At 35.5% G+C, this 115343-nt stretch carries 109 protein-coding genes, 2 tRNA genes and 1 riboswitch (2 of these 112 running past the window's edge); of the genes, 78 read left to right on the forward strand and 33 right to left on the reverse strand.

The window, feature by feature from the left end:
* The 3 genes from GJE18_RS02640 to GJE18_RS02650 all read left to right on the forward strand — a co-directional run.
* Positions 1 to 280 carry the 3' end of a bifunctional metallophosphatase/5'-nucleotidase gene (locus tag GJE18_RS02640; protein ID WP_107368413.1) on the forward strand. It extends 1040 nt beyond the left edge of the window, so 280 of the gene's 1320 nt are visible here — the last part of the coding sequence; its start codon lies off the left edge, out of view; it ends in the stop codon at positions 278 to 280.
* An 83-nt stretch (positions 281 to 363) separates the two neighbouring features.
* Complete coding sequence (gene lipA, locus GJE18_RS02645; RefSeq protein WP_037566754.1) at positions 364 to 1281, forward strand: lipoyl synthase; 918 nt, start codon at positions 364 to 366, stop codon at positions 1279 to 1281.
* Between the two features lie 18 nt (positions 1282 to 1299).
* Positions 1300 to 1665 (forward strand): YutD family protein, encoded by a 366-nt coding sequence (locus GJE18_RS02650; protein WP_037566755.1) that lies wholly within the window; start codon positions 1300 to 1302, stop codon positions 1663 to 1665.
* Between the two features lie 287 nt (positions 1666 to 1952).
* Here the strand turns inward: GJE18_RS02650 and GJE18_RS02655 are convergent, their stop codons facing one another.
* Entirely contained in the window at positions 1953 to 2219 is a 267-nt protein-coding gene (locus GJE18_RS02655; RefSeq protein WP_107368412.1) for a DUF3055 domain-containing protein, read from the reverse strand.
* 98 nt (positions 2220 to 2317) lie between these two features.
* Here GJE18_RS02655 and GJE18_RS02660 point away from each other — a divergent pair, with 98 nt between their 5' ends.
* From GJE18_RS02660 to dltD, 8 genes are all read left to right on the forward strand, one after another.
* Complete coding sequence (locus GJE18_RS02660) at positions 2318 to 2755, forward strand: DUF86 domain-containing protein (protein ID WP_037566758.1); 438 nt, start codon at positions 2318 to 2320, stop codon at positions 2753 to 2755.
* Entirely contained in the window at positions 2752 to 3549 is a 798-nt protein-coding gene (locus tag GJE18_RS02665; protein WP_060550648.1) for a TIGR01457 family HAD-type hydrolase, read from the forward strand. The genes GJE18_RS02660 and GJE18_RS02665 overlap by 4 nt, the downstream gene beginning before the upstream one ends.
* Entirely contained in the window at positions 3542 to 4507 is a 966-nt protein-coding gene (locus GJE18_RS02670) for a 2-hydroxyacid dehydrogenase (protein ID WP_060550649.1), read from the forward strand. The genes GJE18_RS02665 and GJE18_RS02670 overlap by 8 nt, the downstream gene beginning before the upstream one ends.
* A 356-nt stretch (positions 4508 to 4863) precedes the next feature.
* On the forward strand, positions 4864 to 4995 hold the full coding sequence (locus GJE18_RS02675) for a teichoic acid D-Ala incorporation-associated protein DltX (protein ID WP_081858211.1): 132 nt from the start codon (positions 4864 to 4866) through the stop codon (positions 4993 to 4995).
* 20 nt (positions 4996 to 5015) lie between these two features.
* Positions 5016 to 6470, forward strand: coding sequence for a D-alanine--poly(phosphoribitol) ligase subunit DltA (gene dltA, locus GJE18_RS02680; RefSeq protein WP_060550650.1), 1455 nt, complete (start codon positions 5016 to 5018; stop codon positions 6468 to 6470).
* Positions 6467 to 7687: a D-alanyl-lipoteichoic acid biosynthesis protein DltB gene (dltB, locus tag GJE18_RS02685; RefSeq protein WP_060550651.1), complete on the forward strand. Its 1221-nt coding sequence runs from the start codon at positions 6467 to 6469 to the stop codon at positions 7685 to 7687. The genes dltA and dltB overlap by 4 nt, the downstream gene beginning before the upstream one ends.
* A gap of 16 nt (positions 7688 to 7703) precedes the next feature.
* Positions 7704 to 7940, forward strand: coding sequence for a D-alanine--poly(phosphoribitol) ligase subunit 2 (gene dltC / locus GJE18_RS02690; protein WP_037566769.1), 237 nt, complete (start codon positions 7704 to 7706; stop codon positions 7938 to 7940).
* Positions 7937 to 9085: a D-alanyl-lipoteichoic acid biosynthesis protein DltD gene (gene dltD, locus GJE18_RS02695; protein WP_060550652.1), complete on the forward strand. Its 1149-nt coding sequence runs from the start codon at positions 7937 to 7939 to the stop codon at positions 9083 to 9085. Before dltC ends, dltD begins: the two co-directional genes overlap by 4 nt.
* A gap of 218 nt (positions 9086 to 9303) precedes the next feature.
* On the opposite strand, the gene GJE18_RS02700 is transcribed toward dltD, so the two are convergent.
* Positions 9304 to 9546 carry a NifU family protein gene (locus tag GJE18_RS02700; protein ID WP_037572314.1) on the reverse strand — a complete coding sequence of 81 codons (243 nt, stop codon included), beginning with the start codon at positions 9544 to 9546 and terminating at the stop codon, positions 9304 to 9306.
* Between the two features lie 104 nt (positions 9547 to 9650).
* Here GJE18_RS02700 and GJE18_RS02705 point away from each other — a divergent pair, with 104 nt between their 5' ends.
* Positions 9651 to 9977 (forward strand): YuzD family protein, encoded by a 327-nt coding sequence (locus tag GJE18_RS02705; protein WP_060550653.1) that lies wholly within the window; start codon positions 9651 to 9653, stop codon positions 9975 to 9977.
* Between the two features lie 94 nt (positions 9978 to 10071).
* On the opposite strand, the gene GJE18_RS02710 is transcribed toward GJE18_RS02705, so the two are convergent.
* On the reverse strand, positions 10072 to 11136 hold the full coding sequence (locus tag GJE18_RS02710) for an NAD(P)/FAD-dependent oxidoreductase (protein ID WP_060550654.1): 1065 nt from the start codon (positions 11134 to 11136) through the stop codon (positions 10072 to 10074).
* A 297-nt stretch (positions 11137 to 11433) separates the two neighbouring features.
* Here GJE18_RS02710 and GJE18_RS02715 point away from each other — a divergent pair, with 297 nt between their 5' ends.
* From GJE18_RS02715 to GJE18_RS02740, 6 genes are all read left to right on the forward strand, one after another.
* The gene (locus tag GJE18_RS02715; RefSeq protein WP_037566777.1) at positions 11434 to 11670 is read left to right on the forward strand and encodes a YuzB family protein; all 237 of its coding nucleotides are present in this window, start codon (positions 11434 to 11436) and stop codon (positions 11668 to 11670) included.
* Positions 11671 to 11682: 12 nt separating this feature from the next.
* Entirely contained in the window at positions 11683 to 12042 is a 360-nt protein-coding gene (locus tag GJE18_RS02720) for a HesB/IscA family protein (protein ID WP_037566778.1), read from the forward strand.
* Positions 12043 to 12374: 332 nt separating this feature from the next.
* Positions 12375 to 13577 (forward strand): NAD(P)/FAD-dependent oxidoreductase, encoded by a 1203-nt coding sequence (locus GJE18_RS02725; RefSeq protein ID WP_037566779.1) that lies wholly within the window; start codon positions 12375 to 12377, stop codon positions 13575 to 13577.
* Between the two features lie 89 nt (positions 13578 to 13666).
* Positions 13667 to 15154 (forward strand): M17 family metallopeptidase, encoded by a 1488-nt coding sequence (locus GJE18_RS02730; RefSeq protein ID WP_420853494.1) that lies wholly within the window; start codon positions 13667 to 13669, stop codon positions 15152 to 15154.
* A 240-nt stretch (positions 15155 to 15394) separates the two neighbouring features.
* Positions 15395 to 16708 (forward strand): Na+/H+ antiporter family protein, encoded by a 1314-nt coding sequence (locus tag GJE18_RS02735; RefSeq protein ID WP_165886077.1) that lies wholly within the window; start codon positions 15395 to 15397, stop codon positions 16706 to 16708.
* Positions 16709 to 16732: 24 nt separating this feature from the next.
* Entirely contained in the window at positions 16733 to 17110 is a 378-nt protein-coding gene (locus GJE18_RS02740; RefSeq protein ID WP_060550657.1) for a PaaI family thioesterase, read from the forward strand.
* 65 nt (positions 17111 to 17175) lie between these two features.
* Here the strand turns inward: GJE18_RS02740 and GJE18_RS02745 are convergent, their stop codons facing one another.
* The 9 genes from GJE18_RS02745 to kapB all read right to left on the reverse strand — a co-directional run bounded on the left by GJE18_RS02745 (position 17176) and on the right by kapB (position 24823).
* Entirely contained in the window at positions 17176 to 18300 is a 1125-nt protein-coding gene (locus tag GJE18_RS02745; protein WP_107368410.1) for a polysaccharide deacetylase family protein, read from the reverse strand.
* 233 nt (positions 18301 to 18533) lie between these two features.
* Positions 18534 to 18890 carry a Na+/H+ antiporter subunit G1 gene (locus GJE18_RS02750; RefSeq protein ID WP_060550658.1) on the reverse strand — a complete coding sequence of 119 codons (357 nt, stop codon included), beginning with the start codon at positions 18888 to 18890 and terminating at the stop codon, positions 18534 to 18536.
* Complete coding sequence (locus tag GJE18_RS02755; RefSeq protein WP_037566791.1) at positions 18868 to 19161, reverse strand: Na(+)/H(+) antiporter subunit F1; 294 nt, start codon at positions 19159 to 19161, stop codon at positions 18868 to 18870. The genes GJE18_RS02750 and GJE18_RS02755 overlap by 23 nt, the downstream gene beginning before the upstream one ends.
* Positions 19161 to 19640, reverse strand: a complete 480-nt coding sequence (locus tag GJE18_RS02760) for a Na+/H+ antiporter subunit E (protein ID WP_037566793.1) — start codon at positions 19638 to 19640, stop codon at positions 19161 to 19163. Before GJE18_RS02760 ends, GJE18_RS02755 begins: the two co-directional genes overlap by 1 nt.
* Positions 19641 to 21140 carry a Na+/H+ antiporter subunit D gene (locus GJE18_RS02765; protein ID WP_060552458.1) on the reverse strand — a complete coding sequence of 500 codons (1500 nt, stop codon included), beginning with the start codon at positions 21138 to 21140 and terminating at the stop codon, positions 19641 to 19643.
* Positions 21130 to 21477, reverse strand: a complete 348-nt coding sequence (mnhC1, locus tag GJE18_RS02770; RefSeq protein ID WP_037566794.1) for a Na+/H+ antiporter Mnh1 subunit C — start codon at positions 21475 to 21477, stop codon at positions 21130 to 21132. Before mnhC1 ends, GJE18_RS02765 begins: the two co-directional genes overlap by 11 nt.
* Complete coding sequence (locus GJE18_RS02775; protein WP_081858214.1) at positions 21477 to 21923, reverse strand: Na(+)/H(+) antiporter subunit B; 447 nt, start codon at positions 21921 to 21923, stop codon at positions 21477 to 21479. Before GJE18_RS02775 ends, mnhC1 begins: the two co-directional genes overlap by 1 nt.
* Complete coding sequence (locus tag GJE18_RS02780; RefSeq protein ID WP_107368409.1) at positions 21886 to 24303, reverse strand: Na+/H+ antiporter subunit A; 2418 nt, start codon at positions 24301 to 24303, stop codon at positions 21886 to 21888. Before GJE18_RS02780 ends, GJE18_RS02775 begins: the two co-directional genes overlap by 38 nt.
* A 139-nt stretch (positions 24304 to 24442) precedes the next feature.
* Positions 24443 to 24823, reverse strand: a complete 381-nt coding sequence (kapB, locus tag GJE18_RS02785; protein WP_165886078.1) for a sporulation phosphorelay system protein KapB — start codon at positions 24821 to 24823, stop codon at positions 24443 to 24445.
* A gap of 73 nt (positions 24824 to 24896) precedes the next feature.
* On the opposite strand from kapB, the gene GJE18_RS02790 reads away from it, so the two are divergent.
* The 8 genes from GJE18_RS02790 (at position 24897) to GJE18_RS02825 (ending at position 33017) form a co-directional block, all read left to right on the forward strand.
* Positions 24897 to 25499 (forward strand): peptidylprolyl isomerase, encoded by a 603-nt coding sequence (locus tag GJE18_RS02790; protein WP_107368408.1) that lies wholly within the window; start codon positions 24897 to 24899, stop codon positions 25497 to 25499.
* A 27-nt stretch (positions 25500 to 25526) separates the two neighbouring features.
* Positions 25527 to 25784 carry a DUF1871 family protein gene (locus GJE18_RS02795; RefSeq protein WP_060550662.1) on the forward strand — a complete coding sequence of 86 codons (258 nt, stop codon included), beginning with the start codon at positions 25527 to 25529 and terminating at the stop codon, positions 25782 to 25784.
* Between the two features lie 286 nt (positions 25785 to 26070).
* Positions 26071 to 27261, forward strand: coding sequence for a formamidase (fmdA, locus tag GJE18_RS02800; RefSeq protein WP_107368362.1), 1191 nt, complete (start codon positions 26071 to 26073; stop codon positions 27259 to 27261).
* On the forward strand, positions 27261 to 27527 hold the full coding sequence (locus GJE18_RS02805; protein WP_037566807.1) for an FmdB family zinc ribbon protein: 267 nt from the start codon (positions 27261 to 27263) through the stop codon (positions 27525 to 27527). Before fmdA ends, GJE18_RS02805 begins: the two co-directional genes overlap by 1 nt.
* 173 nt (positions 27528 to 27700) lie before the next feature.
* A complete protein-coding gene (ygs, locus tag GJE18_RS02810) occupies positions 27701 to 28090 on the forward strand; it encodes a S1 domain-containing post-transcriptional regulator Ygs (RefSeq protein WP_037566809.1) in 390 nt (129 codons plus the stop codon).
* A gap of 550 nt (positions 28091 to 28640) precedes the next feature.
* Positions 28641 to 30185: an L-glutamate gamma-semialdehyde dehydrogenase gene (gene pruA, locus GJE18_RS02815; RefSeq protein WP_107368363.1), complete on the forward strand. Its 1545-nt coding sequence runs from the start codon at positions 28641 to 28643 to the stop codon at positions 30183 to 30185.
* Between the two features lie 225 nt (positions 30186 to 30410).
* The gene (locus GJE18_RS02820; protein ID WP_103345747.1) at positions 30411 to 31613 is read left to right on the forward strand and encodes an ornithine--oxo-acid transaminase; all 1203 of its coding nucleotides are present in this window, start codon (positions 30411 to 30413) and stop codon (positions 31611 to 31613) included.
* A gap of 159 nt (positions 31614 to 31772) precedes the next feature.
* Positions 31773 to 33017, forward strand: coding sequence for a Glu/Leu/Phe/Val family dehydrogenase (locus GJE18_RS02825; protein ID WP_165886079.1), 1245 nt, complete (start codon positions 31773 to 31775; stop codon positions 33015 to 33017).
* 125 nt (positions 33018 to 33142) lie between these two features.
* Here GJE18_RS02825 and GJE18_RS02830 read toward each other — a convergent pair whose 3' ends face one another.
* The 3 genes from GJE18_RS02830 to GJE18_RS02840 all read right to left on the reverse strand — a co-directional run bounded on the left by GJE18_RS02830 (position 33143) and on the right by GJE18_RS02840 (position 36804).
* Complete coding sequence (locus GJE18_RS02830; RefSeq protein ID WP_060550665.1) at positions 33143 to 34084, reverse strand: glycerophosphodiester phosphodiesterase; 942 nt, start codon at positions 34082 to 34084, stop codon at positions 33143 to 33145.
* A gap of 148 nt (positions 34085 to 34232) precedes the next feature.
* Positions 34233 to 35606 carry an argininosuccinate lyase gene (gene argH / locus GJE18_RS02835; RefSeq protein WP_060550666.1) on the reverse strand — a complete coding sequence of 458 codons (1374 nt, stop codon included), beginning with the start codon at positions 35604 to 35606 and terminating at the stop codon, positions 34233 to 34235.
* Entirely contained in the window at positions 35599 to 36804 is a 1206-nt protein-coding gene (locus tag GJE18_RS02840; RefSeq protein WP_103345744.1) for an argininosuccinate synthase, read from the reverse strand. The genes argH and GJE18_RS02840 overlap by 8 nt, the downstream gene beginning before the upstream one ends.
* Before the next feature lie 193 nt (positions 36805 to 36997).
* Between GJE18_RS02840 and GJE18_RS02845 the strand changes: the two genes are divergently transcribed.
* The 7 genes from GJE18_RS02845 (at position 36998) to GJE18_RS02875 (ending at position 48465) form a co-directional block, all read left to right on the forward strand.
* Positions 36998 to 38329 carry a glucose-6-phosphate isomerase gene (locus GJE18_RS02845; protein ID WP_107368365.1) on the forward strand — a complete coding sequence of 444 codons (1332 nt, stop codon included), beginning with the start codon at positions 36998 to 37000 and terminating at the stop codon, positions 38327 to 38329.
* A gap of 190 nt (positions 38330 to 38519) precedes the next feature.
* Positions 38520 to 39020, forward strand: a complete 501-nt coding sequence (gene lepB, locus GJE18_RS02850; protein ID WP_082624710.1) for a signal peptidase I — start codon at positions 38520 to 38522, stop codon at positions 39018 to 39020.
* Positions 39021 to 39031: 11 nt separating this feature from the next.
* A complete protein-coding gene (gene lepB / locus GJE18_RS02855; protein ID WP_107368376.1) occupies positions 39032 to 39604 on the forward strand; it encodes a signal peptidase I in 573 nt (190 codons plus the stop codon).
* A gap of 149 nt (positions 39605 to 39753) precedes the next feature.
* Positions 39754 to 43206, forward strand: a complete 3453-nt coding sequence (addB, locus tag GJE18_RS02860) for a helicase-exonuclease AddAB subunit AddB (RefSeq protein WP_107368366.1) — start codon at positions 39754 to 39756, stop codon at positions 43204 to 43206.
* Positions 43203 to 46844: a helicase-exonuclease AddAB subunit AddA gene (gene addA, locus GJE18_RS02865; RefSeq protein WP_107368367.1), complete on the forward strand. Its 3642-nt coding sequence runs from the start codon at positions 43203 to 43205 to the stop codon at positions 46842 to 46844. Before addB ends, addA begins: the two co-directional genes overlap by 4 nt.
* 78 nt (positions 46845 to 46922) lie before the next feature.
* On the forward strand, positions 46923 to 47825 hold the full coding sequence (locus tag GJE18_RS02870; protein ID WP_037566832.1) for a fumarylacetoacetate hydrolase family protein: 903 nt from the start codon (positions 46923 to 46925) through the stop codon (positions 47823 to 47825).
* Positions 47826 to 48075: 250 nt separating this feature from the next.
* The gene (locus GJE18_RS02875; protein ID WP_060550671.1) at positions 48076 to 48465 is read left to right on the forward strand and encodes a YisL family protein; all 390 of its coding nucleotides are present in this window, start codon (positions 48076 to 48078) and stop codon (positions 48463 to 48465) included.
* Between the two features lie 220 nt (positions 48466 to 48685).
* On the opposite strand, the gene GJE18_RS02880 is transcribed toward GJE18_RS02875, so the two are convergent.
* Together GJE18_RS02880 and GJE18_RS02885 are read right to left on the reverse strand one after the other, a co-directional pair.
* Entirely contained in the window at positions 48686 to 50005 is a 1320-nt protein-coding gene (locus GJE18_RS02880; RefSeq protein ID WP_060550672.1) for a CoA-disulfide reductase, read from the reverse strand.
* Between the two features lie 12 nt (positions 50006 to 50017).
* A complete protein-coding gene (locus GJE18_RS02885) occupies positions 50018 to 50842 on the reverse strand; it encodes a Cof-type HAD-IIB family hydrolase (RefSeq protein WP_060550673.1) in 825 nt (274 codons plus the stop codon).
* 112 nt (positions 50843 to 50954) lie between these two features.
* On the opposite strand from GJE18_RS02885, the gene GJE18_RS02890 reads away from it, so the two are divergent.
* A complete protein-coding gene (locus tag GJE18_RS02890; protein ID WP_037566840.1) occupies positions 50955 to 51263 on the forward strand; it encodes a metal-sulfur cluster assembly factor in 309 nt (102 codons plus the stop codon).
* A 233-nt stretch (positions 51264 to 51496) separates the two neighbouring features.
* Positions 51497 to 54106 carry an ATP-dependent chaperone ClpB gene (clpB, locus tag GJE18_RS02895; RefSeq protein ID WP_107368368.1) on the forward strand — a complete coding sequence of 870 codons (2610 nt, stop codon included), beginning with the start codon at positions 51497 to 51499 and terminating at the stop codon, positions 54104 to 54106.
* 349 nt (positions 54107 to 54455) lie between these two features.
* On the opposite strand, the gene GJE18_RS02900 is transcribed toward clpB, so the two are convergent.
* A complete protein-coding gene (locus GJE18_RS02900) occupies positions 54456 to 54656 on the reverse strand; it encodes a YjzD family protein (RefSeq protein ID WP_060550675.1) in 201 nt (66 codons plus the stop codon).
* A 150-nt stretch (positions 54657 to 54806) separates the two neighbouring features.
* Between GJE18_RS02900 and GJE18_RS02905 the strand changes: the two genes are divergently transcribed.
* Both GJE18_RS02905 and fabF read left to right on the forward strand, forming a co-directional pair.
* Entirely contained in the window at positions 54807 to 55748 is a 942-nt protein-coding gene (locus GJE18_RS02905; RefSeq protein WP_037566847.1) for a beta-ketoacyl-ACP synthase III, read from the forward strand.
* Positions 55749 to 55764: 16 nt separating this feature from the next.
* The gene (fabF, locus tag GJE18_RS02910) at positions 55765 to 57009 is read left to right on the forward strand and encodes a beta-ketoacyl-ACP synthase II (RefSeq protein ID WP_037566850.1); all 1245 of its coding nucleotides are present in this window, start codon (positions 55765 to 55767) and stop codon (positions 57007 to 57009) included.
* Positions 57010 to 57335: 326 nt separating this feature from the next.
* On the opposite strand, the gene GJE18_RS02915 is transcribed toward fabF, so the two are convergent.
* Positions 57336 to 57716, reverse strand: a complete 381-nt coding sequence (locus GJE18_RS02915; protein WP_037566853.1) for a DUF3899 domain-containing protein — start codon at positions 57714 to 57716, stop codon at positions 57336 to 57338.
* Between the two features lie 247 nt (positions 57717 to 57963).
* On the opposite strand from GJE18_RS02915, the gene opp3b reads away from it, so the two are divergent.
* The 5 genes from opp3b (at position 57964) to GJE18_RS02940 (ending at position 63662) form a co-directional block, all read left to right on the forward strand.
* Positions 57964 to 58890, forward strand: coding sequence for an oligopeptide ABC transporter permease (opp3b, locus tag GJE18_RS02920; protein ID WP_037566854.1), 927 nt, complete (start codon positions 57964 to 57966; stop codon positions 58888 to 58890).
* Complete coding sequence (gene opp3C / locus GJE18_RS02925) at positions 58890 to 59951, forward strand: oligopeptide ABC transporter permease (protein WP_060550676.1); 1062 nt, start codon at positions 58890 to 58892, stop codon at positions 59949 to 59951. Before opp3b ends, opp3C begins: the two co-directional genes overlap by 1 nt.
* A gap of 14 nt (positions 59952 to 59965) precedes the next feature.
* Positions 59966 to 61039: an ABC transporter ATP-binding protein gene (locus GJE18_RS02930; RefSeq protein ID WP_037566858.1), complete on the forward strand. Its 1074-nt coding sequence runs from the start codon at positions 59966 to 59968 to the stop codon at positions 61037 to 61039.
* The gene (locus GJE18_RS02935) at positions 61039 to 61977 is read left to right on the forward strand and encodes an ABC transporter ATP-binding protein (RefSeq protein WP_060550678.1); all 939 of its coding nucleotides are present in this window, start codon (positions 61039 to 61041) and stop codon (positions 61975 to 61977) included. The genes GJE18_RS02930 and GJE18_RS02935 overlap by 1 nt, the downstream gene beginning before the upstream one ends.
* 68 nt (positions 61978 to 62045) lie before the next feature.
* On the forward strand, positions 62046 to 63662 hold the full coding sequence (locus GJE18_RS02940; RefSeq protein ID WP_165886172.1) for a peptide ABC transporter substrate-binding protein: 1617 nt from the start codon (positions 62046 to 62048) through the stop codon (positions 63660 to 63662).
* A gap of 39 nt (positions 63663 to 63701) precedes the next feature.
* On the opposite strand, the gene trpS is transcribed toward GJE18_RS02940, so the two are convergent.
* Complete coding sequence (gene trpS / locus GJE18_RS02945; protein WP_060550679.1) at positions 63702 to 64694, reverse strand: tryptophan--tRNA ligase; 993 nt, start codon at positions 64692 to 64694, stop codon at positions 63702 to 63704.
* A 305-nt stretch (positions 64695 to 64999) separates the two neighbouring features.
* Here trpS and spxA point away from each other — a divergent pair, with 305 nt between their 5' ends.
* The 4 genes from spxA (at position 65000) to pepF (ending at position 69373) form a co-directional block, all read left to right on the forward strand.
* On the forward strand, positions 65000 to 65395 hold the full coding sequence (spxA, locus tag GJE18_RS02950) for a transcriptional regulator SpxA (protein ID WP_037565881.1): 396 nt from the start codon (positions 65000 to 65002) through the stop codon (positions 65393 to 65395).
* Between the two features lie 274 nt (positions 65396 to 65669).
* Positions 65670 to 66365 carry an adaptor protein MecA gene (locus GJE18_RS02955; RefSeq protein ID WP_370672129.1) on the forward strand — a complete coding sequence of 232 codons (696 nt, stop codon included), beginning with the start codon at positions 65670 to 65672 and terminating at the stop codon, positions 66363 to 66365.
* A 160-nt stretch (positions 66366 to 66525) separates the two neighbouring features.
* Positions 66526 to 67494 (forward strand): competence protein CoiA, encoded by a 969-nt coding sequence (locus GJE18_RS02960; RefSeq protein ID WP_060550681.1) that lies wholly within the window; start codon positions 66526 to 66528, stop codon positions 67492 to 67494.
* Between the two features lie 70 nt (positions 67495 to 67564).
* On the forward strand, positions 67565 to 69373 hold the full coding sequence (gene pepF, locus GJE18_RS02965) for an oligoendopeptidase F (RefSeq protein WP_060550682.1): 1809 nt from the start codon (positions 67565 to 67567) through the stop codon (positions 69371 to 69373).
* A 265-nt stretch (positions 69374 to 69638) separates the two neighbouring features.
* Here pepF and yjbH read toward each other — a convergent pair whose 3' ends face one another.
* The 3 genes from yjbH to GJE18_RS02980 form a co-directional block, all read right to left on the reverse strand.
* Positions 69639 to 70433, reverse strand: a complete 795-nt coding sequence (yjbH, locus tag GJE18_RS02970; RefSeq protein ID WP_060550683.1) for a protease adaptor protein YjbH — start codon at positions 70431 to 70433, stop codon at positions 69639 to 69641.
* Positions 70434 to 70447: 14 nt separating this feature from the next.
* Positions 70448 to 70819, reverse strand: a complete 372-nt coding sequence (locus GJE18_RS02975; protein ID WP_060550684.1) for a truncated hemoglobin YjbI — start codon at positions 70817 to 70819, stop codon at positions 70448 to 70450.
* A gap of 84 nt (positions 70820 to 70903) precedes the next feature.
* Positions 70904 to 71500 (reverse strand): CYTH domain-containing protein, encoded by a 597-nt coding sequence (locus GJE18_RS02980; RefSeq protein ID WP_107368370.1) that lies wholly within the window; start codon positions 71498 to 71500, stop codon positions 70904 to 70906.
* Positions 71501 to 71790: 290 nt separating this feature from the next.
* Here GJE18_RS02980 and GJE18_RS02985 point away from each other — a divergent pair, with 290 nt between their 5' ends.
* From GJE18_RS02985 to fabI, 7 genes are all read left to right on the forward strand, one after another.
* Complete coding sequence (locus tag GJE18_RS02985) at positions 71791 to 72138, forward strand: UPF0738 family protein (protein ID WP_107368371.1); 348 nt, start codon at positions 71791 to 71793, stop codon at positions 72136 to 72138.
* Between the two features lie 16 nt (positions 72139 to 72154).
* A complete protein-coding gene (yjbM, locus tag GJE18_RS02990; RefSeq protein WP_037565898.1) occupies positions 72155 to 72799 on the forward strand; it encodes a GTP diphosphokinase in 645 nt (214 codons plus the stop codon).
* Positions 72799 to 73608, forward strand: coding sequence for an NAD kinase (locus GJE18_RS02995; RefSeq protein ID WP_037565901.1), 810 nt, complete (start codon positions 72799 to 72801; stop codon positions 73606 to 73608). Before yjbM ends, GJE18_RS02995 begins: the two co-directional genes overlap by 1 nt.
* On the forward strand, positions 73605 to 74459 hold the full coding sequence (locus GJE18_RS03000) for an RluA family pseudouridine synthase (protein ID WP_060550686.1): 855 nt from the start codon (positions 73605 to 73607) through the stop codon (positions 74457 to 74459). The genes GJE18_RS02995 and GJE18_RS03000 overlap by 4 nt, the downstream gene beginning before the upstream one ends.
* Before the next feature lie 18 nt (positions 74460 to 74477).
* Complete coding sequence (mgtE, locus tag GJE18_RS03005) at positions 74478 to 75872, forward strand: magnesium transporter (protein WP_165805040.1); 1395 nt, start codon at positions 74478 to 74480, stop codon at positions 75870 to 75872.
* 10 nt (positions 75873 to 75882) lie between these two features.
* Positions 75883 to 77718 carry a monovalent cation:proton antiporter family protein gene (locus tag GJE18_RS03010; RefSeq protein ID WP_060550688.1) on the forward strand — a complete coding sequence of 612 codons (1836 nt, stop codon included), beginning with the start codon at positions 75883 to 75885 and terminating at the stop codon, positions 77716 to 77718.
* Positions 77719 to 77859: 141 nt separating this feature from the next.
* Complete coding sequence (gene fabI / locus GJE18_RS03015) at positions 77860 to 78630, forward strand: enoyl-ACP reductase FabI (protein WP_060550689.1); 771 nt, start codon at positions 77860 to 77862, stop codon at positions 78628 to 78630.
* 67 nt (positions 78631 to 78697) lie between these two features.
* Here fabI and cozEa read toward each other — a convergent pair whose 3' ends face one another.
* The gene (cozEa, locus tag GJE18_RS03020) at positions 78698 to 79804 is read right to left on the reverse strand and encodes a lipoteichoic acid biosynthesis protein CozEa (RefSeq protein WP_103346452.1); all 1107 of its coding nucleotides are present in this window, start codon (positions 79802 to 79804) and stop codon (positions 78698 to 78700) included.
* A gap of 191 nt (positions 79805 to 79995) precedes the next feature.
* Here cozEa and GJE18_RS03025 point away from each other — a divergent pair, with 191 nt between their 5' ends.
* The 4 genes from GJE18_RS03025 to GJE18_RS03040 all read left to right on the forward strand — a co-directional run bounded on the left by GJE18_RS03025 (position 79996) and on the right by GJE18_RS03040 (position 83479).
* Complete coding sequence (locus GJE18_RS03025; RefSeq protein WP_107368373.1) at positions 79996 to 81579, forward strand: alanine/glycine:cation symporter family protein; 1584 nt, start codon at positions 79996 to 79998, stop codon at positions 81577 to 81579.
* Between the two features lie 130 nt (positions 81580 to 81709).
* A complete protein-coding gene (locus tag GJE18_RS03030) occupies positions 81710 to 82447 on the forward strand; it encodes an esterase family protein (protein WP_060552461.1) in 738 nt (245 codons plus the stop codon).
* A 50-nt stretch (positions 82448 to 82497) separates the two neighbouring features.
* The gene (locus GJE18_RS03035) at positions 82498 to 83007 is read left to right on the forward strand and encodes a 2'-5' RNA ligase family protein (protein ID WP_060550692.1); all 510 of its coding nucleotides are present in this window, start codon (positions 82498 to 82500) and stop codon (positions 83005 to 83007) included.
* Positions 83008 to 83170: 163 nt separating this feature from the next.
* Entirely contained in the window at positions 83171 to 83479 is a 309-nt protein-coding gene (locus tag GJE18_RS03040; RefSeq protein WP_037565920.1) for a hypothetical protein, read from the forward strand.
* A gap of 22 nt (positions 83480 to 83501) precedes the next feature.
* On the opposite strand, the gene ltaA is transcribed toward GJE18_RS03040, so the two are convergent.
* Positions 83502 to 84689: a lipoteichoic acid biosynthesis MFS flippase LtaA gene (ltaA, locus tag GJE18_RS03045; RefSeq protein ID WP_037565921.1), complete on the reverse strand. Its 1188-nt coding sequence runs from the start codon at positions 84687 to 84689 to the stop codon at positions 83502 to 83504.
* A complete protein-coding gene (locus GJE18_RS03050; protein WP_107368374.1) occupies positions 84667 to 85842 on the reverse strand; it encodes a diglucosyl diacylglycerol synthase in 1176 nt (391 codons plus the stop codon). Before GJE18_RS03050 ends, ltaA begins: the two co-directional genes overlap by 23 nt.
* A gap of 511 nt (positions 85843 to 86353) precedes the next feature.
* Here GJE18_RS03050 and GJE18_RS03055 point away from each other — a divergent pair.
* The 8 genes from GJE18_RS03055 (at position 86354) to GJE18_RS03090 (ending at position 98503) form a co-directional block, all read left to right on the forward strand.
* Complete coding sequence (locus GJE18_RS03055; RefSeq protein WP_060550694.1) at positions 86354 to 87838, forward strand: UDP-N-acetylmuramoyl-L-alanyl-D-glutamate--L-lysine ligase; 1485 nt, start codon at positions 86354 to 86356, stop codon at positions 87836 to 87838.
* On the forward strand, positions 87828 to 88067 hold the full coding sequence (locus tag GJE18_RS03060; RefSeq protein ID WP_039646457.1) for a YueH family protein: 240 nt from the start codon (positions 87828 to 87830) through the stop codon (positions 88065 to 88067). Before GJE18_RS03055 ends, GJE18_RS03060 begins: the two co-directional genes overlap by 11 nt.
* 12 nt (positions 88068 to 88079) lie before the next feature.
* Positions 88080 to 89642 (forward strand): peptide chain release factor 3, encoded by a 1563-nt coding sequence (locus tag GJE18_RS03065; RefSeq protein WP_060550695.1) that lies wholly within the window; start codon positions 88080 to 88082, stop codon positions 89640 to 89642.
* Positions 89643 to 89724: 82 nt separating this feature from the next.
* A riboswitch (yybP-ykoY riboswitch) is annotated at positions 89725 to 89828 on the forward strand.
* Positions 89829 to 89946: 118 nt separating this feature from the next.
* Complete coding sequence (locus GJE18_RS03070) at positions 89947 to 90747, forward strand: TerC family protein (protein ID WP_060550696.1); 801 nt, start codon at positions 89947 to 89949, stop codon at positions 90745 to 90747.
* A 183-nt stretch (positions 90748 to 90930) separates the two neighbouring features.
* A complete protein-coding gene (locus GJE18_RS03075; protein ID WP_107368375.1) occupies positions 90931 to 92541 on the forward strand; it encodes a S1C family serine protease in 1611 nt (536 codons plus the stop codon).
* 16 nt (positions 92542 to 92557) lie between these two features.
* Positions 92558 to 93916 (forward strand): TrkH family potassium uptake protein, encoded by a 1359-nt coding sequence (locus GJE18_RS03080; protein ID WP_060550698.1) that lies wholly within the window; start codon positions 92558 to 92560, stop codon positions 93914 to 93916.
* 161 nt (positions 93917 to 94077) lie between these two features.
* On the forward strand, positions 94078 to 95571 hold the full coding sequence (locus GJE18_RS03085) for a bifunctional metallophosphatase/5'-nucleotidase (RefSeq protein WP_060550699.1): 1494 nt from the start codon (positions 94078 to 94080) through the stop codon (positions 95569 to 95571).
* A gap of 427 nt (positions 95572 to 95998) precedes the next feature.
* Complete coding sequence (locus tag GJE18_RS03090; RefSeq protein WP_060550700.1) at positions 95999 to 98503, forward strand: fibrinogen-binding adhesin SdrG C-terminal domain-containing protein; 2505 nt, start codon at positions 95999 to 96001, stop codon at positions 98501 to 98503.
* Positions 98504 to 98640: 137 nt separating this feature from the next.
* Here GJE18_RS03090 and GJE18_RS03095 read toward each other — a convergent pair whose 3' ends face one another.
* Entirely contained in the window at positions 98641 to 99243 is a 603-nt protein-coding gene (locus GJE18_RS03095) for a CPBP family glutamic-type intramembrane protease (RefSeq protein WP_037566249.1), read from the reverse strand.
* 6 nt (positions 99244 to 99249) lie between these two features.
* Positions 99250 to 99435, reverse strand: coding sequence for a YkvS family protein (locus GJE18_RS03100; protein ID WP_037565940.1), 186 nt, complete (start codon positions 99433 to 99435; stop codon positions 99250 to 99252).
* Between the two features lie 175 nt (positions 99436 to 99610).
* Here GJE18_RS03100 and GJE18_RS03105 point away from each other — a divergent pair, with 175 nt between their 5' ends.
* Positions 99611 to 100603: a lipoate--protein ligase gene (locus tag GJE18_RS03105; protein WP_060550702.1), complete on the forward strand. Its 993-nt coding sequence runs from the start codon at positions 99611 to 99613 to the stop codon at positions 100601 to 100603.
* Positions 100604 to 100658: 55 nt separating this feature from the next.
* On the opposite strand, the gene GJE18_RS03110 is transcribed toward GJE18_RS03105, so the two are convergent.
* Positions 100659 to 100886 carry an IDEAL domain-containing protein gene (locus GJE18_RS03110; RefSeq protein ID WP_037565942.1) on the reverse strand — a complete coding sequence of 76 codons (228 nt, stop codon included), beginning with the start codon at positions 100884 to 100886 and terminating at the stop codon, positions 100659 to 100661.
* 226 nt (positions 100887 to 101112) lie between these two features.
* Here GJE18_RS03110 and GJE18_RS03115 point away from each other — a divergent pair, with 226 nt between their 5' ends.
* The 8 genes from GJE18_RS03115 (at position 101113) to GJE18_RS03150 (ending at position 105979) form a co-directional block, all read left to right on the forward strand.
* On the forward strand, positions 101113 to 101751 hold the full coding sequence (locus GJE18_RS03115) for a competence protein ComK (RefSeq protein WP_060550703.1): 639 nt from the start codon (positions 101113 to 101115) through the stop codon (positions 101749 to 101751).
* A 373-nt stretch (positions 101752 to 102124) separates the two neighbouring features.
* Entirely contained in the window at positions 102125 to 102574 is a 450-nt protein-coding gene (locus GJE18_RS03120) for a GNAT family N-acetyltransferase (protein ID WP_060552462.1), read from the forward strand.
* Between the two features lie 432 nt (positions 102575 to 103006).
* Positions 103007 to 103417, forward strand: coding sequence for a YolD-like family protein (locus tag GJE18_RS03125; RefSeq protein ID WP_103345470.1), 411 nt, complete (start codon positions 103007 to 103009; stop codon positions 103415 to 103417).
* 153 nt (positions 103418 to 103570) lie between these two features.
* Positions 103571 to 103645, forward strand: a tRNA-Asn gene (locus GJE18_RS03130).
* A gap of 3 nt (positions 103646 to 103648) precedes the next feature.
* Positions 103649 to 103737, forward strand: a tRNA-Ser gene (locus GJE18_RS03135).
* Positions 103738 to 103989: 252 nt separating this feature from the next.
* Positions 103990 to 104547 (forward strand): GNAT family N-acetyltransferase, encoded by a 558-nt coding sequence (locus GJE18_RS03140; RefSeq protein WP_165886080.1) that lies wholly within the window; start codon positions 103990 to 103992, stop codon positions 104545 to 104547.
* Between the two features lie 11 nt (positions 104548 to 104558).
* Positions 104559 to 105206: an ABC transporter ATP-binding protein gene (locus tag GJE18_RS03145; RefSeq protein WP_037565949.1), complete on the forward strand. Its 648-nt coding sequence runs from the start codon at positions 104559 to 104561 to the stop codon at positions 105204 to 105206.
* Entirely contained in the window at positions 105203 to 105979 is a 777-nt protein-coding gene (locus tag GJE18_RS03150) for an ABC transporter permease (protein ID WP_060550764.1), read from the forward strand. The genes GJE18_RS03145 and GJE18_RS03150 overlap by 4 nt, the downstream gene beginning before the upstream one ends.
* Before the next feature lie 27 nt (positions 105980 to 106006).
* Here GJE18_RS03150 and GJE18_RS03155 read toward each other — a convergent pair whose 3' ends face one another.
* Positions 106007 to 106945, reverse strand: coding sequence for a 1,4-dihydroxy-2-naphthoate polyprenyltransferase (locus GJE18_RS03155; protein WP_060550765.1), 939 nt, complete (start codon positions 106943 to 106945; stop codon positions 106007 to 106009).
* A 174-nt stretch (positions 106946 to 107119) separates the two neighbouring features.
* Here GJE18_RS03155 and GJE18_RS03160 point away from each other — a divergent pair, with 174 nt between their 5' ends.
* The 4 genes from GJE18_RS03160 to menB are packed head-to-tail and all read left to right on the forward strand — an operon-like array spanning position 107120 to position 111760.
* The gene (locus GJE18_RS03160; protein ID WP_107368599.1) at positions 107120 to 108472 is read left to right on the forward strand and encodes an isochorismate synthase; all 1353 of its coding nucleotides are present in this window, start codon (positions 107120 to 107122) and stop codon (positions 108470 to 108472) included.
* 1 nt (position 108473) lies between these two features.
* On the forward strand, positions 108474 to 110147 hold the full coding sequence (gene menD, locus GJE18_RS03165; protein WP_103345472.1) for a 2-succinyl-5-enolpyruvyl-6-hydroxy-3-cyclohexene-1-carboxylic-acid synthase: 1674 nt from the start codon (positions 108474 to 108476) through the stop codon (positions 110145 to 110147).
* On the forward strand, positions 110134 to 110976 hold the full coding sequence (menH, locus tag GJE18_RS03170) for a 2-succinyl-6-hydroxy-2,4-cyclohexadiene-1-carboxylate synthase (protein ID WP_107368600.1): 843 nt from the start codon (positions 110134 to 110136) through the stop codon (positions 110974 to 110976). Before menD ends, menH begins: the two co-directional genes overlap by 14 nt.
* Positions 110942 to 111760 (forward strand): 1,4-dihydroxy-2-naphthoyl-CoA synthase, encoded by an 819-nt coding sequence (gene menB / locus GJE18_RS03175; RefSeq protein ID WP_037565961.1) that lies wholly within the window; start codon positions 110942 to 110944, stop codon positions 111758 to 111760. The genes menH and menB overlap by 35 nt, the downstream gene beginning before the upstream one ends.
* A gap of 89 nt (positions 111761 to 111849) precedes the next feature.
* Here menB and GJE18_RS03180 read toward each other — a convergent pair whose 3' ends face one another.
* From GJE18_RS03180 to GJE18_RS03190, 3 genes are all read right to left on the reverse strand, one after another.
* Positions 111850 to 113016 (reverse strand): aminotransferase class I/II-fold pyridoxal phosphate-dependent enzyme, encoded by a 1167-nt coding sequence (locus GJE18_RS03180; RefSeq protein ID WP_060550769.1) that lies wholly within the window; start codon positions 113014 to 113016, stop codon positions 111850 to 111852.
* Positions 113017 to 113087: 71 nt separating this feature from the next.
* The gene (locus GJE18_RS03185; protein WP_060550770.1) at positions 113088 to 114095 is read right to left on the reverse strand and encodes an acyltransferase family protein; all 1008 of its coding nucleotides are present in this window, start codon (positions 114093 to 114095) and stop codon (positions 113088 to 113090) included.
* 365 nt (positions 114096 to 114460) lie between these two features.
* Positions 114461 to 115343, reverse strand: partial view of an N-acetylmuramoyl-L-alanine amidase gene (locus GJE18_RS03190; protein WP_107368601.1) — the 3' portion only. Its footprint extends 2855 nt past the window's final position; 883 of the gene's 3738 nt are visible here — the last part of the coding sequence; its start codon lies off the right edge, out of view — the gene reads right to left on this strand; the stop codon is at positions 114461 to 114463.

Below are 115343 nucleotides of genomic sequence, written 5' to 3' on the forward strand. Positions count from 1 at the left end.
AGCTAATGAAAATAAATATATGTATCAACATGCGCAAGGTTTAGGCTTTCGTGGGGATATTTTTGGAGGATATATTATCTATGAGGCAGGGTTGATACAATCATCTCAGCGCTATTTCGTTCAAGGAAAAGAGATTGTTGATGATGAGGTATACACTTTAGGAACAATAGATATGTACACGTTCGGACGTTATTTCCCACTGTTAAAAGAAGAAAAAGTGAATTATTTAATGCCGGAATTTTTGAGAGACATTTTCAAAGAAAAATTATTGCAATTATGATTTTTAAGTCGGTAGATTTTAATTTACCGTAAAGTTCGTTATAATGTAATGAGATGTAAAACTACAGGAGGGTATCTGCTGTTATGGCTACTAAAAATGAAGAAATTCTACGTAAACCGGATTGGTTAAAAATAAAATTAAATACAAACGAGAACTACACAGGTCTCAAAAAAATGATGCGCGAAAAAAACTTACATACAGTATGTGAGGAAGCGAAATGTCCGAATATACATGAATGTTGGGGGGCACGCCGTACAGCAACATTTATGATTTTAGGGGCAGTTTGTACACGTGCATGTCGTTTTTGTGCAGTTAAAACGGGTTTACCGAACGAGCTTGATTTAGAAGAACCAGAACGCGTAGCAGAGTCTGTTGAATTAATGAATCTTAAACACGTCGTGATTACTGCAGTTGCACGTGATGACTTAAAAGATGCGGGTTCTAATGTTTATGCAGAAACGGTACGTAAAGTACGTGAACGTAATCCATTTACGACAATCGAAATTTTACCGTCAGATATGGGCGGAGATTTTGAAGCATTAAAAACGTTAATGGATTCTAAACCAGACATCTTGAATCACAATATTGAAACAGTACGTCGTTTAACGCCAAGAGTGCGTGCGCGTGCAACCTATGATCGAACGCTTGAATTTTTGAAACGTTCTAAAGAAATTCAACCAGATATCCCAACGAAATCAAGTTTAATGGTTGGTTTAGGTGAAACAATCGAAGAAATTTATGAAACTATGGATGATTTACGTGCGATCGATGTAGATATTTTAACGATTGGACAATATTTACAACCGTCTCGTAAACATTTAAAAGTACAAAAATACTATACACCATTAGAATTTGGTAAATTACGCAAAGTGGCAATGGAAAAAGGCTTTAAACATTGTCAAGCAGGTCCTTTAGTGCGTAGTTCTTACCATGCTGATGAACAAGTAAATGAAGCAGCCAAAGAAAAACAACGTCTTGGTGATGCACAATTAAATCAATAAAATCAAGGTGTGATACGCATGATTAAAGTAGGTCAGCATTATTTTGAACTTCTAGAATCCTATGAAAATGGTTTTATTGAAGAGGACTTTGTGGCTCGATACTCTGAGATATTAGATAAATATGATTTTATTGTTGGGGATTATGGTTATGAGCAATTGCGCTTAAAAGGTTTTTATTATGACTCCAATCGTAAAGCGGATTTTAACAAACGTTTTTCAACAATCCAGGATTATATATATGAATACTGTAATTTTGGATGTGCGTATTTCATTGTTCGACGTCTTAGTAAACATGAAGCGGAAAAACATCTTGCGGAAGATGCACATATTATCAATGAAGATAAGCTCAAAGATGTTAAAATTCAACCCACGATACAAGAGTAATGGGCTTTTATGCTCAGCGTAACACATTAAGTCCTTTCATTAATAAAGATTACAGCATGCATATAATTTGTAATGCAATATGATGTGGTGAATGGTAATGAAACATCCAACATCACTAAAAAACCTTCGGAATTCAAACGAATTTCGAAGGCTTTTTTGTACTATTTGAGTAAGCTTGGTAGATATAAGAATGGGTAAAGTGAAGCCGATACGACAGATTTTAAATGATAAATGTGTGCTATATTAAAAATCCATTCACTGAGCTGTGAAAAGGGGGACAGCATCAACTATTGAATTACTTCATGTAAGAAAGCAGTAATTTCCTCAGCTTCATCATCGTTAACCCCTAAAATATATGCGATATAGCCTTCTTCTTCTAAGTCGTCAGTACCAATAATTCCGAATTTATTTGTTTGTGTATTCAACACAATCGTTTTACCGTAATGACGATCTGTTTGAAGTAACACCAAGTCATATCGACTATGGTCTCCTATAAATCCTACGAATCGAACTTGAGAAGGTTCGAGATCATCATATAAAAACATATCAATCATGTTCGTGTACTCCTTCAATAAAATGTTAAGGCAAGTATAACGATAAATGAATCGAACTGCAAAATTGTGATATGATTAAGATAATAGAGGTGACTAAAATGTATTTTGTAAATAAGGAACAATTATCTCGAAAACTTACATATTTGAAACAATTAACTGATGATTATGCACATGTCAAAGATAATCACTATGCATTTGAACGTGTGGCTCAAATGCTTATAGAGTCTTCTGTAGATATAGGCAATATGATTATTGATGCCTTTATATTAAGAGATCCTGGTAATTATAAAGATGTGATTGATATTTTAGAACTTGAGGGTGCGATTTCAAAAGATACTCAATTGCAACTTCACCGAACAATCGATGTGCGAAAACAATTCGTTCATTTATATGATGAGCTTCACGTAAATGAAGTACAAACGTTATTTGATGAAGTCCTCCCATATTACCGTCAATTTATAGATGAAGTAGTACATTTTTTAGAAAATGAAAATGTTCCAGTTACCGCTTTTGGAAAGGGCGGGAATGAATCATGAAAAACTATAAAGCATATTTAATCGACTTAGATGGGACGTTATATAAAGGTAACGAAATCATTCCAGGAGCCAAGGAATTTATTGATTATCTAAATGAACATGAGATTCCACATCTTTATGTTACAAATAACTCAACGAAATCGCCGACGGATGTAGTAGCAAAATTAAAACAAATGAATATCCACGCGCGACCTCAAGAAGTTGTTACATCAGCGATGGCTACAGCAGATTATATTGCTTCTGAACAACCGGGAGCAACGGTATTTATGGTTGGTGCGTCAGGGTTAGAAACCGCATTAAAAGATGCTGGTTTAACACTTAAATCAGATACAAATGTAGATTATGTAGTGATGGGATTAGACGAAGCGATTACATATGAAAAACTAACAACAGCAACACTCGCTGTTCAAAAAGGTGCGGTGTTTATATCTACCAACAAAGATCCGTCGATTCCTAAAGAACAAGGATTTTTACCGGGGAACGGCTCTTTAACAAGCGTGGTTACAGTGTCTTCAAAAACTGAACCTAAATTTATTGGAAAACCTGAAACCCCGATTATGAAAAAAGCCCTTGATTTACTACAATTGGATCGTTCTGAGGTTGCAATGATTGGCGACTTATATGATACGGATATTTTATCGGGTATTAATATTGGCATGGACACCATTCATGTTCAAACAGGTGTCACTTCAAAAGTTGACGCAATGAACAAACCTATACCACCTACTTATAGCATCAAAGATTTATTTGTTTTAATACAGAAACTTGAAAAGGGTAGTGATATACATGAATAAAATTCTCGTAACGCGTCAAATTCCGGAAAAGTTTAAAGCGCGTCTGGAACAATATGCAGAGGTTGAGATGTGGGATCACCACTTGACACCGATGCCGAGAACACAATTTTTAGAAGCGGCTAAAGATAAAACGGCATTGCTCGTTACTTTAAGTGAACAAATAGATGAAACATTATTTCAAGCTGCCCCTCACTTGAAAATCGTTGCAAATATGGCAGTTGGGTATGACAATATAGATTTAGCGGCAACAGAACGTCATGAGGTTGTCGTAACGAACACACCACATGTGTTAACCGAAACGACAGCTGAATTAGGATTTGCGCTCATGTTGGCCACATCTCGTCGTATCGTAGAAGCTGAAAAATACGTTCAAGATGGCAAATGGGAAAGTTGGGGACCTTATTTACTTGCGGGTAAAGATATATATCGTTCTAAAGTTGGCATATATGGTATGGGTGAAATTGGTAGAGCGTTTGCAAGACGATTAAAAGGTTTTAATGCTGATATTTTATACCATAACCGCTCGCGCAATGCAAAAGCAGAACATGAGCTCGGCGCGTTTTATACGTCATTTGAAACGCTAGTCAAAGAAAGTGATTTTATTATTTCTACAGCGCCGTCAACGCCTGAAACGCAAAATAAATTTAATTATGATGTATTTAAAATGATGAGAAATGATGCCATTTTTATCAATATTGGTAGAGGAGATTTGGTTGTAGAAGAGGATTTAATTCGCGCATTAGAGGAACAGGAAATTGCAGGTGCAGGGTTAGATGTTGTGCGCAATGAACCGATTCAAATGGATCACCCGTTGTTGAAGTTTCCTAATGTGATTATTACTCCTCATATTGGAAGTGCATCGATATTAACACGCGACCAAATGATTCAAGCATGTATATTAAATATAGAAGATGTATTTAACGGATGCGAAGCTCGTAATAAAATAAGTGTTAAATAGTCCACAACCAATTCTACATCATTATATTTATATTTATGATTTAACCTAAAGTAAATAATATAGTATGATAAAAAAACAAACATACGTCACGTGCGCTGTATGTTTGTTTTTCTACGACTTAAGACCTATTTAGTTTAAATTTCACTTAAATTATTCAAAAAATGAGATATAATGAGTGAATAGTATTATAATATTACGTGTGTAAATGAATGGAACAGATGCATGAGAAATGTGACGTATGTTTTAAATTGGGAAAAGCTATAAGGAAGTCAGTGTTAAACTAGGGACGCATTGGGTCACTTCTGGTAATACCAATTCTATGCACGACAATTTTTTAGAAAAGAGAAGTGAGTACTATGAAATTGGCAGATCATGTGTATCTAAAGTCATTTTTATTAATGGTGTTTTATTTCGCTATTATGATGGCTTTATACTTGTTGTACGGGGACAGCGGTGCACAAAGTACATTTGTCTATAACGAATTTTAAACTAAGAGGGAGTGTTAACGATGAGAGATATTTTAGAAGCCATTCGTTATTTTAGTGAAGCCACTCCAAATAAAAATGCTGTACAACATCAAACTGATGCTTTAACTTATTCCGAATTAGAAGCATATTCAAATCAACTTGCAATTCAATTAAAGGATGAGACACAACCGATTGTTGTTTATGGACATATGTCCCCATATATGATTGTCGGAATGATTGCAGCATTAAAAGCAGGATGTGGCTACGTACCTATTGATTATTCGATTCCTGCGAATCGTATCGAATCAATTGTTAACAGGATTCAACCAAGTCTGTTTTTAAATACAATGACAGATACAATGACGTTAGACAATATCAAAGTTGTTGACGTTAAAACATTGAACCTTACAGGGGAAACAGCGCATGTTTCAAATATTCAACCAGATTCAATCGCATATACTATTTTCACTTCAGGTTCAACGGGTGAACCTAAAGGTGTACAAATTTATTATGATAGTTTAGTCGATTTTGCTAATTGGGTAGACGATTTAAATCAAAATAAAGAAGGTCAAGTATGGTTGAACCAAGCACCACTTTCGTTTGATTTATCAGTGATGTCAGTGTATCCAGCATTAGTTTCTGGAGGTACTATTCAATTTGTATCAAAAGATATGATTATTAACCCTAAAGCGTTACATGAGCTATTTGTTGCTCAACCGATAGATGTGTGGGTGTCTACACCTTCATTTATGGAAATGTGTTTACTATTACCTTCATTTAATACAGAACACATGCCGAATTTATCGACATTCTTATTCTGTGGTGAAGTATTTGGCCATAAATCTGCACAACGCTTATTAAAACAATTTCCGCAAGCTGCGATTTACAATACATATGGCCCTACGGAAGCGACAGTTGCCATTACAAGTATTTTGGTGACACAAGATGTATTAGATCAATTTGAGAGTGTACCTATCGGTCAACCGAGACCAGGCGTAAACTTACGTGTCACAGATGAAAATGAACTTGTTATTGAAGGATCATGTGTAAGTGCAGGTTACGTTAAAGATGAAGAACGCAGTGCACGTGTGTTCTTCGAGACAAATGGAACGCGAGGTTATCTCACTGGAGATAGTGCTAAATTTGTAGACGATCAATGGTTTATCCAAGGACGTATTGATAATCAAATTAAATACAACGGTTATCGTATGGAATTGGAAGAAATAGAGGCGAAATTAAACCGTTTAGATGAAATTATTAATGCGATGGTTGTGCCTGTACGCAAAAATAATAAAGTAAAATTACTTAAAGGTGTGCTTCAATTATCATCTCGAGATTTAGATGAAAAAGAAGCGATTAAAGTCATTAAATCCCGTATTAAAGAAGAATTACCGGATTACATGATTCCACAACAGTGGGTGTGTGTTGAGCAAATGCCGTTAAATAACAACGGTAAAATCGACCGAAAAATGATTAACGAGGTATACCAATCATGACACCATATGCTTCATTTCACTTTTTCTTAATCGCGTTTATCATTTTATTACCTGTCATCATTTTAGGGTTATTCGGTAAACGTTCTAAAATTTATAATGCACTCAGCACAATCGTCATGTTGGTCATTATTTTTGCAGACCACAAACATAACTTTTTAGGAATTAAATATTTAAGTTATCATACGATGACGTTTTTCCTATATATCATTTGGCAAGTTTTAGTGATTAAAGGGTATGAAAAACTCAATAAAAATAAAGAAAAGAATTCGACAGCGCTATATGTCACAGTACTTTTCTTATCACTTTTACCTTTAATTGCCGTTAAAGTACTTCAAAGCTCATGGTTAGGAACTGGACAAGTACATATATACAGTTCTAAATTACTTGGCTTATTTGGCTTTTTAGGTATTTCATACATTGCATTTAAGAGTATCCAATTGATTATGGAGATTCGAGATCATTCTATTAAAGAAATACCTCTCAGAAAATTGTTGGCATTTATGACGTTCTTCCCAACAATATCATCAGGACCAATTGATCGTTTCAGACGTTTTGTTAAAGATGATAAAAAAGTTCCGGATGCAGCACAATACAAATTACTCCTAGAAAAAGCAGTACACTTTGTGATGTTAGGGTTCTTATACAAATATATTGTGGCATTTTTAATTCAAAAATATGTAACAACCCCAATGGGCAACCATCTGACAACGTTTACTGATTATTGGATTTACATGTATGGATATACGTTCTACCTATTCTTTGATTTTGCAGGATATAGTTTATTTGCGGTAGCATTTAGTTACATTTATGGTATTCAAACGCCAATGAACTTTAATAAACCATTTATCGCTAAAAACATTAAAGACTTCTGGAATCGTTGGCACATGTCACTGTCATTCTGGTTCAGAGACTGTGTATATATGCGTATCGTCTTCTTTATGACGAAGAAGAAATATATGAAATCAACGTTTCATATTTCAAATCTTGCATTTTTAGTCAATTTCGGAATTATGGGGATTTGGCATGGTCTTGAATGGTTTTATATCATTTATGGTTTATATCATGCAGCATTATTTATAGGTTATGCGTATTATGAAAAATGGCGTAAAAAACGTTTTGGCCAGCTCAAACATCCATTTTTCAATGTAATGGGAATACTCATTACATTCCACTTTATAGCTTTTGGACTATTAATATTCTCAGGAAAACTGATTTAATTTAGGAGTGATTGATATGGAATTTAGAGAACAAGTATTAAATATTTTAGAAGACGTTACAGAAGATAGCATTGTTAAGGAACAACCAGATGTTCGTTTATTTGATGAAGGTATTTTAGATTCTATGCAAACAGTACAACTCATTTTAGCAATTCAAAATGAGTTGGATATTGAAGTATCAATTATGGACTTCGATCGTGAAGCATGGGCAACACCAAATAAAATTGTTGAAGTATTATCTGAATTACAATGAAGTTAAAACATCCAGCAATTTTAGCTTTTCTCGTTAGTGGACTTTTATTTGGTGCTTTTGTTTTAATACCTGCATCATGGCTTCAGCCTAACTGGTCTCACCAGAAATTGTTAAAACAACAAGTTGCAAATTCTGATAACGTCATTAAAGGATCTGCCATTCAGCATGCCATGTTAAAAGATAAAAACTTTTATCCTGTGTATGGGTCAAGTGAACTGCGTAAAGACGACCCGTACCAACCTGTTATCTTGTTAAAAGGTAAAAAGCCAGACTTATTTTATGTAGGTACGGGTGGACAAACAGATTTATTACAGGCTATTGCTTTGGGTGCGCAATATGATCAGTTAAAAAATAAAAAAATGACGATCATTATTTCACCGCAATGGTTCACACGAAAAGGTATGTTAGAAAATAACTACTTAGGTCGTGTGTCTAAAGTTCAGATTAACCGATATTTCGATAATCCAAATATACCGAATCATCTTAAACAACGTCTCGCTCAACGTTTATTACATTTTAAAACAAATAAGCATGATGACTTTTTAAAACAGGTCGCTAAAACAGGTGAAGTTAAAGGTCATTACTTAAACCCATTTTATGCGAACCATTTAGAAAAAATGGAAATTTTGAAAAGTTATATTCCGATGTCTGTAGAAACAGATAAGTTAACCAAACTGCTTGATAAATCTAAACCAAATACAAAATCATATGCACAATTAGATAAGGAAGCTGAAAAGTATGGTAAAAGCCGTAGTTCAACGAATCCTTATCGCATTAAAGATGAATATTGGAAACTGATTAAACAAAATAAACGTCCAATTAGTCGTCAACATGAGTTCCACATGAACTCTCCAGAATTCAAAGATCTTGCACTTTTAGTAGACCTTATGAAAGCTGGTAATGCAGATGTACAATATGTCGTCCTACCTGTAAATGGTAAATGGTATGATTCTATTCATGTTGATAGAGAACGCCGTCAAAAAGTGGATGAAAAGATTGTGAAAACTATTTCATCTCATGGTGGCAATGTACACGACATGACAGATCAAGACTATAAACCATATGTGATGAGTGATGCAGTACACATTGGTTGGCGCGGTTTAGTAGAACTAACTGAAAAAATTGAGAAACATATTCACTCATAAAAATGAAAAACAGTAACATGATTCGTGGTCATGTTACTGTTTTTGTATATTTTAAATGAATGGCAAGGTTAGATGATTTCAGTACATAAAGCTTGGTAGACATGACGTTTATCAATATAAAACACCCCTTAAAAGTATTAATTACAAGCTTTTAAGGGGTGTATGTGTTGTCGGCAAGCCCGAACAAGAATAAGTGATTTATTTTAAAATATGCGATATTAAAAAACTTGTTCAACTTCAATAACGCCAGGCACTTCTTCAACGAGTGCACGTTCAATTCCGGCTTTTAAAGTAATGGTACTACTTGGACATGTGCCACAAGCGCCTAATAATTGAAGCTTTACAATTCCATCTTCAACATCGACGAGTTCACAGTCACCGCCATCGCGTAATAAGAAAGGACGTAATTTTTCGATGACCTCAGCAACTTGGTCATACATTGTTGCATTTTCAGTTGGCATGTAAAATGCCTCCTTTCAAGTTAAATGGTTCTAATTCCTCTTATTTTTTTATTATAATAGAATCAGTAGTAAAAATCTATAATAGAAACAAGGGGAGAGTATTGATGACTAAAGTGAGTGTTGTCGTTTATGGTGCTGACGTCATTTGTGCCAGTTGTGTGAATGCACCCAGTTCTCAAAACACATATGAGTGGTTACAGTCGATTTTAGCGCGTAAATATCCAAATATTCAGTTCGAGTATACGTATATAGATATTGAAAAAGATACTGAAAATCTATCTGACCATGATCAGCAATTTATCGAACAAATCCAAGAAGATGAATTATTTTATCCTCTTGTTACAATGAATGATGAATATGTTACAGATGGTTACGTCCAACTCAAACCGATTACACGGTTTATAGATGAACATATTGTAAATGAAAAATAAGGTACCTCAATTTTCATATAAATATGTAAATATGACATTTATCTACTATAATTCAAAACGGAATGGAACATGCGTCCCATCCCGTTTTTTAATGTTAACCGTTATGATGTTTATAAAGCCATAACACACCAGATTTTAAGATTGATGCAAGACGACCTGTTACAGTCTTATCCATGACATATGCAAAGCCTTTTTTCTCACCAAGTGAGCCTAAAAATCCTTGGATTTTAATGTCTGGCATTTGTTCAGGTAATGGTTTACCTTCCCATTTTGTTTTTAAAACAGATGCGATTTGATCTGCTTGTTCTTCTGCAAGTTGCGCACTTGGTGCATGTGGTAAGTCTGCGCAATCTCCTACGACATATACATTAGGGTATGTCGGAACTTGGTGATACTGATTTAAAATAACACGATTGCTGCGACTTAAATCAACAGGTAAATTACGGACTAACTCAACAGGTTGAATCCCCGCTGTCCAGACGATTAAATCGTGTTCATTTTTCGTTTCTTTATTATATAAAATACCAGGTTCTACTTTAACAATGTCTGAATTTGGTACAACAGTAACATCATGTTGTTCAAACCATTTTTTCACATAATTACTTAGTTTTTCTGGAAATTGATTTAGGATGCGATCGCCTCTATCATATAAAAAGATTTTAATATCACTACGGCTTTCACGTAAAGCACTTGCAAGTTCAATGCCGCTTAATCCAGCCCCTACAATGCCAACTTGAGAATTTGAAGGCAATTCACTAATATCATGGTATGTTTTGCGCGCACTTTGTAATGTTTGAATACTATATGTATACGCTTTAGCCCCAGGCACATTATGATATTTGTCTTCACAACCTAATCCAATAATCAATTCATCATAATCTACACGTGTTTGGCCCACTGAAATGATTTGTTGCTCTAGATCAATATCAGTGATTTCGCCATATACCACATTCATTCGTTCTGATTTAGGAAAACCTACTCGAACCTCTTTATCCGATTTAGAACCTGCCGCAAGCGCATAAAATTCTGTTTTTAACCCGTGATAAGGCATACGGTCAATAAGTGTTACCTGATAATCATCTGGTAGTGCCTCTGGTAAGATACGAGACAAAATACGCATGTTGCCGTAGCCGCCGCCTAACAATACTAAATTCTTCATTATAAATTCCCCTTTAATGTTGATTTTATATGCTCGATGCGAACAATATGTTTATGACCCCTCGACATATTACGTTTGCATCAAAATGAATGAGATTCAGACATCATTACTTACTATAATTATATACGTTTTTTAAAATGCACACAAACAAACGTCAAAATTCTGTCAAAATTGATTCACAAATAATTATTAATATTAATGTTATTAAACAACTTTATATAAGTTGATGTCATAGATGGATGTGAGATAGTTTGTTATAATGTATGTACTATAAATTGAAATGCTAGAGGGTGAACCATGAATCCTATTGTTGAGTTTTGCATCTCCAATATGGCAAGGGGTTCTGAAAAAGTTTTTCAGACCTTAGAAAACGATCCCAATATAGATGTTCTAGACTATGGCTGTTTACAACACTGTGGTATATGTTCATCAGGACTTTATGCGCTTGTCAATGGTGATTTAGTTGAAGGGGAAACACCTGATGAATTGCTACAAAATATTTATGCACACATTGAAGCGACGTGGATTTTTTAAGGAGGATTTATCATGTCTACTGTTATTTTAACGGAAGCAGCGGCTTACGAAGTGAAAGATATGTTGAAACAAAATGATATGCCAAATGGTTACTTAAAAGTGAAAGTGAATGGCGGCGGCTGTACAGGTCTTACGTATGGCATGACTGCTGAGCCAGAACCAGGTGAAAATGATGAAGTTTTAGAATTTTATGGGTTAAAAGTATTAGTGGATAAGGAAGATGCACCAATACTTAATGGTACGACGATTGATTACAAGACGTCACTGATGGGTGGCGGGTTCCAAATCGACAACCCAAATGCAATTGCTTCATGTGGCTGTGGCAGTTCATTTAGAACAGCTAAAGTGGCAGGCACACCTGAAGATTGTTAACCTTCAAAATAAAGTATAATCATTAAGGTCATATGATCAATATTGAATAGATTTAAGTAAGGAGTCGTGCAAGTGTAAGCGTTGATACACTGTACGACTCCATTATTTCATCGTTATGTAAGCGGTTTCTCTCAAGTGATACTTCATTTTCTCTGCTTATATTAACTGTTGATATCGAAGTGTTTACATTCATATGATTAACTTGAATTCACCGTTAAAAAAATATAAACTATTATTGAACTGTATTTTACAATTTTGTGTACATAAAAAATTATGAGGGTATACAGTAGGAAGAGTATTTATAATATTTATGAAGGAATAGGTGAATAGAAATGGCAGAACGTAAAAAAGTACTTGTTTTGGGTGCAGGTTACGCTGGTTTACAAACTGTATCAAAACTTCAAAAACAATTATCTGAAGAAGATGCACACATCACTTTAATTAATAAAAACGATTATCACTATGAGTCTACATGGTTACATGAAGCATCAGCTGGTACGCTAAGCTATGAGGATGTTTTGTATCCGATCGATAGTGTCATTAAAGATCATGTTGAATTCGTGCGTGCAGAGGTAACTAAAATAGACCGCAACGCTAAAAAAGTTGAAACGACACGTGGTATTTTCGACTTTGATATTTTAGTGGTTGGTTTAGGATTCGAATCTGAAACATTTGGCATTAATGGTATGAAAGAACATGCGTTCCAAATTGAAAATGTGCATACTGCACGAAAAATTGCGCGTCATATTGAAGACAAATTTGCAAATTATGCTGCATCAAAAACGAAAGATGATAATGATTTAGCAATTTTAGTTGGGGGCGCAGGTTTTACAGGTGTAGAATTTTTAGGCGAATTAACAGATCGTATTCCAGAACTTGCGAACAAATACGGCGTTGACCAAAGTAAAGTTAAAATTACTTGTGTTGAAGCAGCACCTAAAATGTTACCAATGTTCTCTGACAACTTGGTAAATCATGCGGTGAGTTATTTAGAAAGCCGTGGTGTTGAATTTAAAGTGGGTACACCTATCGTAGCAGCGAATGAAAAAGGATTCGTTGTGAAAGTGAACGATGAAGAACAAACATTAGAAGCGAATACGGTTGTTTGGGCTGCAGGTGTACGTGGAAGCCAATTAATGGAAAAATCATTTGAAGGTGTTAAACGCGGTCGCATCGTTACGAAACAAGATTTAACAATTGAAGGTTATGATGACATTTTCGTAATCGGTGACTGTTCTGCATTTATTCCAGAAGGTGAAGAGCGTCCATTACCAACAACTGCACAAATTGCAATGCAACAAGGTGAACATGTTGCGAAAAATATTCAACATATTTTAAAAGGTGAGCCAACTGAAAACTTCACGTATGTTGATCGTGGAACAGTTGCATCTTTAGGTAAACATGATGGTGTAGGACTTGTTTATGGCCGTGAAATCACAGGTAAAAAAGCAGCCTTCATGAAACGCGTGATTGATACACGTGCAATTTTCAAAATTGGTGGTTTAGGTTTAGCTTATAAAAAAGGTAAATTCTAAATCAATGTCATACATGGCTGGGAGTGTCTTCTCTAAGGGCACTATCCAGCCTTTCTTTGTATAGAGCATTAAATGAGAAAAGGAGTGGGATGATGACAGCATACAAATCATCAGTACGTGTGATTGGCGTACCGGAACATCTTAATCAATTTGTGGAGGAAGTGAAGGAAGATCATGCATTGATTGATGCTTTGGCGCCTTTAAAAGCGCAACAATTAGTATCATCTAAGTTAGGCGATGTACGAGAGGCAGCCCTATTCATCAATGATCAATGGTGTAAGGTGGTAACTGTTGGAATAGGTAATGTAAAAAAACGCACAGAAGGCGATTATTTAAAAATATGGGGTAATGTGTTTCAATACTTGAAACAACATGCTATAGATTCGATAAGCCTATATATGCCAACGTTTTTCTCAAAAACTGTAGAAATTGAAAAGGTATTTAATATAATGGGGTTGCAACAAGAACAAGCAATTTATACGTTTGATTCTTATAAATCTGATAAAAAAGCGCCTTATCGTATACATATTCAACTTGAACCTAAAACATGGGCGAATTATGAATCGGTGATGCTAGATGGTCGTCATTTAGGTCACGCTATTAATTTTGCACGTGATTTAGGCAATATGCCCCCAAATATTTTAACACCAGAATACTTTGCGACATTGGTAGACGAACGTTTTAAAACAACAAATGTAACAGTGGATATCAAAGATGGCACTATGATTCAGCAGGAAGGTTTCGGCTTACTGCATGCAGTAGGTAAAGGTTCAAGCCATGCCCCCAGATTGATTACATTAGAATATAAAGGGAATCCAAATCATCAAGATCAAACGATTGCCCTTGTGGGTAAAGGGATTACGTACGACTCTGGAGGCTATTCTATCAAGTCTAAAAATGGTATGCCTACCATGAAATTCGACATGTGTGGTGCAGCAAACGTTGTCGGGATGATTGATGCGATTCAAGCACTTCAACTTAAAGTAAACGTAGTCGGAGTGATTGCTGCTGCTGAAAATATGATTGCACCACATGCAATGAAACCAGATGATGTCTTTACTGCTTTAAGCGGAGAAACAGTTGAAGTGCCAAACACAGATGCAGAAGGACGACTTGTTTTAGCAGATGCTTCATATTATGCGAATCAATATCAACCTGCATTAATTATGGATTTCGCGACATTAACTGGTGCCGCAATTGTTGCTTTAGGTGTAGACAAAACAGCTGTATTTAATAAAGGGGTCTCTACACACATATTGGATGACATTTTAACGCAAACGCGCATATGGGGGGAGCCTACATTTGAATTACCAATTACAGCAACAGAACGAAAGCAAATTAAAAAATCTGATGTCGCTGACTTAACTAATCATGTAAATGCAGATGGTAAAGCACTGTTTGCTGCTGCATTTATTACACATTTTAGTGGTGAAACACCACATCTACACTTTGATATTGCAGGTCCTGCAACGACGAGTAAAGCATCTTATAAAGGCCCTAAAGGTGCAACAGGTGTCATGATTTCAACCATAGTACATTATCTTAAACATACCTATGGAAAAGTGACAGAATTATAATAGAGTTTTAAAAATGAGCAAGGAGTGTGCCCTTTAAGGCTACTCCTTGTTTTACATTTAGAACTCTAAAGATTGGAAATTATAGATAGTGCTAACACTAAATGAAATATTATTTTAGGTCGATGCGATGAATATAAAAATTTCAAAAAAGAAGTGAGATCATACATTGACATGAAAAAATGAAACTGTTATGATTTTCATAACGCTTTAACACGATAATGAACTAAAGGAGATAACGGAATGAATGCAGTTTTAATCGCAGTATTACTTATGATTGTTTTATGTTTATGTCGATTAAATGTTGTCATTAGTTTGTTTATAAGTGCCTTAGTCGGTGGATTGTTAGTCGGCTTGCCTTTAGACAAAACGATTGAAACATTTACGCAAAATATTGTGGATGGGGCTGAAGTTGCACTTAGCTATGCGTTATTAGGCGGATTTGCAGCTTTAATATCCTATAGCGGTATTACAGATTATTTAGTAAACCGTATCATTGAAGCCATCCGAACAGAAAATACGAAAGTTTCACGTATTAAAGTAAAAGTATTTATTATTATCAGTTTGCTTATGCTTAGTGTCATGAGTCAAAATGTTATACCAGTGCATATTGCATTTATTCCAATTGTTGTACCACCACTACTTAGTTTATTTAATGAACTTAAAATTGATCGCCGTTTGATTGGCGTAATTATCGGTTTTGGATTATGTTTTCCATATGTGTTGCTCCCATTTGGATTTGGTCATATATTCCAAGAAATTATCCAAAAAGGATTTGAAAAAGCACATCATCCCATTGAATTTGGAATGATTTGGAAAGCAATGTTAATACCTGCAAGTGGCTATATTATTGGTCTCATTTTAGCGTTAATATATTATCGTAAACCTAGGGACTATAAAACGATTGAGGTGTCTAATAAGGACAATGAAGTTACACTAAGACCGTATGTGATTATTGTAGTCATTGTGGCAATTTTGGCGACATTTACGGTTCAAACTTTAACAGATTCAATGATATTTGGTGCATTGGCAGGGGTGCTCATTTTCTTTGTTTCAGGCATTTACAAATGGAAAGAACTAGATCATCAATTTGTAGATGGAATTAAAATAATGGCTTATATAGGGGTCGTTATTTTAACCGCCAATGGTTTTGCGGGTGTCATGAACAAAACAGGTGATATAGAAAAGCTCGTTAATGGCCTGACAACAATTTCTGGCGGTAATTTATTTCTGAGTATTGTATTAATGTATCTCATTGGTCTCATAGTGACTTTGGGTATTGGATCTTCATTTGCAACAATCCCGATTATTGCAGCTTTATTTATACCATTTGGTGAAGCTTTAGGAATGAGTACAATGGCCCTTATTGCACTCATTGGTACTGCAAGTGCGCTAGGGGATTCAGGTTCACCCGCAAGTGATTCCACACTTGGTCCTACTGCAGGACTGAATGTCGACGGTCAACATGATCATATTCGTGATACTTGTATACCAAATTTCTTGTTTTATAATATTCCACTTGTCGTTATGGGTACGATTGCAGCACTTGTATTATAATGATGTTATTAAGGAGGCATAGGCATGTCGAATTTAGTGGAATTATTAAATATGAAAGTGGTAGATCAACATCAGGGGTATCTTAAAATGGAAATGCCGGTGACAGATAATGTGAAACAACCGTTCGGTTATCTTCATGGAGGGGCAACAATGGCCTTAGGCGAAACGGCATGTTCTATAGGATCCTCACATTTATTAGATGTTACAAAAGAGATACCTGTTGGTTTAGAGATGAATGCCAATCATATTAAATCAGTACAAAGTGGAAAAGTGATTGCTACAGCAACCCTTTTACATCGTGGTCGCATGACACACGTTTGGGATGTCAAAATTACTAATGAGGAAGGCATACTCATTACAGTAATGAGAGGAACTATAGCGGTCAAACAAAAAAATATATAAAAAAAGCCATCTTTGAGAGAAGTATAGGAGGAATCCTTTACTCCACATTCAAAGATGGCTTTTAATTAATATGCATAGGATTTATTCCCTTTAAAATAAGCACGATCTTCTTTGTTATATACATTTTCAGGTATAAGAAATGGTTTGAGTTTATATTTAAATTCATATAGGTTCAGACCATCTATAGCAACTCTATCTTGATATACATTATCAGGTGAAACATCTGTAAAATTATTAGGACCCACACCAGCGAGATATTTAAAATGACCTTCTTTAATTAAATAGTTATACGCTGGTGTATGACGATCTTGTGCACCATGAGGGAAAATAAATAAATCCGTTTTACCAACAATAGGTACGACTTCTTTTTCCCATTTTTGGGTATCGTTGACAATTGCTTTATAAGATGATTTTTCAAAATTAATATGTCCATATGAATGACTGGCAAATGTCCAACCATCGCGTTTCATTGCGTCTACAACTTTTTTAGCATCTTTTTTACGTTGCTCATAATCTTTACTATCTGTTTCATTTGTTCGATAACCTATTACACCACTATAGCCCGTTAATGCTACAACACCCTTTTGCCCATTTAAAGAAAAGTCAGGGTGCGCTTTTACAAAATCATTTAAGATTGGTACGATATCGTCACTTTTTGAATGGGTAATCTTTCCTTGTTTATCTTTCGTTTCTGAAACGACATGTTGTGATTCATCTAAAACGAGGCGATCATCGTATCCTTTTCCGAGCATATAATCATAATAGTTCATATCATCGATAGATAATATTAATGGTTTCTTATTTTTAGGTAATTTCAATGTTTTCTTTTTTATAGGTGATGATTGAAGGTCATAAGCATCGTGAGGGTCTATCAAAATATAGTTGTTTTTATGTAATTCCTCAATGGCTGATTTGAATTCTTTCGTTGTAACCATCCAGTCATTATTACCTTTCGCACTTGGATTTTTACTATCAAATGCTACTTTTGGATCAGTTATAACCGGATGAAAAAATACATGGTAAATTTCTCCTTTATAAGGTTTCCAATCATCATTTACTTTTGATTTATGTTTTGCATACATGGAGGCATCATCACTGTTGCGTTTACTACTTTGATGTTGTTGTGTACAACCTGCTACAAACAGCAATAATAACAATAATGTGCAGAATATTGAAGTAGCACCTTTCATCTCTCTAGTCCTTTCTAGATGTATTTTTACACTTTAAATATAGCAACACTTTTAAAATTATTCAAGAATAATAAATAACGCACTTAAACATTAAAATTTTTATCGAACAAGGTGTGTGGTAAAGAATTTGCCAAAGAGTTATGACCGGTAACAGAAGGGAATGATGTAAAAAAGCGAGGATGTCATCTATGAAAGAATGAATCCTCGCTAATATCAATGGATTAAGTTGAATATTAAAGTTTTTTGCCGTCTAAATCTTTTTTAACTTCATCAAGTTTTAAGCGCTTTGATGCGGGTGCCTTTAAATTATATGCCGCTTTTAAAATCATATGGCTTGCTAAAGGACCGGTAATAAAAACAAAGAATATACCGATTAAAAGTTGAAAATTAACATATCCCTCTTTACCGATAAAATAGATGAACACGCCAGTAAGTAAGAGCATGGCACCTAATGTTGCCGCTTTACCAGCAGCATGTGCACGTGAATACACATCATCTAATTTCAAAATACCAAAAGCTGCCAACGCGCTAAACAATGCACCGATAATGACAAGTAGAACGCCTAAACTAGTCACGATGGTTTCTGTCATGTTCGATCACCTCACCTTTATCCATAAATTTAGCAAACACGGCTGTGCCTAAGAAAGCAAGTATACCAATTAATAGTATTGCTACTATCATATAGGGTGTATTTAAAATGATAGAAAACAAACCTACAATGGCCATTAATTGGATACCAATGGCATCTAATGCAACAACACGATCCGCAAGTGTAGGGCCTAAAATGACACGTACAAGCATCGCCAATATAGAGAGCACTACAATAATTAATGCAACAATGATTAATATGTCATAGTTCATTAGGATTCACCTACTTCTTTCACCGCTTTTTCAAGTGAGTTTTTAATTGAAGCGACTTCTTCTTCTTTTGTTGAAAAGTCGAGACAATGAATATATAAACGTTTCATATCGTCATTAACACCTATCACTACAGTACCAGGTGTCAATGTGATTAAGTTGGACAACAACGCTACTTGCCATTTGTGCTCTAAATCTGTTTCATATACAAAGAATGCAGATTCGTTTTTAAGACGAGGCTGGATAATGACTTTAAAAACGTCAAAGTTAGCTTTAATCAATTCGATGATGAAAATGAATGCAAGCTTGATGACTTTATAAATCGTTACAACATAAAATCGACCCGGCAGGATTTGACGCATTAAATAAACGAGTAATAGGGCGAATAAAAAACCAAGAACAAATGAATTCATCGTATAGCTGCCTGATAAAAATAACCAAAACACAGCTAAAATAATATTAATTAATATTTGAACTGCCATTTAATCGCCTCCTAAAACGCTTTGAATATAGGTTTCTGGTTGATAGAACGATTTTGCACCTTCTGCAATAAACGGATATAACTGACCTGCTGTTAAACCAAAAATAACAGTAATGATTACCGAAAGTACAGCGACGGCTAGCAATCCTCTATGGTGTAAACGCGGGTTATAAACATAGCCATAACTTTTACCAAAGAATCCGCGTAAGAATATATTAATAACCGAATATAGCACGACCAAGCTTGAAAGAAGGACGATGATACCACTTACGTAAAATCCTTTTTGGAATGTTGCTTGGACGATATATAACTTTCCATAGAATCCACTTAGTGGTGGAATCCCAGCTAAACTTAATGCAGCAATGAAAAATGTCCATCCTAGAAGTGGATAATGATGAATTAAACCACCAAATTTTCGTAGATCTGTTGTTTTTGTGATTTTGTACATGATACCAATTAAGAAAAATAACGCAGCTTTGACTAGCATGTCATGTAAAGTGTAATAAATGGCACCAATGATTCCTGCTTGATTCATCATTGCAACACCAACTAAAATCACACCGACAGCAATCATAATATTGTATAGAATAATACGTTTTGTATCTCGATAGGCTATGGCACCGACAGAACCAAAGATAATGGTGAGTAGTGCTAATGTAAGTATCGTGTAATGTGAAATTGTTAATGTATCTTGGAAAAACAAACTCATTGTACGTGCAATGGCATAGACGCCGACTTTAGTAAGTAACGCACCGAAAAATGCAATGATAGCAAAAGGAGGAGCGTAGTAAGCACCTGGAAGCCATACGTACATTGGGAACGTACCTGCCTTAGTGGCAAATACAAATATAAATAAAATAAATACGATACTAATTAAGCCTGGATGCTCGTGTGAAACTTTACCTAATTTAACACTAATATCAGCCATATTTAACGTACCAACAACGGAATATAGAATACCTACGCCGATAACAAAAAATGCTGAAGATACGACATTCACTAGTAAATATTTGACACTTTCTTGTAATTGTATTTTTGTTCCACCAATAACCATAAGGCCGTAAGAAGCCATTAAGAAGACTTCAAAGAATACGAATAAGTTAAAAATGTCGCCAGTAATAAAAGCGCCATTGATACCAGCGAGCATAAACATAACAGTAAAATAGTAATAATACGTTTCGCGATGTAAACCTATAGATTGATATGAAAATAATATAATCAATACAGTAATGAGCGTACTTGTCATAACGAGTAACGCACTAAATAAATCTAATACAAACACAATGCTGTAGGGCGCTTTCCACGAGCCCAATTCAAGGACAATCGGATGACCGGCGACCCATACATTGACAAAGTTCCAAATTGCAAAGCCTAATGTGATGAGCGTACCTATTAAAGCAATATATCTTTTAATATACGGTCGCAAACCACTAAAAATAAGTAAAATCGTAGTTATGACTGGAATCGCCACAAGCATTACAATTAAATTCTCATTCATCATCATCTTGTGGCACTCCTTTCATACGTTCTACGTTGTCTGTGCCTAATTCTTTATAACTACGAAAAGCAAGTACTAAGAAAAAAGCAGTGACTGCGAATGAAATTACAATTGCTGTTAAAATTAAAGCTTGAGGAATAGGGTCTACATAATTGGTAACATTCTTTTCGAAAATAGGAACATTTCCAGTTTTTAGACCACCCATTGTTAATAAAAATAAATTTGCAGCATGTGATAACAGTGCGGTACCTATAATAATTCTTATTAAACTTTTAGAAAGAATGAGGTACACGCCAATGGATGTAAGCAAACCACAAACGACTATTAATACAATTTCCATTACTCATTCTCTCCAATCGTTAAAATAATTGTTAATACTGTACCTACAACAACGAAAAGTACGCCAGTATCAAAAAGTACAGCTGTATGAACATGCATCGGTGCTAATAAAGGTAAAGGGATATCCACAGAAGTATGTGTGAAAAAGTTCTTACCATATGTCCAACTCAACATGGGTGAAAAAACACAAAATGCTAAGCCGAGTGCGATAAGTTTTTTAAAATCCCATGGGAACACTTTACGCATTGTTTTAACATCAAAGGCCACTGCAATAATTACCAGTGCACTCGATACAAGGAGTCCACCAATAAAGCCGCCTCCAGGAGTATAATGTCCGGCTAAAAAGAGAGAGAAACCGAACATCATTATTAAGAAAAAGATAATCAGTGCAGAGTATTGTGAAATTAAATCATTTTTCTGTCTGTTCAATTTTCTCAATCCTTTCATAACCATTTTTGTGTTTTGCACGTAATTTAATGAGTGTATAAATGGCCATACCCGCGATACCTAGCACAGCAGACTCAAATAATGTATCCGTTCCACGGAAGTCTACTAAAATGACGTTGACCATGTTTTTACCTTCTGCAAGGTCATAAACATGCTTTTTATAAAATTCACTAATTGATATAAAATGACGGTTGCCATAAGCGATTAAGCCTAAAATAGTAACGATAAGACCAACGCTAATTGAAATTACGACATTGACGATCTTAAATCTAGGTGTTTCATTATAACGGCTCATATTTGGCAAGTGATAAAAACATAGTAAAAATAGGGCAGTGGAAATGGTTTCTACTACAAATTGAGTTAATGCAAGATCTGGCGCATTAAAGAAAATGAAGAAAATGGCCATCGAATACCCTACTGCACTCAGCATAATAATGCTGAAGAGTCGTGAACGTGCAAACATAATCATTACAGCCGCTATGATAATCGTAATAACAGATATAAATTCATATGGACGTATCGGTGACACATGCTTAAAGTCGAACGTAAATGGCACTAAAATAAGCGTCACAACTGTGATAATAATTAATGTAGTAAATATAATCACAATATTATTTCGACTCAAACCGGTCATATACGTACGTGTTAATTGTGTCGCATAGAAAGGTGAATAGCGTCCTGTTTGATCGTACCAATAGTTTAAAGTTAGAAATTGAGGTAACCCTTTTATAACCGGAACCCATTTCTTATGTGTTAATAACAAAATAGCACCGACAACGTATATGATGAGTGTTGCCATAAATGCAGGTGTAAAGCCATGCCATAAATGAAATTCAGCCGTGATGTTATCAATGTTAGCTATAGATTTAACAGCCGGTTCGACTAACGGTGTCGATACTAAACTAGGGAATAAGCCTATAGCGATGACTAATGTTGATAAAATAATTGGAGGGATATTCATCAATATGGATGCCTCATGTGCTTTATGTGGTAATGCATCAGGTTGATAGTTCCCTAAAAAGATTTCAGTTATAAATTTAAATGAATACACAAATGTAAATATACTACCAATTACGGCAACAATTGGTAAGAGCAAACCTAAAGTATTTAAACTGAATACGTTAGCGCTTGTGACTTCTATCATGGCTTCTAAAAATTGCTCTTTAGATAGAAAACCGTTAAAAGGTGGGACGCCTGCCATACTTAATGAAGTAATGATGGTAAGCGTAAATGAAATTGGCATAATTGTCATTAAGCCACCGAGTTTTTTTATGTCACGCGTACCTGTCGCATGGTCAACGGCACCTGTAATCATGAAAAGTGCACCTTTAAATGTCGCATGGTTGATTAAATGGAAAATTGCAGCACTATAAGCTGCGACATAAAATTGATTTTCTGCGCCATTAAAATGATAGCTGACTGCACCTATTCCAAGCATGGACATAATCATCCCTAGTTGAGAGACAGTAGAAAAGGCTAAAATACCTTTTAAATCCTGTTGCTTGGTTGCATTTAAAGATCCCCAAAAAAGAGTGACTAATCCAAATAATGTAACTGTCCAAATCCACCCTTGAGATACTGCGAAAAGGGGTGTCAAACGAGCAATTAAATAAATTCCAGCTTTAACCATCGTTGCTGAGTGAAGATATGCACTTACAGGTGTCGGTGCTTCCATCGCATCAGGCAACCATATGTAAAATGGGAATTGTGCGGACTTTGTCATTGCACCAATAATAATAAAAATCATTGCTAAAAGGAAAAATGGAGATGTATGAATATCATCAACGTGACGTACTAATTCACGAATGCTCCATGTTCCAGATGCGATATAAAGTAGAATGAATCCACCTAATAATGATAATCCACCAAATACAGTAATCATCATTGATTTCATTGCACCATATAATGATTTTTCTTTATGGCGCCAGAATGAAATGAGTAAGAAACTTGAAAATGATGTCAGCTCCCAAAATAAGTAAAGCACGAGTAAGTTATCTGAGAGTACAACACCTAACATGGCACTCATAAACATCAATAAATAGCAATAAAAATTACCTAGTTGTTCAGAACGGCTTAAGTAACTAATAGAATAAAGTACAACAAGACTCCCAATACCGGTAATTAATAAACTAAATAATAAGCCGAGACCGTCTACATATATGTCAAAATTCATTCCGATTTGTGGCATCCATTTCATAGATGCTTTTTCGTAATGACCGGACATAGTAGGTTGAAGATACGTTGAAAAGTATGCGAACAACACAACTGGAATCGGTAACACAAACCATCCTAAATGCACACGCTTATAAAAACGGTACAAAACAGGTATGATAAGTGCGAATATCAACGGCAAAATCACCGCAATATGTAACCAACTCATAAATTGTCCTCCTTCATAAAACTGCATTACTTTTATTATACATGATTATGAATGCGAAGAAAATCAACCCTTACCGTGGCCAGAGTTGATTTTTTAGGTTCTTTTAAATAAGTAGAAACTCGTCTTAAATGTCATAAAATTAATCGAATTTCATTTTGTATTGATGTTCATAATCTTTTTTTAATGCTTTTAAACACATCAGTGATTTTTGGTTATATAAAGTGTCATTAGATTTAAGTTTTGACTCTAATTGTGCTACAGCATGTTGAAGTGATTCTACGTAAGGCATGACGTCTACATCAAATGGTTTAAGTTTACTTTGTGTCGTGTAACGTTTTTCATATAAACTCAAAGCTTTACGCTCATGAAAAAAGACACCTTCAGCTTCATTAGGTGTATGCAAATCACCTTGTTTAGGATGCTTAATGACTTGCAATACTTTAACCAATATTTGATCTTCTGTTCTTTCAACAATTTCAACACCGTATACACCGCTTTTATGTGCAAATCGGTAGCGCATAAATATTCCTTCCTTTCTTAAATATGTTAAGATATGTTTATATTTTAGTTTAACACGAATGGAGAAATGACAAATGACGAAATATCCTCAACTTACTAAAGAATTACAAGATAATGAAATTAAAGCAGTAATGCATACCAATATGGGTGATATGACTTTAAAATTATTCCCTGAGATCGCCCCTAAAACAGTGCAAAACTTCGTAGAATTATCAAAGAAAGGATATTATAACGGTATCACTTTCCATCGCGTCATTAATGATTTTATGATTCAAGGTGGTGACCCAACTGGTACAGGTATGGGTGGCGAAAGTATTTATGGTAGTCCATTTGAAGATGAATTCTCTATGGAAGCCTTTAACCTGTATGGCGCATTATCAATGGCTAATGCAGGTCCAGGCACAAATGGCTCACAATTCTTTATCGTACAAATGAAAGAATTACCAGTTCAAATGTTGAATCAATTACAAGATGGCGGATGGCCAAAAGAAATTGCTGAAGCTTATCGTGAAAAAGGCGGCACACCTTGGTTAGATCAAAAACACACAGTTTTCGGTCAATTAATTGAAGGTGAAAAAACGCTTGAAGATATCGCAAGTGTAAAAGTAGGTCCTGGAGATAAGCCAGCTTATGATGTTGTAATTGAATCCATCGATATTGAAGATGACAACGCGTAATAAATTTAAAATAGAAGGTGAATATGTGTGGCTAATAACGATTTGAATATTCAACTCTATCAATTGTTATCTGAATGGAATCCTATGCAATTTGATGATAAAACATTAGGGGACGCGGAAGTGTATGAAATGATGGATGCTGTACATCAATTAGGAGAACCTACTGAAATTGCATACGCGTTTCAAAATATTTTTCGTTTTTCTTTTGAGGAAACATTATCGTATGACGTTTGCTTAGCAAAAGCACATGAAGCCGTCAATCTACAACAACAATGTAATATCTAAAAATAAACATTAATTTGAGTAAAATAATTTCATTGATACTTATTAAGTATAGCCTTCAAAATTCACTGTTTGGTGAGTTTTGAAGGCATTTTTAGTATGGAATGAGGCATAATAGGGTATCAACTTTTCAATAACATACGAGTAAATTGTGTTTCATAAATATAATTTTACAGAGATGATAAAGTGGCAATGTAGTGCATAAATAATTTGAAACTTCAGATTATATAAAATTTTTAGGGTAATTTAACACTGTAGTAAAAATATCACATTATAAGGGGGCGTATGTATGCCGAAAACGTTATTTAGTGTTGATTTAAATAAAAAAATGGATGAGCAAGTACATCCGGGGCATAACAGATGGCATCCAGATATTCCAGCAGCATTTTCAGTAAATCCTGGTGAAGCGTTTCGAATGGAGTGTTTAGATTGGACAGATGGTCAAATTTCTAATGACGATAATCCTAATGATATTAAAACGGTCAATTTAAATCGTGTGCATGTGTTGAGTGGACCAGTTTATGTGAATCAGGTTCAACCAGGCGATTTACTCGTTGTTGATATTTTAGACATTGGCACCTTTCCAGAACATGAATGGGGCTTTAACGGCATTTTCGACAAAACGAATGGCGGAAGTTTTTTAGTAGATCACTATCCTAATGCACAAAAATCTATATGGGACTTCAATGGCATTTATGCAACAAGTCGTCATGTACCTGGTGTTGAATTTGTAGGGATTATCCACCCGGGACTGATTGGTGTGGCACCATCACAAGACATGTTAAATGAATGGAATAAACGTGAGCGCGCACTTGTTGATACTGATCCAAATCGCGAACCTGTATTGGCTAACCTTCCTACAGCCGATGCCGCGGTTTTGGGAACTCTGAAAGGAAAAGATTTTGAACGTGTTGCAAAAGAAGGCGCACGTACTGTTCCACCACGTGAAAATGGTGGGAATTGTGATATAAAAAATTTATCTAAAGGATCACGTATTTATTTTCCAGTATTTGTTGAAGGGGCTAAATTGTCGGTTGGTGATTTGCACTTTTCACAAGGAGACGGTGAAATCACATTTTGTGGCGGTATAGAGATGCCTGGATGGATTGATTTACGTGTGAATGTCATCAAAAATGGAATGGAAAAATATAATATAAAGAAAAATCCAGCATTTAATCCAGGACCTGTTATGCCAAATTACACGGATTATATTGTATTTGAGGGTATTTCTGTCAATGAATTTAACGGGAAACAAACATACTTAGATGCGAATACAGCTTATCGAAATGCATGTTTAAATGCGATTGAATTTTTGAAAACGCGTGGTTTTACAGGTGAACAAGCGTATATGTTATTAGGTACTGCGCCTGTTCAAGGTACTGTAGCCGGGATTGTAGATGTACCGAACGCATGTTGTACCATTGCTATCCCTAGAGAGATATTTAAAACAGGGGTCCTCCCAGAAATGGATGAAGATTAATGCCAAATTATACGTATTGTTGTCCAACGTGCGGTCCATTTACTGTTCGTCAATCGATACATGACAATCATGATGTTTATTGTTGTCCGTCATGTAATACGTATGCCCAAAGACAATTTCAAGCCTTTCAAACATATCGGTTAGATGCAAATTTAAAAAAACGTATAGAACAAGGTCAACAACCAAAAATCGTTAAAAAAGAGGCTATTGCGAAGAAGGCAACACAGCAAGCAACTCAGGGAAGACCTTGGATGGCTGGACATTAAAACGAGTAAAGAACGCGAAATCGTAATTGAAAAAAATGGTTGAACCATTAAAAAGTCATTGCAACATGAGACTTTTATAACGGAATTTGTTATTAACGATTTATAGTTATGATTCTAAAAAAATATGTGCTATGATGATACTGTTGAAGTTCAAAATTAATAAGGGGTTATGCATGTTGAAAAAACAGTATCGTGTTGGTCAACACATAAAAGTACGTGTGACTGGTATTCAACCCTACGGTGCTTTCGTTGAAACCCCTGACAATACTGAAGGATTAATTCATATTTCAGAAGTTATGGATGATTATGTGCATAATTTAAAAAAACTTTTATCACAAGGTCAAACGGTAAAAGCTAAAATCATTTCAATTGATGAATCAGGAAAGCTGAATTTGTCTTTAAAAGACAATGATTATTTTAAAAATTATGAGCGTAAAAAAGAAAAACGTTCAGTATTGGACGAGATAAAAGAGACCGAAACGTATGGGTTTCAAACTTTAAAAGAACGCTTACCATATTGGGTGAAACAGTCAAAGCGACGGATGCAAGACGAAGCCGAATAAAAAGAAGTGGAACATGATGTTTCCGCTTCTTTTTTTATCTTGAATGACCTATCCTATATGAATCTCAAAAGCCTATAAAAGTATGAATTGCTAAAGAATGTTTATAAAAATGAAGTTAATTCAATTATTTAAAATGAAATGATTACGTGTACAATTCGCTATTTTAGTATAGCATTACACACGAAAGTATATATGTAGAATATTACATAAAAAGCAACCTATATAATAAATTTTATATAACTTTCTAAATGTTTGTATAGAAGGAAATATACAATTGATGTAAAGTTGCTATTTACCACAATTGTATTTTAATGACGGTCTAAATTTACACCTTTAAAGTGGTTGAATTTACAAGCATTAAACGCTATAATGCTTGTAAATGAAAGCGCTTCAATTCGAGCAGATTACTCGCTTTAGCGTATTAAAGAGATATCACATCGTAAAAATTGCGATAATTCAGTATAGCCTGAAAAAATCTTTTACATCCTAGTTGCGATATGTCATGATAATGATAAGTGCTTTCTCAAATTAAACAAGGGAGGATTTATAAATGATTCCATATAAACACGAACCATTTACAGATTTTACAAAAGAGGAGAATCGCGAAGCTTATTTCCGCGCTCTAGAAAAGGTAGAGAGTGAATTAGGTCAAGAGTATCCTTTAATTATTGGTGGAGAACGTGTATATACGGACGATAAAACTCGTGTGTATAACCCATCTAACCGTGAAGAAACGATTGGTTACGTTTCAAAAGCTTCAAAAGAACATGCACAAAAGGCGTTAGATGCTGCGAAAGAGGCATTCAAATCATGGAGAACAGTAGATCCTAAAGTACGCGCTAACATTTTATTCCGTGCTGCTGAAATTACACGTAAGCGTAAGCATGAATTTTCAGCTTTATTGTCTAAAGAAGGCGGTAAACCATGGAAAGAAGCGGATGCAGATACAGCAGAAGCAATCGACTTTATGGAATATTATGGTCGCCAAATGCTTGAACTTAAAGATGGAAAAAAAGTAAATAGCCGTCCAGGTGAATACAATCAATTTGATTATTTACCAGTCGGTGTGAGTGTTGTAATTTCACCATGGAACTTTGCTTATGCAATCATGGCTGGAACAACAGCTGCACCAGTTGTAACAGGAAATACTGTACTATTGAAACCATCTTCAAATACACCGATTATTTCATATAAATTTATGGAAGTTTTAGAAGAAGCAGGTCTACCTAAAGGCGTTGTGAACTGGATCCCTGGTTCATCTAGTGAAATTGGTGACTTCTTAATTGAAAATAAAGATGTAGGCTTAATTTCATTTACTGGCTCTAAAAACGTTGGTAAAGAAATTATTCAAAAAGCAGCCGTTATCCAAGAAGGTCAAAACCATATTAAACGTGTAATTGCTGAAATGGGTGGTAAAGACGCGATCATTGTTGACAATGAAGCAGATTTACAAGTGGCTACAGATGCGATTGTTTATTCAGCGTTTGGCTTCTCAGGTCAAAAATGTTCTGCATGTTCACGTGTTATTGCGCACCAAAACATTTATGATGAGTTATTAGAGCGTGTTAAAGCTGAAACTGAAAAAATTAAAGTTGGTAATGCTGCAGAACCAGACACATATGTAGGTCCTGTAATTGACCAAAAATCTTTAGATAAAATCAAAAAATACATTGAAATTGGTAAAGAAGAAGGTCGTATTGTAACAGGTGGCAATACTGATGAAGAAAAAGGTAATTTCGTTCATCCAACAGTTATCGCAGACTTAGATCCTAACTCACGTATTATGCAAGAAGAAATTTTTGGTCCGGTTGTTGGATTTACTAAAGTTAAAGATTTTGATGAAGCGATTGATGTCGCAAATGATACTGAATATGGTTTAACAGGTGCAGTTATTTCTAATAATCGTATGAAATTAGAACAAGCACGCCGTGACTTCATGGTAGGTAATTTATACTTTAACCGTGGATGTACAGGTGCTGTAGTAGGTTACCAACCATTTGGTGGATTCAAAATGTCAGGTACAGACTCTAAAGCTGGTGGACCAGACTATTTAGTACTTCACATGCAAGGTCGTACAGTTTCTGAACATTTATAAAATTACTAAATTGAATACGATACGCATAAAGTCTCAATGTGTGCTTAAGGTACAATTACGTTATATAGACGATAGCGTTTGTTGATAACCATTTGGCGATGTAATACTTTATGTTTTTAAGGTAGGGTAAGCCATCATATATTCGATCAAAACAGTGAAATGGGTGTTTTGTTTCGTTAAATAGGTTGGTTTACCCTTTTATTAATTAAAAAAGGGGCGTTTAAAGTGACGAATCAATCAGAACAAATTATCGAACTTACAAATCATTATGGTGCACATAACTACTTGCCACTCCCAATTGTGATTTCAGAAGCTGAAGGTGTATGGGTGAAGGATCCAGAAGGCAATAAATATATGGATATGCTCGCTGCTTACTCTGCAGTGAACCAAGGTCACCGTCATCCAAAAATTATTCAAGCACTTAAAGACCAAGCGGATAAAGTAACGCTTGTGTCTCGTGCATTCCACAGTGCAAACTTAGGCGAATGGTATGAAAAAATTTGTAAGCTTTCAGGTAAAGAAAAGGCACTACCAATGAACACGGGTGCAGAAGCGGTTGAAACAGCATTAAAAGCTGCACGTCGTTGGGCGTATGATGTTAAGGGTATTAAACCGAACGATGCTGAAATCATAGCAATGGTTGGAAACTTCCATGGCCGTACGATGGCACCAGTGTCATTGTCCTCTGAAAAAGAATATCAACGTGGTTATGGTCCGCTTTTAGAAGGATTCACAAATGTTGAATTTGGAAATATTGAACAATTAAAAGAAGTGATTAATGAGAACACGGCTGCAGTTTTAATTGAGCCTATACAAGGTGAGGCAGGCATTAATATTCCTCCTAAAGGTTATTTAAAACAAGTACGTGAATTATGTGATGAACATAATGTTTTATTTATTGCTGATGAAATTCAGGCAGGTTTAGGCCGTACAGGTAAGTTATTTGCGACAGACTGGGATGAAGTAAAACCTGATATTTATATTTTAGGAAAAGCCTTAGGTGGTGGCGTATTCCCGATTTCTGTTGTACTTGCTGACAAAGAAGTGCTAGACGTCTTTACACCAGGCTCACACGGTTCAACATTTGGAGGTAACCCATTGGCATGTGCGGCATCCATTGCTGCGTTAGATGTTATCGTGGATGAAGATTTACCAGGACGTTCACAAGAACTTGGAGAATATTTTAAAAATGCATTATTAGACATTGATCATCCATCCATTAAAGAAGTACGTGGACGTGGCTTATTTATTGGTGTTGAATTAAATGAAAATGCGCGACCATATTGTGAACGTCTTAAAGAAGAAGGTATTTTATGTAAAGAAACACATGATACCGTGATTCGTTTCGCACCACCTTTAGTCATTACTAAAGAAGAGCTTGATTATGCCATTGATAAAGTGAAAAAAGTATTTGCAGAATCTAAATAACATGTGTTTGCATAATGGAATTTTTTTAAAAATCCCATTGATATAATAACTATTTTTTATACTTTTATACTAGACCTAAAAGGCTTTAAAAAAGTATTGCTTATGTTACAATGACTTATGTAAGCGAAAACAAAGTAGGAAAAAGAGGCGAAATGGATCATGGCTGAAAAAAACAATCTAGTGACGTCAACTCAAGGTATCATTAAAGAAGCAATGCATAAATTGGGTTTCGACGATGGTATGTATGAGTTGATTAAAGAACCTTTGAGATTTTTAACAGTTCGTATTCCGGTGAAAATGGATGATGGAACGGTAAAAACTTTTACAGGGTACCGTGCGCAACATAATGATGCTGTAGGACCTACAAAAGGTGGGGTACGTTTCCATCCAGATGTAGATGAAGAAGAAGTAAAAGCACTTTCTATGTGGATGACTTTAAAATGTGGTATCGTCAACTTACCATATGGCGGTGGTAAAGGCGGTATTGTATGTGACCCACGTCAAATGAGCATTCATGAAGTTGAATGTCTGTCAAGAGGGTACGTACGTGCAATTTCACAAATTGTTGGACCGACTAAAGATATTCCAGCACCTGACGTATTTACAAATTCTCAAATCATGGCATGGATGATGGATGAATACAGTCAAATGGACGAATTTAACTCTCCTGGTTTTATCACAGGGAAACCGATTGTGCTTGGTGGTTCACAAGGACGTGACCGTTCAACAGCTTTAGGTGTTGTTATTGCAATCGAAGAAGCTGCAAAACGTCGTGGTAAAACAATTAAAGATTCACGTATCGTAATACAAGGATTCGGTAATGCAGGTAGTTTCCTAGCTAAATTCCTATATGATCAAGGGGCTAAAATTGTAGGAATTTCAGATGCTTATGGTGCATTACACGACCCAGAAGGTTTAGACATAGATTATTTACTTGATCGCCGTGATAGTTTTGGTACCGTGACTAACTTATTCGAAGATACCATCTCAAATAAAGAATTATTTGAACTTGATTGTGACATCTTAGTACCAGCGGCGATTGCAAACCAAATCACTGCTGATAATGCTAATGATATTAAAGCCGAGATTGTTGTAGAGGCTGCAAATGGTCCTACAACACCTGAAGCAACTAAAATATTAACTGACCGCGGCGTATTACTTGTTCCAGACGTGTTAGCAAGTGCTGGTGGCGTTACAGTATCTTATTTCGAATGGGTTCAAAATAATACAGGTTACTATTGGACAGAAGAAGAAGTGAATGAAAAACTTCGTGAAAAATTAATTACTGCTTTTGATACAATTTATAACTTATCCCAAAATCGTAAAATCGATATGCGTTTGGCAGCATACATTGTTGGCATTAAGCGCACTGCAGAAGCAGCTCGTTACCGTGGTTGGGCATAATACATGTGAAAACCGCAAAGTGGAGAGAACCACTTTGCGGTTTTTTTGTCAATAAATCGCTTTTTAAGCAAACATTTGTGGAAGCATATACTAAAAATGAAGTTGCTTGTGAAAACATCATAATATTAATGTTTAATAAGGTTACTGTATAAATCAGGATAGTTAGTGAATACGCCTGTTACGCCATATTGATTTAAGCGTTTCATGTCTGGTACTGTATTAACGGTATAAGGGTGAATATAGAAACCTAAGTCTCTTAAATGTTTCGTGTTTTGCGCATTTAAGTCATGATAGTCAGGACCAATACCAACAGCATACTGTTTTACTGTTTGTAAATCTTTATCCGTCATCGCTGTTAATTGACCTACATCTGTCAATTGAATAAGTGGAATGTTCGGATTGAGTTTGTGCGTTTTTTGTAAACTTGCTTGTGAAAATGATTGAATGACAACTTTACCATTAGCAAGAAAGTTTTTCTTATCTAAACGATATTTATGCATAGTTTGTAATAATTTTTCTTCCATACCTGGATAGACTTCAGGGGATTTTGTTTCAATGTAGAAATTCGTACGCTTACCGTAGCGTTTAAAAATTTCATCGAGTGTAAGTACTTTTTGGCCAACATATTTTGGATTTTTATATTCAGGATGAGCTTGATTAAACCAACTGCCTGCGTCTAACTGTTTTAATTGAGCAAGTGTTAATTGATCAACACGACCGGTACCATTCGTTGTACGATCAACTGTTTCATCATGCATGGCAACGAGGTGCCCATCTTTAGTCATTTGTAAATCGATTTCTAAAAAGTCAGAACCCATTTCATTGATACTTTTATCATATGAAGGGATGGTATGTTCTGGTGCATAACCACTGGCACCACGGTGACCAATTGTTACATGTTTTTTGTTTAAGACGTTATGTACACTTGGAGATAAAGGAGTAGCTTGATTATGATTTGCAGCGCTTTGTGAAGAGCCCGCATCAACTTGAGAAGGTATTGCGATGCCTCCAATCATTAAAGATGCGACTAAACTTGAAGAGATAATTATTTTTGAATAATGCTTCATGATAAATCCTCCTTAATATTTATGGTAATGCTCCTTTAAATTATAGTATATAATATGCAAACACAATAGGATTTAACAATAATTATAAGTCTTAAAAATAAATTAAAAAAGCTCCGTTAACATTAACGGAGCTTTAATAATATTGATATTAAATCAAAGTTTTTGCTACAGAAATTTGATGTTTCACGGCATCCTGACCTGTAGAACCATAACTTTTTCTACGTTTTACCGCTTCAGCAGGTTGTAAATACGTATAAATATCTTTATCGATGGCGTGATGATGTTGTTTATAAACGTCAAGTGGCACATCTAATAAAAACATCTCATTTTGAATGCACCATAATACAATTTTACCTACGATTTCATGAGCTTCTCTAAATGGTATGCCTTTTACAACAAGATAATCTGCGAGTTCAGTGGCGTTGGAGAAGTCAGACTTAACCACTTGTGTTAAGCGTTCGGTATTCACTGTCATACTTCCTACCATTCCGTCGAAGATACGTAAAGAGCCTTTAAGGGTGTGTATTGCATCAAATAGCCCCTCTTTATCTTCCTGCATATCTTTGTTATATGCTAGCGGTAAACCTTTTAGAGTCATAAACAAGCTCATTAAATGACCTGTAGTTCGTCCCACTTTACCACGTATTAATTCAGCCATATCAGGGTTTTTCTTCTGAGGCATGATAGATGAACCAGTTGAAAATGCATCAGATAGTGTAACAAATTTTGCTTCTTCAGATGACCAAAAGATGATTTCTTCCGCAAAACGAGATAAGTGTACCATAGTCAAACTGATTGCATGCAGCGTCTCAACAATATAATCTCTATCGCTTACAGCATCTAAACTGTTTTCATAAATAGACGCAAAACCTAAAAGTTGTTGCGTTTCGTGACGATCAATAGGATAGGTTGTACCACTTAAAGCTGCTGCCCCAAGAGGGGAAATGTCGATACGTTTTAAAGCGTCTTTGAAACGTCCTTTATCACGCTCTAACATCCAAAAATACGTCATTATATGATGCGCAAAAGATATCGGTTGCGCACGCTGTAAATGCGTGTAACCAGGCATAATGGTTTCGACATGTTCATCTGCTAAGTTAACAATGGTTTTTTGAAACAATTCGATCGCTTCAATGATTTGTTTTACTTCTTTTTTAGTATACAGATGCATGTCAGTGGCAACTTGATCGTTTCGGCTTCTTCCGGTATGCAATTTGCCACCAACGGCACCGATACGTTGAATGAGTTCATGTTCAATATTGAGATGGATGTCTTCTAATGAAGTTTGAAATTCAATATTGCCATCGTGATAATCTTTTTGAATGGCTTTTAAACCATTAATGATTGCTTCACTTTCTTTTTGTGTCAGTACATTTTGATGGTAGAGCATCGTAGCATGTGCAATGCTCCCCTGAATGTCTTCATCAATTAATGTTTTATCAAAATGAATCGATGCATTGAATGCATCGACCCACGCTTCAGGTTTTTCCTCAAAACGACCGCCCCAAGCTTTTTTAGTCATTTTGATAACCTCCATTTTGCATTGCGTTGACTTGTGTAGGTAAACCATAAATATCAATAAAGCCAACAGCAGATGATTGATTGAACGCATCTTCCTTCGTATATGTTGCGAGTTGCTCATTGTATAACGTGTAATCAGATTTTCTTCCATTAGCAATTGCGTGTCCTTTAAATAATTTCACACGTACTTCACCCGTGACATTTTGTTGCGTTTGATCTACAAATACTTTCAATGCATCTGTTAAAGGTGAGAACCATAAACCATTATAGACTTGCTCAGCGAATTGTTTTTCAATAATTGGTTTAAAATGCGCTACGTCTTTTGTTAATGTAATGGATTCTAACGCTTTATGTGCAGTTAAAATGACTTCTGCACCTGGTGTTTCATAAACTTCACGTGATTTGATACCGACAAGTCTATTTTCAATGTGATCGATACGACCAATACCATGCTTACCTGCAACTTCATTTAAATGTAAAATGAGATCATCTAGTGCATAAGCTTTTCCATCTATATGAGTAGGGATACCTTTATTAAATGTAATTAATATTTCTTCAGGCGTATCTGGAGTATCTTCTAATTCATTTGTTAAATCAAATGCATCTTTAGGCGGTGCGACAAATGGATCTTCTAAAACACCACATTCATTACTACGGCCCCATAAGTTTTGGTCAATAGAATAAGGTGATTCTTTGCCAATCGGTACAGGGATATTATGTTTTTTTGCATAATCGATTTCTTCTTCACGACTCCATCCCCATTCTCTAACAGGTGCGATGACTTTAAGGTTTGGATCCAATGCTTTAATAGCGACTTCAAAACGTACTTGATCGTTACCTTTTCCAGTACATCCGTGCGCAATCGCGTCTGCATTGGTCGCATGCGCGATTTCTACTAACTTTTTAGAAATCAATGGACGTGATAGTGCAGATACTAATGGATATGTTTGTTCATACATTAAGTTCCCTTTGATTGCATAACCAACGTAATCTTCACTAAATTCTTTTGTTGCATCTATAACATGAGACTCGATAGCACCCATATCTAACGCTTTTTGGTAAACGACATCTAAATCTTTACCTTCACCAACGTCTAAACAACATGCTACAACCTCATAACCTTGATCGATAAGCCATTGAACAGCTACACTTGTATCCAATCCACCAGAATATGCTAATACTACTTTTTGTTTATTCATTTCCTATTCCCCCTACGTATGTCGTTAAATTGTATAGCACTTACTATACCACAAATGATTTATTATGCAAGTATGTAAATAAATATACATATAAAAAGTCATCGAATCGTCATTATAAACGATGTTTGAAAATTGAAAATGTATGAAAATCCTAGTAAAATAACGATAGTTAGATATTTAGGAGGCGCAGTGCATGACACATATTCAATTAGATTATCAAAAAGCGTTATCATTCTTTAAGCAACACGAAATCGATCAACAAGCTGACCTTGTTAAAAGCGTACACCGTACGATTCACGAGGGCACAGGAGCAGGTAGCGACTTTTTAGGTTGGGTCGATTTACCAGTTGATTATGATAAAGCGGAATTTGCTCGTATTCAAAAATCAGCGGAACAAATTAAATCAAATTCTGACGTATTGGTTGTCATTGGAATTGGTGGATCGTATTTAGGTGCGCGTTCAGCAATTGAAATGTTAACACCAGCATTTAAAAAAGATAAAGATACGCCTGAAATTATCTTTGCAGGACATCATTTATCGTCAACATATACACAAGAACTGATTGATTATTTAGAAGGCAAAGACTTTTCTGTGAATGTGATTTCTAAATCAGGTACAACTACAGAACCTGCAGTCGCATTCCGTCTTTTCAAAAAATTATTAGAAGATAAATATGGTAAAGAAGAAGCAGTGAAGCGTATTTTTGCTACGACAGATAAAGAAAAAGGTGCTTTAAAGCAACTCGCTACAAATGAAGGGTATGAATCATTTATTGTCCCTGATGATGTGGGCGGTCGTTTCTCTGTTTTAACAGCTGTAGGTCTTTTACCAATTGCTGTTGCAGGTATTGATATTGAGGCAATGATGTCTGGTGCAGCTTCAGCACGTGAAGAATTAAGTTCTGATGATGTAACACAAAATATTGCGTATCAATATGCAACTATCCGTAATATTCTATACAGTAAAGGCTACACGACAGAGATGCTCATTAACTATGAACCCTCTTTACAATATTTCAATGAATGGTGGAAACAATTATTCGGTGAGTCTGAAGGTAAAGACTTAAAAGGTATTTATCCATCAAGTGCGAACTTTACGACAGACTTACATTCATTAGGTCAATACGTGCAAGAAGGACGTCGTTTCTTATTTGAAACGGTATTAAAAGTCGAGTCACCGAAACACAGCATTACAATTGAAAAAGATGAAGATGATTTAGATGGACTGAATTATTTAGCAGGTAAAACGGTTGATGATGTGAATACAAAAGCATTTGAAGGGACTTTACTTGCGCATACTGATGGTGGCGTGCCAAACTTAGTTGTTAAAGTACCACAATTAGATGCGTTTACGTATGGTTATCTTGTTTACTTCTTTGAAAAAGCAGTTGCAATGAGTGGCTATCAATTAGGCGTAAATCCTTTCAACCAACCAGGTGTTGAAGCTTACAAACAAAATATGTTTGCTTTATTAGGTAAACCTGGATTTGAAGATAAAAAGAAAGAACTTGAAGCGCGTTTATAGAATGTAAACTATTAAATGAAAAAAATACAGGGGGTAAGTTGACGTGAACAACGTCGATGAACCGCCTGTTTTTGTTGTTAGCGTTTCCCTTTCTCATTCTTAAGTTGGATTACACCATGAATCAAATACAGTATAATAAATAAACTTAAATTTTAGAGAGGTGCGCCAGTTGAAAAAGAGTATAAAATATATGATATCTGCGTTCTGCGCCTGTATAGTGATATTCATTATGATTCTTTTTATCATCGTACCGTTCCGAGTGACATCGCATCAATGGACACCTATGATACAGCAAGGTGATCGTTTTTTAATTAATCAACTTGCGCCACGTCTCAATACCATTGATTATAAAGATTATGTGGTTTATCGCAATAAAGACCAATTTAAAATTGGCCGTGTTATTGGTAAGCCAGGACAATCTATTGCAATACAAAACAATGAATTGTATATTGATAATCAACGTGTTAAAGATACGCACATTGAACAGTTGCATATTGGTTCATGGGCATCTCGTCGTTTATCACAACAAGAAAGTGATATTATAGCGCCCGGACAATATGTGGTATTGCAACATAATTCGAAAGGTCATAATACCGAACCATTTGGAACTGTGCGTAAAAATGATATAATAGGTACGATTTTACTTCGTTATTATCCATTTGAAAAAATAACTTTAAATTTAGAGGACTAGAGGTGTCAGGATTGAGAAAAGAAACGATGGAATGGTTGGTGTCCATAGGTTTAGCATTATTAATTGTAGGCTTGTTGTATGCCTTTGTAATAAAACCTTATAATGTTAAAGGGGATTCTATGGACCCGACGTTAAAAGACGGAGAACGTGTGATTGTAAATAAACTTGGAAAAACATTCGGTCATTTGGATCGTGGTAATGTCATTGTTTTTCACGCCGATGAAAATAGTGATTATGTGAAACGAATTATTGGTGTCCCAGGAGATCATATTGAATATAAGCATGATGTGTTATTTGTGAATGGTAAAAAAACAGCAGAGCCGTATTTAGATTACAATATGAAACATAAAAATTATGAAGAGATTACAGGTTCTTTTAAATCATCTGACTTACCAAATAGTGGCGGTCAATACAAAATCCCAGCAGACAAGTATCTTGTTTTAGGTGACAATCGTGAAGTGAGTAAGGATAGTCGCGCGTTTGGTTTAATCGATAAAAAGCAAATCGTAGGGAAAGTGTCATTAAGATTCTGGCCTTTCAGTGAATTTAAAGTGAACTTTAATCCAGAAAACACTAAAAATTAATACGATAAAGTGTCGGAGAGTAGGATAGAAATGAAGATGATTTCTAATCTTGCTCTTTTTATATTGAATTCATATGAATGCGGTAGAGCAAATTGAAATGAGAGTGCTATAATAAGCGTAAATGTATACGTAATAAAAGGGGTGAGGACATGTTTCGTACATTTCTAGGTCGTGCAGGAACGGGTAAAAGTACGGCAATTCTAAATGAAATTAAAAACAAATTACAAGCACAACCATTAGGCGATCCCATCGTGCTAATCACACCGATGCAAGGGACGTATTTGTATGAGCAAGCATTAGTAAATGATAGTGCTCTAAAAGGGAGTATGCGTGCAGAAGTATTACACTTTGAAAGGTTGAGCCACCGTGTTTTTCAAGAATTGGGTGGCGTGCATGAAACACGCTTGTCAACAAATGCAATTGAAATGATGTTGTATGACATTTTACAAGAACAAAAAGACAATCTTAAGTTATATCATGCTCAAACCGCTTATCTCGGCTTTAGCACGAAAATGAGAGAGCAAATTCAAGACTTTGAAAAATACGACGTTAGTGCTGACATGGTAGAAGCGGCTTCGAATGATGAAACTTTTGATCGTCGTACACGAGATAAATTGCACGACATTGCCCTCATCTATCATCAACTCAATCAACGCTTATCCGATACTTTTATAACACCGGAAGCGCAAATGAATCGATTTATTCAGTTGATTCCAAATTCAACGTGGCTAGCGAACGCAGATATTTATATCGATGGTTTTCACAACTTTTCAACACAAGAATATCAAATAATCGAAGCACTTGTGAAGCACACTCAATCAGTGACAATCAGTTTGACGACCAACGGAGATATGGATGCATTTAGTATGTTTCGAAAACCGTCAGAATCGTTGCAACATATAGAGGATATTGCGACAAAATTAGATGTAACGTTGCAGCACTCATATTTTAATGAAGTATATCGATTTCAAAATGATGCTTTAAGACATTTAGAAAAACATTTTGATGCTTTAATTCCTGAACAGTCATCAACGGACGCTACGTCGCTTCGCATATTAGAGTCACCAACAACTCGAGATGAAGTCAATGAAATTGCACGACGCATTTTAAAAGATGTGCGTGAAGAAGGTTATCGTTATAAAGATATTGCCATTTTATACAGGGATCCTAGCTATCCCTATTTGTTAGATGCGATTTTACCGCAATTTGATATTCCTTATAGTTTAGATATTAAAAAATCGATGACACATCATCCTGTTATGGAAATGTTACGCGCACTCATCGAAGTCATTCAAACGACATGGCAATTCGATCCATTAATGCGATTACTAAAAACAAATGTATTAACTCGTCAATATGATGATAGTTTACATCGCATTGATATACTCGAAAATTACGCTTTAGAACGTGGCATCTATGGAAAACGTTGGCTAGACCCTAAATATTTTACTATAGACCAATTTGAAAAAATGGGGATTAAACATAAAAAGTTAAATGAAGACACACGTGCGTTATTTGAACGTGTGATAGCTTTAAAAGACAATGTTTTCGAAAAATTACTTACGTTTGAATCTCGATTGACAGAAGGGCAACATGCATGTGACTATGCAACAGCATTTTATGAAGTAATGGAAAATTTCGAGTTGCCACATCAATTAATGACTGAACGCGATATACTTGATGAAATGGGAAAACATACGGAAGCTGAAGAAATAGATCAAATATGGAATGGCTTTAGCCGTGTATTAGATGATGTTGTTACTGTATTTGGGACGCAAGCGATGTCATTATCTCGTTTTTTAGAAATATTAGATGTAGGCTTGAATGAACTTGAATTTTCAATGATTCCACAAACACTTGATCAAATTACAGTTGGCTCTATGGATTTAGCTAAAGTGGACAATAAAAAACATATTTACATGATAGGTATGAATGATGGTGTTATGCCACAAGCGTTATCTAGTAAAAGTTTAATATCAGATGATGAGAAAAAACATTTTGAAGCTGTGACACATACGCCGTTGAGTCCGACCGCTGATATTTTACAAATGGATGAGGCGTTTGTATGTTACCATGCGATGACACGTGCGACGCATGCACTTACACTTAGCTACAGTCTTATGGATAGTAGCGGTAGCGAAAAGGAAAAAAGCCCATTTCTAAACGATATGATTCAGTTATTTCAGCAATTAAACGTAACATCCATCGTACGTGAACATAAACGTAACACGTTGTCACTGGTTGCACATCCCCATCAAACGAAAGTGCATTTATTTGAGGCTTTAAAATCAGCTTTAGAAGGCGAGCTCATTTCTGATACTTGGTATGCAGTTAATGCTGTGATGGCGGCACACACTTCATTATCTCAAGGGTTAGACCATTTGAAAACAGCATTAACGTATCGTAATGAGACGGTAACCCTTAATCAAAACCTTACACAAGCGTTATACGGTAAGACAATTAATGCGAGTGTTTCAAGGTTCGAAGGCTATCAAAGTTGTCCATTTAAACATTTTGCATCACACGGGTTAAAGTTAAATGAACGTTCAAAATATCAATTACAAAGCTTCGATTTGGGTACCATTTTTCACGACGTTTTACGCTATATCGCTGAAAAAGTTGAAGGTCGATTTAATCAACTTTCAGTTAAACAAATACAACTGCTCACTGATGAAGCATTAGCGTATTATTTACCAGAGGTGCAATATAATCTACTCAACTCAACGTCGTATTATCAGTATTTAGCACAACGTATCGGTGCGATCATTCAAGCGACATTACAAGCGTTAAAACATCAAAGTGAACAATCGCAATTTAGACCTATTGCATTTGAAAAGGCATTTAGAAAGAAACCGAGAAATAAGGAAGAATTGTTTGCACAACCGCTTCAAACAAGACAAGGTATTCCTATCAATATTCGAGGACAAATTGACCGAATTGATACGTATGAAACGCATGATAAAAGCTTTATCAATATTATTGATTATAAATCCTCAACATCGAGCGCTTCTTTAGATTTAGTCAAAGTGTATTATGGGCTTCAAATGCAAATGATGACCTACATGGATATCGCACTACAAAACAAAGCAAGATTAGGTTTAGCTTCAGATGTTAAACCTGGTGGCTTCTTATATATGTATGTGCATAAATTTAAAGACGATAAAAGAACATGGTCGGATTTAAGTACAGATAAATTAACGACCGCTTTCTTAAAATCGTATCAACTCAGTGGCTTATTGAATAGTGATCCTGACGTCATTGAAGCCTACGATAAACGATTAATAGGTGGGTTTAGTTCGGATGTTGTACCACTTCGTCTCAAAAAAAATGGAGAGCCATATAGTTCAAGCAAAGTGGCGGATGAAGCCACCCTTTATAAATTAATGCAACATAATAAACGTAATTTTGTAGATATCGCTTCAAATATTATGGACGGTCATACGGAAGTGGCCCCTCTAAAATATAAAGAAACACTACCATGCCGTTTTTGTAACTACCAATCAGTATGTCATGTGGATAGCTTAATAGATTCACCAAAGTATCGTACGGTAGATGAAAAAATCAATCCGTTAGACTGTTTAAGAGAGGAGGAAGATGAATGACGATACCTGAAAAGCCCAAAGATGTTCAATGGACAGATGCCCAATGGGAAAGTATCTATGCCAAAGGTAAAGATGTACTTGTAGCTGCAGCAGCAGGGTCAGGTAAAACAGCTGTTTTAGTAGAACGGATTATTCAACGCATCCTTAAAGATGGTATCGATGTAGACCGTTTACTTGTCGTAACATTTACAAATTTAAGTGCGCGTGAAATGAAGCATCGTATCGAAGCACGTATACATCAAGCCGCACTTGAAGACCCTTCCAATCAACATATTAAAAATCAATTGGCGAAAATACATCAAGCTCAAATTTCTACATTGCATAGTTTTTGTTTGAAATTGATTCAACAACATTATGATATTTTGAATATAGACCCCAATTTCCGAACGGCAAGTGAAGTTGAAAATGTACTCCTTTTAGAGTCGGTGATAGATGAAGTCTTTGAAGCACATTATGCGCAACTTGACCCACACTTCGTTGATTTAACAGAACAAGTCGGCTCGGATCGCAATGATGAACGCTTGAGACAAATCGTTAAAAGTTTGTATTACTTTAGCGTCGCCAATCCTGAACCTGAAAAATGGTTGGATCAACTCGATGCCCCTTATATCGAACGGCATTTGCAAAGTCATTATCTGAACATTATTAATCAATATAGTTTGCTTTACTTAAAGGCAGCTCAAGATGCCATTGAACAAGCCTATGCACAGTTAGAAGTATTAGGAGACCTAGATAAACACATTGTTTTTATAGATGAGCATCGGCGTGCGTTACAACAACTTTTGTCTGAATCACAAATCAATAAAAAGAAACTTCAAACGTATGAATTTGGGCGCATGCCTACGAAACCTAAAGACATTGGTAAAGATGAGATGCAAAATGACATGTATGAGACATTTAAAGCGCATTTTGATCAATTTAAATCATTTATGTCGAAAGTTAAAGATGAACTTGTAGCACGCGATGATGATGCACTTGTAGATGAACTTGCGCATTTAGCACCGCGCGTACGTTATTTAAGTCAATTAACTAAAGATGTGATTTCGACTTTTAACAAAGCCAAACGCGAACGCAATCTGTTAGATTTTACAGATTATGAACACTTTGCATTAAAAATTTTATACGATGCATCGGGGCAACCTTCTGATATAGCAGATGTTTACCGACAAAAATTTGAGGAGATTTTAGTCGATGAATATCAAGATACAAATAGAGTGCAAGAGCAAATTATCTCAAGTTTTAAACGTGGTGATACCTCAAATGGTAACTTGTTCATGGTGGGTGATGTGAAGCAATCTATCTATAAATTTAGACAAGCAGATCCAAGTTTATTTATTGAGAAATATCAAGCGTTTAATCAACCTGATGGGTCTAGTGGTTGGCGCATTGATTTGTCTCAAAATTTCAGATCTCGTAAAGAAGTTTTAAATACAACCAATTACTTATTTCATCATATGATGGATACTGAAATAGGCGAAATAGAGTATGATGCTGCGGCAAGATTATATTACGGCGCACCGTTTGATGATGCTGATGTCCCTTTACATTTTAATGTCCTTCTTGAAGATGAATCCAGTGACTTGACTGGTTCTGAACAAGAGGCACATTTAATTGCAGAACAGGTAACTTCTATCATTAATACAAAAAAAGTATACGATGTGAAAACGAAGCAGTATCGACCAGCGACGTATAAAGATATCGTTATATTAGAGAGAAGTTATAGTAATGCCCGCAATTTACAACACGTATTTAAAGATAGGGATATCCCATTATATGTGAATAGTAAACAAGGCTATTTTGAACAAACGGAAATAAGGCTAATGTTGTCGTTTCTAAGAGTGATTGATAATCCACTTCAAGATATTTATCTCGTTGGTTTGATGCGTTCTGTTATTTATCAATTTACGGAAGACGAATTAGCTGAAATTCGAGTCGTGTCACCGCATGACGATTATTTTTATCAATCCATCCAACATTATATGAAATCAGAAGATGCGCAACCTAACATACTTGATAAGTTATCGCGATTTATGAATGATTTGTCTATGTACCGCACATACAGTCAAAGTCACCCGGTTTACCAATTAATCGATAAAATTTACAATGACCATTATTTAATTCAGTATTTTAGTGGCTTAATTGGCGGTAAAGGGCGACGTGCGAATCTTCATGGACTGTTTAATAAAGCAGTTGATTTTGAACAATCTAGTTTTAGAGGTCTATTTCAATTTATTCGTTTTATCGATCAAATGATTGAGCGCGGGAAAGATTTTGGTGAAGAAAATGTGATAGGTCCTAATGACAACGTGGTGCGTATGATGACCATTCATAGCAGTAAAGGATTGGAGTTTCCGTTTGTAATTTACTCTGGACTCACACGTGACTTTAATATGACAGATTTAAATCAGCCTGTTATTTTAAATCAATATGAAGGTTTAGGGCTACAATATTATGATGAGACACACGGTTTGTTTTATCCATCGTTGATATCAATGAGTATAGAATTAGTGAATCGTAAAGAAATTATTTCCGAGGAAATGAGACTTATTTACGTCGCATTAACACGAGCGAAGGAACAACTCTTTTTAATCGGTCGAGAGAAAAAAGAAACTAAGTTAAACGCTTTAACCCAAGCCTCTATAGCACATGACAAGTTGACGTCATTATACCGTTTTAATGCACGGAATCCTTTCGAATTGATTTACAGTATTTTTAGCAAGTATCACAATACCTCTTTAATTAATGATTTAAGATTTAAAGATGAACAAGAGAATGACACCTCGCTTACGCCGTCAATATCAGTGCATCATATTCAAGCATCAGATGTCTTACCGCAAACACAACATGAAGTGTCAGGTGTGAATCTAGAGACGCTTGAAGTGGAGACGAATCAAGCGGCACAAAACGCGTCGATCATCCAAGAGATTGAAAACCGACTATTATTCCAATATCCTTATGAACACACGCAGCATTTAGCATCTAAACAATCTGTTTCAGAATTAAAGCGTCAACTTGATACTGAACAAGCAGATACCAATTATGATCGTGTCCGTCAATATCGATTAGGGGTTGCAACATATCAACGTCCAGCGTTTCTAGAGTCTCAAAAACGTACAGCATCAGAAATTGGAACATTAATGCATACTGTGATGCAACATTTGCCTTTTGATGAGCATAGACTTTCTGATGAGGCGTTACAGCAATACATTGAATCACTCGTGACGCGTGCGATTATACCTGAAGATGCAGTGAAAGATATACGCATAGAAGAAGTGAAACGATTTGTTCAAAGTGATTTATATCTTACTATTGCACAAAGCGACACACTATATCGTGAATTACCTTTTATCGTAAATCAGTACGATATGGAAAAAGGCACGCACGAAACTGACGCAGCAATCATACAAGGGATGATAGATGTTGTCTTTGTTAAAGATGGGAAACATTATTTTGTAGATTATAAAACAGATGCTTTCGTGAGACGTCGAGGCATGACAGAAGAACAGGTAGGCGAACAGCTTAAAAACAAGTATCAAGTTCAGATGAAATATTACCAAAAAGCTTTAGAGACAATTACAGGTCAAAAGGTGTCGGGATATTTATATTTCTTTAAGTATGGCGCATTAGTAATAGATTAAATTAAAAGGTTAACTGTGTGATTTATCTGAAATTTTCGTTATAATGTGGTTAAGAAATACGTTAGGAGCTGATTATGAATGAAATTCTTATCATTCAAGCATAATGGTGAAACATCATTTGGTGTGAAAGTAAAACGTGAAGAGGCAGCATGGGATTTAACAAAAGTATTTGCTGACTTTGCTGAAGGTGACTTTCATCCCAAAACATTATTAGAAGGATTACAACAAAATCAAACGATTGAATTTCAAGAGCAAGTGCGTAAAGCTGTCGTTGCTGCTGAAGATAGTGGTCGCGGAGATGCGTATAAAGTAAAATTTGATGATATCGAATTTTTACCTCCTGTGACACCGACAAACAATGTCATCGCATTTGGGCGTAATTATAAAGCGCATGCAGAAGAGTTAAATCATGAAGTGAATCGTTTATACGTATTTACTAAAGCAGCATCATCATTAACTGGTGATGAAACGACAATTCCAAATCATAAAGATATTACGGACACGTTAGATTATGAAGGTGAACTAGGGATTGTCATTGGTAAATATGGTGAAAAAATACCAAAAGGTCTGGCACTTGATTATGTGTATGGATACACAATTATCAATGATATTACGGACCGTACAGCTCAAAAAGCGCATGATCAAGCCTTTTTATCTAAAAGTTTAACAGGGGCTTGCCCAATGGGTCCTTACATTGTTACTAAAGATGAAATGCCGACACCTGAAAATGTCAACATTGTAACGAAAGTCAACAATCAAATTCGTCAAGATGGGAATACATCTGAGATGATTTTGAAAATTGACGAATTAATCGAAGAAATTTCAAAATATGTGGCGTTACATCCTGGTGACATTATTGCGACAGGTACGCCATCTGGTGTTGGGGCTGGTATGAATCCACCGCAATATTTACAACCTGGTGATGAAGTTAAAGTAACGGTTGATAATATTGGAACGTTAACAAACTATATTGAAAAATAAACCCTCATTCACATGTATGTTGATATAACTAACGGATGGATTGATGGTTAAAATAAAAATTATAAACGTCTTCAAAGGTCATTATTTAATATGAACTTTGAAGGCGTTTTGATGAATATGAGTATCATTTTAAAATGGTTCTAACGATAAGTTAAACGTGTTTAAGTTTACGTCAGACGGGTTATTTAAATGAATGAATACTATTAATATGGTATAATCAATAAAGTTATGTATAAAAGGAGGGTCTATAATGGTTTTAATTAATTTGCATATTATAAGTTGGATTATATTATTGATTTTATTTTTTGCTACTTATGAGAATTTCTCAAATAAACAAGGTCCAACACCGCTATTTAAACCGTTACATATGGCGACGCGCTTATTTATGCTATTAGTTCTAATTACGGGTGTATGGCTAATTGCAAATGCGTTCACGAGTGCAGGATCAAACCATATGTTGTTAACGTTAAAAATGTTAATGGGAATCGCTATTGTAGGATTAATGGAAGTAACCATTGCACGAAAAAAACGTAAAGCATCTAGTCGTGGTCTATTTATTGCAACATGGGTCGTTGCATTCTTAACGATCATTTTAGGCATTATTTTACCTTGGGGTCCAATCACGCAATTATTTCATTAAATTCAAACGGCTAGAGTTTGAGTTGGCCATAATGTAACAACCTTCAAAATTCATGTGTAAATGAACTTTGAAGGTTGTTTTTTTTGTTTAACTTAAATAGTTAAATGACGACTAGCGTCTTATCCATCGCTACCGTTCATGTCTGAGCTGAAAAAAAGAAAGACATTTAATCTTGTGCATGAAAATCATAAGTATTTAAGACACTGCAATCGCTTCTTTATTAACGAGCTTTATAACCGAGCATATTAATGGCATCTTTAGGGTGACTATAAGGTGGTGCATAAGCGACCTCAAATTCAGTGAGATCATCAATCGTTGCCTCGTGCATCATAGCCATCGTTAAAACATCGATGCGCTTATCTACACCGTCTTTACCAATGGCTGCAGCGCGCAACAAACGTCGGTTGTGCTTATCATAATAAGCGCGTAAATGTAATTTTGAATTATTAGGATAATACCCCGCATGCGCTGTTTGTTCCACATCCACAATTTCATAATCAAAATGTTTGAGTTCATGTGGTCCAATCCCTGTACTTGCTAACGTATAATCGAAAAACTTAACAATGTTTGCGCCTAAAAATCCTTTAAATGTCACATCTTTATGTCCAGCCAATTGTTCAGCAATCACGCTTGCACCGCGATGTGCACCCCAAGCTAAAGGCACATGTGCTTGTAAATCAACGTGGCGATAACGGTTCGTAATAATATCGCCTAGAGCATAAATATGTGGTTGATTCGTTTGAAAACGTGTGTTGACAGGAATATAACCTTTTTCATCTAGTGTAATACCGGAATGTTTAAGGAATTCAGAGTTCGGTTTCACACCAACCCCTGTAATGATTAAATCATAAGCTTCTTTCATGCCAGATTTAAATGTCACCATTTTGCCTTCTATAGATTCAATTTCTTCATTTAAACGGTAAGGTATGTCACGTGCCTCTAACGCTTCAAAAATAACTTGATTCATATCTTGGTCCATGTGCTTATTAATCGCTTCAGAACGATGGATAAGCGTAGGACATAAACCACGATGATACATGTTTTCTAATACCTCTAAACTTACATAACCACCACCGACAACGAGTACGCGATTCACCTCATGTTGAGTGATATAGTTTTCAATAGCATCCGTGTCCTCCATATTGCGTAGAGTAAAGAGGTGGGGGGCATCAAAGTTTAAATGATGTGCTCGTGCACCAGGACTCAAAATTAACGTATCAAAATGATCCTTGAATAGTTCACCTGTCTCATGATTTTTGACAGTAACGTAGTTTTCATGACTATCAACAGCAATGACTTCATGTTTTACAAACACATGAATATTTTTCTTATCTTTAAAAATTTGTGGTGTAATGGGAAGTAAAGCTTCACGTGTTTCAACTACATTTCCTAGATAATAAGGTAAGCCGCAGTTAGCAAAACTCATATCTCTATCTTTTTCATACACAGTAATCTGTGCACTTGAATCTAAACGACGAAGTTGACTAGCAGCAGTAGCGCCACCTGCAACAGCGCCAACGACAATAACTTTTTGACTCATATGTAGACCTCCTTAGTTGTCTTTAGCTATATTTAATTGGAAATAATTATTTAAATAAATACCGATACCATCTTCATTATTAGACGCGGTCGTTTCTTTTGCAACATGTTTGAGTTCAGGAATGGCATTGGCCATAGCGACGCCATGTTTAGCATATTTAATCATTTCGATATCATTATCTTCGTCACCAAAAGCAATAATATGTTGACGTTCAATTTGAAGATAATCTTTTACAATATCTATACCAACGGCTTTACTAATGCCACGTTTAACAATTTCAATGACTGGAAAAGGGGCACCCCAACGACGGTGTTCAATATTTTCAGCGTAAAACCGTGTGAGTATCTTTTTAATGCGTGGAATCTGATGTTCATCAGCTTCTATTAATAAGCTGGTAGGATCTTCTTTCAAAAGTTTTCGTAAATCACCCACTTGTATGTTAGCCTCACCCATACTAAACCCTTCGAAAAGGTTTTCATCATAGCGATCAAGATATACTTGGTCCATGACTTCAGCAATCATATTTTGAACATTCATTGTTTTTAAGGTATCAATAATGCATGTTGCAATGCCTTCATCTAAACGGGAATGTTGTGTCGGGAAATGAGTATCTTTAGGATGGTGGACATAGGCACCATTAAAATTAACAACAGGTGTATCCATATTGAGTTCATCATAATACCGTTTACTTGCTCGGAAAGGACGTCCTGTTGAAATCATAATTGCATGCCCTTGGGATTGTAATGTTTTAAGTACTTTAAATGTATAGGGGGTAATATTTTTATCATCATTCAGTAAAGTGCCATCTAAATCGAGGCAAATTAAATGTTGTTTCATAACGGTCTCCTTATGCGCTAGTTTCAATGTATGCTTATCATAGCATTTTATTGTCGTAATGTCTGAATTTTGATATATTGAGAGTAGTTATTATTTAGAAGAGGTGAATCTCATGGAAGAGGCTTTAAAAGATAGTATTTTAGGCGCTTTAGAAAACGTTATTGATCCAGAACTCGGTATTGATATCGTCAATTTGGGCCTTGTATATAAAGTGGATTTAAATGATGATGGCCTTTGTACTGTTGAGATGACATTAACATCTATTGGATGCCCAATGGGACCACAAATTGTTGATCAAGTCAAAACAGCACTAGGTGAATTACCTGAAATTAAAGACACTGAAGTGAACATTGTGTGGAATCCACCTTGGACGAAAGATATGATGTCTCGTTATGCCAAAATAGCATTAGGCGTAAGTTAAAACAGAAGATAGATGTATTGAAGAACTTCCTCATATGATAAGGAGGTTCTTTTTCATTACGTGATAAAAATGTTTGAAATGACGTAAAAAAGTAAATAAGTATGACGTAGGCTAATTAGTCAAAAAAAGTCAAACTAAATTGTTGCATTTCATAACGTACGAACGTATAATATAATTAAGGTCAAAGAAAGTCAAAGTCAATTGACCGAGAATAGATAAAGGAGTGAGACATTTTGGATATTAATCAATTAACGCATTCTATTCAAAATGCGCTTCAAAAAGCCATTGAATATGCTAAAGAGTATGAATTAACAAATGTAGAAATAGAAGCCTTATTAAAAGCGATTTTAGAACAACCTGACAGTTTATATCAAAGTATATTAGAGCGTGCCAATATAGATACAGAAGCTTTAAATAAAGCCTATACAGATAAATTATCCCGTTATCCTTCTGTTAAAGGGGAAAACGTACAATACGGGCAATATCTTGGTTCGAAAACGAATGAAGTGTTTAATAAAGCTGAGCAATATATGAAGGAATATGAAGATGCATTCATTTCGATGGAGCATCTATTGAGAGCCGCTATAGACGTTGATGATATTACACGTCAACATGTGGGCAATAAACAAGAAGTGATTAAAGAAATCATTAAGAAAGTTAGAGGAGGGAATCACGTGACTACTCAAAACCCTGAAGTAAACTACGAAGCATTAGCTAAATACGGACGCGACCTTGTTGAAGAAGTCCGAAAAGGAAATATGGATCCGGTGATTGGTCGTGATGAAGAAATTCGAAATACGATTCGTATATTAAGTCGTAAAACAAAAAATAATCCGGTGTTAATCGGTGAGCCAGGTGTAGGTAAAACAGCAATTGTAGAAGGATTAGCGCAACGTATTGTGAAACGTGATGTGCCTGATTCTTTATTAGATAAAACAGTTTTTGAACTGGATTTAAGTGCTTTAGTTGCCGGCGCTAAATACCGTGGTGAATTTGAGGAACGTTTGAAAGCAGTTTTAAAAGAAGTCAAAGATTCGAATGGACGCATTCTATTATTTATTGATGAAATTCATATGTTAGTAGGTGCAGGTAAAACGGACGGTGCCATGGATGCTGGTAACATGTTAAAACCAATGCTTGCACGTGGTGAACTCCATTGTATTGGTGCAACAACTCTAAATGAATACCGTGAGTATATTGAAAAAGATTCAGCATTAGAACGTCGTTTCCAAAAAGTAAACGTTAAAGAACCTAATATTGAAGATACGATTTCCATTTTACGTGGTTTAAAAGAGCGTTATGAAGTCCATCACGGGGTACGCATTCAAGACCGTGCATTAGTTGCTGCTGCAGAGCTTTCAGATCGTTATATTACGGATCGATTTTTACCGGATAAAGCGATTGACCTTGTCGACCAAGCTTCAGCAACGATCCGTACAGAAATGGGTTCTAACCCTACAGAATTAGACCAAGTGAATCGACGCGTGATGCAATTAGAAATTGAAGAAAATGCCTTGAAAAAAGAATCAGACGAAGCAAGTCAAATCCGTTTAAAAGAATTACAAGAAGAACTTGCAGAAGAAAAAGAAGTTCAGGCAAAATTACAATCACGTGTAGAAAGTGAAAAAGAGAAAATTGCTAAAGTACAAGAAAAACGAACTGAACTTGATGAAAGTCGTAAAGCTTTAGAAGACGCGGAAAATAATTATGACTTAGAAAAAGCGGCAGAATTACAACATGGTAAAATTCCTGAGCTTGAAAAAGAATTAAAAGAATTAGAAGCGTCTTTCCAAGAAGCGCAAGGAGCAGACAGTGACCGTATTATACGTGAAGTGGTTACGGATGAAGAAATCGGTGAAATTGTGAGTCAATGGACAGGCATACCGGTTTCAAAACTTGTTGAAACAGAACGAGAAAAACTATTAGGATTATCAGATATTTTACATGAACGTGTTGTAGGGCAAGACAGAGCAGTTGATTTAGTGGCAGATGCGGTAGTCCGTGCGCGTGCAGGTATTAAAGATCCGGATCGTCCTATTGGGTCATTTTTATTCTTAGGTCCAACTGGGGTCGGTAAAACAGAGCTTGCAAAATCATTAGCGTCAACATTATTCGATTCAGAACGTCATATGATTCGAATCGACATGAGTGAATATATGGAAAAACACGCTGTATCGCGTCTTATCGGGGCGCCTCCAGGTTATGTCGGTCATGATGAAGGTGGACAATTAACAGAAGCCGTTAGACGTAATCCGTATTCAGTAATTTTATTAGATGAAATTGAAAAAGCACATTCTGATGTGTTCAATGTTTTACTTCAAATTTTAGATGATGGTCGTTTAACTGACTCTAAAGGTAGAAGTGTAGACTTTAAAAATACAATTATCATCATGACAAGTAATATTGGTTCTCAAATTTTACTTGATCGTGTGAAAGATACTGGAGAAATTACAGAAGACACGGAAAAAGCGGTGATGGATAGCTTGCATAGTTATTTTAAACCTGAAATATTAAACCGTATGGACGACATTGTCTTATTTAAACCATTATCTGTTGATGACATGCAGTTAATCGTAGATAAAGTATTAAGAAACTTAAATATGCGTCTTACAGATCAACGTATCACATTAGAAATATCTGATGCTGCGAAAAAATGGATGGGCGAAACTGCGTATGAACCACAATTTGGTGCACGACCATTGAAACGTTTCGTTCAACGTCATGTTGAAACACCATTAGCACGTATGATGATTAAAGAAAACCTTCCAGAAGGTACACACGTGTATGGTGACATCAAAAATGGTGAAATGACTTTCGAAGTTCAAAAACCGCATGAGGTTTAAAAGCAATCATACCGATTAATATTTAAATAGATAGATTGAGACGATAAGGAGAATAGCTTGTAGTTTGAGCATTCCTTATGGTCTCTTTTTTATATGAAATAGTTTTAAGTGTTAGTGATGTCGTTAAATGTTTTCTTCTAAAATAGTGAGCCGTCTCTTAAAATTTTGATTGGGCATCTACATGAAGATTTAGCGATTAATAGACAGCACACATAGTGATGCGCATAGAACAAATAAAACCTTCAAAATTCAATGAGATGAATTTTGAAGGTTTTATTGTGATCATCTATATTCGATTTACGCCTCTAAAAAACTATTTAGAAAGCATTAAATCAATGTCTTTCTAAAGTTACTTTTGCGTATCTTTCACTGGATGGTATGTATCAGGTTTAATTGCGTTATCAATTAATACGACGATAAGGACCATCAATGCAGCTAAGATAAGTGGCGCGATAAAGTTAATAGGGCCACCACCATTGAGACTATTAAGTACGAAATTAACCATCTCTAATAAGAGTACCGCCCAAAAGAATGTAAAGAAGTATTTCATTCCGATATGCCTCCATTTTTACTGATAATTCTATTATAAGTGTCTTGGTTTGTTTTGTATAGTCGTGATAGTATAAGACTTGTCTTTTTTAATGTCAATATGGTAAATTAATACCTGGTATTAAAAATATATGAAGAAGGTGTTCAAACCATGAATGTAGGTATTAAAGGATTTGGGGCATACGCACCAGAACGCGTTGTTGACAATGCGCACTTTGAATCATACCTTGATACATCAGATGAATGGATTTCCCAAATGACTGGGATTAAAGAACGAAGATGGGCAAAAGATGACGAAAAAACGTCAGATTTAGCATATGAAGCAAGTGTACGTGCAATTGAAGATGCAGGTATTGATAAAGATGATATCGACATGGTTATAGTGGCAACATCAAGTGGTGATCATCGCTTCCCAACCGTTGCCAATATTTTACAACATCGATTAGGTTTAAATAAAGTAGCATCTGTAGATCAACTCGCGGCATGTACAGGTTTTATGTACGGGATTGTAACTGCAAGAGCATTTGTATTATCAGGAGACTATAAAAATGTGCTTGTCGTAGGTGCTGATCGTTTATCAGGTATTACAGATTTAGAAGATCGTTCTACTGCAATTTTATTCGGTGATGGTGCCGGAGCGGCTATCATTGGCGAAGTATCAGCCAACCGTGGTATTCTAAGTTATGAATTAGGATCTGATGGTGTTGGCGGTAAGTATCTTTACCAAGAACAAGAGACAGATTTTATAAGAATGAATGGACGTGAAGTGTTTAAATTTGCGGTACGTATTATGGGAGATTCTTCATTACGTGTAGTTGAAAAAGCAAATTTAAAGCCAGAGGATATTGATTTATTTGTGCCACATCAAGCAAATATTCGTATTATGGAATCTGCACGTCAAAGATTAAACATTCCGAAAGAAAAAATGAGCGTGTCGGTGGATAAATATGGTAATACTTCAGCGGCATCCATTCCATTAAGTATTTCTGAAGAATTAAAAGCTGGTCGAATTAAAGACGATGATGTGCTCGTTTTAGTTGGCTTTGGTGGCGGACTAACTTGGGGTTCACTAGTAATTCGATGGGGAAAATAGAAGAGGAGGAACTGAGATGACTAAAAAACAACGTGTCGTAGTTACTGGATTAGGTGCATTATCGCCAATTGGAAATGACGTACCTACGATGTGGGAAAATGCCTTAAAGGGTGTCAATGGTATTGACAAAATTACACGTATTGATACAGAACCTTATAATGTTCACATAGGTGGAGAATTAAAAGGATTTAATATTGAAGACCACATTCCTAAAAAAGAAACACGCAAAATGTCTCGTTTTACACAATATGCGGTTGTAGCAGCGAGAGAAGCATTAAAAGATTCTGGTTTAACAATTGATGAATCAAATGCTGATAGAGTGGGTGTTTGGATTGGTTCTGGTATTGGTGGCATGGAAACGTTTGAGGAAGCCTATGATTTATTAAAGAAAAAAGGACCACGTCGCGTTAGTCCATTTTTCGTACCGATGCTTATTCCAGATATGGCCACTGGACAAGTATCTATCGATTTAGGTGCTAAGGGACCAAATGGTGCAACTGTTACAGCATGTGCGACAGCGACGAACTCTATTGGTGAAGCGTTTAAATTCATTGAACGTGGCGATGCAGACGCGATGATTGCTGGTGGTACGGAAGCGCCTATTACACATATGGCAATTGCAGGATTCAGCGCGAGTCGCGCATTATCTACGAATGATGACATTGAAACTGCATGTCGCCCTTTCCAAGAGGGACGCGATGGTTTCGTAATGGGTGAAGGTGCAGGGATTCTTATTTTAGAATCACTTGAATCAGCGCAAGCACGTGGTGCGAAAATCTATGCTGAAATTGTGGGTTACGGTTCTACGGGTGATGCACATCATATTACAGCACCTGGTCCAGATGGTGAAGGTGGTTCACGTGCCATGGAAGCGGCGATTAAAGATGCTGGCATCCAACCAAGTGACATTCAATATTTGAATGCGCATGGTACAAGTACGCCAGTGGGTGATTTATTTGAGATTAAAGCCATTAAAAATACATTTGGCGAAGCGGCAAAACAACTCAAAATCAGTTCAACAAAATCTATGACTGGTCATTTACTCGGCGCAACAGGTGGTGTTGAGGCAATTTTCTCTGTACTTTCAATTAGAGATAAAAAGATTGCACCAACGATTCATGTTGAGAAAAACGACCCTGAAATTGATTTAGATATTACACCAAACAAAGCAGTTGATTGTGATATCAACTATGCAATGAGTAACAGTTTAGGGTTTGGTGGTCATAACGCCGTATTAATATTTAAGAAATACGACGCATAAATACAAAATAAAATGGTTAAGAATTGAGATTATTACAGCGCGACAGTTGCGTGATAACTCAATTCTTTTTTTGTATGATTTTGAGTAATTATTCAAAAGTGTTTGTCACGTGTATACAAATTATATTTTCATTTTGATGTACATTTTGCAAATACATATATAATAGTAGAAATGCGTCACGATTCTAATAGGTCAACTTATATGACTTATTGATGTTGGTTTAACACATTGCTCATTTCTTCAAACGATTTGAATATAAATATAAAAGCACAGGTGTCTTTTCTAGAAAAACATCTGTGCTTAGATATATGCACAAAAATGTATGTTTACTGTACAGTAAACGCAAGAATAAATGACAACACGATATAAAATACATGTACATATAATGCTGGCTTTATCCAAGATTGTACGACATACTCTTTTTTCTTAGGTTGTTTAGGATTAAAAAAATCATCGGATTCGTAACGCCCTTTATCCTTTTTACGCATCAACTGATACTTGAAACGTCTAAATCCGAAACTTGTGACATCTAATATCCCTTCTTGAATGACTAAAAGTGTGAATAACAAAATCGCAAAAATAATTGAAAAAGTAAAAAATAAATTAATAAAGTGGGTCCAAGTATGTGTACTCATTAACCATGAAATAATCGTAAATAAAGGGGTGATACCAATGTAAACCCAAGATCGTTGAGGTAGGTGTGACATAACTTCATTCCTTACACATTGTTTTAGGTTATTGTAACCTACGACCCTATTAATTTGAAGTGTTTTCAGTTGGTTGTAAATTATTTTTTATAGAATGATGTGTTGATATAAAGCTATTTCATGTCAATTTCTTTATCACTGTAAATTGAAATGATATTGATTAATTTGAACCCTTGTGATTATAATATTGTTAATATTTCTGAAAATTTTGAAGGGAATGTTAATTACACACAAGGGGGTATGTTTGATGCTTAGATATACACTTAAGCGATTGTTATACATGGTGATATCACTATTTATTATTATTTCAATCACATTTTTCCTTATGAAATTGATGCCCGGATCACCGTTTAACGACGAAAAGTTAAGTGAAGAGCAAAAAACGATGTTAAACGAAAAGTATGGATTAAATGATCCGCTACCAATCCAATATGGAAATTATATGGCGAATGTTGTCAAAGGTGATTTTGGTAATTCATTCCAATATGACAATCAACCGGTATGGGATTTGATTAAACCGAGACTTGTGCCTTCATTTCAAATGGGCCTCTTTTCAATGATTATTGGTGTCATAGTAGGATTGTTGCTTGGAGTCATTGCGGCAACCCGACAAAATACGTGGGTGGATTATCTTGCGACCTTTATATCCGTTATTGCGATCTCGGTACCGTCATTCGTATTAGCTGTATTATTACAATATGTATTTGCTGTACGATTACAATGGTTTCCGGTTGCGGGTTGGGAAGGTATCTCAACAGCGATATTACCATCACTCGCACTATCAGCAGTTGTTGTTGCAACAGTTGCACGCTACATACGTGCTGAAATGATTGAAGTGTTGAGTTCAGATTACATATTACTGGCTCGAGCAAAAGGGAATTCAACACAACGCGTTTTATTTGGACACGCACTACGAAATGCACTGATACCTGTTATTACAATATTAGTTCCGATGTTAGCGAGTATTTTAACAGGAACTCTGACAATTGAGAATATCTTTGGCGTGCCTGGTTTAGGGGATCAGTTTGTTCGCGCAATTACAACGAATGACTTTTCAGTCATTATGGCGATTACACTATTATTTAGTACATTATTCATTGTATCTATCTTTATCGTCGATATTCTTTATGGTCTTATCGATCCTAGAATTCGTTTGCAAGGGGGTAAAAAGTAATGACGAAAGAAGAACGTACTTTACCTAGAGATGACCATTCTGGCGCAACTGTCGCCCAAACTTCAGGTATTATGCACGAGGACTTTATCCGTACAGGCGCACCTGATAGTAGTGAACAAGATTTCCAAAGAGAGGGACGCACATTTTGGCAAGATGCATGGTCACAATTAACCCGTAACAAATTAGCAGTAGTTGGGATGATTGGGCTTATTATCATTTTAATATTAGCCATTGTAGGACCTTTAATTAGTTCTCACGACTTTGCTGAACAAGATGTTGAACGTCGTAATTTACCGCCTAAAATTGCGGTTTTAGATCAAATACCATTTTTACCATTTGATGGTGAAGGGGTAGATGGCAACGCGTATGACAAAGCACATGTAAAACAAAACTTTTGGTTCGGAACTGACCAATTAGGTCGTGATATTTGGACTAGAACATGGCAAGGTGCGCAAGTATCACTGTTTATCGGTTTAGTCGCTGCTTTATTAGACATCTTTATTGGGGTTATATATGGGGCGATATCAGGCTATTTTGGTGGCCGAGTCGATGATTTTATGCAACGTGTCATCGAAATTATTTCTTCAATTCCAACGCTTATCGTAGTTATTTTATTCGTATTGATTTTTGAACCTTCAATTTGGACGATTATCTTAGCCATGGCTATCACGGGATGGATAGGCATGAGTCGTGTTGTGCGCGGAGAATTCTTAAAATTGAAAAATCAAGAATTCGTCTTAGCATCACGTACGTTAGGGACGTCTAATTTAAAATTAATCTTCAAACATATTTTACCTAATACGTTAGGCGCGATTATCGTAACGTCTATGTTTACAGTGCCAAACGCGATTTTCTTTGAGGCATTTTTAAGCTTTATTGGTATTGGTGTGCCAGCACCACAAACGTCTTTAGGTTCACTTGTAAATGAGGGACGTGCGATGTTACTAATCCATCCGCACCAATTATTTATCCCAGCATTTATTTTGAGTTTATTGATTCTATTTTTCTATCTATTTAGTGACGGTTTAAGAGATGCATTTGACCCTAAAATGCGAAAATAAAGGAGGTATGACAAATGTCAGAACGTGTAATTGAAGTAAATGACTTGCATGTCTCTTTTGATATCGAAGTAGGGGAAGTGCAAGCGGTTCGTGGTGTAGATTTTTATTTAAACAAAGGGGAAACATTAGCGATTGTAGGTGAGTCGGGTTCAGGTAAATCTGTAACGACAAAAGCTATTACGAAATTGTTCCAAGGTAAGTCAGGTCGCATAAAACAAGGCAGTATTATGTTTAATGGCGAAGACTTAACCAAAAAATCAGAAAAAGAATTAATGAAGTTGCGTGGTAAAGAAATTTCGATGATTTTCCAAGATCCAATGACATCACTGAATCCTACTATGAAAATTGGAAAACAAGTCATGGAACCTATTATTAAACATATCGGTTTAAATAAGGCTGATGCGAAAAAGCGCGCCATCGAATTGTTAGAATTGGTGGGTTTAAAACGTGTGAAAGAACGATTCAATGCATATCCACATCAATTTTCTGGAGGACAACGTCAACGTATCGTCATTGCATTAGCACTTGCGTGTGAACCAAAAATTCTGATTGCAGATGAACCGACAACCGCTTTAGATGTGACCATGCAAGCACAAATTTTAGATTTAATGAAAGAGCTCCAACAAAAGATTGATACATCAATTATTTTCATCACGCATGATTTAGGTGTCGTTGCAAATGTTGCAGACCGTGTTGCGGTTATGTATGGCGGACAGATGATTGAAACGGGGGATGTGGATGAAATATTTTATGACCCGAAACATCCGTATACGTGGGGACTATTATCATCAATGCCTGACCTAGAAACAGAGGGCTCAACAGCTTTACGTGCGATTCCTGGATCGCCACCGGATTTAGTTCATCCACCAAAAGGAGATGCGTTTGCAGCGCGTAGTGAGTATGCATTGGCCATAGATTTTAAAGAAGCACCACCATGGTATCGTGTGTCACCAACGCATTATGTGCGTTCGTGGTTGTTAGATGAACGGGCACCAAAAGTGGACCCACCAGAATTAGTCAAGCGTAAACAACGTCCTATGCCTAATAATTTTGCGAAACCAGAACGTGTAGAAAGGGTGTCGTTTTAATGGTGGAAAAAGAGATTTTAGTAGAAGTCAAAAACTTAAAACAATATTTTAATCAAGGTAAACGTAATGAAGTACGCGCGATTGATGATATTTCATTTGATATTTATAAAGGGGAAACGTTCGGACTTGTTGGTGAATCTGGCTCGGGTAAATCCACAACAGGAAAGGCGATTATTAAATTGAATGATGTCACAGACGGTCAGGTGCTATACGAAGGGGTTAATATACAAAGTATTAAAAAAAGAAAAGACTTACTGAAGTTCAATAAGAAAATCCAAATGATTTTCCAAGATCCATATGCGTCGCTCAACCCAAGGCTCAAAGTCATGGATATTGTCGCAGAAGGTATAGATATTCATGGACTTGCAAAAGATAAAAAAGATAGAAAAAAACGCGTGTACGATTTACTTGAAACCGTTGGCTTACGTAAAAGTCATGCCAATCGTTATCCACATGAGTTCTCAGGTGGACAACGTCAACGTATTGGTATTGCGCGCGCTTTAGCTGTAGAACCAGAATTTATTATTGCAGATGAACCCATTTCAGCTCTGGATGTATCGATTCAAGCACAAGTAGTAAATTTAATGCAAAAATTACAACGTGAACGGAATATTACGTTTTTGTTTATCGCACATGACTTATCCATGGTGAAATATATTTCAGACCGTATTGCGGTCATGCATTTAGGTAAAATTGTGGAGCTTGGACCAGCAGATGAGATTTATAATCAACCGCTACACCCTTATACGAAATCATTACTCTCTGCCGTTCCTCAGCCAGATCCTGATAGTGAACGTTCAAGAAAACGTTTTGCGTATGAAGGTGAAAAAAATCCAGATGCATCTAGAGAATTAAAAGCCTTTTCACCAAATCATTATGTCCTCGCAACGGAAGAAGAATTAAAGGCATTTAAAAATCAACAGGAAATACACGTATAACATAGAGAAAGGGGGAATTTCAATTGAAACAAGGGAAATGGAGAATATTAATATCTAGTATTATCGCCATGTTAATTTTAAGTGCATGTGGCAACGCAGAAGGCATTTATGATAATAAAGGTCAAGTATTTCGTAAAGTCATTCCACAAGATATGTCATCTTTAGATACAGCAAAAGTGACGGATACGGTAAGTTTTGATAAATTCAATCAAGTTTATGAAGGCTTATACGTCATGAACGCAGAAGATAAAGCAGAGCTAGGTGTGGCTAAAGGCGATCCAGAAATCAGTAATGGTGGTAAAACGTGGACCATTCATTTACGTAAAGATGCAAAATGGTCTAATGGTGATCCTGTAACTGCACATGATTTTGAGTTTGCTTGGAAGCGCGTTTTAGATCCTAACACAGCTTCAGAATATGCATATATTATGTATGATATTAAAAATGCCGAGGCCGTTAATATGGGGAAAAAGGGTTTAAATGACTTAGGTGTGAAAGCGATAGACGATCATACGCTCCGTTTTGAGTTGACTAAACCTGTTCCATATTATAAAGAAATGTTAGCATTTGCGACGTTCATGCCTCAAAATGAAAAAGTTGTGAAAAAATATGGCGAACGTTATGGGACATCTGAAGATAAAAGTGTGTACAATGGTCCATTTAAAGTTAAAGACTGGGCTGTAGAAGATAAAATTATATTAGTAAAAAATGATAAATATTGGGATAAGGATGTTGTGAAACTTGATAAAGTAAATTATAAAGTATTAAAAGACGGTCAAGCAGGGGCGTCACTTTATGATACAGGATCTGTTGACGATACAACAATCTCTGCAGAACAAGTAGAAAAGTATAAAGATGAACCCGCATTGAAAAAACGTTTATTAGCATCCACATTCTACTTGAAATTAAATCAAGGCAAAGTACCTGAACTCAAAAACCGGCATATGAGACTGGCTTTTGCACAAGCAATTAATAAAAAGGACTATGTAGATTCTGTGTTGAACAACGGTTCTAAGGAAGTTGACGGCTTTACGGCTAAAGGCACAGCTGATGCACCAAATGGGAAAGACTTCACTGATCAAATTCACTCACCTTTAAAATATGATCCTAAAAAAGCAAAAGACAATTTTGAAAAAGCTAAAAAAGAATTAGGTAAAGATAAATTTACATTCACTTTAAATACTGAAGATACACCAGCATCGAAAATTTCTGCTGAATTTATTAAAGCGCAAGTTGAATCTAATTTACCGGGGGTAACGGTAAAAATTCAACAATTACCATTTAAACAACGTTTAGCGCGTGAACAAAGTGAAAACTATGAAATTTCATTATCAGGATGGGGACCGGATTATCCAGACCCATTGACATTCTTAAACATAATGACTACAGGAAACGCTTCGAATAATACAGGATGGGGCAATAAGGAGTATGATGCGTTGCTTAAAAAAGCCAATGGTGAATTACTCCAAAAACCAGATGAACGTAATCAAACGCTCATTAAAGCTGAAGAATTACTATTGGATGAAGCGCCAATTGCACCTGTATATCAAAAAGGTGAAGCACATTTAACTAATCCACAAGTGAAAAACCTACGTTACCATAATATTGGTGGCGATACATCATTAAAGTACACATATATTGATAAATCGATTGATCGTGATACAGGTAAAAAGAAAGAAAAATAAAAAAACTGCACCCTTCATCTCAGTAAGGGTGCAGTTTTTTTATTTGCGTTTACGTCCTAGTCCCATCGCTTTTTCCATCTTTTTAAGTGTTTTATATGACGTACGGTGGGCTTTTTCTCGACCTTCATCTAAAATATCATCTAAACGTTCAGATTGATAGAATTCATTATATTTGGCTTGGAAGTCTGTTAAAAAGTTTGCAACGATTTCAGCCAGATCACCTTTAAATTTACCATAACCTTCATTTGCATAACGCGTTTCCAACGTGTCAATGGATGCATTAGTAAGGCTAGAATATATTGTGAGTAAGTTAGAAATACCAGGTTTATTTTCTTTATCGTATTTTACTTGGCCATCAGAATCTGTGACTGCACTTTTGATTTTTTTTGCAGCAATATGAGGCTCGTCTAATAAAGAGATAAAATTCTTTTGGTTATCATCACTTTTACTCATCTTTTTAGTTGGGTCTTGTAAGCTCATAATACGTCCCCCAACTTTTGGCATTTTAATTTCCGGTTTAGTTAATATATCGTTATAACGACTATTGAAACGGTCAACTAAATTCCGCGTAAGTTCAATATGTTGTTTTTGGTCATCCCCAACAGGAACAATGTCTGTATTGTACAAAATAATGTCCGCTGCCATTAAAGGTGGGTACGTTAATAAACCAGCAGGAATACCGTCGTTTTGTTTTTGCGCTTTATCTTTAAATTGAGTCATACGCTCAAGCTCACCAATAGAAGAAATGGTTGTAAGCATCCAACCAGCTTGTACATGTGCTGGTACTTCAGACTGTATGAACAATGTAATTTTTTCTGGGTTAAGACCAGCAGCTAAATAAATTGCAGCAAGTTGACGTGTTTGTTGGCGTAATTTTAAACGGTCTTGAGGCACCGTGATTGCATGTTGATCTACAATACAAAAATAACAATCGTAGTCTTCTTGAATATCAACAAATTGTTTTAAAGCCCCAATATAATTCCCTAGCGTGGGGATGCCGCTCGGTTGAATTCCTGAGAATAATGTTTTCATATATACAATGCCTACTTTCTTTCAAGGTAATCATTACTATTGTAACAGTATTTTCTTAGTTTGTAAGTTATGATATGATAAGTAATAAGAAATCGTAAATGAATCGTCTCATACTAAAGACTGATAATTTAAAATAAATACTATTTTTACAGATTTCTCATTTAATTTTAATGTTGATTGTCTATAATATAACTATAGCGTTAGAAAAACAGAAAAAGATTTGAGTTGTTTAAACATATATTGAGCAAACAAACTAAAACGTTAAAATTTTAATGAATTTTTATTCAATTAGGAGAGTGAGATGTATGGTAACATTATTTACTTCACCAAGTTGCACATCTTGCCGTAAAGCGAAAGCATGGTTACAAGAACATGACATTCCGTATACGGAGCGAAATATTTTTTCTGAGCATTTAACATTAGATGAAATAAAACAAATTTTAAAAATGACTGAAGACGGTACAGATGAAATTATCTCTACACGTTCTAAAACGTATCAAAAATTGAACGTCGATATCGACGCTTTACCATTACAAGATTTATATGGCATCATTCAAGATAATCCTGGCATTTTACGCCGTCCGATTATCTTAGACGATAAGCGTTTACAAGTAGGGTATAATGAAGATGAAATTCGTCGCTTCTTACCTCGAAAAGTACGTACGTTCCAATTACAAGAAGCACAACGTATGGTTGATTAATTTAAATATCATGAATCTATTTAGGTTTGTATGAGATATCGAGTAACGTCATGACGCGTTGCTCGTTTTTTGTTTTTTTACGGAAGTAATTTGAAATGTTTATGGATGATGTTTTGTGTAAAGTCAGGACATAGGGGGTAAATAAAATTACTTTTACAAAGATTGCATACTATAAACAAATAGATTGTATTTTTTGAATTTGTCTACTACAATAGGGTTACTATTCATCGACTGTGAGGAGTGAGATGATATGAGAATAGAGCGTATTGATGATATGACTGTAAAGTTATTCATCACATATAAAGATATTGAAGCACGTGGATTTAAACGTGAAGACTTATGGACGAACCGCAAACGTGGTGAAGAATTCTTTTGGTCTATGATGGAAGAAATCAATCAAGAAGAGGACTTTGTTGTTGAAGGCCCGCTTTGGATTCAAGTTCACGCTTTTGAAAAAGGTGTAGAAGTAACAATATCTAAATCTAAAAACGATGAATTAATGCAAATGTCTGAAGAAGATCATGCGTTAGATGAGTTTGACAGTCAGTTAAATGAACTTTTAGCACAGTCTTTAAAATCACATACAACGGATACTCATGATAATACAGTTGAGGATGAAGCATCATCACAACAAGCGACATCAGAAACACAAAGTCATGCGTTAGCATCAAAAACATTGGTATTTAAATTTGACAGTTTAGAAACACTTATCGCATACGCACATCAAAACAATCAAAATTTAACAACATATGAAGATTTATTATATATGGTGAATAATGAATATTACTATATGGTTCATTTTGATCAAGATGTAACTGAAGAGCCTATTCATGACTTTTATGGTCAAGTGCTTGAATATGCCGAGCCTTCAGACAAAACAGAAGTATATTTAAATGATTACGGTAAAATTATTATGAGTCACAATGTCATTGAACAAGTGAAACGTCACTTTACAGATAAATCAAGTTAAAAATAACGAGGCGCCCATAGAAATATGGGCGTTTTTTTATTGCATGGAAATGATAGTATTATCTGACTCCATCACACTACTTTAACTTAGTGTTCACCCAAAGTGAAATTTTAAAAGTAATTGGTTGTTGTTAAGCGAGTATAACTATGAGGTGATGTTCATGTTAACCGCGATGGATCTTTATAACAAACAAATCCATGCATGTGATGCGTCTAAACAAAATCAATATTTTTGTCCAATATGTAAAGCGCAACTTATTTTAAAGAAAGGGGTAAAGATGGTTCCGCATTTTGCTCATCACAAAAAGCCACTACATCTATATCATCACAGTGGTGAATCCATACGTCATCATACAATGAAACAGCAACTTTATACATTGCTAAAACAATGGTACCATGACGTTCAGTTAGAACCGTATATTGAGGAGATTCGTCAAATTCCCGATTTAACTGTGGGACGATGGGCCCTTGAAATTCAATTAAGTCCGATTAACATCAATACACTTCAAAAAAGGACTGAAAAGTTATCACAACTTGGCTATCACGTCATTTGGTTAACAGAATTACCTAAGTTCAAATATGGAATGTTCGAACTGTTACAACGTCATCAAGCGATGATACAGCCTGACTCGCATATTTTATATTGTCTTAGTCAAGATGGGACGAAGATTATTGAATTGTCCCAACTTCTACCAGTAAAAGCAAATCGTTTTATAGGGGTACAACAGTACGTTAACGTTAAAGATTGGTTTACAAGAGTAAATACTAATACATGTACACCTACAGTCGTCAGGAAGCTATCTAGATCCCATATAGAGGGTTTTATTGCACAATGTCGAATGAAACATAGCGTACTTGAACCACATCTCTCTTTAATGTATCAATTACAGCTGACTGATGACCAAGTGATCAAATTAACCGGGTTTGTTTTTCCAGAACAAATCTATTTTGTGACCAATCCGATACTATGGCAATTAACGGTATTAAAAGCGTTAAACAAAGGTGTCATTCCTCATATTTCTGTTAAGCAGTGTTTAAAGCCACGGTATTTTGCAGAAAAAAAGGTCGATTATGTGCATAAAATGAATATGATGATTCATGCATATTTAAAAATATTGAATGTAACATAGTTTAAAAGTGCAATCTGAATTTAAAAATGAGAAAATAACAGTAATATCATCTTTAGAGGAGGAAAAAACTATGACACAACAACTTACACGTTCAGAACAAGAACAACAACACCCGGAATATACTTGGGATTTAACTACGATTTTTGAAAGTGATGAAGCATGGGAAGCGGCCTTTAAAAAAGTCGAAGGTTACCTTGGTAAAGAAGAAGCTTTTAAAGGTCACTTGGGTGATGATGCTGAAACGCTATACCAAGCACTACGTTTAGAAGATGAAATTGAAACAGAGCTTGAAGAAGTTTATGTTTATGCGCATTTAAAACAAGATCAGGATACAGCGAATGATAAATATACTGGTTTTGAAGCGCGTGCACATCAATTGGCTATAAAACTTAGTTCGGCATGGAGCTTTTTAGTTCCAGAGCTACTCCAAATTGAAGAAGCACGATTACAATCGTTTATTTCATCGCATGAAGGCTTAAAGCGCTTTGAGTTCGATTTAAAATTAATTAACGAACAACGTCCACATGTATTAGATGCAGATAAAGAGAAACTGCTAACAGAAGCTCAAGACGCACTATCAACACCAAGCAATGTGTTTAGTATGTTCGATAATGCAGATTTAACATTTGAAGATGTTACAGATAAAGATGGACAGAAACACCCTTTAACACAAGGAACATTTATTAAATATTTAGAATCTGATGATCGTGTATTACGTGAATCGGCTTACAAAAATGTATACAAAGCATACGGTGCATACAATAACACATTAGGTGCAACGCTTGCTGGGGAAGTTAAAAAACACGTGTTTAATGCGCGTGCACATCATTATAAAACAGCGCGTGAGCAAGCTTTAAGTCGCACGCACATTCCTGAAGAAGTGTATGACAACCTTGTTAAAACAGTACATAAATATTTACCACTATTACATCGATATACGAAACTTCGTAAAACACTACTCGGTATAGATGACTTGAAAATGTACGATATGTATACACCTATGGTGAAAGATATTAAATTTGACATGCCATATGATGAAGCAGTGGAATGGATGTTAAAAGGCCTGGAACCAATGGGTGAAGAGTATCTCAATGTCGTCAAAGAAGGTTTACAAAATCGATGGGTGGATGTTTATGAAAATAAAGGTAAACGTTCAGGTGGATATTCATCAGGGGCTCACAAAACAAACCCATTCATTTTATTGAACTGGTCTAATACTGTTTCTGATTTATATACGCTTGTTCATGAATTTGGTCATTCTGCGCATAGTTACTTTAGCCGTAAAAACCAACCTTCTAATCAAAGTGACTATACCATCTTTGTAGCGGAAGTCGCATCTACATGTAATGAAGCATTGTTAAGTCATTATATGGATAAGCACTTGGATGATAAGCGACGTTTATTACTCTTAAATCAAGAATTAGAACGTTTCCGTGCAACATTATTCCGTCAAACGATGTTTGCGGAGTTTGAACATAAAATTCACCAAATTGAAGAAGCAGGAGAACCACTAACAGCGACACGCATGAATGACGAATACGCCAAATTAAATCGTCAATATTTTGGAGACACTGTTGAAACAGACGAAAACATTAGTAAAGAGTGGTCACGTATTCCACATTTCTATATGAACTACTACGTTTATCAATATGCGACAGGATACAGTGCCGCTCAAAGTTTAAGTCATCAAATATTGACTGAAGGACAACCTGCAGTCGAACGTTATATTAATGAATTTTTGAAAAAAGGAAGCTCTAATTATCCAATCGAAATTTTAAAAAATGCGGGTGTCGATATGACGACGCCACAACCAATTGAAGATGCATGCAAGGTTTTTGAGGAAAAATTAGACGCTTTTGAAAAATTAATGAAAGCTTGAGGAGAGTGAATCCGTTTACAATTTGACGGATTTGTGAAAAGTTGCATTTTTGGACATTAAAGGGTTGAATCGTTTGTGAACACGTGATATATTATGAGCATGAAATTAATCACATAACAAACATACCCCTTTGTTTGAAGTGAAAAATTTCTCCCATCCCCTTTGTTTAGCGCCGTGTCAGAACACGGCGTTTTTTTATGCTTTTTTATACAAAAAAGTTGGAACAAAACGATGTTCCAACTTTATAAAAATATATATCTTTATCTTACATTTTAGACTTCCAAAATTCTCCACCAGGATACTTTATCTTTTCAATCTTCTGTTGTAAGAGCAATTTCTTCAATTCTTTTTTTAATGTCTTCTCAGGCCATTCATAAATGGTTAATAGCTCTTCTTCAGTAACTAATTGTTTTTGATGAATGTATGTTGCTAATTTTGGTGGGAGTTGCTTTTCAATTTGACATCCCATCATCTCATTAATGATATACGTATAGATGTGATAAGGATACAGTCCTTCAACTTTTAATCCTTCCTCTTGAATATCCTCGTTGAAAAATACGAGGGAAGGTGCCATATCAACTTCCATTTCACGTGCAATATGCAAATCAACTTTTAAGCTTTCACGTAAATTACCATGAATTAAATCCTCTTGAAATACATCATAATCCAATCCAGCATTGACGATACATTTAGATATCATAGATTCTGTCACAATATCTGGTTTTGGAATAATTTCATTTTGAATAAGATGCATAAAACGATGTGCACGTGCACGTCCTTGTAATTCTGCCGCTTTGAATGCTAGCGCAATATTGTCACGGTCACATGTACTCTGTGCTTGGCATTTGGTCAACACCCGTAAGGAAGGATTTAGGATATGACGAATGCGGATATATTGGCTGTATTCAATTTTTAATTTCGATAAAACGGCAGATAATTTAAAGCTATCTTTGCTAAAAGGATCGAAAAAAGAATAAATTTCAATTTTGCTCACAGGAGAAAGATTCGTATTCGCTTCTTCTTGACAACTATGAACAACAGCTCGTAATTCTTTCGTCATATTTTCACCTACAATTAATATTCTGTGTTAACCATATGTGATGCGGTTAACTTTAAACGCTCATACAAGTAATCACCCACACCATGGGGTAATTGTGCATTGTCTATAGCGATCTGCATATTTTCTAACCAAGCATTTTTCGCTGCTTCATCAATTTTAAAAGGTAAATGACGTTTTCGTAACATGGGGTGCCCGTGTTCATCAGTATATAAACTTGGCCCACCTAAAAATTGAGTGAGAAATTGCTTTTGTTTGCGACTTGTTTCGTTAAAATCCCCTGGAAATAAATGATTTATTCGATCATCTTGTTCAACTAAAATATAAAAATGGTCAATCATCTTATATAAAGCATCTTGACCAATCACTTCATACGGTGTTGGAGGCATTTCATCACCTTAATCGTTAGTTTTGATATACATAAATAATAACATGAATTTTTACATATCAAAGTAAAAACACTTATACAATGCCTATTTGTGTTCACGCTGATTTATAAAAGCTTGATATTCAAAAAAGCGTCGTACTTTATTTTTGGGTTCGATATGAATTAATTGAAATTGGTTTAGTAATGTTTCAAAAGCTTGTTTTCCTTTATCGTAATCTTTGACTTCAAATTCCAATTCAAAATCTTCTTTTCCAAGATAGAGACTATGATCTAAGACAAGTAATCCATCTTCCAAAATTTTTTCATAACGCACCGTTTTTAATGCGCCTAAGACTTTTAATGACTTAACGGAAATATGATTTTTTTGTAAAATATTTAAAATATCACTCGGAATGTGATTTTCATCAATACGCAACCCTTCTGCAGGTTCGATGGACGTCTCAAAATTGTATTCATTTAAACCGACTGACAACGGTACTTTTAACGTCATTTCATTCGGTTTGCCGTCTTTCACTCTTATCCGTAGGGCCATTTTTTGAGATTGAATTTGAAAATCAGGCGTATCAATATAATAGTTTACTTGAGTTTTAAGTTCAGTATTCGTAAAATAAGATGCTTTGAAATCTTCGTATTGGGATAAAGTTAACAACTGTTTAAATTCAATTTCTTGTTCGATTGCCATTCGTGTTCACTCCTTAATCCATATTATGCCTAAGTTTGCATGTGTTTAAAAGTATTTACAATTTGAGTGATAGTCGATGAGACGTGTTAAGAATTATGTTAAACTGTATTATGATAAGGCAGTTTGCCTCATATTAAAAAATAGCGATAGGAATCAAGGAAAGTATTGATGCTATCAACAAGTATGATATTAAGGTTGTGAATTTTTACTCGCAATTATTGAGTCATATAAAACTGAACAATGTAAATATGGGTCTTTTTGTTTTAAAGCCCCATATAGGAGGAGAACGTATGCGTATTTATGTTAATGAAATTAAAATTCAAGATAATCAAGTATTATGTTATACAGATAAGTCAACTGAAGGTTTGACTGAAGTCGGTCAAATGATTGTTGATAGTGATCATTTTTCTTTCGTTTATTTAATGGATAATGGGTCCTCGTTTTCATATCTCATATTTGTTCAGGAAACTTGGTCTATGCTTCATGAGCATAAAGATAAACAAATTGTGATAAACGATACGATAAAATTAACACAATTTAAAGATGAATTAGACTACTTACTAGATAATATCGAAGGTAACTCCAATTATGGTAATGCATTTGTATCAGCCGTTGAAGAGACTTTTGAGTTAGTATGAAGCGGAGTGAGGTAAAATGAACCAGTGGGAAATTTTTCTTGCGCCTTATCGTCAAGCCATTGATGAACTTAAAATAAAACTTAAAGGGTTACGAAAAGAGTATCAAGTGACCGAACATAATTCGCCTATTGAATTCGTTACTGGGCGTGTTAAACCGATTACAAGTATCATTGATAAGGCGAATAAAAGGGGCATTCCATTTGACCGTCTGCGTGAAGAAATGTATGACATTGCTGGATTACGTATGATGTGTCAATTTGTGGATGATATTGATAAAGTTGTGGAGCTTTTAAGACAACGAAAAGATTTTAAAGTAGTTGAAGAGCGTGATTACATTAAAGACACGAAACAAAGTGGATATCGTTCGTACCATGTGATTATTGAATATCCAATTGAAACGCTAGAAGGTCAAAAATCTATTCTAGCTGAAATCCAAATCAGAACTTTGGCGATGAATTTTTGGGCAACAATTGAACATACTTTGCGATACAAATATGATGGAGATTATCCTCCTGAAATTCAAAAGCGTTTAGAACGTGCTGCTGAAGCGGCTTTTCTACTCGATGAAGAAATGTCTGAAATTAAAGAAGAAATTAAAGAAGCTCAAAAGTTCTATTCCAAAAAACGTGCAGATAAGCATGAAAACCGTGGGGTGGAGTAATGCGTTTTGTTATTTTGTCTAAGGGCGATGCCAAATCAGAAGCGTTAAAGCATAAAATGTTGAGTCATATGCGCGACTTTAAAATGATTGAAGATCATGACAATCCTGAAATTGTCATTTCTGTTGGGGGAGATGGCACGTTATTGCAAGCCTTTCACCAATATAGTCATATGTTATCTAGATGTGCATTTGTAGGGATTCACACGGGTCATCTCGGATTTTATGCGGATTGGTTACCACATGAAGTAGAGAAACTTATTATTGAAATTAACAATTCTGAGTTTCAAGTTATTGAATATCCCTTACTTGAAATCATTGTAAGGTATAATGATAAAGGATATGAAACACGACACCTGGCGCTGAATGAAGCGACAATGAAAACTGAAAACGGTACAACGCTTGTCGTTGATTTAGATATTCGAGGGCAACATTTTGAGCGTTTTCGAGGTGATGGGTTGTGTATTTCGACACCATCAGGCTCAACAGCTTATAATAAAGCGTTAGGAGGGGCATTAATACATCCATCTTTAGAAGCGATTCAAATTGCAGAAATTGCATCGATTAATAATCGTGTGTTTAGAACGGTTGGATCACCTTTAGTGCTACCTAAGCATCATACGTGTCATATTAAGCCAGTGAATCATGATTCAATATTAACAACCATCGACCATGTGAGTATTAAGCACAAAAACGTAAACGCAATACAATACCGTGTTGCCAATGAAAAAATCCGTTTTGCGCGTTTTAGACCTTTTCCATTTTGGAAACGTGTGCATGATTCGTTTATTTCAAGTGGCGATGATGTATGATATTTACGTATACGATTCAAGAAAATATGCAACTTAAAACATTTTTATATGAGCAACAGTTTTCTAAAAAGACGATTAGCGCCATTAAACTAAATGGCGCTTTACTTGTTAATCAACAACCTGTCACAGTAAGAGAAATGCTTACTGTAGGAGATAAAGTTGAAGTGCATTTACCTGAAGAAGTGCCGAGTGACAACTTAATCCCCTTCGATGCGCCGTTAACGATACTTTATGAAGATGCATGGCTTTTAATTGTTGCAAAACCTGCGCATCAAAATAGTGCACCCTCACGTGAACATCCGCATCACAGTTTAGTGGAGCAAGCACTAAACCATATGCAAAACCATCAAGAAAAAGGGATACCACATATTGTCACGCGTTTAGATCGTCATACGATGGGCATTGTGATATTTGCCAAATCACGTCATTTGCACCATTTAATGACACATACAGACATCGACAAATATTATGAATGTATATGTGAGGGAACTTTATCTCACTATGATGAGATTGAGGCGCCTATTGCAAGAACACAAGATAGTATTATCACACGCTGTATTTCAAACGATGGTAAATATGCGAAAACGTTGTACTGGCCTATTAAAAACTTCAAGACTTATACTTTATGCCGTGTTAAACTTGTTACGGGAAGAACACATCAAATTCGTGTGCATTTTCAACATATAGGAGCACCTATAGTAGGGGATGGGTTATACGGGAATCTACACTCTATACATGCCACACAATTACTTAAATGTGCAGAAATCAAATTTATACACCCAATTACAAAGGTGAACATTCATATTAAAAATAAACATCCAGATTTTCACCAATTGTTGATGACTTTGTAAGAAACATGAGAGATGGAGGTGGCAAATATGACGGATGAAAAAGAGCAATTAGTTTTAGATGATGAAGAAATGTATGATAAAGCGTTACTTGATGAATATATTTTGAACAATGATATTGATGAGTTTCGTACCGCATTTCTTGAACTCCACTCATATGAGCAAAGTGAATATTTTGAGGAAAGTGAAAGCGATATTCGTCAAAAAATGTATCAATTCCTTTCCCCTGAAGAAGTCGCTGAATTTTTCGAGCATTTAGAAATAGATGAAGAAGCATATGAAGATTTATTCGAGGAAATGAATGCAACGTATGCAAGTCAAATTCTTGAACATATGTCATATGATAATGCCGTTGATATTTTAAACCAACTAACGAAGCGTAAAATCGCGAGTTTACTATTACTCATGAATAAAGAAGACGCTTCTGAAATTAAAGCTTTATTACATTATGATGAAGATACCGCCGGCGGTATTATGACAACGGAATTTATTTCGTTAACAATTAATACGCCAGTTCATGAAGCAATGATGCGGGTTAAAGAACAAGCACCAGATGCTGAGACAATTTACGTTATTTTCGTTGTAGATGAACAGAAAAAACTTGTCGGTGTAATTTCTTTAAGAGATTTAATTGTAGCCGAAAATGACGCCTACATTGAAGATATTATGAGTGAACGTGTCATTAGCGCAAATGTCGCCGATGACCAAGAAGATGTTGCGCAAACGATGCGAGATTATGACTTTATCGCGATGCCGGTTGTAGATTATCAAAATCATTTGTTGGGTATCATTACAATTGACGATATCGTCGATGTTATGGATGAAGAGGCGAGTGAGGACTACTCACGTTTAGCCGGGGTTTCGGATATCGATTCGACTGATGATTCAATTGTTAAAACAGCTTTAAAGCGTTTACCATGGTTAATGATTTTAACTGTGCTCGGCATGATAACAGCTTCAATTTTAGGATCTTTTGAAGAAACATTAGAAAAAGTAGCATTACTTGCTGCATTTATTCCAATTATCAGTGGGATGTCAGGGAATTCAGGAACACAATCCCTTGCCGTTGCTGTACGTAATATTTCAACTGGTGAAATTGATGAAAAGAGTAAATTTAAGCTTGCACTGCGTGAATCAGGCAGTGGATTGTTAACAGGTATCTGCTGTGCAACAAGTTTATTTTTTATTATTTTACTTATCTATCGTGAACCTATTCTTGGATTAATCGTCGGTAGTAGTTTGACCATTGCAATGACAGTAGGAACAACGATAGGTTCAGTGATTCCACTTATTATGAATAAAATTGGTATTGACCCAGCTGTTGCAAGCGGGCCTTTTATCACAACGATAAACGACATTGTGAGTATGCTGATCTATTTCGGACTCGCAACTACTTTTATGACATATTTGGTTTAAGGAGGGGCCTATGGAATTTGTATCGCTTGTTGTAGTGATTATCGCTGCACTACTCACGCCCATTTTAGTCAATCGACTAAGGATTTCATTTTTACCTGTCGTAGTGGCAGAAATTTTAATGGGTATTGTGATTGGTAATTCATTTTTACATTTAGTACATAGAGATGATGTTCTAAATATACTTTCAACATTAGGGTTTATCTTTTTAATGTTCTTAAGTGGTTTAGAAATAGATTTTAATGCCTTCAAGAAAGAAAAAGGGAAACCTAAAAAAGAACAAACGCAAGAACCGAGTCATTTATCGCTCGCATTTTATGTGTTTATATTTATTATGGCAATATCTATTGTTCTTGCATTTGGCTTTATGTGGATTGGCTTAATTAATGACGTGCTTCTTATGATCATTATCATTTCTACAATTTCACTAGGTGTTGTTGTGCCTACGTTAAAAGAAATGAATATTATGAGTACGACAATCGGACAGTTTATTTTGCTTGTTGCAGTACTTGCCGATTTGGCTACGATGTTACTACTTACTGTTTATGGTGCTATTCATGCCAAAGGTGGTGGCACGGTTTGGTTAATTGGTATTTTAGTTGTGTTCACAATCGTTTTTTACGTCGTAGGTGGTTTATTCAAAAAAGCACCATTTTTGAATAAATTAATGGCTGGAACGACACAAATCGGCATTCGTGCGGTATTTGCGCTGATTATTTTATTAGTTGCACTTGCTGAAGGTGTTGGCGCGGAACATATTTTAGGAGCATTTTTAGCCGGTGTTGTCGTGTCATTATTGCAACCTGATAAAGAGTTAGTTGAGAAGTTAGACTCATTTGGATATGGCTTCTTTATCCCAATATTCTTTATTATGGTAGGGGTGGATTTAGACATTCCATCGTTAATTAAAAATCCAACGATTCTCATTATCATTCCAGTATTAATTTTTGCATTTTTAATTTCAAAATTAATTCCTGTACTCATCATTAAAAAGTGGTTTGATATGAAGACAACCATTGCTTCAGCATTTTTATTGACTTCAACGTTGTCATTGGTTATCGCAGCTGCCAAAATTGCGGAGCGTTTAGGAACAATTAGTTCAGATATTTCAGGGATTTTAATTTTAAGTGCTGTGGTTACATGTGTGTTCGTACCCATCGTCTTTAAAAAGATGTTTCCATTACCAGATGAGATGCAACGCTCAATTAAAGTAGCAATGATTGGGAAGAATCAATTGTCTATCCCTATTGCACAAAGTTTACAATCGCATCTATACAAGGTCACATTATATTATCGTAAAGATTTAACAGACCACCGTATTTTATCAGACGAAATCACAATGGTCGAAATTGCAGATTACGAATCAAAAATGTTAGAGCGTTTAGGTTTGTTTGAAAGTGACATTGTGGTGTGTTCAACAAATGATGATGCGATTAATAGAAAAGTGGCATTAATGGCTAAAGAGTTCGGTGTTGAACGTGTCATTTGTCGTTTAGAAACAAATGATGAGGAACAAACATTAAAGTCACAAGGAATTGAAATTTTTAGTAATTTCCAAAGTAATCAAATTCTACTAAAAGGAATGATTGAAACACCAAACATGCTTAACTTGTTAAGTAATGTAGAAACATCCATTTATGAAATTGGGATGTTTAATTATGCGTTTGACCAAACGCAGTTACGTAATTTCCCGTTTGATGGTGATATTATCTTTGTCAGAATCATACGAAATAATGAATCTATCGTGCCACACGGGGATACGAAATTACAATATGGCGATCGCCTCATTGTGACAGGCTCTAAAGAATATGTCGATCAACTGAAAATCGAATTAGAGATGTTTAAGTAAATGAAGACAAGCAGAATGCTCTAAATCATAGTGAGTATTTTGCTTGTTTTTCATTTTAAAGAGATTTGATTTTTAAAATTTAAGACCAGATGTTAAAATTAAAGTAATATAGCAAATTTTATTTTAAAGGAGTAATTCATTGTGATGAATTTAGAAGGTAAAACATATGTCATTATGGGGATTGCCAATAAAAGAAGTATTGGTTTTGGCGTCGCGAAAGTTTTAGATGAATTAGGAGCAAATCTTGTATTTACATACCGTAAAGAACGTAGTTTTAATGAATTAGATAAATTAATCGATCAACTCAATCAAAAAGAAAAACATGTATATCAAATCGATGTACAAAGTGACGAAGACGTAGAAAAAGGATTTGAACAAATCGGTAAAGACGTTGGTAAGATAGATGGCGTATTCCATTCAATCGCTTTTGCACGTGTTGAGGAATTACGTGGACGTTATTCTGAAACATCTCGTGACGGTTTCTTATTAGCACAAGACATTAGTTCTTATTCACTTACTATCGTTGCGCGTGAAGCACGCAAAATCATGAATGATGGCGGTAGCATCGTGACCTCTTCATATATCGGTGGTGAGTTTGCGGTACCGAACTACAACGTGATGGGGATTGCAAAAGCAAGTTTAGAAGCAAGCGTCAAATATTTAGCCGCTGATTTAGGTCAAGATAATATTCGCGTCAATTGTATTTCTGCTGGTCCTATTAAAACATTAAGCTCACGTGGTGTAGGAAACTTTACATCTATTTTAAAAGAAATCGAACAACGTGCACCGTTACAACGTAATGTAAACCAAGAGGAAGTTGGTAAAACGGCTGCATACTTATTGAGTGATTTTTCAAGTGGTGTAACTGGCGAAAATATTCATGTTGACGCTGGTTATCATGCGATTCGTTAATTATAAACAGTTTAAAGGTTCTCAGACACTGTCTGAGAACCTTTTTCTGTTGATGTTAAAGCTTTAGTCAAATTTTGGTATGAGTGTGGTGCTCGTCGACGTTACTTCTTGCTTTTAACATAATTTGATGTCTGTATTTGAAAACATTACGTACGATTGTTTTCAATACGGCATATAACGGTACGGCAACTAAAATTAAACCAAAGCCGCCTAAGCTACCTGAAGCCAAAATTACAATAATAATTGTTAAAGGATGAATGTTAAGTGATTTACCCATGACATTTGGTGTGATGACATTACCTTCAAGCTGTTGCGCAACCAATGTGACAACACATACCCATACAAAAGTTGTTGGACTTTGAATAAGACCTAATATGCCAGCAGGTAAAAATGCCATCCATGGCCCTAAAAATGGAATCATATTTGTAATAATTGCGAACATGACGAGTAAAACCGTATATTCTAGTCCGATGAGACTATAGCCGATAAATAAAATAACACCTAGAATTAAGCTCACCATGACTTGACCTTGAATATATGATTTTAACGTGTGGTTTAAATCTGTTAACAGATTTACTACAAAGATTTTGCGATCACCATTAAAAATACGTGCAATGGCAGGAATAAAACGTTCGTGATCTTTTAACATAAAAATCAAGAAAAATGGAACTAAGATAAGTAAAAATAGTGTCGAGATGATACTGCTAATAATATTGAAAGAATTGGATAAAATATCCGTTGTATATGAACCTACTTGAGAGATCATGCTATTAATCTTATCAGTCACATTTGATGGTAAACGATCGCGTTGATCGAGGACAAAGTTAATTAAGCCTTGAGCTTCACGTTGAATCGTTGGAATGTTTTTAATTAAATTCTGAACCTGACTCGTAATAACCGGACCAACGATTCCGATAATGGCACCAATAATGGCCATTAATCCTAAAAGAATAATCGTAATACTTGCCCATCTTGGAACATGCCTTTTTTCAAGCATTTTTTGAAAAGGTAAACATATGTAAAATAAAAACCCACCCATTAATAAGGGTAATAATACTGACTGCACGATAATAATGAGTGGCATAAAAATGTGATTGATTTCTAAAAAGAGCTTTATTAAAAGGAAAAGTATTAATAAAGCAACACCCGTACGAAACCACACTTTATTTGTCATAAGATGTGCCTCCTTATAAATTTGTTACACTTCAGTATAGCCCAATTTTGGGTGTGATGAAACAAATATTTGTGAATAAAAATACAAATACTAAATTTTGAATTGAGTTGCACGGATTATAATTTACCGTTATAATGAGTGTATATTTATCTGAAAATTTTAATCTTTTCAGAAAACATGGGGGTATGTTTATGGTTGAAGCAATCGTGGGGTGGTTAAATGAAATTGTATGGAGTAAACCACTCGTCTATGGTCTCTTACTCACAGGGATTTTGTTTAGTTTAATGACACGGTTTTTACAAGTAAGGCATTTTAAAGAAATGATTCGACTGATGTTCCAAGGAGAAAAATCTCCAACCGGAATTTCAAGTTTCCAAGCCATTGCATTGTCGCTTGCAGGACGTGTGGGAACAGGTAATATTGTTGGGGTTTCAACGGCGATATTTATTGGTGGTCCAGGTGCTGTTTTTTGGATGTGGGCAACAGCGTTTTTAGGTGCAGGTACAGCATTTATAGAATCCACACTCGGTCAAATTTTTAAAAAAGAAGAAGATGGTGAATATCGCGGTGGTCCAGCCTATTACATAGAACAGGGGATTAAGGGGAAATTTGGTAAAGCATACGGGTTGTTATTTGCGGTAGTTACTATCATTTCTGTAGGCTTATTACTGCCCGGGGTACAGTCTAATGCGATAGCAAGTTCAATGCATAATGCTTTTGGCATTCCAGCATGGGTTATTGCGGTAGCACTCATTATTATTCTGGCATTAATTATTTTTGGTGGTGTCAAATGGATTGCGAAAGTCGCAACAGCGGTCGTACCTTTTATGGCAATCATTTATATTTTAATGGCACTCGTGATTATCGCACTTAATATCACGGAAGTACCTGCATTATTTGCATTGATTTTCAAATCAGCATTTGGTATGGAAGCCGCTTTTGGTGGAATTATTGGTGCGATGATTGAAATCGGTGTTAAACGTGGATTATATTCAAACGAAGCCGGCCAAGGTACAGGACCACATGCCGCTGCTGCAGCTGAAGTATCTCACCCAGCAAAGCAAGGCCTAGTTCAAGCATTTTCAGTATATGTAGATACATTATTTGTATGTACAGCCACAGCTTTAATCATTTTAATATCTGGTACATATAATACGACAGATGGTACGACAGCAGCAGATGGACATCCAGGATTAATTGAAAATGGAGGTATTTACGTTCAAAATGCTGATGGTACTAAAGATTATTCAGGAACAGCAATGTATGCTCAAGCAGGTATTGATAAAGCTTTCCAAGGTTCAAATTATCACTTTGATCCAACGTTCTCTGGTTTAGGGTCTTACTTTATTGCAATCGCACTATTCTTCTTTGCATTCACGACAATTTTAGCGTATTACTATATGGCTGAAACCAATGTCAGCTATATTACCAATAGAATAGCCAAAAAACAGAACAAATTATGGCGTAATGTTATTCGAATTCTACTCATTGCCGCTACTGCATATGGCTCAATTAAAACAGCTGACGTTGCTTGGGCGTTAGGTGATCTAGGTGTCGGTATGATGGCGTGGCTGAATATTATCGCAATATGGATTTTATGTAAGCCTGCCCTAAAAGCATTGAAAGACTTCGAACAGCATAAGAAAAAATATGGCACAGGAAAAACTGCCATTTACCGTCCAGATGCACAAGAATTACCAACAGCTAAATTCTGGTTAGAGGATTATCCACGACGTTTAAAAGAACAAAATTACAATCCGGACGATGAACAATAAATAATTCAACAAATATAACAACGTAATAAATGACAAATAGGGTAAATATTTATGTATAGCACTGTCTAGTTAACAAGTAAAGCGTCTCTTGATACAATAGTTATGAATTCGTATAGGGGGCGCTTTAATGATGTCTGATTTTAAACCTGGCAAAATAACGACATTAGATGTTCAAAGTGACATCTTAGATAGGCAGGTTACCTTGTCTGTTTATTTACCAGAGGACTACTCTGATCTTTATAAAAGTAAGGTGATTTTTTGTTTTGATGGACGCGATTTTTTAAGATTTGGTCAAATTCATCGCGTATATGAACGCTTAAGACAAAAACATGAAATTGAACGTGCGATTATTGTTGGTTTTCATTATGAAAATGTTGAAAAGCGACGGATTGAATTTCATCCACAAGGTAAAAAAGCATCACAAACTGTTCAAGCGGTAGCACGCGAAATTTTACCTTGGATAGATGAGACATTCCCAACATATAGAGTAGGGAATGCACGTCTATTATTAGGTGATAGTTTGGCAGGAAGCATCGCGTTGCTGACGGCCTTGTCATATCCACGTGTGATGAGTCAAGTGGGGGTATTAAGCCCACACTACGATGGGATGGTGGACGCATTAATAAAGCGTTGTCAATTTATGAATGCCTTATCTATTTGGCATGTCATTGGCAAAGAAGAAAAGGATTTTGAACTTCCAACAAATGGTAAACGTGCAGATTTTCTTACACCTAATCGAGAGATGCATACACGTATTTCAGAAACAGAAGCGACCTATTTTTATAAAGAATTAGATGGAGGACACAACTGGAAAACGTGGAAAAAGGAACTACCAGAATTGTTAAAATACTTTTTAAGTAACCAATGATATAAATTTTTGCTATAATAGATTCAAGGACAAACAAAGGAGGAATTTCAATGATTCTAGGGTTAGCGTTAATTCCGTCACAAGCGTTTCAAGATGAGGTCAATGCATATCGTAAACGCTATGATAAACATTACACAAAAATTAAACCACATGTCACTGTTAAAAGTCGATTTGAAGTCGATGATCATGCTTTAGATACGATTAAACAAGAAATTCAAAAACGTATTGAAGGCGTTCAACCTCTTACGGTTCACGCGACGAAAGCATCGAATTTTGCGCCGACGACAAATGTGATTTATTTCAAAGTTGAAAAAACAGATGAATTACAGGATTTATTTGATCGTTTTGATGGTGATGATTTTTACGGTGAAGCTGAGCATCCATTTGTGCCACATTTTACTATTGCTCAAGGTCTTACGAGCCAAGAATTTGAAGATATCTATGGTCAAGTGCGTTTAGCTGGTATTGATCACAAAGAAGTCATTGATAAATTGTCTCTTATGAAATATAACGATGATGCAGAGAAATGGGAAGAAATAGAAACCTATACATTTGCTTAAATTGAGATGCTTCTATGAATGATAAATTGAAAAATAGGATGGGATACACATTTTAAGCTTTTTAGAGCGAAAAATGTGTATTTTTTTGAAAATGCATATCTCTACCACATGTTTACATGTATAATGAAATTAAATATTGCAATATAGAAATGGAGTGGGGGATATGACACTTACACATTGTCCGAAATGCCAGTCGGAACGAATAGGAGAAACGAAAAGCGGTTGTCTTTTGCTATTAGTCATTTTTACGACAATCTTTTTTGGAATTCAGTGTATTGTATATATCAGTTCGGGTGCGCTTGCTAAAAACCTTTTCGGAAGCTTACTTGTGTTAACTGTATATGCGATCATATTAGGTATCATATGGCTAATTTATAAGAAAAAAGGTCAGCGTTTTTATTGTGTCGATTGTCAAAGTGAATTTAAACCTGAAGCGATCGCACACATCGAAAAAGGACACGAAAAAACATAATGTTTCGTGTCCTTTTTTATATTTATGAATGGCGATGCTGCTTTAAAAAATATATGCCATAGAAGAAGGCTAAAAAGTAAATGAGCAACGCTGCAAAGTAAAATGTGTATACAGGGCTACCTGTAAATTGAGAAATTGGTCCCCCTAGTAATGGGCCAATCATTGCCCCAAATCCTTGGATACTATTAATCACACCCCAAGTTTCCTCTTGTTCACTTGGATGGATGAAACTCGCCATAAACGTATTCCAAGCTGGAAGAAGTAATCCGTAGAGCAACCCTATAAAAAAGGCTATTATCCAAACGATCATGATTTGATGAATAAATGCGAATGAAAGAATCGCACTGGCATATATAAAAAAGCCAAAGAAAATGACACCATGCATGAATGATTTTGAATAATGATCGATAATCTTAGATAAGAATAACATTGAAATCGTACAACCAATGCCACCAATAACGATTGCAAGGGTGTATTCTACGGTTGAAACACCAATCATATTAATCGCATAAATAGGAAGTACAAGAATCAAGGCGCTAATTGCGATACCTTGGATTAAAATTCCTGGGAATAAGATTAAATGCCTTTTAGAAACACTAACAATTTGTCTTAACTGCTGTTTAACATTTTTAGGATTATATGCAGTTAATGTCACTTTCACAAACATATATAATAAAAAAGCGATAGCTACACATAACGTCATAATAAAGTTAAAATGCGTTGGATGGGCTTTAAAGATTAAATTCATAGCAATCATACCGGATAATAAACCAGCAAGCCATGCGAAATATACATAGCCCATTTGCTTTCCACGTGTAGTTTCTTGCACGTTGGCAAGCATAATGACCCAAATTGGACACACGGCTATACCTAACATTAACGCACTTAAAATCAGAACGAACGGTGCTGTAGGAAACCATATAATCAGAAATAGACTCATTAATGCAAGAATGAATCCAACTGTTAACACAATTTTTGTGCCTAAACGCTTTAACACAAATCCTACGATAAAGTTAGAAATTGAATCTGCAATAAAATGGATGGAAACTGCGACAGAAGTGATACCGACTGCGATGCTTGTAGCAGTCGGTAACAAAGGTAAATAACTTAATACAAACATACCGCGCGCAAATTCCATCAAAAAGAGGATAACTAGTAGTAAATAAAAATTTTTCATGTAGTTATCGTTATTTGACGAGTAGTTTTGCATATAAAGGAACCTTTCCGTAAACTTTTTCGTATTCAGTAGCATCATAAAGTAAATCTAATAAATCCTCACATAAACGTTGAGTGGCGTACCGTGTTCTTAATGATGACATCGTTTCTACCATTGTTTTAAGTTGTTCCGGTTGATGTGTTAAGCGTGTCACGATATCAATCGCTTCATCAGGTGTATAGGCGATATGACCAAAACCTTTTTCTTCAAAGTAGTAGGCATTCTCTAACTCTTGTCCAGGGGCAGGATTTAAGAAAATCATTGGTACTTGTCTTGTAAGAGCTTCTGAAATCGTAATGCCACCAGGTTTTGTAATCATCATATGACTACAAGCCATCCACTCGTTCATATGTTTTGTAAAACCTAAAATGCACACTTTAGGGTTATTTTTGAATGTAGATGATAATTGCCGTTTTAATTCTTTACTTTTACCACATACCATCACGACTTGTGCATTCGGGCTCTCATCTAAAATGCGTTGTATCATTTGATCAAAGCCTTTTGATACGCCAAAAGCGCCTGCAGACATTAAAATTGTTTGCGCATTTGGATCTAAATGATGTTGTGAAAGCCAAGCAGAAGTATCGATTTGTGTTTCGAATTTTTCTGAGATAGGAATGCCAGTTACTTTAATCGTTTCTGATGGAACACCAATATTTTCAAATTCAGATTTTAAATCATGCGTCGCTAAATAATAGCGCGCAGAATTTGGTGTAATCCAGTTTTTATGCATGCGATAGTCAGTCATTACTGTTGCAATAGGTATATTCATATTGAATTGTTCTGTAAGCACGGACATTACAGGGGTAGGGAATGTTAATAAAATTAAATCGGGTTTCTCTTTTAAAAGTAGATTCAACAATTTGTTCAAACCATAGTATTTATAAAAACACTTATCTAACTCGTCAGGACGACTATAGTAAAATGCTTTATACATGCGTCGAAAATATTTAAAACTATTGATATACCACTTTTTAGTTAAAGTTGTAAGTATAGGATGCGCCTCTAAGAATAAATCATGTGAAATCACAGATAGGTTATCTAGTTTGAGGTTGTTGAGTTGATCTACAATGCTGTTAGTGACTTGGATATGTCCGTTACCAAATGACCCAGTAATGATTAATAATTTTTTCTTTTGTGTCACCATGATTGGCCACCCTCCATTAAAAGTTTTCGGTGTCTTACAGAATATTGCAACAGAAATGTTGATAAATACCTTTGGATACACATTTAGTGTAACTTATTATTGTTTGTTTGTGAAAAGATTATTTTAATCCTAACAAAATTATTACAATTTTAATCTATAGTAATAGATGTTAAAATTTTTAATACGTTTCATGTTTATATTGGTACATTAAACGTGAAAAATGATATTCAGTTACCTATAAATCACGTATGTGTAACTTTAAATTATTTTTACGTAAACAAATCCATTATTATATTTTAATATATACATAACATAGACACAACAAAAAAGTGAATACGTCTGTAGTAGGTTGATGTATGGAGACATCTCATGATGTATAAGTTGAGAAAATAAAAATGATAAAATATTCGACCTCAAGTGCACGTTTCAATAGTAAAAATGTGCTGGTTCATATATGATTTTAAAGAGAAAAGTGTATAATGAGTGAGTGTAACTAAAAGGAGAGATTTAAGTGAATGCGCAACGATTATTTGAGAAAATTTTAATCAAAAAAGTGATTGGAACGTTAGACCGTGATGTTGTTGATATTACTACGGATTCTAGGACTGCTAAAGTGGGGAGCATTTTTGTGGCTTCAGAAGGCTATACTGTAGACAGTCATCGATTCGCGCAACAAGTTGTAGATGCAGGGTGTCGTTTAATTGTCGTTAACCGCGCGCTTACGTTAGAAGGCGATGTCACTCAAATTATAGTTCCTGATACGTTAAGAGTTGCCAGTCATCTTGCGCATCAACTTTATCATTACCCTAGCCAAAAGTTAACTACTATAGGTGTAACAGGAACTAATGGTAAAACATCTATCGCAACGATGATTCATCACATTTACCGTAAATTAGGTAAAGGAAGTGCCTATTTAGGTACAAATGGGTTTCAAATTAATGAAAAAATAACAAAAGGCACGAATACGACACCAGAAACCGTTTCATTAATTAAGCGTTTAAATGAAGCTGTAGAAGCTGGCGCAGAGGCAATGACATTAGAAGTGTCTTCACACGGCTTAACGCTAGGACGTTTAAGAGGTGTCACATTTGATGTCGCTATTTTTTCTAATTTAACACAAGATCACCTTGACTTTCACGGTACTATGGAAGCTTATGGTCATGCGAAGTCGTTATTATTTAGTCAATTAGGTCAAGATTTATCCCAAGACAAATATGCTATTGTGAATGCGGATGATTCATTTTCTCAATATTTAATGGAAGTGACACCATATGAGACACTCACATATGGTATAGATAATGAAGCGCAATTTATGGCAAAGAATATTCATGAAACACTACAAGGGGTTACATTCGACTTTGTTACGCCATTTGGGACATATTCCGTGAGATCACCATATGTAGGCCGTTTTAATATCGCGAACTTAATGGCAGCAATGTTAGGTGTTTGGGTAAAAGGCACTGATTTAGAAACCATTACGCGCATTGTGGCTGATTTAGAACCTGTAGAAGGACGTCTAGAAGTACTTGACTCTGATTTGCCGATTGATTTAATTATCGATTATGCTCATACGGCAGATGGTATGACAAAGCTTATTGATGCTGTGAAACCGTTTGTTAAACAAAAGCTTATCTTTCTTGTGGGGATGGCAGGTGAACGCGATTTAACGAAAACACCGGAAATGGGGCGTGTTGCCTCACGTGCTGATTATGTGATTTTCACGCCAGATAATCCAGCAAATGACGACCCTAAAATGCTTACTGCAGAGTTAGCAAAAGGTGCCACGCATGATAACTATATTGAATTTACAGACCGTGCTGAAGGAATTAAACACGCGATTGATGTTGCAGAGCCAGGAGATACAGTCGTTTTGGCATCAAAAGGGCGTGAACCGTATCAAATTATGCCAGGACACGTAAAAGTCCCACATCGTGATGATTTAATCGGTCTTGAAGCGGCTTATAAAAAATTTGGAGGTGGTCCTGTTGAAAATTAGAGAATCGCATAGCGACCATTATTCTGCAAAAGTTTTTATTTACCAAAATAAAAAAGAGGATTATTATGTAGTTTCTATTCCAGATTTAAATTGGTCAATTTTAATTGATGAAGCGTTATATGGCGAAAGTTTAACTGAACATTTGTTTGTCCACTTATTCAATGTCATTGATGAGGATGAAGCGAACACCCTTGCTTTACGTATAACGCATTGGTTACAAGAAGTATAAAGGAGAACAATGATGAGTATTAAAGATGAAATTCAATCCCGCAAAACGTTTGCAATCATTTCGCATCCGGATGCCGGGAAAACAACATTAACAGAAAAACTATTATATTTTAGTGGGGCCATTCGTGAAGCGGGGACAGTTAAAGGTAAAAAGACAGGTAAATTTGCGACAAGTGACTGGATGAAAGTTGAACAAGAACGTGGTATTTCAGTTACAAGTTCTGTAATGCAGTTTGATTATGATCATTATAAAATTAACATCCTTGATACACCAGGTCACGAAGACTTTTCAGAAGACACGTATCGTACACTGATGGCGGTAGACAGTGCGGTCATGGTCATCGACTGTGCAAAGGGGATTGAGCCACAAACACTTAAATTATTCAAAGTATGTAAAATGCGTGGCATTCCTATTTTTACCTTCATTAACAAATTGGACCGTGTAGGTAAAGATCCTTTTGACTTACTTGATGAAATTGAAACGACACTTGGTATTGAAACGTATCCAATGAACTGGCCTATTGGTATGGGACAAAATTTCTTTGGTATTATTGACCGTAAAGAACGTACGATTGAGCCTTTTAGAGATGAAGAGAATATTTTACACATTAATGAAGATTATGAACTTGAAGAAGCTCATGATATTGCGCAAGATAGTGTGTTCCAACAAGCGATTGAAGAATTAATGTTAGTTGATGAAGCTGGAGAAGCGTTTGATACAGAGGCTTTAAAACAAGGCGATTTAACACCTGTATTCTTTGGCTCAGCACTTGCAAATTTTGGTGTTCAAAATTTCTTAAACGCCTATGTTGATCATGCACCAATGCCACATGCGCGTCAAACTGAAGAAGATATCGATGTCAGCCCTTTTGATGATCAATTTTCTGGGTTTATTTTTAAGATTCAAGCGAACATGGACCCACGTCACCGTGACCGAATCGCATTTATGCGTGTTGTAAGTGGTGCCTTTGAACGTGGTATGGATGTTAAGTTACAGCGTACAAATAAAAAACAAAAAATTACGCGTTCAACGACATTTATGGCAGATGATAAAGAGACTGTAAACCATGCCGTTGCAGGCGATATTATTGGGTTATATGACACTGGAAATTATCAAATCGGTGATACGTTAGTGGGTGGAAATCAAAAATTTAATTTCAAAGCTTTACCACAGTTTACACCAGAAATCTTTATGAAAGTGTCGGCTAAGAATGTAATGAAACAAAAACATTTTCATAAAGGTATTGAACAATTAGTTCAAGAAGGCGCGATACAGTATTATAAATCACCACATACAAACCAAGTCATTTTAGGTGCGGTTGGTCAATTACAGTTTGAAGTGTTTGAACATCGCATGAAAAATGAATACAACGTGGATGTGGTCATGGAGCCGGTAGGTAAAAAGATTGCACGTTGGATTCATAATGAAGACGACATTCAAGAAAAAATGAATACAAGTCGTTCAATACTTGTAAATGACCGTTATGATAATAAAGTATTTTTATTTGAAAATGAATTTGCGACACGTTGGTTTGAAGATAAATTCCCTGAAATTGAATTGTATAGTTTATTGTAATAGTATTTCCAAATTTAAATAAATGGTTGTTTTTTTCTCATCGAATTGGGTATAATAATCACATCATAATTAAATACCTATGACAGTTTTGTCAGAGGGGAGTAACTTGTTTAACGTTTAACGTTAAAAACGCTTTGTCGTCATTACGAAGAATTTTCTTCCGGTAAAGCGGGCAATATTTTTGCTGAGTGAGACCTTTGCTATGTATTTAGCATGGGTCTCTTTAATTATGCAAAAGTAAATGAGCGTCGACTTGAAATAAAATGATTTCATCGATAAATCTCATATAATAGGAGGAATTAGTTTGGATTTAACGATATTGTTAACCTATGCAGGCGTTGTCTTAGTCCTTGTTTTTTTAGAAGGTTTACTTGCAGCAGATAATGCAGTGGTTATGGCAGTTATGGTTAAACATTTACCGCCAAAACAACGTAAAAAGGCCTTGTTTTATGGTTTGTTAGGAGCATTTGTTTTCCGTTTTATTGCATTATTCTTGATTAGTATTTTAGTGAACTTTTGGTGGATACAAGCAGCAGGTGCTGTTTATTTAATTTACATGTCAATTAAAAATCTGTACCAGTTTTACAAAAGTAAAAGTCACCATGAGGATACACCAGATAATGATGACCATCATTTTGATGAATCTGGCGCTGAAAAAGAAGTGAGTGCAAAAGAATTTTGGGGGACAGTCGCTAAAGTTGAATTTGCAGATATCGCTTTCGCAATTGATTCTATGCTCGCGGCATTAGCAATTGCTGTGACGTTACCAAAATTAGGTGTGCATTTTGGTGGTATGGATGCAGGTCAATTCGGTGTCATGTTCCTTGGTGGCTTAATTGGTGTTATTTTAATGCGTTATGCAGCAACTGTTTTTGTAGAATTGCTTAATAAATATCCAGGCTTAGAAGGTGCAGCATTTGCCATTGTAGGCTGGGTTGGTATTAAATTGGTCGTGTTAGTATTGGCGCATAAAGATATCGCAGTGATTCCACATGACTTTCCACACTCAACTTTATGGCAGATTATATTCTGGGTTGTCATGATTGGATTAGTTGTCATCGGTTGGTTGACTTCAGTTAAAAAAAATAAAAAACAAACAAAATAGATTGATGAAAAGCGAGGCACGAACAGCCTCGCTTTTTATTATGGTGACGGCTTTACTTGGAAACGATTATCTAATGATAGGTATCATAAATTTTTAACAATTATGGATAGATTATTAAAGAAATTTGAAGGCCAATATGTCATAATAATATTTAAGCACACGATATTGAGGAGGACGTGAACATTGGATCAAGATAAAAAACATGTCATTCCACGACACAAATATAAACGTAAAAGACGTGAATTTTTCCATAATGATGAACGTGAAGCGCGCATTAAAGCAGAAGAGGAAGCGACACGCTTAAAAAAAGAGCGTGAAAAAGCACAAGTGAAAAATAATGAAGAGCGTGTGAAAGATAATTTAAGAAAAGCACGTATCGAAAAAATTACACATGAAGACAAAGTCAATACAGGTCAACTTCATGAAAATGATACACATGCTGAACAATCGGCTTCGAATCAAAATGACGCGCTACAATCGAACTTATATAAACAGCAAGCGCAAGAAATCAAAAAACATACTCCAACTGAAAATAAAAAACGTTCTCAAACATCTGAAACGTCTTCAAAGCACGATAACAACGTTTTACGTGATGAACAAGACAAACATCGCTATTCTGCAAAAAAAGATTGGACTGAAAAAATCACACAATTCATTACTAAAGAATGGGCAAAAATCCTAATTGTCTTAGCAGCCATACTCATTTTAGTGCTCTTGTTCGCTATTTTTAATAATGTTAATCGAAGTGATGATAATGTACGTACTACGCTTGAACATCAACAAAAAGAACAAGGTACCCATAAACAAATAACGAAAACGATGGAACATGCCAATGCGGCTTTAAATTCAGTGGTAGCTGTTGAAAGTCAGTCACAATCTACGCCAGTAAACGTTCAAGATGTGAAAAATCAGTCGCAACAAAATAATGAAACTGGATCAGGTGTCGTCTACAAAAAAGTAGACGACTCTCTTTATATCTTAACGAATGCGCATGTCATCGGTACGAGTAAAACACAGACGCTAACATACTTAACAGATAAGAAAGTTTCAGCGACGGTTGTCGGTACGGATAAATGGTCAGATATTGCAGTTTTAAAAGTGTCGGCGCATAAGGCAAAACAGTTAAAACCGATACATACGGGTAATTCCGATAAATTGGTGCTTGGTGAGCCCATCATAGTTATGGGAAATCCATTAGGATTAGATTTTTATAATTCAGTCGGGGAAGGGATCATTTCAGGATTAAATCGAAATGTGCCGGTAGATATTGATAAAGATAACCAATATGATATGTTACTTCGCGCTTTTCAAGTTGATGCACCTATTAATCCTGGAGATTCAGGTGGCGCGATTATAGATCAAAATGGTGATGTCGTAGGTATCGCTTCATTAAAAATTACGATGCCAAATGTGGAAGGAATGGCCTTTGGGATACCGATCAATGATGCGCTTAAAGTCGCAAAACAATTGGAAAAAGATGGTAAAATCACGTATCCTAATACATGGTTAGGTATGCAAAATATTACGGAATTAACCGAAAATGAGCGTCAAACATTGAAACTGCCACAAGACGTTAATCAAGGTGTGATTGTTAAACAAATTGAAAATAAAAGTCCTGCGAAAGATTCAGGATTACAAAAAGATGATATAATAGTAAAATTAGATGGTCAGCCGATTAAAGATACATTATCTTATAAACAACAACTTTTTAGACATACAGATACATCTAAACCTTTAAAATTAAAGGTGATGCGTCAAGGTCACACAATGAACATTGCGTTTAAATTGAAATAATGTGGAGTGAACAATCGTGTCGATAGTGAACCAACTTTTTAGAAAAGCAAGCCCACAACAAGGGATTGTGTTATATTATCTAGTCGCGATTATTGTCGCATTCTTATTGTTAAATATTCCCGGCGTACATAAACCAGGTGTCAAAGTAGCGCCGATTGACACCCTATTTGTAGCTGTTTCGGGTGTAAGTGTCACAGGGCTAACGCCTGTCAATATTTCTGAAACGTATTCCACGTTTGGTTACATCATTATTCTACTGATTTTAAATATTGGTGGTATTGGTGTGATGGCCATTGGTACGTTGTTATGGGTCGTATTAGGCAAACATATCGGGATTCGAGAGCGTCAATTAATCATGTTAGATAACAATAAAGAATCGATGAGTGGAACGGTAAAATTGATTATAGATATCGTACGTGCGATGTTGCTAATTGAAGCAGTGGGCGCAATCTTACTTTCATTTTATTTTTACCGAGATATTCACGATATTAAAGAATCTATTATTCAAGGGATTTTTGTTTCAGTTTCAGCAACCACAAATGGTGGCTTGGATATAACTGGGGAGTCTTTAATACCTTATGCGACGGACTATTTTGTACAAACAATTATCATCTTTTTAATTATACTTGGCTCTATTGGATTTCCAGTATTGCTTGAAGTAAAAGCGTATATTACCAATCGTATTCCTAACTTTCGATTTACATTATTTACTAAAATAACAACAGTGACGTATTTAGCGATTCTAATCGTAGGAATGATTGGGATTTTATTAATTGAAAGTCACGGTGTATTAAAAGGTCACTCCTGGCATGAATCCTTTTTCTACGCACTTTTTCAGTCATCTACAACCCGTAGTGCCGGGTTACAAACGATAGACGTTTCGCAATTTTCAGATGCGACCAACTTATTTATGGGTGGGCTCATGTTCATAGGGTCTTCACCAAGCTCAGTAGGTGGGGGTATCCGTACGACGACATTTGCGATTCTTATTTTATTTTTAATTAACTACAAACCAAATGCTGAAAAATCTGGTGTGAAAGCATTTAACAGAGAAATTCATTCACAAGATATACAGCGCTCTTTCGCCGTATTTGCGATTGCGATATTTCTCACGTTTTTAGGCATGTTTATTATGCTTCTCGTTGAAGGGCGTCAATTTAATATCATTCATATTTACTTTGAGATCATGTCGGCATTCGGGACATGTGGTTTGTCAACGGGGATAACCGGAGATTTAAGTGGCGTGTCAAAAGTGGTATTAATGTGTCTCATGTTTATCGGACGCGTCGGTCTTATATCATTTATTATCATGTTCAGTGGAAATCGGGAACCAGCCAAATTTCATTTCCCTAAAGAACGTGTTCAAATTGGATAACAAATTCAAAACTTTAGAAATGGGATGAAACTTTTGTTTTCATACCCATTTTTTTATGTGAAGTGATATTTCTGACCTATGATTAAAATAGTAAAAGGCAAATGATTGCACATTTTAAATTATGATAAAATAAAATCAAATGACAAAAAGGAGTTCTGTTTATGCGTCAAAATGAAGAGATACGTTTAAACATTTTAGCGACATCCGATATTCATAGTCATATTTTAAACGATGAAGCGGGTTCCCATATTTATCGTGCAGGTACGTATGTTTCAAAAGTACGTGAACGTGAACCGCACGTTCTTTTACTGGATAATGGAGGGAGCTTAGCTGGAAATATTGTCGCATTTTATTATGCGTTAATCGCGCCACACAAACGGCATCCGATGATAAAAGTCATGAACGCATTAGAGTATGATGCGAGTGGTGTAAGTGCAGATGAATTTAAATTCGGTTTAGATTTTTTAAATCGTTCGATTGCTTTATCTCGTTTTCCATGGTTATCCGCCAATATTGAATATGCGATGACGCATGAACCTTATTTTTCAACACCGTATATCATCCATAAAATTAAGGATTTACGGATTGCAGTGATTGGATTAACTTCTGAAACATTAGTGAAAAATCAAAACGTTGAAATGGAGAAAGATATTGCGATTGAACGTGCAACGGTATCGGCAAAACGTTGGATTCGTTATATTTATGAAGCTGAAGCACCTGACTTTCTCATAGTCTTATTTCACGGAGGTGTTCTCACATCGCAACACCTTAATCAGTCAAAAACAGATGAAATGTTGAGAAATATAGGGATTGTAGATTTATTTATTACAGGCCACCAACAAGAAACGACAATTGAAAATGAAGATGGCACATTAGTTGTCCGGGCTGGACAAAACGGCGAACATCTCGTTCATGTAGAAGTAACATTTAGACGTAGACAATCTTCTTATGAGACGATTGATATTAATCCAAAAATCGTAACGCTCAGTCAATACGAAGAACATGAAGCATTATTAGACATGACTAAATATGATCGGAAAGCAGTTCAAACTTGGAAAAATAAGATGATAAACGGACTGCATCTAGATGCACGGTTTACGGCTTTCGAGGAATTGTTAAAACACCCGCATCCATTCATTGAATTGTTACATGAAAGCATCCAAAATGAGCATCCAACTGATATCAGTTGCGTACATTTACCATTACCTTCTTCAAAAGGATGTGTAACGCCATTACAACATGAAGATATCTTTAACATTTATCCTCACCCTGACCATTTGATAGATTTGACATTAAGTGGGGAAGTTATTAAAATGTTAATCGAAAAAAGTGTGGCTTATTTGCATAGTGGAAATGATGCACTTACTTTAAACGGTATTGATCCGACACATTTCTTGTTTTGGAAAGGATTCGATTTCACGATAGATGTCTCAAAACCAGTCAACAAACGAGTAACTCAATTCAGTTTAAAACGAGACTATACGTATCGTGTGATAATGACAGATTATTGTTACCGACATTACCGTCAATACTTAGAACATGCACCTATGCATTACGTATCAAAAATATCTATGCCAGAATTAATAATTAAGCGTTTATCTTCATCAACGCCTATTAACAAGAGAAAACAGAATATGACGATAGTAGGAATGTAATATTCAAAGAAGCTAAAGCAAATGTTTTAGCTTCTTTTTTATTCATTAAACGTCCCTATTTAAAAAATAATCACGATTGTAGTTCTATGAGTGAATACCAATTACATCCCAATAATTATTATATTTTAATTTAGATTTAAGGGTTTTAGAAGGCTAGAAGGACAGTGAAAGTACTGGTATAAAAGGAAAAAGGGCGCAATATACGCAATTATAATGTGTTAAACATATTTAAAAATCACTTAAGGTATATTTAATATAACTATGTTGTAAAACTAAAAATGACGCTATATAATTATTTTTGTAAGTTAGATATTTAGTGATGAAAACTACTTTGAGCGAAGTAGTTTTTTTATTGTCTTTTTTAAATATTACAGGGCATAAAAGTTATTTTATTAATCAAAAATATTAAAAGGTGGATTTGCAAATTATGAACAACAAACAAAGGTACAGCATTAGAAAATATCGCATCGGAGCTGCTTCAATCGCTTTAGGCACAATTGCAGTGATTGGGGTAACTGATCAATCTGAAGCACACGCATCAGAAACGAGTGGGAACCAGGCAATTGAAGTGTCTGATAAAAGTACAACTTCAGAGAGTGAGACGTTAGAAGGGACTAAAGCAGAGACAGGTTTACTTAAAAGTGAAACTCAAAACGAGTCGACAAAATTAGAAGCAAGCTATAATTCACATCAAACAAACAATGATGAAATTATAGAGCCGAGCGCAATCATTTCAAATGAAAATAAGCCAACTGAAGTAGCCGCACCAAGAACAGTGTCGCCAACACAGACAAGCACTGAAAATAAACAAGTGATTCAAGGACAAGATGTATCTAATAAAGTTACCGTTGAAGAAGGATCAATTAAAGGGCAAAAGGGTGCTACAACAATAAATCCTCACCAAGCTGAGAGAGTGACGCTTGATTATAAATTGAAATTTGATGATAGTATCAAACAAGGAGATTACTTTGATATTAAATTAAGTAATAATGTGGATACAATGGGTATTGGTACTAAGCGTTATATGCCGGATATTAAAGATAATACTTCGATTATTGCTACAGGGTATTTATTTAACGACAAAACAATTAGATATACGTTTTCTAATTATGTTACAAATAGAAGAGATATTAAAGCTCAATTATCTATTAATTTATATTTTAAGCCATCAGTAGTTCTAAACGTTGGAAATCAAACTGTATCAACTACTATAAATAACTCCAAAACCGAATCACAATTTAATGTGCAATATTTAAATGGTGTTGGAGATAATAATGGGATGCGTATAAATGGTAGAATAGATAGACTCGACAAAAATAATGGAACTATTAACCATATTGCCTACATTAATCCTGAAAAGAAAAATATGACTTCAGTATCTGTAACAGGTAGAATTACAGAAGGTAATTATAACGGCTATGAACGACCTAATATTAAAGTTTATAAATATAAAGGTCAATCAAATTTAGCTAAAAGTGTTTATGTAGACTTTAATAAGAATGATTTTGAAGATGTGACTCATACTATGAACCTAAATGTTTCAGATGGTTCATATAAATTAGACTTTGAACGACTTAATGGTGAAGCATATGTGATTCAGTATTATGGTAAATACGATGTTAATGCACCTAATTTAAATTTACAAACTCAATTATCAGGCTATTATTATAACAATAATTATAACCATTATTATTACTACCCAAGCACGCTAACTTGGAATAATGGTGTCCAATTCTACTCTAACAATGCGAGTGGTAGTGGTAAGGATAAACCTTCTGAGCCTATTATTCAAGCTGGTCAACCTATTGATTTAGATTATGTGACTCAAGAGACGATATCTGGAAATGGGGAATATGTATATACTGAAGAAACAGAAGATACGCGTCCTGTTGAAATTGTTGAAGATACACTTCATGGTTCAAATCATGCTACAGGTGTGATTGAATTTGAAGAAGATACGCATGCGGGAGTTGGTCAAACGAATCACACAAGTGATGTTATTGAATATGAAGAAGATACAGCGAAAGGTATCATGACGGGTGCTGTTTCAGACCATACAACATTAGAAGATACAATGGAATACATGACTGACAATCATTTAATTGAGTTCGAAGATAAAAATACGTTACCGCCTTCTATCTCTGGACATGCTGAAGGTGTAATTGAAGAAATTGAAGACAATCATCATATTGATATTGTAGAAATCACAACTCCTGAAGGTGAAACGGGTCATGTTGATGGCATCATTGACATTGTTGAAGATAATCATTTGATTGACTTTGAAGAAGACACAGGTAATGGTGAGATTAAAGGAGAAGTTAACGGAACTATTGAAGAAGTTGAAGACAGTAACGTTATTAATATTATAAGTGAGATTGGCACAGAAAATGGTTCAAACAATATGACATTTGAAGAAGATACTGATAATGATCGACCATCAATTGAAAACGGCTCACATGATCCTATCGAAATTATAGAAGATACAATTATGATAGAAAATGGTCAAACGAAAGGTGTCCTTGTAGAAGAAGAGGATACTCAGCCGCCTCATCCAAATGAACCAAAAGAGGAACAACCAGATATTCCGGAAACACCTGAGAATAACGTGCCTAAGAAAGATAATGAATTAAAACCATCGCCAAAAGTAAAAGAAGATTCGCCTAGAATGGAAGAAGAAAAAGAGAAATCACCAAAGACTGATGAAGTCGTACCAAAGGTTGTAAATGAAAAACCTAAATTTAAAGTGATGAGTACAATATCTAATAAAGTAAATAATAATGGAAAAGCGCATGTGAAACATGAAGAGAAGCATCATCTACATGAGGAACTGCCACGTACAGGAAGTGAATCTGGACAACAGCCAATCTTAGTCGCTGGATTAATGAGTCTAATTGGTTTCGTTTTATTGAAAAGAAGAAAAAGAGATATTTAAAAAATTGGGGCCGGAACGTGAGTTCCAGCCCCATTCTATTTAGAAAGTTTTAGTTACATTTTTATGCATACGCTTAGAAATGTAATAGGGGATGACGCAATGTGTAATCCATTGAATGTGGTTCATACCCAAAACTTTTACCCATGAAAAATGAGTAAAAGGACCACCGCTACAATCTGTGCTACTGTTGTTGTGACAATTCGACGTGTATAGGCATAACTGAAACCTAAAATAAGTTGGCATATGAAGATAAAAAGAACAATCCACCAACGATCAAGGTAAATAAAGAATGAGCTAGATAATATTGCGCTAGTAACAATACCTATCCAAGGTCGTTGTGTTAATAAAGTAAGTTCTTTTTGTAAAATTGTACGCATGTATAATTCATGACATGGCATGACACATAGTAATGTTATCAACATTTGCCATTTGAAATAGACGCCTGTTCGAGACAGTTGCTTAATGAGTGATGTATAGCTGAGATCTGAGGTGATTAAAGCAATAATGACCTGAACAAGTACAAGCAGTACACCGGCTGCTAAACCAATTGCGATTGACGTGAGTAATCGTTTGGAAGCAATATCACGTTGGTAAAAGACGTAGCTAATACCTGCGATAAGCATAATGCCTGTATATAATTGCCAGTAAACATTATATTCTCCCCACATTATGAATAAAATAATGTGAAAACCAATAAAACTTAATATAAACCAAAGTAGCGGTTTGTTTAATTTTTTCATCATAGATTAACCTTCTTGTTCAACAATCTTATATCTTTTATGATTAATGACTGTTTTTTCTGGCAAGTCAAGAGAAGCAAAATTCTCCATTATTGTTAAATCTACTATAACAGAGTTGTCATTGATTTTCTCAACTTTACCTCTAATACCATCGTAAAATTCTACGATGTCTCCAACTTCAGCAATCGTCATGTTTACGCCCCCTTAGAAATTTAACTAGCATATATTGTACTAAAATTTACAATTTAAATAAACAATTTGCGTTAATTTTAATGTTTTTGTCATCTCTAAGTGTAAACAGTAGCTTTTGAAGATGTATCGTGCGATATTTAAATTGTTCAACCTTATTTCAAAGGAGAGAGTTTAAATGAAATTCATTAGCAACAATAATATCACGGATCCTACAATGAATTTAGCAATGGAGGAGTACGTTTTAAATACAGTTCCAATGGATAATGAAGATAGTTATTTCTTATTTTATATTAATAGACCTTCTATCATTGTTGGAAAAAATCAAAATACCATTGAAGAAGTCAACCAACCTTATATCGATGCGCATCATATTGATGTTGTACGTCGTATTTCTGGTGGCGGTGCAGTGTATCATGACTTTGGTAATTTAAATTTTAGTTTTATTACGAAAGATGATGGTCAAAGTTTCCATAACTTTAAGAAATTCACGCAACCGATTGTCGATGTTTTAAATCAATTGGGTGTGGATGCGGCGTTAACGGGTCGTAATGACATACAAGTTGGACAAGCCAAAATATCAGGCAATGCGATGGTTAAAGTGAAAGACCGCATGTTTAGTCATGGCACGCTCATGCTTAACAGTGAATTGGATGAAGTACAAAACGCGTTACGTGTTAATCCAGCTAAAATTCAATCTAAAGGTGTGAAATCCGTGCGCAAGCGTGTGGCTAATATTCAAGAGTTTTTGGATCAACCTTTAGATATTGAAGACTTTAAGCAAATTATTTTAAAACAACTTTTTGGTGAAAATGAAGTAGAAGCATATGTATTAACAGATGAAGACTGGGACAATATTGAAAAGTTGAGTCATGAAAAATACCGCACTTGGGAATGGAATTATGGTAAAAACCCTAAATACAATTTTGAAAGAGAACATAAATTTGAAAAAGGTTTTATTCAAATTAAATTGGACGTTAAAAAAGGACGCATTGAACATGCGAAAATATTCGGTGATTTCTTTGGAGAAGGCAACGTAACCGAACTTGAACATGCTTTGGAAGGCGTGTTACATCTAAAAGAATCAATAAAAGAAGCACTCGTTGATTATGACTTTTATTATTACTTCGGTGATATTTCAAAAGAAGAAATTATTGATTTAATGGTATAAAAATAACAGGTCGCTCATTGTATCCATGCAATGTTTCGACCTGTTTTAATGATGATTATGAAATGATTTCAACTTCAAGCTCCTCCAATTTTAAATATTCAGCAGTATACTTGTTGAAGTTAGCTTCGTTTTTATTTTGTAGCGCTTCATCAATTAAATGTTTGAGTTGTTGCTTACGCTGATTTTTTAGCGCGTCTTCAATTACTAATTCTACACCAAGCTGATGAATCATATGCATTGCGTTAGTATTATTATACGTTTTCGTATCAAGTTGATGTTTCATAGCATATCACTCCTTGTATGTTGTTTAAATAGTTATTTATCAGTATAACGAAACATGAATACAAATGCAATGAATATTCTGAATTTTTAAAAGTTTTAAAGGTGGTGTTTTGAGGTGCTTAAAATTAAATTTAATAAAACATCAAATTTAGATTGACATTTAGTTTGGTTTGTATATAATAGGTGGTACATAGAGAAATAAAATAAATCTAAAAAGGGGGAACCGAATGAAAAATTCAGTTAACCAAAACAATTATATTATTATGAAAGGAGACATGTTTTTACGTCCGACAGATGGCCCATATGGCATCAATCAAAGTACGGAAATTCTGAAGTACGATGAACCACCAATCATTGTTCACGAACCATTGATACAAATCATTGAAAACAGTTGTAAATGTTATGGTGAAACGTATCAATCTAGAAAAGCACAAACGCGTCGCATTTCGAACCTCAAAAGTAAACTTCCAATTAATATCACTCCGATATTTCCTTCATTTTATTTTCCATCACATTCCGATCGCGCTACTGAAAACAGCTGGATGAATATGCATTTTGTTGAACGAATTAAAAAATTAAAAGGTGCTAAAGTAAAAATTACTTTTGTAAATGGTCAATCTGTCATTTTAAATGTTTCAGAACACACTATCTCTACGCAGTATCGCAACTGTATTACTTTTTCGTATCTCTTAGACCGTAAAGCGAAAGCACTCACGACGAATCCCGAAAAACCTATCGATTATAATAAAGACAATTTCAATATTTATGAAGCACTTTCGAGATATGCTATTTTAGAAAAACAACGTACTAACTATCAACCTGGCCCTGATGCCTCAAAACCATTTCCAAATCTTCCTGAAGTATAGATCCTTCAAAGTAATATCTTTTTAAATTATCCCAATGTTTATATGATATATCGACTCTTGCACATAACGTGAAATATAAAGGGTATAGTTGAATAACTATTGATTTTAAGGAGGCCCATGATGAGTCGTAACTTTAAAGTTTTCTTTACAACATATTTTCTAATTAATATTTTATTAAAATCCTTAGGTAATTTTTGTAAATGCTCAAATGATAGGATTGAATATGTTGACGCAAATGAAAGTGCGCAATGTAATGGTATTCCGAATGTAATTTAAAATGGATTCATATTTTGATGTATTAACACTTATACTTCTATTAAGTATGCTACTGTAGAAGTATAAGTGTATTTTTATGTTAAAGGGTGTGACCGTCATGTTTGTAGTTATGGATACAATCGAAGAAGCTCCAATGGATTTATTATTACTCGCGGATCCTTCTTATCAGAGAGTAAAGGCGTACTTAAATTCAGGTATATGTGTGGCATACAAAGAAGATGATGGTATTGTAGGAAGTTACATTTTAGTGGCGCTTGATACTGAACGTATCGAATTAGTTAACATTGCTGTTAAAGATTCAAAACAAGGTGTAGGTATTGGGAAAAAGTTACTTAATCATGCAATAGCTTTTGCAACTGAAAACCATTTTAAAGAAATGATTGTCGGTACTGGTAATTCAAGTATCAATCAAATTGCTTTTTATCAAAAAGCAGGTTTTAGATTAGTAGATGTGTTATTTGATTTCTTTAGTCAAGATAATGAAGCACCTATTTATGAAAATGGCATTTGGTGCAGAGATATGTTGCGTTTTAAAAGGCAATTATAGTGTGTTAACTCAAAATAGAAGTGGAATATATTATTATTGTAGTGTAAAATAATGTATAACACTATTAAATATTAGTCGTTTGACTAATTATAACAAAGATCGTCTTACTATTATTCTGAATATTGTCTAATCATTTTGAGATAGGTATTTTATAACCTCAATGGTTTGTGTGGTATTCAAAAGTGAGTTAAGGGATGGGGGGAGTGTCTTTTGAATAAAAAATTGAAACAGCAACTGTCATTTCTATTAACAGTAGGTGTTTTCGTGATTGCTGCGCTATTGTTTATTATGACGATTATGGGTATTTAATCCGATATTCAACGGTTTGAGCTCTTTTCTTAAGCCGTTTTTTAATTGGTCAAACGTTGAATCTTTAAAAAATCACTTCACAAACACGAACGTATGTTCTATAATGAGTGCGAGGTGATGAATATGTTGGACCGTACACTTCCCCCTAAGTATCAAACAGAAACGGATTATCGGAAAATACCACGTCAATATTTAAATGCACGCATACCGATGGGACGCGGTATTGTTAAATGGGCGCCTTTTGCGACGCTTCCAGAACAGTTCGAAAGAATTAAACAGTTTGAAGCGAATCAACTCAAAATTGACCGTCCTGACTTGAGTGAAGACCAAATCATCGAAATCAATCATATGTTGCATTTTAAAATTTCTAAAAATGAAAGTGCTAAAATCAGTTATTGGCGTTCGGGCTATATTCATACGATAGAGGGATATATTACTTCAATCAATACATTGAATAATGAACTTACAATTGCTAATAAACGCCAAACAGACCGGTTAACGATAGGTTTAAATGAACTTTATGCATTGGAATAGGGAAATAGTGCGATTACATTGTGCAAAACGTAAAGTTGGCGGAATTTCAGCTCCTATAGTGTAAATATTCCGTTAACTTTTTTAATTTTAGCTCTTGATTTCTTCAACCGAATTGATATAATAGTATCTGTGCTTACAAAAAAATAATATGAATCCACAGTAGCTCAGTGGTAGAGCTATCGGCTGTTAACCGATCGGTCGTAGGTTCGAGTCCTACCTGTGGAGCCATTAGGAAACGTACTCAAGTTGGCTGAAGAGGCGCCCCTGCTAAGGGTGTAGGTCGCGAGAGCGGCGCGAGGGTTCGAATCCCTCCGTTTCCGTTTAAAGAACATTGCAATCGCAATGTTCTTTTTTTATACATTAAACGTCGTTGTATTAGTCTGTTATAAAGGGATTTTAATAAATTTAGATACCTTTCTTATAATTGTTTTTGCAAGCTGAACGTCCCCGAAAACGTGGTGTTACTTCTTTTAATGTTCATGTTTATATTTATTTTACTCTATACCTACAGATGTGCATTTATTCCATAAAATGATATATTCCTCTAAAATAAAGTTAAAAGGGGGAATTGTATGATACGAACAGCTACCATAAATGATGCCACAGCCATTGCAGAACTAACATATATGATTTGGAAAGATATGGAACTTGAAATAGTTGAAAACTATGATAAGTCTGAAGTAATTAAAGTAATCGAAGAAAGTGTCGCTTCTGAATCATATCGAAATAGTTATCATCGTATTGATGTTTATGATGTTGAAGGGCAAGTAGCGGGTATGATCGTTACGTATGATGGAGATAAAGAGTTATATTACGAAGAAAGTTGGAGCACGATAAAGCGTGCCAAAAGTCTACCTTTATCGACTAAAACCCCTTTACCTGTTAAAGAGGCAGAAGATACGGATAGATATATTGAATCTATCGCGACATTTCCACAATACAGAGGGCGTGGTATTGCGAAAGCATTGATGATACATGTTTTTGAAAAATATAGAGGTCAAACCTTTAGCTTGAATTGTGATCGTGACAATGTACGTGCGAAAAAATTATATGAAAATATGGGTTTCAAACCACATATTGAAAAAACGTTATATGGCCATGTATATGATTATATGATATATACAGAATAAGGAGGGGTGCTATGCTTGATTTAAATAATGTAAGCTATCATGTAGATGATCAACGCATATTAAATCAAATTAATCTTAACGTTAAACAGGGCGAAGCAATTGCAGTTGTAGGGGCATCAGGCAGTGGGAAAAGTACATTATTACGTGTCATTGCTGATTTAATATCGCCAACAGAAGGAGATATTTTATTTCAAGGGCACTCATACCAGGACTATGAGCCTGAAATATTAAGACAGCGTGTTAGTTATTTACCACAACGATTAGAGCTATTTGGTGAAACGATATATGATAATCTTGCTTTTCCATCATTGGCGCGTCAAGAGACATTTGACAAGGCGCGTGCGAAGGCGTTATTAGAGGCTGTTGGACTTAAAAAGTATAAATTGAATGCGCGAGTACAGCACATGTCAGGTGGGGAACAACAACGTGTGACTATCGCGCGACAATTAATGTATCGACCGGAGTTGTTATTATTAGATGAAGCGACCAGCGCATTAGATGATAAGAACAGTCAATCCATTGAAAAATTAATTTTTGAAATGGTTGAAGCAGGTACAGCAGTGTTATGGATTACTCATAATACGGCGCAAAGTCATCGCCATTTTCAGCGTATTATTACAATACATAACGGTGAACTTGTGAAGGAGGAGGCGATATGACCACAACATCTTTGCTTTTAACTTCACTATTATTGTTGATTCCGATTATTATTTCTTATAAAGAAAAACTACGTATCGCAAAAGATTTAATTATCGCAGCTGTAAGAGCAGTCATTCAATTAGTTTTGATTGGTTATTTGCTTGAATTTGTATTTAAAGTAGAAGATACATGGATTGTACTAGCACTTATTCTTGTGATTATGATTAATGCAGCAGCAAACACTAAAAAGCGTGCATCTACCATTATGCATCATGTCTTTTGGGTTTCATTTGTAGCGATTATGACTGGAGCCGTTTTATCTTTAGGTGGGGTTTTACTGACAGGTGCGATAGATTTTACACCTAACGAAATCATACCTGTCGCAGGGATGGTAGGCAGTAATGGGATGATTGCGATAAATTTAAGTTACCAAAATCTTAACCGTATTTTTACTAAAGAAACGGAATCAATTGAAGCTAAGTTATCATTAGGTGCAGCGCCCTCACTTGCGGCTAAAGAAGCGATACGCGAAAGTATTAAAGTGGCCATTGTGCCAACGATTGACTCGGTAAAAACGTATGGGCTGGTGTCCATACCAGGGATGATGACAGGATTAATTATTGCAGGTGTTCCGCCATTACAAGCGATTAAATTTCAACTTATGGTTGTATTTATTCATACGACGGCAACGATTATTTCAGCACTCGTAGCCACATATTTGAGCTATCGTCAATTTTTCAATTATCGTCATCAACTCATACAAATTAAAAAAGACAAAACAGAACCCACTTAACAGCATAAGCGTTAAGTGGGTTTTCATTTAAATATTGCCTAATAGAGCGCTAATATAAATGCCTAATGCGTAAAGTAAGCCGAAAAATGTGTTGGTTTTTCCAGCTGCAATCATCGCTGGCATCATTGTCTCAGGTGTATCATTCTTTTTAAAACGGCGATACACCTTTATAGGCCATGGGAAACTTAATAAGATAAGTAAAAAGAAAATAGAACCGCCTGGAACGAAAAAGACAGTGTAGATAACCCATACATAGGCAAGTACATACATTGCCGCTAAAACAAGTAATGACAAACGTTTACCAAGAAGAATTGGTAATGTACGACGTCCACTGCGTTTATCTTTAACGCGGTCACGAATATTATTTGCCATATTAATTAAGCCGATGGTAATCACAATCGGAATACTCATCCAAACCACGGTACTATTAACATGTCCTGCCTGAATAAAAAAGGCAATTAAAATGATGAACATTCCCATAAAAACACCAGAAAATACTTCACCAAACGGTGTCCAAGAAATTGGGAACGGGCCGCCTGTGTATAAATAGCCAATGGCCATACACAATAAGCCTATAGGGATGAGCCAAAATGACGTTTGTGCTGCGATAAATAACCCTAAAATCGTAGCAACTACATAAAATGCGATGGCCAAATTGAACACGGATTTAGGTGTCATCCCATGACGTACAATGGCACCACCAATTCCCACTGATTCATGATCATCAAGGCCTTTTTTGTAATCGTAGTACTCGTTAAACATATTCGTCGCTGCTTGAATTAAAAGGCAAGCGAGCAACATTGCGATAAACAAGCCCATATTGATATGATCTTCACTACCAAGTTGGAAAATTTTTGCAATCGCTGTACCCACTAAAACTGGTACGATAGCAGCAGTTAACGTGTGAGGTCGCATTAATTGCCAATACTTATGAAAGGTTGAATGTTGCTGAAATTGATTCACCATATAGATCAAAACCTCGATTATTTATATTATTAATACAAAAACAGTATAGAAAAGTTTAGAAATGAAATCAATAACAAACTCTATGATTTAAGCAATGTCTCTCACATTTACTATTAAAAAATGTTAAAATGAATGTTAATGGGATTATGATTATGAGAAAGAAGTGAGAGACAGATGACTGTTGACGTTGGTGAGCAAGAAATCATTGACGCAATATCGAGCACATCTAAAACTTGGGTCTCCATAGAGGTGCGTTTACCGCGTACATTGGATCCAGTGACATTATTTAGAAAAACTAATCAAGAAGCGGGTAACCGCTTTTATTTTCGGCTTAATGATAATGAAACAGCTTTTTTTGGATGTCGCATTGCGAAGGAATTTAAAAATAACCATAAAAACAAACGATCTATGTTTAAAGATTGGGATCGTTTTAAAGAAGATATTGCACTAATACATCCATCCACGACGAAACATCATTTGCGTATATATGGCGGATTTCAATTTTCTACACAACGTACGAGTGTGGAATGGCGACAATTTGACATGAATCATTTTATTTTACCTGAAATATTAATATCTTATATTGATGGTGACACGTATTTCACATATACAAAACGTAGATCAGATTTTTCATTTGAAGAATTTAAAGCGATTTATACGTGTTTGAGTCAATTTGATTCAACCGCTTACACATCTGATGAAGCGGATTTGTACGTATGTACTCAACGGGATCTGGACATTGATGCGTGGGAACACTTGGTTGATCAAACGATTCAAAACTTAAAGTCTGATGAAAAGGTTGTATTATCGCGACGTCGAGAAATTAAATTTAATACAACCATCGACATTGCTTCTGTATTAGAACGGGCTTTGAAAAATGAAAAGAATAGTTATTTATTTTTAATAGAGTCAGGCGATGATTGTTTTATTTCTCAAACGCCTGAACAACTGTTTAAAGTTCAAGATAATATGCTTTCAACTAAAGCTGTGGCAGGAACAATTAAAAGAACGCAACACGCAGAGCAAGATCAAGCACAAGTTAAAGCTTTCTTACAGGATACTAAAAATTTAGGTGAGCATCACATTGTTGTCGAAAGTATTCTGGAAGATATTAAGCCTTTTGTTAAAGACGTACACTATCATAAGACGCCAAGCATTCTTAAAAATGATCATTTATATCATTTGTACACTGAAATTGGTGGGCATTTGGTGACGCCTAATTATATTGAACTGATTGATGTTATGCATCCAACGCCTGCATTAGGGGGCTATCCAAAAGCGCAAGCGGTGCAATATATTGATACTCATGAATTCAATGCAAGAGGGTTGTATGGGGCACCAGTAGGCATGATAGATATGTATGATGATAGTGAATTTATCGTTGCTATACGCTCAATGTTAATTAATAACGATACGGCACTTCTTTTTGCAGGTGCGGGTATCGTGAAAGATTCAAATGCGAAAGCAGAAGTAGCAGAAACTGCTTTAAAATTCAGTCCTATGATGGACGCTTTAGGAGTGAGCTAAGTTGACGCATGCACAACAACATTTAACTGAACAAGTGTTTCATTTTATATCAGAACTTTACGCCTATGGTGTGAGAGAAGTGGTCATTAGTCCAGGCTCACGTTCTACACCGCTTGCGATTGCTTGTGAATGTCATCCAGAAATTAAAACATGGGTGCATCCAGATGAACGCAGTGCCGCGTTCTTTGCGTTAGGTTTAATTAAAGGAAGCAATCGTCCAGTCGCGATAGTGTGTACATCAGGTACAGCTGCCGCAAACTATGTGCCAGCTGTAGCAGAAAGTCATATTAGTCGATTACCACTTGTCGTATTAACAAGTGATCGCCCACATGAATTGCGAGATGTAGGTGCGCCTCAAGCAATCAATCAAGTGAATATGTTTGAGAATTATGTGCGTTTTCAATTTGATATGCCTCTTGCAGATGGCTCGCAACTAACATTAGAAGCGAACCGTTATCAACTGCAAAAAGCAAGTCAATATTTTGTGGGGCCACATCAAGGACCAGTACATTTTAATTTACCGTTTCGTGAACCGTTAACACCGGATTGGTCGCGAACTGATTTATTAACGGCATATACGTATACATTACCGAAGTATCAAAAAACGATAGACCCTTCACCAATTGCCAATACGCTTAAACAAGTGAAAGGGCTGATTGTAGTAGGGGATATGCAACATCAAGATGTATCACAATTATTAACGTTTGCCACAGAGTATGATTTACCAATATTAGCGGATCCTTTAAATCCGATTCGCCGTACACAGCATCCTAATGTCATTGCAACGTATGATTTATTATTGCGTGCTGGACTCGAAATGGATGCCGATTTCGTCATTAGAGTCGGTAAACCAGTGGTTTCTAAAAAATTAAATCAGTGGCTAAAACAAACGCCTGCAACGCAAATTTTAATTCAAAATAGTAAAGATATAGATGCATTTCCTAAAATGCCTGACTATTTTTACGAAATGTCCGCCAATGATTTCTTTAGATCACTCGACATTTTAGATAGTACATATCGTAAAGTTTGGTTGAGGCATTGGCAAAAAATGGAGTTACAAGCGAGAGAAACCATCACATATCATCAAAAACAAGCGCATGATGAAGCTGGATTTATCTCAAAGTTACTTGATAAATTAGATGCTACAGATCACTTATTTGTAAGTAATAGTATGCCTATTCGAGATATAGACAATTTATATTATGGGCGTGACTTTAGTATTTATGCCAATCGAGGCGCTAATGGTATAGATGGTGTTGTGTCTACCGCGTTAGGTATGGCTGTACACAAGAAGGTAACATTGTTGATTGGCGACATCGCATTTTACCATGATATGAACGGTCTATTGATGTCTAAGTTAAATGATATTCATATGAATATTATTTTAGTGAATAATGATGGTGGTGGTATCTTTTCATATTTACCTCAAAAATCATCTGCAGCACCACATTTTGAACGGTTGTTTGGTACACCGACAGGTCTTGATTTTGAACATGTGGCAAACTTATATCAATTCGGTTATAAACGCTTCACAGATATTCAAACCTTTGACTATGCGCCACTAAATACGATGTCCGCAACGCTTTATGAGATTGTAACGGACCGTGACAGTAATTATGAGGCCCATCAAGCACTCTATGAACAGTTACGTGAGGTCGTCGATGTTACACTATAAAAATCATGATGCAAAGCAACCTTCAGATATCGTGCTCATATTATTACATGGTTTTATCAGTGATAGCAGTACATTTGATCATCATATCAAGCAGCTCTCAGAAACAATGAAAATGGTAACGATTGATTTACCTGGACATGGTCAAGACGATTCGAGCATGGATCAATCTTGGGATTTTGAGTGGATGGGTCATCAACTTCATAACGTTGTACAACGCTTCGCCGATAAACATGTGATATTACATGGGTATTCAATGGGCGCGCGGGTCGCACTTTATTATGCAATTCATCATGAGACGAGGCTTTCTGGATTGATTTTAGAAAGTGGTTCTCCAGGCATTCAAGATGAGGTGATGCGGACAGAACGAATACAAGTCGATCTAGCACGCGCGCGTGTACTTGAACTTGCACCATTAGAAACGTTCGTCAACGACTGGGAACGGTTGCCATTGTTTCAATCACAACGATTTTTATCAGATGTTGAACAACAACGCATAAGGAATATGAGATTACGTCAATCTCCATCTCGATTAGCGAAAGCTTTGCGGGATTATGGCACTGGAGTGATGCCGAATTTATGGAATGATTTAGCAAATCTCCAATTGCCAGTTCAACTCATTGTTGGAGAATGGGATGAAAAATTTGTAGAGATTGCCCATAATATGAAAGACGACCTTCCACATGCCAAACTTGAAGTTGTACCTCAAGTAGGGCATACAGTTCATGTGGAAGATGTTGCAAAATTTGATACAATAACACTAGCTTTTATAAAAGGTTTAATTGAGGAGGCCAACTATGGAAAGACAATGGGAGACACTAAAGGAATATAAAGAAATTAAATATGAATATTTTGAAGGTATCGCTAAAGTGACGATCAATCGTCCAGAGGTTCATAATGCTTTTACTCCAAATACTGTACATGAAATGATAGACGCATTTACACGTGCTCGTGACGATGAACGCGTGGGTGTCATTATCTTAACAGGTGAAGGTGACAAAGCATTTTGTTCTGGCGGCGATCAAAAAGTTCGTGGCCATGGTGGTTATGTAGGTGATGACCAAATTCCACGATTAAACGTACTGGACTTACAACGTTTAATTCGTGTAATTCCAAAACCTGTCATTGCGATGGTTAAAGGATATGCCATCGGTGGTGGAAATGTATTACAAGTTGTATGTGACTTAACTATTGCTGCTGACAACGCTAAGTTTGGTCAAACTGGTCCTAAAGTAGGATCATTTGATGCTGGCTATGGGTCTGGATATTTGGCTCGTATTGTTGGACATAAAAAAGCGCGTGAAATTTGGTATTTATGTCGCCAGTACGATGCGCAACAAGCTTTAGATATGGGTATGGCAAACACAGTTGTACCATTAGATAAAATTGAAGACGAAACAGTACAATGGTGTAAAGAAATTTTACAACATTCACCAACAGCATTACGTTTCTTAAAGGCTGCAATGAACGCGGACACTGACGGATTAGCTGGTTTACAACAATTTGCTGGTGATGCGACATTACTTTACTATACAACGGATGAGGCTAAAGAAGGTCGAGATGCGTTTAAAGAAAAACGTTCACCTGACTTTGATCAATTCCCAAAATTTCCATAAGTTAACGTAATTTGATTGAAAAAATATAATGTAATAATACATGTATTGTAAAACCCTCAAACTCGAATGTGTTTGAGGGTTTTTTGATGTTAATTTTGAGGATAATAGGTTTCTAAGTAGTGTTTCAGACGACGCATACCTTCTTTTAATGCATCCATATGATAGGCGTAAGAAATACGAATGTACCCTTTACCGTAGTCTGTAAAAGAAGATCCGGGCACCATGGCAACGCCTGCTTTTTCCAAAACATCGACACAGAAGTCATAATCGTTATCAGTGAAACGTGTGATTTTTGGGAAAATGTAAAATGCGCCTTGAGGTATGGCTTCTAATTCAAATCCCATATCGTTTAAAGCGCCTATTAAAAAATCACGGCGTTCGATGTAAGCGGCATTCATATGCTGTGGGGCATGTATACCTTCTGTCAGTGCTGCAATTGTTGCTACTTGTGATGGCACATTGGCACAAATACAGTTATACGCATGCATGAATGTTAATTGATTAATAATGTGCGTTGGTCCTGCTAAAAATCCCATACGTATCCCTGTTGCTGCATGTGATTTACTGAGCCCATTTATAAGTAACAATTGATTTTTAATGACATCAAATTGCGCAAATGATGTGTGATGTGTATTGAATGTATTTTCAGCATAAATTTCATCACTAATGACAAAAACATGATGTTTTTTTAGACAATCTGCTAATACTTTAACTTCATCATAGGTTAATGTCATTCCAGTTGGATTTGAAGGGTAGTTTAATAGTACGACTTTTGTTTGAGGTGTTATATGTGCCTCTATCAATTCGGGTGTGACTTTAAATTGCGTTTTACGTGTATCCATAAACACCGGTTGACCACCTAATGTTTGAATTAGTGGAATGTAACCAGCGTAAACAGGGCCAGGTAAAAGGACTTCATCGCCCGGATTTAAAATGCATCTTAAGCTTGTATCTAATGCTTCAGATGCACCGTTTGTCATTATAATAGATTCAGCATCGTAAGTAACATGAAATTGTTTTTTTAAATAATCTGATACGGCTTGACGTGTTTCAAGTAACCCTTTGTTGTGAGAGTATGTCGTTAAATTATTGGTTATAGCATCTACATAGGCTTTTTTAACTGGAGAGGGCATTTCAAAGTCTGGTTGACCGACTGTTAAATTTATCACATCTTTTAATTGATGTATGCGATTCGAAAATTGTCGAATGCTAGGAGCTTTTAAATATTGAGATTGGTTATTGAGTTCAAGTTTCATAACATCACATCCTAAAAAAAGAGAAGTTACACCAAAGCATACCATACTTTAGGTGACTTCTCTTTAATTCTTTAAGAATAAGGTTTAAATTGTGAAGGTTTTTCCAAATGTACAAACGGATTGGTCCATTTGGCTACAAAATCGGTTGACCATAACCAAACGATAAATAGGGAAAGGGTAAAGTTGTAAATAACTCCGGCTAATGGATGATCAATAAACGGAAATAAATTATGGCCTCGAATAATACCTATAAATAAGCCATGTAATAAATAAACGTACATTGTTCTAGAGCCGATATATGTCCACCTTTGTCGTTTTTCAGGGATTAAGTTTAAGAATGCAAACATGGTAGAGAAAATAATGACATATAATGTAAGGCGTTTAATTGGACTTAATAAGACGTTCCATCCGCTAGTTTTTGTATAAGGTGAACTACCTAGCAACCAAGATGAGTCAATCGGATGAATATAGTAAATGATGAAAAACGTTAAAAGCGTTAAAAAAGATAGCGGCGCCAATTTTTTCCATCGAATCAGTTTACTAAAATGATCTCCAAGAATATAGCCTATATAAAATATAGGGAAAAATACTAAAGTGCGAGACCAACTTAAATAACCGTCTATGTTAGTTGAAAAACCCGCTAATATAGCGATTAAAATAGCAATGGGTAATACATATATCCATTTGTAGTTTCTGACGATAACGATAATGACATTAAAAAAGAATAGCGTTAATAAAAACCATAATGCGAATACAGGGTCAAAAGGATCCAAATCAATGGAACTATTTTTTCCAGAAATAAAATAGTAAATTGAGAAAAAGGCAAAGAAAATAAGGTAAGGACCTAATAATTTTTTACCCACTTTTTCAATATAGCCTGCGCGGCCAACATTTTTTGAAAAATAGCCAGAAATAAATAGGAATGCTGGCATATGAAAACTATATATCGTTAAATACAATGCATTAATAGCTGAATGTGCATCTGTATAAGGTTGTATTAAATGTCCGAAAACAACCAAAAAAATAAGTAGTGCACGTGCATTATCAAAGAATGCATCACGTTTAATCGCATGTGCCATTGAGTTATACTCCTTTAACAATCGTTATTATAAATGTATTACAATCTTAGGGATGAATGCAATTGAAAGGGAAAGCTAACGCTATATTATACCCACTTTATTAATAAGAAAATAAAAATATAAATCATTTTTAGTAATCAGATAAAAGTATTTTTAAACTTTAATGCCATTACAATCATATTAATAGTCTTGATTGAGGTTACTGATGACTTCAGTTACTATTATCAACATTTTGAAATAGGGGCAATATCAGTGCTATTCGAAATATGGGATAGTAAAGATGACATTACGTTTAATCTATGAGGAAGGCATTATAAAAAGGGCCAGAACAATGTATGTCCTGACCCTTAAGCATTGATAGGCTGTTATTTTTTATAACGGTCTACATCGAAGTATTTACCAGCAGCACCAACTGCATCGTAGAATTGTTTCATACGCGCAGCATTATGATGTGCCCAATTAATATCTGTAGCATATTGGTGCGTACCTGGATTTTCAGGATTCCATCTCATGCGGTAAAGCGTATTTTGACCAATACCGATATAACGGTTTTTGATGAAGCTTGCACCGCCGACTATTGCTTTACTTACAGTGTTCCAACCGTAAGCTTCCGCAGTTTTAAAGCCACCGCGAATCGCATCTGTATCTACAGCACCGATACCAAACATATTGTAAAACTTACGTGTAGAATTTGTTACTACTTTATTGTTTGCATCAACATAGCCACCGTTAGCAAGGGTAGATGTACCATTACCCGTTTCAAGTAAAGCATGAGAGATGAGGTAAATTTCATTGATGTTATTTGCTTGAGCAGCTTGTTTGAATGCTTGACCTTGTCCAGCTAAGATGCCTTTACCTACTAACAGTTTGTTAAGTTGTGCAGCATCTAAACCTTGGTATTTATCCAATTTAAGGAATTGATATTTTTGAGTTGGGTCTTTTTCAATTGTTGATGGATTCATTGCGTTTGCTACTTCTGCACGCGTTGCATCCACCCATTGACCAGGCACTCTTTGGATTTGTGGTTTATATGAAAGATTAGACTGAATATCAACTGCTTGATTAAATGTATATGGTGAATTGATGTAACGTGTTAATTGTGAACGTAAGTCAGCTGATTTGATCCACGCACGTGTACCATCATTAAATTGACCATAATACCAAGTCACACCATTAACGAGTGCTGAACGTTGAACATTGAATAAACTTTCATAATAGCTTGATAAATATCCTTTAGCCTTAGCATCG

The sequence above is a fragment of the Staphylococcus agnetis genome (assembly GCF_011466855.1).
GTDB classification, from domain to species: Bacteria; Bacillota; Bacilli; order Staphylococcales; family Staphylococcaceae; genus Staphylococcus; species Staphylococcus agnetis.

Bases quoted from the DNA above. Each gene is read 5' to 3' on its own strand.
- lipA (WP_037566754.1), top strand. From the start codon at position 364: ATGGCTACTAAAAATGAAGAAATTCTACGTAAACCGGATTGGTTAAAA.
- GJE18_RS02650 (WP_037566755.1), top strand. From the start codon at position 1,300: ATGATTAAAGTAGGTCAGCATTATTTTGAACTTCTAGAATCCTATGAA.
- GJE18_RS02655 (WP_107368412.1), bottom strand. From the start codon at position 2,219: ATGATTGATATGTTTTTATATGATGATCTCGAACCTTCTCAAGTTCGA.
- GJE18_RS02660 (WP_037566758.1), top strand. From the start codon at position 2,318: ATGTATTTTGTAAATAAGGAACAATTATCTCGAAAACTTACATATTTG.
- GJE18_RS02665 (WP_060550648.1), top strand. From the start codon at position 2,752: ATGAAAAACTATAAAGCATATTTAATCGACTTAGATGGGACGTTATAT.
- GJE18_RS02670 (WP_060550649.1), top strand. From the start codon at position 3,542: ATGAATAAAATTCTCGTAACGCGTCAAATTCCGGAAAAGTTTAAAGCG.
- GJE18_RS02675 (WP_081858211.1), top strand. From the start codon at position 4,864: ATGAAATTGGCAGATCATGTGTATCTAAAGTCATTTTTATTAATGGTG.
- dltA (WP_060550650.1), top strand. From the start codon at position 5,016: ATGAGAGATATTTTAGAAGCCATTCGTTATTTTAGTGAAGCCACTCCA.
- dltB (WP_060550651.1), top strand. From the start codon at position 6,467: ATGACACCATATGCTTCATTTCACTTTTTCTTAATCGCGTTTATCATT.
- dltC (WP_037566769.1), top strand. From the start codon at position 7,704: ATGGAATTTAGAGAACAAGTATTAAATATTTTAGAAGACGTTACAGAA.
- dltD (WP_060550652.1), top strand. From the start codon at position 7,937: ATGAAGTTAAAACATCCAGCAATTTTAGCTTTTCTCGTTAGTGGACTT.
- GJE18_RS02700 (WP_037572314.1), bottom strand. From the start codon at position 9,546: ATGCCAACTGAAAATGCAACAATGTATGACCAAGTTGCTGAGGTCATC.
- GJE18_RS02705 (WP_060550653.1), top strand. From the start codon at position 9,651: ATGACTAAAGTGAGTGTTGTCGTTTATGGTGCTGACGTCATTTGTGCC.
- GJE18_RS02710 (WP_060550654.1), bottom strand. From the start codon at position 11,136: ATGAAGAATTTAGTATTGTTAGGCGGCGGCTACGGCAACATGCGTATT.
- GJE18_RS02715 (WP_037566777.1), top strand. From the start codon at position 11,434: ATGAATCCTATTGTTGAGTTTTGCATCTCCAATATGGCAAGGGGTTCT.
- GJE18_RS02720 (WP_037566778.1), top strand. From the start codon at position 11,683: ATGTCTACTGTTATTTTAACGGAAGCAGCGGCTTACGAAGTGAAAGAT.
- GJE18_RS02725 (WP_037566779.1), top strand. From the start codon at position 12,375: ATGGCAGAACGTAAAAAAGTACTTGTTTTGGGTGCAGGTTACGCTGGT.
- GJE18_RS02730 (WP_420853494.1), top strand. From the start codon at position 13,667: ATGATGACAGCATACAAATCATCAGTACGTGTGATTGGCGTACCGGAA.
- GJE18_RS02735 (WP_165886077.1), top strand. From the start codon at position 15,395: ATGAATGCAGTTTTAATCGCAGTATTACTTATGATTGTTTTATGTTTA.
- GJE18_RS02740 (WP_060550657.1), top strand. From the start codon at position 16,733: ATGTCGAATTTAGTGGAATTATTAAATATGAAAGTGGTAGATCAACAT.
- GJE18_RS02745 (WP_107368410.1), bottom strand. From the start codon at position 18,300: ATGAAAGGTGCTACTTCAATATTCTGCACATTATTGTTATTATTGCTG.
- GJE18_RS02750 (WP_060550658.1), bottom strand. From the start codon at position 18,890: ATGACAGAAACCATCGTGACTAGTTTAGGCGTTCTACTTGTCATTATC.
- GJE18_RS02755 (WP_037566791.1), bottom strand. From the start codon at position 19,161: ATGAACTATGACATATTAATCATTGTTGCATTAATTATTGTAGTGCTC.
- GJE18_RS02760 (WP_037566793.1), bottom strand. From the start codon at position 19,640: ATGGCAGTTCAAATATTAATTAATATTATTTTAGCTGTGTTTTGGTTA.
- GJE18_RS02765 (WP_060552458.1), bottom strand. From the start codon at position 21,140: ATGATGAATGAGAATTTAATTGTAATGCTTGTGGCGATTCCAGTCATA.
- mnhC1 (WP_037566794.1), bottom strand. From the start codon at position 21,477: ATGGAAATTGTATTAATAGTCGTTTGTGGTTTGCTTACATCCATTGGC.
- GJE18_RS02775 (WP_081858214.1), bottom strand. From the start codon at position 21,923: ATGAAAGGATTGAGAAAATTGAACAGACAGAAAAATGATTTAATTTCA.
- GJE18_RS02780 (WP_107368409.1), bottom strand. From the start codon at position 24,303: ATGAGTTGGTTACATATTGCGGTGATTTTGCCGTTGATATTCGCACTT.
- kapB (WP_165886078.1), bottom strand. From the start codon at position 24,823: ATGCGCTACCGATTTGCACATAAAAGCGGTGTATACGGTGTTGAAATT.
- GJE18_RS02790 (WP_107368408.1), top strand. From the start codon at position 24,897: ATGACGAAATATCCTCAACTTACTAAAGAATTACAAGATAATGAAATT.
- fmdA (WP_107368362.1), top strand. From the start codon at position 26,071: ATGCCGAAAACGTTATTTAGTGTTGATTTAAATAAAAAAATGGATGAG.
- GJE18_RS02805 (WP_037566807.1), top strand. From the start codon at position 27,261: ATGCCAAATTATACGTATTGTTGTCCAACGTGCGGTCCATTTACTGTT.
- ygs (WP_037566809.1), top strand. From the start codon at position 27,701: ATGTTGAAAAAACAGTATCGTGTTGGTCAACACATAAAAGTACGTGTG.
- pruA (WP_107368363.1), top strand. From the start codon at position 28,641: ATGATTCCATATAAACACGAACCATTTACAGATTTTACAAAAGAGGAG.
- GJE18_RS02825 (WP_165886079.1), top strand. From the start codon at position 31,773: ATGGCTGAAAAAAACAATCTAGTGACGTCAACTCAAGGTATCATTAAA.
- GJE18_RS02830 (WP_060550665.1), bottom strand. From the start codon at position 34,084: ATGAAGCATTATTCAAAAATAATTATCTCTTCAAGTTTAGTCGCATCT.
- argH (WP_060550666.1), bottom strand. From the start codon at position 35,606: ATGACTAAAAAAGCTTGGGGCGGTCGTTTTGAGGAAAAACCTGAAGCG.
- GJE18_RS02840 (WP_103345744.1), bottom strand. From the start codon at position 36,804: ATGAATAAACAAAAAGTAGTATTAGCATATTCTGGTGGATTGGATACA.
- GJE18_RS02845 (WP_107368365.1), top strand. From the start codon at position 36,998: ATGACACATATTCAATTAGATTATCAAAAAGCGTTATCATTCTTTAAG.
- lepB (WP_082624710.1), top strand. From the start codon at position 38,520: ATGATATCTGCGTTCTGCGCCTGTATAGTGATATTCATTATGATTCTT.
- addB (WP_107368366.1), top strand. From the start codon at position 39,754: ATGTTTCGTACATTTCTAGGTCGTGCAGGAACGGGTAAAAGTACGGCA.
- addA (WP_107368367.1), top strand. From the start codon at position 43,203: ATGACGATACCTGAAAAGCCCAAAGATGTTCAATGGACAGATGCCCAA.
- GJE18_RS02870 (WP_037566832.1), top strand. From the start codon at position 46,923: ATGAAATTCTTATCATTCAAGCATAATGGTGAAACATCATTTGGTGTG.
- GJE18_RS02875 (WP_060550671.1), top strand. From the start codon at position 48,076: ATGGTTTTAATTAATTTGCATATTATAAGTTGGATTATATTATTGATT.
- GJE18_RS02880 (WP_060550672.1), bottom strand. From the start codon at position 50,005: ATGAGTCAAAAAGTTATTGTCGTTGGCGCTGTTGCAGGTGGCGCTACT.
- GJE18_RS02885 (WP_060550673.1), bottom strand. From the start codon at position 50,842: ATGAAACAACATTTAATTTGCCTCGATTTAGATGGCACTTTACTGAAT.
- GJE18_RS02890 (WP_037566840.1), top strand. From the start codon at position 50,955: ATGGAAGAGGCTTTAAAAGATAGTATTTTAGGCGCTTTAGAAAACGTT.
- GJE18_RS02900 (WP_060550675.1), bottom strand. From the start codon at position 54,656: ATGAAATACTTCTTTACATTCTTTTGGGCGGTACTCTTATTAGAGATG.
- GJE18_RS02905 (WP_037566847.1), top strand. From the start codon at position 54,807: ATGAATGTAGGTATTAAAGGATTTGGGGCATACGCACCAGAACGCGTT.
- fabF (WP_037566850.1), top strand. From the start codon at position 55,765: ATGACTAAAAAACAACGTGTCGTAGTTACTGGATTAGGTGCATTATCG.
- GJE18_RS02915 (WP_037566853.1), bottom strand. From the start codon at position 57,716: ATGTCACACCTACCTCAACGATCTTGGGTTTACATTGGTATCACCCCT.
- opp3b (WP_037566854.1), top strand. From the start codon at position 57,964: ATGCTTAGATATACACTTAAGCGATTGTTATACATGGTGATATCACTA.
- opp3C (WP_060550676.1), top strand. From the start codon at position 58,890: ATGACGAAAGAAGAACGTACTTTACCTAGAGATGACCATTCTGGCGCA.
- GJE18_RS02930 (WP_037566858.1), top strand. From the start codon at position 59,966: ATGTCAGAACGTGTAATTGAAGTAAATGACTTGCATGTCTCTTTTGAT.
- GJE18_RS02935 (WP_060550678.1), top strand. From the start codon at position 61,039: ATGGTGGAAAAAGAGATTTTAGTAGAAGTCAAAAACTTAAAACAATAT.
- GJE18_RS02940 (WP_165886172.1), top strand. From the start codon at position 62,046: ATGTTAATTTTAAGTGCATGTGGCAACGCAGAAGGCATTTATGATAAT.
- trpS (WP_060550679.1), bottom strand. From the start codon at position 64,694: ATGAAAACATTATTCTCAGGAATTCAACCGAGCGGCATCCCCACGCTA.
- spxA (WP_037565881.1), top strand. From the start codon at position 65,000: ATGGTAACATTATTTACTTCACCAAGTTGCACATCTTGCCGTAAAGCG.
- GJE18_RS02955 (WP_370672129.1), top strand. From the start codon at position 65,670: ATGACTGTAAAGTTATTCATCACATATAAAGATATTGAAGCACGTGGA.
- GJE18_RS02960 (WP_060550681.1), top strand. From the start codon at position 66,526: ATGTTAACCGCGATGGATCTTTATAACAAACAAATCCATGCATGTGAT.
- pepF (WP_060550682.1), top strand. From the start codon at position 67,565: ATGACACAACAACTTACACGTTCAGAACAAGAACAACAACACCCGGAA.
- yjbH (WP_060550683.1), bottom strand. From the start codon at position 70,433: ATGACGAAAGAATTACGAGCTGTTGTTCATAGTTGTCAAGAAGAAGCG.
- GJE18_RS02975 (WP_060550684.1), bottom strand. From the start codon at position 70,819: ATGCCTCCAACACCGTATGAAGTGATTGGTCAAGATGCTTTATATAAG.
- GJE18_RS02980 (WP_107368370.1), bottom strand. From the start codon at position 71,500: ATGGCAATCGAACAAGAAATTGAATTTAAACAGTTGTTAACTTTATCC.
- GJE18_RS02985 (WP_107368371.1), top strand. From the start codon at position 71,791: ATGCGTATTTATGTTAATGAAATTAAAATTCAAGATAATCAAGTATTA.
- yjbM (WP_037565898.1), top strand. From the start codon at position 72,155: ATGAACCAGTGGGAAATTTTTCTTGCGCCTTATCGTCAAGCCATTGAT.
- GJE18_RS02995 (WP_037565901.1), top strand. From the start codon at position 72,799: ATGCGTTTTGTTATTTTGTCTAAGGGCGATGCCAAATCAGAAGCGTTA.
- GJE18_RS03000 (WP_060550686.1), top strand. From the start codon at position 73,605: ATGATATTTACGTATACGATTCAAGAAAATATGCAACTTAAAACATTT.
- GJE18_RS03010 (WP_060550688.1), top strand. From the start codon at position 75,883: ATGGAATTTGTATCGCTTGTTGTAGTGATTATCGCTGCACTACTCACG.
- cozEa (WP_103346452.1), bottom strand. From the start codon at position 79,804: ATGACAAATAAAGTGTGGTTTCGTACGGGTGTTGCTTTATTAATACTT.
- GJE18_RS03025 (WP_107368373.1), top strand. From the start codon at position 79,996: ATGGTTGAAGCAATCGTGGGGTGGTTAAATGAAATTGTATGGAGTAAA.
- GJE18_RS03030 (WP_060552461.1), top strand. From the start codon at position 81,710: ATGTCTGATTTTAAACCTGGCAAAATAACGACATTAGATGTTCAAAGT.
- GJE18_RS03035 (WP_060550692.1), top strand. From the start codon at position 82,498: ATGATTCTAGGGTTAGCGTTAATTCCGTCACAAGCGTTTCAAGATGAG.
- GJE18_RS03040 (WP_037565920.1), top strand. From the start codon at position 83,171: ATGACACTTACACATTGTCCGAAATGCCAGTCGGAACGAATAGGAGAA.
- ltaA (WP_037565921.1), bottom strand. From the start codon at position 84,689: ATGCAAAACTACTCGTCAAATAACGATAACTACATGAAAAATTTTTAT.
- GJE18_RS03050 (WP_107368374.1), bottom strand. From the start codon at position 85,842: ATGGTGACACAAAAGAAAAAATTATTAATCATTACTGGGTCATTTGGT.
- GJE18_RS03065 (WP_060550695.1), top strand. From the start codon at position 88,080: ATGAGTATTAAAGATGAAATTCAATCCCGCAAAACGTTTGCAATCATT.
- GJE18_RS03085 (WP_060550699.1), top strand. From the start codon at position 94,078: ATGCGTCAAAATGAAGAGATACGTTTAAACATTTTAGCGACATCCGAT.
- GJE18_RS03090 (WP_060550700.1), top strand. From the start codon at position 95,999: ATGAACAACAAACAAAGGTACAGCATTAGAAAATATCGCATCGGAGCT.
- GJE18_RS03095 (WP_037566249.1), bottom strand. From the start codon at position 99,243: ATGAAAAAATTAAACAAACCGCTACTTTGGTTTATATTAAGTTTTATT.
- GJE18_RS03100 (WP_037565940.1), bottom strand. From the start codon at position 99,435: ATGACGATTGCTGAAGTTGGAGACATCGTAGAATTTTACGATGGTATT.
- GJE18_RS03105 (WP_060550702.1), top strand. From the start codon at position 99,611: ATGAAATTCATTAGCAACAATAATATCACGGATCCTACAATGAATTTA.
- GJE18_RS03110 (WP_037565942.1), bottom strand. From the start codon at position 100,886: ATGAAACATCAACTTGATACGAAAACGTATAATAATACTAACGCAATG.
- GJE18_RS03115 (WP_060550703.1), top strand. From the start codon at position 101,113: ATGAAAAATTCAGTTAACCAAAACAATTATATTATTATGAAAGGAGAC.
- GJE18_RS03120 (WP_060552462.1), top strand. From the start codon at position 102,125: ATGTTTGTAGTTATGGATACAATCGAAGAAGCTCCAATGGATTTATTA.
- GJE18_RS03125 (WP_103345470.1), top strand. From the start codon at position 103,007: ATGTTGGACCGTACACTTCCCCCTAAGTATCAAACAGAAACGGATTAT.
- GJE18_RS03140 (WP_165886080.1), top strand. From the start codon at position 103,990: ATGATACGAACAGCTACCATAAATGATGCCACAGCCATTGCAGAACTA.
- GJE18_RS03145 (WP_037565949.1), top strand. From the start codon at position 104,559: ATGCTTGATTTAAATAATGTAAGCTATCATGTAGATGATCAACGCATA.
- GJE18_RS03150 (WP_060550764.1), top strand. From the start codon at position 105,203: ATGACCACAACATCTTTGCTTTTAACTTCACTATTATTGTTGATTCCG.
- GJE18_RS03155 (WP_060550765.1), bottom strand. From the start codon at position 106,945: ATGGTGAATCAATTTCAGCAACATTCAACCTTTCATAAGTATTGGCAA.
- GJE18_RS03160 (WP_107368599.1), top strand. From the start codon at position 107,120: ATGACTGTTGACGTTGGTGAGCAAGAAATCATTGACGCAATATCGAGC.
- menH (WP_107368600.1), top strand. From the start codon at position 110,134: ATGTTACACTATAAAAATCATGATGCAAAGCAACCTTCAGATATCGTG.
- menB (WP_037565961.1), top strand. From the start codon at position 110,942: ATGGAAAGACAATGGGAGACACTAAAGGAATATAAAGAAATTAAATAT.
- GJE18_RS03180 (WP_060550769.1), bottom strand. From the start codon at position 113,016: ATGAAACTTGAACTCAATAACCAATCTCAATATTTAAAAGCTCCTAGC.
- GJE18_RS03185 (WP_060550770.1), bottom strand. From the start codon at position 114,095: ATGGCACATGCGATTAAACGTGATGCATTCTTTGATAATGCACGTGCA.